Below are 109,620 nucleotides of genomic sequence, written 5' to 3' on the forward strand. Positions count from 1 at the left end.
CCTTCACCTGCCGGTGCAGGGCCGAGCGCGCGACCCGGGCGGCGAAGTGGCACCAGTCGGCACCGGGTTCGATCGGGCAGCGGTCGCTGTGCGGGCAGGGAGCCAGGACGCGCAGCCCGGCGGCGGTCAGCCGGTCGCGGGCGCTCCTGATCCGCAGATAGCCCTCCGGGGTGCCCGGCTCGATCAGCACCACCGTGGAACCGGCCCGTCCCGCCGCGTCGGTCAGGCTGTCGCGGTCGGCCTCGGTCAGCTCGCCGAGCACGTACGAGACGGTGATCAGGTCCGCCGCGGGCAGCTCGGGCTCGGCGCCGATCCGCTGCTGCCGCCACCGCGCGGAGCGGACGGCGGGCTGGGCGGCGCCTGCGGCCAGTTCACGGCCCAGGTCCAGGGCGGGCCCTGCCCAGTCGATGACCTCGGCACCGCGCGAGCCCGGCCACACCTCGGCGGCGGCCCACAGCGCGGCCCCCGTCCCGCCACCCACGTCCACATGGCTGCCGGGCGCCCAGCCGGCGGGCATCCGCGCCGCGCACGCCTCCAGCGCCGCGGTGACCGCCTCGAAGGTGGCGGGCATCCGGTAGGCGGCGTAGGCGATGGCGTCGGCCCGGTCGCGCAGCACCGGCGCGTGGGTCTGGGTACGGCCCCGGTAACTGGTGATCAGCCGCTCCACCGCGGCGGCCGTCCGCTTGGGCGGCAGGCCGTCGAGCAGCCGGTCCAGCGCGCCGCGCAGCTCATCGGCCGCTGCGGGCGCGGGGGCGGCGAGAGGCGCGGGGGACGCGGCGGGGCCGGCGGCGGGGGGCGTGCTGCTGTTCACCGGCCCATCGTAGGCGTCCGCCGGGCCGGATGGCCGGGGCGTCCCGGCGGCGGGCATCATCACCGGATGGCACATCTGGGACTCACGGCGCTGCTGGTACACGACTACGACGAGGCCATCGCGTTCTACCGGGACGCGCTCGGCTTCGCGCTGGTGGAGGACACCGCGCTGGCCGACGGCAAACGGTGGGTGGTGGTGGCCCCGCCGGGGGCGCGGGAGGCGGGGCTCCTGCTGGCCCGGGCCGTGGGCGCCGGGCAGCAGGCCCGGGTGGGGGACCAGACGGGCGGGCGCGTCGGCTGGTTCCTCAACACCGACGACTTCGCCCGCGACCACGCGCGGATGCGGGAGGCCGGGGTGGTCTTCGAGGAGCCGCCGCGCCACGAGCCGTACGGGACGGTCGCCGTCTTCCGCGACCTGTACGGGAACCGCTGGGATCTGATCCAGCTGGACGGTCCCCGGGAAGGGGTACGGGGTGAGGCGGGCGGCGCCGGTGACGCGGAGGGCGCGGGCTGAGACCCGGGCCGCTCCCGTCCGTCCCCGTGTCCGTCCGGGCGACCGGGTTACGGCCGCGCGGACGGAACGGGTGCCCGGAGGGACGCCCGCGCGGGCCGGGGCGGCAACCGCCCCGGCCCGCGCGGACCACACCCTCAGCAGGCCCTCAACGGGCCATCAGGGCGAAGACACCCCAGCCGAGGTACTCCCGCTGGTACCGCGTGTAGCGGACGGGTTCGGTGGTGAGTTCGGCCCGTACCTCGGCGGCCAGCTCGTCGTCGGGGTGCGCGTCGAGCCAGCGGCGGAGGTTGAGCCACTGTGCCGCCTGGTAGCGGTCCCAGCTGTCCTGGTCGGCCAGCACCATTTCCACGACGTCGTACCCGAGCGTGCCGAAGTGGCCGATCAGGTCCGGCAGGGCCAGGAAGTCGTCCGGGCCGCCCGCGAGGCAGGCTTCGGCCGTCTCCTGGTCCGGCACGTCCCGGCGCCAGTACGGCTCGCCGATGAGCATCAGCCCGCCGGGCCGCAGGCTGCGGGCCAGCAGTTCGACGGTGCCGGCGACGCCGTTCCCGATCCAGGTGGCCCCGACGCACGCGGCGAGATCGACCGGCTCGTCCGAGACATGGCCGGTGGCGTCACCGTGGACGAAGGTGACCCGGTCGGCCACCCCGAGCTCGGCGGCACGGGCGCGGGCCTGGCCGGTGAACACCGTGCTGATGTCCACGCCGGTTCCGGTCACGCCGTGGTCCCGGGCCCAGGTGCAGAGCATCTCGCCCGATCCACTGGCGAGGTCGAGCACGCGGGTGCCGGGCGCCAGGCGCAGCGCCTCGCCGAGGACGGCGAGCTTGCCGGGGGTGAACGGGTTGTGGAGCCGGTGGCTACTTTCGCGAACGGTGAAGATGCGGGGAAGATCCACGAGAGGTGTCCCTTGGGTTCGATGAGGTCATGGTCCTGGGGAAGGACGGCCGGCCGGAGTCGGCCGCCGCTGCTCGGACCGTCATCGAAATACACCTCTTCGCGAACGCGTGGATCGTGGACCCGGCCACGGTAGACCTTCCGGGCCTGCGCCTCCACTGATTTCTCCGCGCCGTTCTCCCGTCTGCGCCGTCCAGGGCACGGCGGCGGGTGTGGAGCCGCCCGCGGTACACAGCTGGACGGTGGAGCCGATGCGATGCACCGCGACCACCGGCGCGCCGGTCAGGGCCGCGCGGAGCCGGGCCGCGAGTACCGCGTACCCGGCGGCCCACTGCGGGCGGTGGTCGACGACGGCCACCGCCCGGGTGGTCTCATCGGGGAACGGCGCGGTTCCGCTTGGGCAGGCACAGGAAGACGAAGCAGAGCGCGGCCAGCACCACCGAGGTGAGCTGGACGACGGCCATGGGGACGGCCGTGTCCTCGCCGGCGACGCCCACCAGCGGAGAGGCGATGGCGCCGATGAAGAACTGCGAGGCGCCGAGCAGGGCCGAGGCGGAGCCGGCGGCGTGCGGGGCGCGCATCAGGCCCTCGGAGTTGGCGTTCGGCAGGACCAGGGCCATCAGGCCCATCAGGAAGAACAGGCCGATGGAGACCGCGACCAGGCCGGCTTCCCCGAAGACGCCGCCGGTCAGCAGGAGCAGCACGACGGAGACCAGGATCAGCAGGGTGAGGCCGATGCCGATGATGCGGTTGAAGGAGACCCGGCCCACCAGGATCTTGCCGTTGATCTGGCTGACCGCCACCAGGGCGATGGAGTTGACCATGAACAGCAGGCTGAAGGTCTGCGGCGAGGCGCCGTAGATCTCCTGGACGACGAACGGCGAGGCCGCCACGTACGCGAACAGGGCGGCGAAGGTGAGGGAGCCGACCAGCAGATAGCCGGTGAAGACCCGATCCTTGAACAGTCCGCCCATGGCCCGCAGCGCGGCGCCCACGCCGCCGCCGTCGCGCTTGTCCGCGGGCAGCGTCTCGGGCAGCCAGCGGGCGACGATCAGGGTGAGGACGAGGCCGGCGACGGCCAGGGTGAGGAAGACGCCGCGCCAGTCGGTCAGCCGCAGCAGCTGGCCGCCGAAGACGGGGGCCAGGATGGGGGCGGCGCCCGAGATCAGCATGAGGGTGGAGAAGAAGCGGGCCATGGCGAGGCCGTCGAACATGTCGCGGACGACGGCGCGGGCGATGACGATGCCGGCCGCCCCGGCCACGCCCTGGATCGCCCGGCAGGCGGTGAGGATCTCCACCGTGGGGGCGACGGCGCAGGCCAGCGAGGCGGCGACGTAGCAGACCATGCCGACGAGCAGCGGGCGGCGGCGGCCCAGCTGGTCGCTCATGGGGCCGACGATCAGCTGGCCGAGGCCGAGGCCCAGGAGGCAGGCGGTGAGGGTGAGCTGGACGGTGGCGGCGCCGGTGTTCAGGTCCTCGGTGACGTCGGGGAGCGCCGGGAGGTACATGTCGATGGAGAGCGCGGGCAGCGCGGAGAGGCTGCCGAGGATGAGCGTGATCAGCAGTCCGGCCCGCTGCCGCTTGCTGAGTTCTGGTGCTGCGGAGGGAGCGGGCCGGATGTCGGGGCTGTGGGTCTGAAGGGGGGTGGCAGTGGGGACGGGGACGGAAGCGGGGGCGGCCGTGTTCGGCTGGCTGCCGGGCTGATTCATGCACCTCTCCGGTACTCGCTGAGACCGCCCAATCGTCCCATGATCCGGCCACCGTTCTATATGGTTTTCGTTCGTAAGATCACGCTGGGAAGAGCCCGGGATCCCCCGCGCGCGACACGAACGAGCCCGCCGTGCTCACCTCACCGCCCGGAACCGTGACCCCCGAGACCACCCGGTAATCGGCCCGCACCTGCCGCTCGTCCAGGCTGACCAGCACATCACCGCGCCGGCCGTCGTAGAAGCGCAGATGCGGATTGACCGTCATCATCGCCTCCCAGTTGGCCGGCCGCTGTGCCCCGTTCCCGCCGCTGGAGATCGAGGTGGTGACCAGTTCCACACCGAGCGTCCGGGACGCCGGGTCGTCGAAGTCCTCCTTGATGTCGAATCCGTGATGGACATGTACGTCCCCGGTGAACACCACCAGGTTGCGCACCCCGCTCTCGCGGACCGTGCGCAGCAGCCGCTCCCGTGCCCACGGATAGCCGTCCCAGGCGTCCATCGCCAGCGGCCACGGCTCGGCCAGCTGGTTGCGGCGGCGCGAGACGACGATCTGCTGCGGCACGAGGTTCCACACCGCGCGCGAGGAGCGCCAGCCGTCCGCGAGCCAGCGTTCCTGCGCCGCCCCCAGCAGCTGCCGTCCGGCGCCCGCGAGGCGTCGGTGGGCAGCTTCCAGCCGTCGCCGTTCGCCTGGTCCGCCCGGTACTGCCGGGTGTCCAGCACATCGAGCTGGGCCAGCCGTCCGTAGTGCAGCCGGCGGTAGAGCCGCAGGTCGGGGCCGTCGGGGAGCTGGGGACGGCGCAGCGGCATGTTCTCGTAGTACGCGCGGTAGGCCGCCGCCCGGCGCACCAGGAACTCCGCCTCGGGGTCGTCGTCCTGGGAGACGGCGGAGGCGTAGTTGTTGTCCACCTCGTGGTCGTCCCACGTCACGATCCACGGGTGCGCGGCGTGCGCGGCCTGGAGGTCGGGGTCGGCGTGGTAGAGCGAGTACCGCAGCCGGTAGTCGTCCAGGGTGACGGTCTCGCGGTTGTAGTGCGCGGGCAGCCGCTGCTCACCGGTGTACGCGCGGGCGCCGGCGGCGGCGTTGATCGCGTACTCGTACAGGTAGTCGCCGAGGTGGATGACGGCGTCGATGTTCTCCTCGGCCGCCAGGTGCCGGTACGCGGTGTAGTACCCCTGGTCGTACCGCTGGCAGGAGACGAGCGCGAACCGCAGTCCGGCGCCGACCCCCGCGTGGCGGGCGGGGGCGATGGGGGCACCCCTGGCCGAAGGCGGGGGGAGGGTGCGGCCGGTGGTGGAGGTCCACGGCCCGGCCCGGAAGCGGTAGTAGTAGTCGGTGCCGGGAGCCAGCCCGCCGGGCTCCACATGGACGGAGTGGTGGAACTCGGGGTGCGCCAGGACCGTGCCGCCGTCCACCGGCCGCCCGAACGCGCGGTCGCGGGCGATCTCCCAGTCCACGGCGAGGGGTTCGGGCGGCAGGCCGGAGTCGGCGGCGTGCGGGTCGGTGGCCAGCCGGGTCCACAGCACGACGGAGTCGGGCTGCGGATCGCCGGAGGCGACGCCGAGGCTGGGGGCACCTCCCGGCCGAAGGCTGGGGGAGGGTCGCCGTCCAGGCCGGCCGGGTCGGCGGGGGCGGCGGCGTGGGCGGTGCCGGCCCCCGGCAGGCCCGCGGAGAACGCGAGCGCGGCGGCGGCGCCGGTCACGGTGACGAATCTCCGCCGCCCCAGGGACCGGACGGCGGCACGCAGGTGTGCGGAGAAGTCTTCGGAGATCTGCGTCATGGGGATGAGTGCACCGGGAGCACTCATCCTGGGGCTGGCAGGTATGCGTCAACGACATGGCGGCTCAGTGACGCTTCGGCCGCGATCGGACACACCGTGTCACAGAGGTCGCTCATGCCGCACATCATGCGTGCGGCGGCACGGCGCGCACGGTCTCCCGCGCGCCACCGCGCCCGGCGCACGGTGCGCCCGGGCAGCGCACCGGCGCTCCGTGCGAGGCGTCAGCGCTCGCGCAACTCCGTCACTTCCTGGTGGGTGTGCGCCTCGATGTCCCGGGCGCCCTGGTACAGCAGTTGGTACGACAGGTCGGACAGCGCCCGCGCCGCCGCCAGCTCGTGACCGATCGCCGCGTCGTACTCGTCCCCCGGCTTGGCCTGCGCCGATCCCTCCCCCACCAGGCCGCGCGAGGTCTTGCCCTGCAACCGGGCCTCGGCCCGGCAGGACCGGCCCTCATCCTCGATGTCGATCTTGGTCTTCCATGTCTGGTGCGACGACGACATGACAGCACCTCCAAGGGAACACTGGGACAGGAGTCGGGAGCACCACTCCACTCCTTCTCCCCCCATGCTCCCTCCGATGGCCCAACCTCGCAGCCCGGGAAGACCGGAGACGTTTCCGCAGCTCAGGCGGGGTTCGTATGGGCGGTACGGAGGGCGTGCAGGAAGGTGTCGAGGGGCTGGGCCCCCGAAACGCCGTACTTCCCCTCCAGGACGAAGAACGGCACCCCGCTCACCCCGATCCGCCGCGCCTCGGCGATGTCGGCCGCCACCTCGTCCGCGTACGCGCCGCCGGTCAGCGCCGCCCGGGTCTCCGCCTCGTCCAGGCCCAGCTCCACCCCGAGCCGTACCAGCGTGTCCAGATCGTCCACCGTCGCTCCCTCGCACAGGTGGGCGGCGAGCAGCCGCTCGTGCGCGGCGTCGCCCAGGCCCTGCCGGTCGGCGAGGTGCAGCAGCCGGTGCGCGTCCAGGGTGTTGACGGAGATCGCGCGCTCCAGGTCGTACGTGAGGCCCTCGGCGGCGGCGAGGTCCGTCACCCGCTGCTGCATCTCGCGGATCTGCTCGGGGCCGGCGCCCATCTTCCGCTCCAGCATCGTGGTCGTGGGCTCGCGCAGCCCCGCCGGGTGCGAGGGGTCGAGCTGGAAGCTGTGCCAGCGCAGCTCGACCTCGTCCGCGTGCTCGAACCGCGCCAGCGCGCTCTCCAGCCGCCGCTTGCCGATGTAGCACCAGGGGCAGACCACGTCCGACCAGACATCGATCCTCACAGCGCGCACACCCCGTCCACGCACAGCGGGCCGGAGTCCGCGCCCGAGCCCTCGCCGTCGCCCCGGCCGTCGTCCTGGCCGATGACGATCAGCGCGGGCGGCCGGAGCCCGTCGTCGGTGTCGGTCCGCGGCGGGGCCGGCGGCTCCGCGGCCGGGGCGGCGGGCGGTATGGGCGACATGATCACTCCGGGGGGCGAGGGGCGGGCCCGGGCGGGACCGCCATGGTTACTTCTGGTGCGGTACCCCACCGTACGCAACCGCCCCGGCCACCGTAAGAACGTACCTCCAGGTCAGTCACCCACCCGCGGGTGAGCCCGCAGGCCGTGCGGCGCACTCGTCTCCCGGTCCACGAGCCGCTCGATCACCCCGCCCAGGCCCTGCGCCCGCGCCGCGAGCGCGAACAGCCGCCGCAGCAGCGCCTCCGTCAGCTCCGGCACCTCGGACAGCTCGCCGACAAACCCCCGCAGCTCGTCGATCAGCGCCCCGAGACCGGCCGGCACGTCCGCCGGGGGGCAACCCGCCCGGTGCAGCTCCAGATAGTCCGCCAGCCGTTGCCCGGCCCGCACCGCCGTGACCCGCGCCGTACCCGCCTCCCCCGCCCGCTGCTCGTCCGCCGCCAGATACAGCAGCGAGTGGATCAGGGCGGTCATGGCGTGCGAGTTCCGCTTGTCCACCGCGCCCAGCGACGCGTGCAGTTCGGCGGCCCGCCGCCAGTACCCGATCGCCTCCCGGTGCCGGCCCAGATGGTGGTGCGCGTACCCGATCAGGTCCATCGTGCGCGCCATGTCGCTCAGCTCGCCGGCCTCCTCCAGCATGCTCAGCGCCCGCTCCGCCGAGACCAGCGCCTCCCCGTAACGCCGCATCCGGCCCTGCGCCTTGGCGATCACGCTCAGCGCCGCGCCCTCCCCGACCGTCCACCCCAGCTCGCCGAAGATCTTCAGCGAGGTGCGCGCCTCGGCCAGCATCTTCTCGAACGCGCCCGCCGAGGCGTGCACCCCGGCCAGCTGCCGGTGGGTGTACGCGGCGACCAGCCGGTCGCCCTCCCCCTCGATCAGCTCCAGCGCCCGGTGCAGATGCCGCTCCGCCTCGCCCCACTGGCCCGCGTTGTACTCGGCGCGGCTCAGCCCGCGGTGTCCCATGGCCATGCCGAGCCGGCTGCCCTCCCGGCCCGCCGCGCGCAGCGCCAGGGTGCTGGTGGTGCGCAGTTCGTCCCAGTGCCCGTTGACGTCGAGGTAGTGCCGCACCATCCACGCCAGTTGCCACACCGTACGGTCGTGGCCGCCGCGGTACGCGGTGTCGATCAGGTGCAGGATCGCCCCGTGCTCGGTCTCGAACCAGGACCGCGCCTCGGCGTACGTGCTCAGCGAGCAGCGCCCCAGCGGGCGGATCGGCGGCATGTCGTGGTGCCGGGACAGGATCCGGGCCGCCTCGTGGGCGGTGTGCAGATAGTGGCTCAGCACCCGCCGCAGCCCGGCGTCGCGCTCCTCGGGCGTGGTGGTCTCCGCGAGCACCTCCACCGCGTACGCGCGCACCAGGTCGTGCCAGCCGTACTGGCCGGGGCTGCGTTCCTCCAGCAGCCGCATGGCGGTGAGTTCGTCCAGCAGCTCCTGGACCCGGCCCAGCGGCTGGGCCAGCAGATCGGCGATGAACGGGGCCGTGGCGGAGCGGCCCGGATGCAGCGGCAGCAGCCGGAACAGGCCGGCCGCCGCCGGGCTCAGCGCCCGGTAGGAGGAGGACAGCACCGAGCGGACGCCGGGCGAACTGTCCTGGCCGGTGAGGAAGGAGATGCGGGCGCGCGCGTCGCACAGTTCCCCGGCGATGGCGGCGAGCGAGAACGAGGGGTTGGCGATCGCCTTGGCGCACACCACGGCGAGGGCCAGCGGCAGCCCGCCGCAGCAGTCCACGATGTCCCGGGCCGCCCGTTCCTGCCCGCGCATCCGCTCGGGCCCGAGCTTGCCGCGCATCAGCTCCAGCGCCTCCTGCCGTGCGAAGGGCCGCAGTTCGCTCACCCGGGCGCCGCGTGCCGTGATCAGTCCGGCCAGCGGGGAGCGGCTGGTCACCAGCACCAGCGGGCCCGGCGCCGACTCGGGGATCAGCGGCAGCACATGGGCGGCGTCGCGCGCGTTGTCCAGGAACAGCAGCAGGCGGCGGCCCGCCAACTGGCGGCGCAGGAAGGCGGTACGGGCCTCCGCGTCGCGCGGTATCCGCTGCCGGGGCACGTCCAGGGCCTCGATCAGCCGGTCCACGGCGTGCGCGGTGGGCATCATCGGACGGTCCGCGTCGAAGCCGTGCAGATTCAGGTAGAGCTGCCCGTCCGGGTGTTCGCGGCGCAGCCGGTGCGCGAGGAGGGTGGCGAACTCGGTCTTGCCGACGCCCGCCATGCCGCTCACCACGATCACCCGGGTGCCGCGTGCGATGTCCCGCAGCGCCGCCGCCAGATCCGGTCCGCGTCCGATGAATAACGGTGCGGGGGACGGCAGTTGTGCCGGTCCGGCGGGCTGCGGCGGCACGGCCTCACCGCCCGCCGCCCCGCCCGTGCCGCTGTCCGCGCCCGGCCGGGCACCCGCGAGCGTGTGGTCCCCGCCCCCGTGCGGCGGGCCGAGCTCCGGGTCGCCGCGCAGGATGCGCTCGTACAGGGTGGTGAGCGAGGCGGCGGGGTCGACGCCCAGTTCGTGGCGGACGACGGTGCGTACCCGTCCGTACGCCGAGATCGCCTCGGCCTGCCGGCCCGCCCGGTACAGGGCCAGCATGAGCAGTTCGTGGAACCGCTCGTGCAGCGGGTCCTCGACGACGGCCACCGACATCAGCTGGATGACCTCGTCCTCCCGCCCCAGCGTGAGCGCGGCGGAACCGTACAGATCGAGCGCGCTGGTGCGGGTCTGCCGCAGCCCGACCCGTTCGCGCTCGGCCGCCTCGCCGTGGATCTCGCGCAGGGGTTCGCCGCGCCACAGATCCAGGGCCTGACGGCTGAGGCGGGCGGTGCCGCGGTGGTCGCCCGCGCCGTGCGCCGAGCGCGCGGAGCCGACCAGGTGCCGGAAGCGGTGTGCGTCGATGGCGGTCGGTTCGACCATGAGCGCGTACCCGTGGGTGCCGGACTCGATGTGCGCGCCCTGTGGTTCCAGGGCGCGGCGCAGCCGGTGGATGTACGTGCGCACCGTGCCGCGTGCTCCCCGGGGCGGGGCGCCGTCCCACAGCGCGCTGGCGAACTGTCCGGCCGGTACGGTGCCACCGGCGTGCAGCAGCAACACGCTGAGGGTGGAGCGCTGTTGTGGTGATCCCAGCGGGATTTCGGCGCCGTCGTGCCAGGCGCGTACCGGTCCGAGGAGGGAGAAGCGGAGCCCCGTTGTCATAGATCTCGTCCTTGGCGCAGGTTCCAGCCGATTGGACGAATGTATGACGTGATGAAGATCGAGGCGACGGTTTACCGTGCAACTGTATGAACGGGGCCGGTGGTACGGGCCGGGCCGCCCCCGTGGTGCGGCCCGGCCCCGGAGCACCGGAAGATCAGTCCAGGCGCTCCAGCTCGATGAGCGCGAACATCGAACGGGTGGGACGCAGCCCCGTCCGCTTCCACCCCGCCTCGGCGAACAGCGCGTCGTACGCCTCCAGGGAACGCTCCTGACCCGCCGACACCGACAGCATGTTCATGTCCAGCAGCGCGACCGGGTCGGGCGAACCCGTCTCCCCCAGCAGCGCCTCGATCACCAGGATCCGCCCGCCCGGCCGGGCCGCCTCGCGGCAGTTGCGCAGAATCCGCACGCACTGCTCGTCCGACCAGTCGTGCAGCACCCACTTGAGCAGGTAGTAGTCGGCCTGCGGCACGCTCTCGAAGAAGTCCCCCGCGACTGCCTCGAAACGCTCCGCCACCCCGGCCGCCTTGGCCGCCGCCTCGGCAGCCGGCAGCGCGTGCGGCAGATCGAACACCACACCCGCCAGGTGCGCGTGCTCCGCCATCAGCCCCAGAACCAGCGCCCCGTCCGCGCCGCCGATGTCCGCGATACGGGTCGCCCCGTCCAGATCGAGCAGCGCGACCGTGTCCTGCACGACCTGCTCGGTGGCGTTGTTCATCGCCCGCGAGAACAGCTCGGCGTCCTCCGGATGCTGGGCCAGATACGTGAACAGATCGGAACCCAGCGCCCGTTCCCACTGCGGACGCCCCTCGCGCACCGCCTCGGGGAACGGCTGCCACACCTGCCAGTGCGCCGGCGCCCCCGACAGCAGCGCCGCGTCCCGCAGCGACCCGGGCACCCCGTCGCGCAGCAGCGCCCCGACGGGCGTGAGGTCGAACCGCCCGCCGCCCTCGTGCGCGAGCAGCCCGATCGAGGCACAGGCGCGCAACAGCCGGTGGGTGGCGCCGGGATGACTCGCCTCGCGCTCGGCGATCTCCTCGGCCGTACGGGCCCCGTCCGCGATGTGGTCGGCCACCCGCAGGACGGCGGCGGCCCGGACCACCTGGGTGATCCAGTGCGCCGTCGTCATCTGGTACAGGGCCTGGGCGTGCTGTGCCGCCTCCACTTCCGCTGGCGAGAGTTCTGGTGCGGTGCCGGTCAGGGGCATGAACATCCTTGTCGGGGGATTCACGGGCGAAGGACACCCCGAGAACCGCACGCGGCCACGGACGACTCCGCCCGGCGGGGGCCGGATGTCTCCCCGTAGCCACCCGGACCCCACCGGCACGGCCGCTCCGTTCCTCGGGATGGAGCATGTGTAAAGCCCGCCTGTCGACAAAGCGTTGACGCCGTGACGAAACCACGGAAGGAGCGGGCGGGAGCCGCCGGGCCGCCTCCGGGTCACCGGCCCCGGCGGCGGCGTCGCGGGAGCCTCACCCGTCGGTCCGTGGGACGGGTCACCTCCGGTGGGTGGTGGCGAGGACGGACGTGAGGTCGTCGACGAGAACGGTGTCGCCGCTGTCGTCGCTCGCCCAGGCGACGTGGCCGTCGGGGCGGATGAGGGCGGCGCGTACGCCGGACCAGTCGGCCGGGAGCAGGTGGGGGGCGCCGGTGTGCACGCGCAGGCCGGGCCGGGCGAGGTGGTGGAGGGGCCGGTCCGGGCTGCCGGTGAGGTCGAGCAGCAGGTAGCTGTCGGCGCGCAGCAAGGAGAACAGGCCGTTGTCGTCAACGGCGAGGTCACCGGCCCGGGTGCCGGTCAGTCGGTGGGCGTCGGGCGCGGCCGGCGGGTAGGTGACGGCGAGAGAACTGACCTGTGCTGCGAGTCGGTCGTTGAGCTCCGGCAGGGCGGTGATCAGTTGGCTGAGCAGGCCGCGCAGGGCGAGTCCTGCCGGAGTGAAGGCGGTCATGAGGGCGACCTGGGCACGGCTGGTTTCGGTGAGGTCGACACCCACCGGGTGGCGTTCGGCGTGGTAGGTGTCCAGGAGGGCGTCGGGAGCCCAGCCGTTGAGGGTGGCGGCGAGCTTCCAGGCGAGGTTGGCGGCGTCCTGGATGCCGATGTTCATGCCGACTCCGCCGGCGGGGAAGTGCTGGTGGGCCGCGTCCCCGGCGAGGAAGACGTGGCCGTGCCGGTACTGGGCGGCCAGCCGGGTGGCGTTGCCGAAGCGGGAGAGCCAGACGGGATCGCGCATGCCGAAGTCGGTTCCGGCCACGGTGATCACGTTCTCGCGCAGCTCGTCCAGGGTGAGGTCGCCGGGCCAGGTGGTGGTGATGTCACGGGGGGCGATGCCGACGAGCCGGTGGAGTCCGCCGGGCATCGGGGCGGCCATCAGGGCGCCGGTCGGGCCGAAGTAGCCGCGGCCCGGGGCCGGGGGCTCATCGAGGACGACATCACCGAGCCAGCCGAGCACGGTGGACGGAGTGCCGGGGAAGTCGATGCCGGCCGCTTCGCGCACAGTGCTGCGTGAGCCGTCGCAGCCCACCAGGTAGGCGGCCTCGATACGGGACGGGCCGTCGGGGGTGCGGAGGTGCACGCGGACCCGGTCGGGCCCCTCGCTCAGGCCGGTGACCTCGTGACCGCGCAGGATGGTCGCCCCCAGTTCGAGAGCCTGCCGCTCCAGCAGGGCTTCGGTGCGTTCCTGCGGCAGGGCGAGCGTGTAGGGGAAAGGGCTGGACAGGCGGCGGAAGTCCAGCCGGGAATCCAGTATGCCGAAGTGCCCGCCGGGCAGCGGTACTCCTTCGTCGATGAACGGGTGGTGCACGCCGCGGGAGGCGAACGTCTCAATGGTGCGGGGGTGCACGGTCAGGGCGCGGGAGCGGGTGTCGCGCTCGGTGCGCGCTTCGATGACCGCGACGGTGATTCCACAGCGGCGCAGTTCGGTGGCCAGCCACAGGCCCACAGGGCCGCCTCCAGCGACCGCGACCTGGTAGTCCATGGTTCTTCTCCCTCGCACATCGCCTTGGTCAGTGACCAATAATGATTCCGAAGTAAACTAGGTCAGTGACCAATAAGCAAGGCGGGCAAGACACCTCGGGCCACCTCACGCGCACGGCCGTGGTCGACGCGGCGCTGCACGTGCTGGAAGACCGGGGGCTGGATGGCCTGTCAACCCGGGCGGTGGCCGACAGCCTGGGCGTGCGCATGAACACCGTCCTGTGGCACGTGAAGACCAAGGCGCGCATGCTGGAGCTCATGGCCGACGCGGTCGTGGGCGAGATCGGCTACGCGGGCCTGCCGTCCGAGCCACGGGCACGGGCGCGGGAACTGGCCCGCCGGTACCGGCGCGCGTTGCTCGCACACCGCGACGGTGCCGCCCTGGTGACGGGGACCTACCCGGCCGAGCCGCACACCCTGCGCTTCGCGGACCGCCTCATCGACGCCCTGCTGGAAGCGGGAGCGGACGAGGAGCAGGCGGCCTGGACGGCGTGGACGGTCATCTACTTCCTCCTGGGGCTGGTCCAGGAGGAACAGGCCGCGCCCGACAGGTTCGACGACCGGCTGGCCGGGGCCGTGGACCCCGGCACGCACCCAGCACTGCACCGGGCCCTCGCGCACATGCGACAGGGCTCCTTCGAGGACCGCTTCACCTTCGGGCTGGAGGCGATCCTTGCCCGCCGGCCCGCAGAGAACCGGGAAACGACGCCCGCCGCCCCTGCCTCAGGGTGAACTTCCCCTACCCGTCGTGATGGCGCGCCTCGATGATGCAGTCGTGCAGCCGCTCGCGCATGTCCCGCAGATCCGTCAGCTGTTGGTCGAGGCGGTCGCGTTCCGCCGCGAGCAGTTCCAGCAGTTCCGGTGACGCCCCACCGGAGTCGGCGAACGGCAGCACCTTGCGCATGGTTCTGCTGCTCAGGCCCATGGAGTAGAGCCGCTGGATCAGCCTGACCCGTTCGACGGCATCGTCCGGATACCGGCGCTGGCCACCCGGATTGCGGGAGGACCGGAGCAAGTCCTGCTGCTCGTAGTAGCGCAGCGCTCTGACGCTGACGCCCGCTTGTGCGGCGACCTCGCCGATCCGCATCGTGACCTCTTGACTCGTCTTCACGTCCCGCTTGCACCTGACGTCAGCGTCAGGTTTTAGCGTAGCGGACACCGGTACGAACCATCCCGTCCGCGTTCCGCAGCACGCCTGTGACCAGCACGTCTCCGACGTGACGTCGCACGGCCCCAGGAAGGATCAGCTATGTCCATCAGGAACACCGTGATGCTCGCCGAGAGCGCGGCGTGGCCGGTGTGGTCGGCGTGACCGGCATCGACAAGACCGTGGTCGTCCTGGGCGCCACGGGACAGCAGGGAGGATCGGTCGCCGCGGCGCTGCGAGCCGACGGCTGGCGGGTGCGCGCGGTCGTGCGGGACCCGTTCAGCGGCCGGGCCCGGTCCCTGTCCGCCGCCGGCGTGGAAACCGTGCGCGGTGATCTCGGTGACGCGGAGTCGCTCCGCGCGGCCTTCTCCGGCGCCCACGGCGTCTTCAGTGTCCAGCCGAACTCCGGCCAGGCGGGCGCCGACGTGACCAACGAGGACGAGGTCCGTTTCGGCGCGGCCGTGGCCGAGATCGCCGAGCACCGCGGCGTCGCCCACCTCGTCTACAGTTCGGCGGTCACCGCCGGTTCGACAACGGGCGTCGCCCATCTCGACACCAAGAGCCGTATCGAGGACCATGTCCGGAACCTGGACATCGCCGCCACCATCATTCGGCCGGCCACGTTCATGGAGCTCCTCGTGACCCCCGGCACGGGCCTCGAGCGGGGACAGCTGTCCTTCCTCATGCGCCCCGACCAGGCCATGCAGTTCATCGCGGTACGCGATATCGGCCGCATCGTCGCCGCGGTTTTCGGCACACCCGATCGCTACGCCGGCCGCACCATGGAGATCGCCGGTGACGCTCTCACCGGCCATGCCCTGACCGAGCATCTCACCCGGGCCGCCGGCCGGACGATCCGCTACAGCCGCCTGCCGACGAGGCTGTCGGCACAGGACGACGTCCTCGGCGCGTTGCAAGCCCTGGTGGACGACGGCCGGCTGGCGGGAAACGCGAACCTCGACGCGTTGCGCACGGAGTTTCCCTTCCTGTTGCGCTTCGACCGCTGGCTGGCGGGCCCCGGTGCGGGCCTCCTCGCTCAGGCGCTTCGCGCCTCGGACACGGGCATCGCCCAGCGCTGACGAGGCTCTTCCGGGTGAGCCCGACCGTAGTGGGCTGATGGTGGCCGTCCGCCCGGTTGGCCGCGACGGCCTCGGCACGGCCGTACGGATCGTGACGGACACCGGCCGACGACATCTCCTGGACGATGCGTAAAGAAAGTCGGACGGTGCGTCATGGAGAGCGTCGCCGATCTCGCGCAGGATCGATGTCGCGGGTGATCCGTGAGCACACGAGCACAGTCCGGACCCCCGGGCGAGAAAGGCAGTCATGTCCGACGTCGACCTGCGCGAGTTCTACGACCGTTACTGCGAGGCGCTCAACGCGCACGAGTTCGACCGCATGGACGAGTTCGTCAACGTGTCCATCCTCTCGCACGGCGAGCCGGCCACTCGCGCGGATGTCGTCGCGGCGCTCAAGAGCATCACGGACGCGGTTCCCGACATGCGCTGGGAAATCAAGGAAGTGGCGATCCACGGGGAAACCCTGGCCTGCCACTCCGTCAACCACGGTACTCCCACCAAGGAATGGCTCGGGGTGGCCCCAACCGGCGCGCCGATCGAGATCGACGAGTTCACTCTGTACCGGATCCGTGACGGGAAGTTCGTGCAGATGTCCAACGTCCACGACGTCGAGGCCCTGAAGAAGCAGCTCGCGGGCTGACCCGGTTCAGCCGAGCTGCGCCTTCAGCCATCGCAGGACCTCAGGTGTGACGGGGTCGGTGATGTCCGCGAACTCGTCGTGCCGCTTGAGGAACTTGGCGACGTAGGGGCAGACCGGGACGATCCGCATCCCGGACGCGCGCACGTCGGCGAGTGCCTGCCGCACCAGCTGCAGACCCAGCCCTTGGCCGGCGAACGCCTCGTCGATCTCCGTGTGGTAGAAGACACGCTGCGCGTCCAGGTCACGGTAGGCGGTGAAGCCGGCGCGTCGGCCGTCGACCAGGATCTCGTACCGGCCGTCGGCGTCCACACGCTCGACGACCCTGGCGGTGGAGGACTCGCTCATGGTGTGCCTTTCGTCAGGGAGGTCAGCGGGTCAGCGGGTCGGCGGGTTCCGGCGCGGTGTGAGGACGGCGTTCGGCAGGGCCGGTGCGGAAAGGCGCCCGCCGGGAAGCTCCTCGCCGAAGCGGTCGGAGGATGCCTCCCAGTCCTCGCGGGCTTTCGCGATGTCCTCGTGGCTGCGGCCGATGAAGTTCCACCACATGACGATCTCCTCCCCGAAGGGAGGTCCGCCGAGGAGGATCGTCCGTGTCGGCGCGTCGCTCTCGTTCACCATCGTCAGGGTGTCCGCGCCGCGAGGGACGTATCCGAGTTCGGCGGGCCGCAGCACCGTGTCCAGCAGGCGGATGTCCCCGTTGTCCACGAGAAGGCCGTGCTCGAAAGCCGCGTCAACGGCGAGCGTGAGCGTCGCGTGCGGTGCGATGACGATTTCGGCCCCGAGCAGCGGTGTGAAGGTCCGGACCGGGGAGGTGCTTCCGGCGAGCGAGCCCAGGAACACCCTGATCCCGGCCCCGTCGACCCGGGCGAGTTCCGGCACGTAGTGCTGGAAGTCCCGGTCGGCGTCGCGGTGTTCCCCGGGCAGCGCGACCCACAGCTGAACGCCGTGGACCACGGTGGTGTTCGGGGTGGAAACCTCCGAGTGGGCGATGCCGTGACCGCCGGTCATGAGGTTCATCTGGCCGGGCCGGATCAGGGCATGGGTGCCGAGGGTGTCACGATGTTCGATCTCGCCGCTGAACAGCCAGCTCACCGTCTGCAGTCCGGTGTGCGGATGCTGGGGGACGTTCATACCACCCGACGCGGCGACCCGATGCGGGCCGAAGTGATCGGCGAAGCACCAGGCACCGATGAGTGTGCGCTGCCGCTGCGGCAGTGTCCGCCGCACGCGCATCGCACGTGGACCGCCGAGGGGGACCTCTCGTGCCGACAGGACATCGACCCTGGAAGCTCCGGTCGACCGGTCATCTTCAACGAGCGCACCGCAGAGCAGCGCCGCCGCATCGGCTTCCGTGTTGCTCACCGAGAGCACCCCCTGTCCGATCTGGTTGCTACATCAACTATAGTGCCATGAAGGCAGGCCACTGGCCACAGCACCCGCCCGGACACGGGCCACTCCCAGCGCGACCCGAAGGAGCCCCCGACGTGAGCGACCACACCCACAGCTCCCCACCCCGCAGGGTCTTCATCGACAAGCAGAGCCCCAAGGCCTTCCAGTCCCTGGCGCAGGTCGCCGAGGCGGTCCGCACCACGGCCTCCGAGGCCGGACTCGACCGCACCACCGTGGAACTGATCAACATCCGGGTGTCCCAACTCAACGGCTGCGCCTACTGCCTCGACATCCACACCAGAGCGGCTCTGCGCGCCGGTGAGTCACCGCAGCGACTCGGAACCCTGAGCGCATGGCGGGACACGGCCCTGTTCACTCCCCCGGAGCGCGCCGCCCTGGCGCTGGCCGAGAGTACGACCGATCCGGCCAACGCCACGGCCCAGGCCGCCGCTTACGAGGCCGCCCGGCAGGTCCTCTCCGACGACCAGATCTCCGCCGCGATCTGGGTGGCGATCACCATCAACGCGTTCAATCGCGTGTCGATCATGAGCAAGCACCCGGTATCGCCGCGTCCCGCCAAGTAGCGGGCCGGCCGACGGCAGCGGTCAGTCCACCTGGATGCCGGCGGCGTTCTCGGTGAGCCAGTCGTCGAAGCTCTTGAGCGCCGGGTTGATCTCCCGCAGCAGGTTCAGATCGCGGGCGCCGGTGAACTCCTGGTCGAAGTCACCGTAGTACTGGAACATGTTGGCGATCTCCTCGCCCGCCGGGATGTCCAGGGAGCGGAAGACCTCGTAGGGCACCGACTGGAAGCGCACCGGCTCACCGATCGCGGCGCCCAGCTTCCGCGCATACTGGGCGCCGGTCAGGTGGTCGCCGGCGAGACCGACGGTCCGGCCGATGAACCGCTCGCCGCCCTTGAGGAGGGCCAGCGCCGTGCGGCCGATGTCGTTCACGTCCACGCCGGCCAGCAGCTTGCCGTCCTCGAACGGCAGGGTCAGCGTCAGTACGCCGTCCTCGGCACGCTTCGGACCCATCGACGACAGGAAGCCCTGGAAGTAGAAGGCGGTGTTCAGGAAGGTGGTCGGCACCCCGGCCTCCCGGAACAGCTCGTTTCCCTCGCCCTTGACGTCGAAGTGCGGCACGTTGTAGCGCTCCTGCAGGACGGGCATCCGCTCGTCCCGCAACGGCAGCAGTTCACGGGTGTCCTCCAGCGTCGACCACACCACGTGCCGCAGCCCGGCGCTCTTCGCGGCCCGCACCAGAACCTCGATTTCCTCCCTCTCCTTGGCCGCCGAACCGTGCGCCCAGAAGTTGGTGACGAGGAAGGCGCCGTAGGCACCGTCGAGCGCTTCGCGCACCGTCGGCTCGTCGTGGAAGTCCGCCCGCACGACCTCGGCGCCGAGCTGCGCGAGCTCCTTGGCCGCCGGTGAGTCGGGATTCCGGGTCAACGCACGCACGGTGAACCCCGAGTCCGGATCGGCGAGGATCGCCCGTGCGGTACCGCCTCCCTGGGCGCCCGTGGCTCCGGCGACGGCAACAACTTTCTTCGCACCCATGCTCTTACCCCTACCCGACGAGATGTAGTTGACGAATCAACTGAAGCGCATTCTGGTTGATTAATCAACTTGTGGCGCAGGATTCAGCCTGATCGCCGAGGGCCGCGTCGCCGCCCTCGCTAGTAGATGAGCTGTCAACGATTTCGCTAGACTGCCCCCATGGACGCACCGCCACGCTGGCTCGACCCGGAGCAGCAGGCCGCCTGGGACAGCTTCATCCACATGCAGGAGAAGCTCATCGGACGGCTGTCCCGGTATGTCCAGGCCGACTCCGGCATGTCAGCATCCGACTACATCGTGCTCGTCAGCCTCACCGAACGGGGCGACGGACGGATGCGTTTCTCGGAGCTGGTCAAACGCGTGGAGTGGGAGAAGAGCCGAGCGTCCCACCAGGTCACGCGGATGGCGAAACGCGGACTCGTGGCCAAGGAAGAATGCCCCGACGACGGACGCGGAGCATTCGTCGTCGCCACCCCGGCCGGCTACAAGGCGATCGAAGAGGCCGCACCCCAGCACGTCGAACACGTCCGCCGCCTGTTCATCGACGCCCTGACACCCAGCGAGCTCAGCGCGCTCGCCCAGATCTCCCAGCGCGTCCTTGACCACATGGAGAAGCAGCCGGACTGACCCGGCGAGGGGATGCGGCGGCCCCGTCAACGGGCGCCGCCGAGCACCGGCGCACCACCGTGCGGTCGCACCTGCCGCACTCCGCTGTAGTTGACACGTAAACCACATGGTGCCATGGTTTATGTGTCAACTAACTCGGCCGAGGTGGTGTGCGTGGCCAGGCGGGGCGCGGAGCAGGGGATCCGCCCGGCGAGGGCGACACACGTGACCTGACGGGCAGCGGACCCGCGCCGATCGCCCGGGACGTACGTCCGTCGGGTCGTCACGCACCAGGCACACCACACCCCGACACAACGAAAGCGTTGAACAGTGAACACGACGGATGCTTCGCACATCGAGTTCGGTATCGACAGCTTCGGAGACCGGCCCCGGGACGACCAGGGCGTGATCCTCTCGCATGCGCAGGCGATCCGCGCGGCGGTGGCCGAAGCGGTCCTCGCCGACCAGGTCGGTATCGACGTTGTCGCGCTGGGCGAGCACCACCGGCCCGAGTACGCGATCTCCAGTCCTGAGACCGTACTGGCCGGCATCGCGACGAGCACGCGACGCATCCGGCTCGCCTCGGGCGTGACGGTGTTGTCCTCGGACGACCCGGTGCGGGTGTTCCAGCGGTTCGCCACGGTCGACGCGCTCTCCAGCGGCCGCGCCGAGGTGATCCTCGGACGCGGCTCCTTCACCGAGTCGTTCCCCCTGTTCGGGTACGACCTCAAGGACTACGACGTGCTGTTCGAGGAGAAGATCGAGCTTTTCCACCGGCTCCTCGACGAGAAGCCGGTCACCTGGGAAGGCACCACGCGCGCCGCCCTGCACCACGCGGACGTGTACCCGAAGACCGATGCGGGGCGTCTCCAGACCTGGGTCGGGGTGGGCGGGACACCGCAGTCCGTGCTCCGCACCGCCCAGTACGGCTTCCGGCTCATGCTCGCCATCATCGGCGGCGCCCCGGACCGGTTCGCTCCCTACGTGGACCTGTACCAGCGTGCCAGCGAGGAGTTCGGCACGACCGCACAGCCGGTCGGGATGCATTCGCCCGGCTTCGTCGCCTCCACCGACCACGAGGCCAAGGAGCTCTTTTACCCCGGGTACAAGGAAATCCGCGACCGGATCGGGGCGGATCGCGGCTGGCCGCCGCTCCGCCGGAAGGAGTTCGACGCCGAGGTGGAACGCGGGTCCCTGTACGTCGGCTCGGTGGAGACGGTCGCCACCAAGATCGCTCGTGCCGTCCGGGTCCTGAACGCGGGCCGGTTCGACCTGATCTACTCCGCCGCCGGCACCGTTTCCGCCTCCGCACGTCTGCGCTCGGTCGAGCTGTACGGCACCCAGGTCATCCCCCGGGTCCGTGAACTGCTGGCCGAGCAGCCCGCGGCTACGGCGGGAGCGACACGATGACCCACCCCGTCACCACTGTCGGGATCCTGGGAGCCGGGAAAGTCGGCACCGTCCTGGCGCGCTTGGCTGTCGCCGCCGGCTGTCGCGTCCTGATCTCGGGGTCCGGTGACCCCTCCAGGATCGCGCTCACCATCAAGATCCTCACCCCCGGGGCGACCGCCGTGTGGCCGGCCCAGGCCGCGGAGGCGGCGGACGTGGTGGTCCTGGCTCTCCCCCTCGGCAAACATCGCGCCCTCCCCCGCGCGGAGTTGGAGGACAAGCTGGTCATCGACGCGATGAACCACTGGTGGGAGGTCGATGGTCCCCGTGACGCGATCCTCCCGCCCGACACCTCTTCGAGCGAAGTCGTTCAGGGGTTCCTGACGGGCGCACATGTCGTGAAAGCCTTCAACCACATGGGCTACCACGACCTTGAGGACCAGGCTCGTCCCGCCGGCGCCCCCGGACGCAAGGCCATCGCGCTCGCCGGTGACTCGCCCGAGGATCTCACTGTGGTGTCCCTGCTGATCGACACGCTCGGATTCGACCCCGTCACCATCGGCGACCTCGCGGCGGGCGTCCGGCTCGAGCCGGGAAACCCCGCCTTCGGAGCCAATGTCGACGCCGACCGGCTTCGCGTGCTCACCGACACCCCTGCTCCGGAAAAACTCATGGAACCCTCGTAACGGAAACACCGATCCCGTCGGATTCCAGGAGTGGTCACGCGCGCCGCGCCCGGCGAGCCGCGAGGTCATCTCCCCGGCCATATCGATAATTTGGCGCCGTTCGGCGCTGTCAGGTGGAGCCCGGTACCAGGGCGCACACCACCCGGTTCTCAGAGCGTGAAGATTGACATGGTGCATGGAGGACGAATGCGGCCCATCATTCCCGACTATCTGGCCGAGGTGCTGGGAGACGTGGAGCCGGACGCGTCCGGAAAGCTGGCGGAGTATATTCCTGAGCTGGCGGCAGCGGATCCCGAGCGACTCGGAGCGGCCTTCGCCACAATCGGCGGAGAAGTCTACGGTGTCGGCGACGCCAACACCGAGTTCACCATCCAATCGATCTCCAAACCGTTCGCCTATGCGTTGGCCCTGTCCGATCGCGGATTCGACTCCGTACTCGCCAAGGTCGGTGTCGAGCCGTCCGGAGAGGCGTTCAACGAGATCTCCCTCGAACGCGACACCGGGCGCCCTCTCAATCCCATGATCAACGCCGGCGCGATCACCGTGCACGCACTGACCGGGGCGGAGGACCTGAATCCGGCAGAGCGTGTGGAACGCGTACTCCACGGCCTCTCGGCTTTCGCCGGGCGCCGGCTGAGGATGGATGAGGCGGTATGCGCGTCGGAGATGGAGAGCGCGCACCGCAACCTCGCCATCGCGCACATGCTCCGCAGCCACGGCATCCTCACCGAGGATCCCCGGCCCATCGTGGACGGCTACGTCCGCCAGTGTTCCGTGCTCGTCACCACGCGGGATCTGGCCGTCATGGCCGCGACGCTGGCCAACCGCGGCATGAACCCTCTCTCGGGTGAACAGGTGGTTCCGGAAGCGGTGGTACGTCAGGTGCTGAGCGTCATGTTCAGCTGTGGAATGTATGACGCCGCCGGCGACTGGGCGACGCAGGTCGGCATTCCGGCGAAGAGCGGGGTGGCCGGGGGCCTGATCGGCGCGCTCCCCGGACAGATCGGTATCGCCACCTTCTCACCGCGACTGGACAGGCACGGGAACAGCGTTCGCGGGGTGTCACTGTTCGAGCGGTTCTCTTCGGACATGGGTCTGCATGTGATGGAGGTCCCCGCCGCCGCGCGTGCCGTCGTGCGGTCCAACCGTGTCGTCGGCAGCGGACCGGACGCGCTCCGGATCCTGCGGCTGCAAGGTGGCATCGGCTTTGCCGCCGCCGAGAGAATCGTGCGGGAAGCCGAGGTAATTGCGCCTTCCGAGGTCAGGGTGGCTCTGGACCTGACACGGGTCCATTCGATCGACGACGTGGCACGGCGCATGGTGCTGGAGGTCGCACGCCGACTGACGCTGGATGGCCACGACGTCTATCTGGTTGATCCGGAATCGATGATTCCCGATCCCGATCCCGGCGATGGTGGCCGCGTCACGGTCGTCGACACGTGGGGCGAGCTGACGTAACCACCGCGACCGCGACATCTCCGCTCCACCCTCCGTCAACACACACCGTTTTCACCCACATGATGTCGGCCGGCCCACGATTCGCCGGCCGGAAGGGGAAGCAACCATGGGTTACATCACCGTCGGCACGGAGAACAGCACGCCGATCGAGCTCTACTACGAGGATCAGGGTTCGGGGCAGCCGGTCGTCCTGATCCACGGCTACCCCCTGAACGGGCACAGCTGGGAACGCCAGACGCGCGAGCTGCTGGCCCAGGGCTACCGGGTCATCACCTACGACCGCCGGGGTTTCGGCCAGTCGTCGAAGGTGAACTCCGGTTACGACTACGACACCTTCGCCGCTGACCTGAACACGGTCCTTGAGACCCTGGACCTGCGCGATGTCGTCCTCGTCGGTTTCTCGATGGGCACCGGGGAACTCGCCCGCTACGTAAGCCGCCACGGTCATGGACGGGTCGCGAAGCTCGCGTTCCTCGCCTCGCTGGAGCCGTTCCTGGTTGCCCGCCACGACAATCCCGACGGGGTGCCGCAGGAGGTCTTCGACACCATCGCCGCGACCGCGAAGGCGGATCGGTACGCCTGGTTCAAGCAGTTCTACTCGGACTTCTACAACCTCGACGAGAACCTCGGTACGCGTATCAGCGAGGAGGTCGTGGCCGGAAGCTGGAACGTCGCGATCGGCAGCGCTCCTGTGGCCGCGTACGCCGTGGTGCCGGCATGGACAGAGGACTTCCGCGCCGACATCGAGGCGGTCCGTGCGAGCGGCAAGCCCGCACTGATCCTGCACGGTACGAAGGACAACATCCTCCCGATCGACGCCACCGGGCGCCGCTTCCACAAGGCGTTCCCCGAGGCCGACTACGTCGAGGTCGAAGGAGCGCCGCACGGCCTGCTCTGGACCCACGCCGACGAGGTCAACACCGCGCTCCGCGACTTCCTCGCGAAGTGACGGTGGATGACGCGCACGTGCCCTGACGGCTTCTCATGACGCGGGACCGCGTCATCGCCGTCGCGGGGGGCGTATGCGACGCCGAACCGCTGCCGAGGCGCCGCATACGCCCCTCATGGGACACGCACCCCACCTCAGGTCTGGTTCTCGCCGCCGTCGACGTAGACGTTCGAGCCGACGACATAGCTGCTCTGTTCCGAGGCCAGGAAGGCCACCACCGCGGCGGCCTCCTCGGGCCTGCCCATGCGGCCCTTGGGCACGGTCGCGGCGACCTTCTCCTTGATGGCCCGGGCGGTCTCCTCGTCGCCGAAGGCGGCGGTACCCCCGGGAGTCTCGATCCACGCCGGTGAGACCACGTTGACCCGGATCCCACGCCCCCTCAGCTCGGTTGACCAGGTCCGGGCGAAGGACCGGACGGCCGCCTTCGACGCCGCGTACGCGCCGAACGCCTCCATCCCGCGGTCGGCGGCCGTCGAGCCGACCAGGACGATCGAGGCTCCGTCGTTGAGCACCGGCAACGCCTTCCGCACGGTGAACAGCGTGCCTCTGGTGTTGACCGCGAAAGTCTGGTCGAAGTGCTCCTCGGTGGTCTGTTCCAGCGTCATGAACGAACCGGTCGCCGCGTTCGCCACGAGCACGTCCACACCGTGGCCTCGCGCCCGGACCGCCTCGTAGAGCCGGTCCAGGTCCTCCAGGTTCGCGATGTCGCCGACGACCGCGGTGGCCCGGTCCGCTCCAATGGTCTTGACGGCGGCCTCCAGTTCGGCCTCGCGTCGCCCGGTGACGAACACGTACGCACCCTCGTCCGCCAGCCGTGCGGCGGTGGCCAGACCGATACCGCTGCTGCCCCCGGTGACCACCGCCGTCTTGCCTTCCAGCTGTCCCATGTGGATGTCTCCATCACTCTCTCGATACCGATCCGTTCGACATCGATACTGCGGGAGATCGGGAGTACTATCCATGATGCACAGTCCGCCATTCTTTACGTATCGTCCAGGAGGTGTGGTGGGTGCTCGGATTCCGGGATCCGGTGGCTGACGCGATCGGTCTGCTCCGGCCCCGCACGGTGATCGGGCCCAGTCTCCGGGCCACGGGCGAGTGGGCGCTGCGCTTCGACACGTTCTTGCACGTGCGGATCGGTGGTCTCGTGCGCGGCACGTGCTGGTTGATCCTCGACGGGCACGAGCCGGTGCTCCTGCGAGAGGGCGACACCTTCATGCTGGGCAACCCGCCGCCCTACATGCTGGCCAGCACACCCGACGCGAGCCCGCGCCCCGCGGAGCGGGTGTGGGCGGGTGCCGAGGACGGGTTCGTGCGGATCGGCCCCGAGTCCGAGGAGGACCTCTACCTGTGCGTCGGGCACATCGCGTTCGACGACCGGAACGCGGCCCTCCTGACCGATCTTCTGCCGCCGCTGGTGATCGTCCGCGTGGGCGATCCTCACGGCGGACGGCTCGCGCAACTGATCGATCACCTGGCCACCGAGGTCGGGGTCTCCGCCGCCGGCGGCCCGCTGGTGCAGAACCATCTCGCGCAGATCCTTCTCGTGCACATGCTGCGTGCGCACGCCGGTCAGACGGACCGGCCCACCGGCTGGCTGGGTGCCCTGAACGAGGACGGCATCGGTGCCGCCCTGCGTGCCGTGCACGCGGATCTGGCCCACTCCTGGAGCCTCAGGGAGCTCGCCGAGATCAGCCACATGTCGCGTTCCGCGTTCGCCCAGGCCTTCAAGAGCCACGTCGGGATCCCGCCGTTGGAGTACCTGATCCAATGGCGCATGAGCCTCGCGCGCGACGCCCTGGCCCGCGACACCCTGTCGATCTCCGAGCTCGCGCGGGCCACGGGCTACCTGTCCGAGAGCGCGTTCAGTACCGCGTTCCGCCGCGTGGTCGGCTCATCACCCGCACAGTTCCGCAACCGGACACGGCAGCCGGCGCGCTCCACCGCGAACGGAAACCCGGAGGGCGGCCCCGGCCCGGCCGGGCCACTCACGCCCGCGACGTAGACACCGGCGCAGCGCCCGCCCGGCACCCCTACCGGCGAGAGCACGGAGAGGACAGGCATGCCGACCGCCATCTCGGTCGCGGGGAGGGCGAACCGCGCCCAGGGCAGCGCTGGTTGTACGACGCAAGGGTGAACGGCACCGCTCAAGGAGGAACCATGCGGGAAGAGATGTTGCTCGTCGAGGATTTGCTGCTCACGCTGATGGACGACACATCCGGGGCGATCGCCGGCGAGGGTACGTTGTACTACACGCTCGGAGGGGCCGTACTGGCCGAGCTCGCCCTTCGCGGCCATGTGACGGCCGCCGAAGGCGACACGGGACTGACCGGCCTCAAGGTGCAGGCCGTTTCCGGCCGTTCGATTGAGGACCCGCTGCTCCGGGACGCGTACCGGAAGACCGCCGAACGCACACGAGGCGTCCAGACGCTCCTTGTCGAGATCGGCGGGGAGCTGCGCGGCACGGTCCTGGACCGACTCGTCGACCGGGGCACGGTGAGCCGGGAACGCAAGCGAAGGCTGGGCCTTTTCCCCACGACGTCCCTGTCCGTGGCGGATACCCGGCACAAGGCCGAACTCCTGCGGGAGGTACGCGCCGCGCTGGTGGACGGGAAGGCGCCCAGCGACCGCACCGCGGTGCTGATCGGGCTCATCTCCGCCAGTGGCAGCCTGCCCAGCCTCCACCCCACCATTCCGTGGTCGGGGAAGGTCTACGAGCGCGCGAAGGAATACGAGAAGGGAGCCTGGGGAGCGGACGCGGTCAACGCCGCCGTGACACGCACGATGGTGGCGATCACGGTGGGAACCGCCGTCGCCGTGACCGGCGCCGCCGACTGAGGCGGGATTCCGGCACGGCCGGAGGAACCGGTGGAGAGTGGCGCACCGCCACCGGCCGTAGTGGCCGCTGCGAGGAGCCGCCCCCGGAGAGACGGCAGACGAGTCGGGCTGTACGCCGGGTTCTGTTCCCGCCCCCGGAGGGGTGGGTGGCGGTCATCCATCTAGGGCTGCCGTCGCCGACAGCCTCCAGCGGTCTACCCGCGGACTCGGGCGGGCCGCCCTCAGTCATCCGCGCGAGGCCATCGCCGATGGCCCCTTCTTGACCTTGCTCCGGGTGGGGTTTACCGAGCCGGCCGGGTCACCCCGGTCGCTGGTGGTCTCTTACACCACCGTTTCACCCTTACCGGGTGCCGTTCGCACGGCCCCGGCGGTCTGTTTTCTGTGGCACTGTCCCGTGGGTCGCCCCAGGTAGGCGTTACCTACCACCCTGCCCTGTGGAGCCCGGACGTTCCTCGGCGGCACCCGGCCTGAACCGGACACCAACGCGACCGCCCGCGCGACTCGTCTGCCGCACCTCCCACCCTACCCGGCGTACCCTGCTGCTTTGCGCCCCACAGAGGAGACCCGATCGTGCTCGTACTGCTGCCACCGTCCGAGGGCAAGGCCGCCGGCCCCGAACGCGGGAAGCCGGTCGAGCCGGGGACGCTGTCCCTGCCCACGCTGACGGCGGCCCGCGAGACGGTGCTGAACGAGCTGACCGCCCTGTGCGCCGCCGACCCCGACAAGGCCCGCACCGTCCTGGGGCTCGGTGAGCGGCTGGCCGGCGAGATCACCAAGAACGCCACCCTGCGCACCGCGCCCGCCGCACCGGCCGGCGAGGTGTACACCGGCGTGCTGTACGACGCGCTCGGGCTCGGCACCCTGGAGCCCGCGGCCCGGCGGCGGGCCGGGGAATCGCTGCTGATCTTCTCCGGGCTGTGGGGCGCGCTGCGCGTCACGGACCGCGTCCCCTCCTACCGCCTCGGCGCCGGGGTCAGGCTCCCCGCGCTCGGCGGCCTGGCCGCCTACTGGCGCCGCCCGCTCGCCGAGGCCCTGCCGCCCGCCGCCGCGGCGGACGGCGGCCCGCTGCTCGACCTGCGCTCGGCCGCCTACCGCGGGATGTGGAAGCCCACCGGCGACCTCGCGGCGCGCACCGTCACGGTGCGGGTGCTGCACGCCCCGACCCGGACCGTCGTCAGCCACTTCAACAAGGCCACCAAGGGCCGGGTGGTGCGGGAACTGCTGAGTGCGGGCGAACTGCCCGGCACCCTCCCGGAACTGACCGCCGCGCTGCGCGACCTCGGCTACACGGTGGAGCGGCCGGCCGGCGACGACCGGCAGCTCGACATCGTGGTGGACCAGGTCTGAGCGCCCCGGCCCCCGCGCTCAGCGCCAGGCGGGGGCCGCCGCGTACGGGCCGAGCGGGCCGGAGCCGTCCACCGTTCGCAGGTGCGCGGTGTCGTTGAACAGCCGCATCGAGGCGTGCCCGTCGTTGTAGTACGTCACCGCGGACAGCGCCGCCGGGGACAGCTCCATCCGGAACATCGCCTCGGTCGGCGCGCCGAGCGCCAGCCGCAGCAGCGACTTGATCGGCGTGACGTGCGAGACCAGCAGCACCGTCCGGCTCGCGTACCGGGCCATGATCTTGTCCCGGGCCACCGCCGTACGCCGCGCCACGGCCGCGAGGCTCTCGCCGCCGCCGGTGGGTTCGGCCTGGGCCGAGGCCAGCCAGCGTGCCAGGTCCTGCGGGTGCCGCTCGTTCACCTCGGCGAAGGTCAGACCCTCCCAGGCGGCGAAGTCGGTCTCGCGCAGCCCCGCCTCGATCCGCACCTCCAGGCCGAGCCGGTCGGCGACGGCCTGTGCCGTCTGCCGGCAGCGGCGCAGCGGGGAGGCGACGATCGCCTCGATGCGCCGCCCCTCGGGGGCGGCGGCCAGCGCCACCGCCGCCGCCTCGGCCTGCCGCACGCCGGCCGGGGCCAGTTCGGGGTCGGCGTCCCCGGTGCTGCCGCTGCCGCTGAACCGCTTCTCGCGGGTCAGCGCCGTCTCGCCGTGCCGCAGCAGCACGAAGGTCGTGCCCGGGCCCTGGTCCGCGCCCCAGCCCACGGCCGGGGTGCCGACGGTGGCCGCCTCGGGCTGGGTGGGCTCGGGCCGGTCCCGTACGGCGGGTTCGGCGGTCAGCGCCTTCGACTCGGAGGGCTGCCAGCTGCGGCCCTTGGCCGCCGCGTCCATCGCCTCGTTCGCCAGCCGGTCGGCGTGCTTGTTGCGCTCTCGCGGCATCCACTCGTAACGCACCGCGTCCGAGGGGAAGATGTCGCGGGCCTCCACCGCCAGCGGCCGCATGTCGGGGTGCTTGATCTTCCAGCGGCCCGACATCTGCTCGACGACCAGCTTGGAGTCCATCCGCACCAGGACGGTGGCGGCCGGGTCCAGCGCGTGCGCCGCCCGCAGGCCGGCGATCAGCCCCCGGTACTCGGCGACGTTGTTGGTCGCCCTGCCGATCGACTCGGCGGTCTCCGCCAGCACTTCACCGCTGGCGGCGTCCAGCACCAGCGCGCCGTACCCGGCCGGGCCCGGGTTGCCCCGGGACCCGCCGTCCGCCTCCACGATGAAGCGGCGGCTCACAGGCCGGACTCGGGGGTACGGACCAGGATCCGGCTGCAGTTCTCACAGCGCACGACATCGTCGGCGGCGGCGGCCTTCACCTCGTTCACCACCGTGACGTCGAGTTCCAGGCGGCAGCCCTCGCAGCGCCGCTGGTACAGCCGTGCCGCGCCGACGCCGCCCTGCTTCTCGCGCAGCCGGTCGTACAGCTTCAACAGGTCGGCGGGCACGCCCTCCGCGATCTGCTCGCGCTGCTTGCGGACGGTGTCCTCCTCGGCGCCGATGCCGGCCAGCGCCTCGTCGCGGCGCTCGACCAGCTCCGCCTCCCTGGCCTCCAGGTCGGTGACGGCGGTGGCCAGTTCGGCGGCGCGCGCCTCGGCTGCCTCCTGCCGCTCCATGACCTCCAGGACAACGGTCTCCAGGTCGTCCTGGCGGCGGGAGAGCGAGGCGATCTCGCTCTGCAGCCCGGACAGGTCCTTGGGGTTGGTGACCAGGCCGGAGTCCAACCGCTCCTGGTCGCGGGCGGCCCGCTTGCGTACCTGGTCGACGTCCGCCTCGGCCTTGGCCTGCTCGCGGGCGGTGTCGCTGCTCTCGGTGCGGGCGGCCACCAGCAGCGCGCGCTGCTGGGTCAGTTCGCCCTCCAGGGCGCGGATCTCGGCGTGCTGGGGCAGGTTCTTGCGCTGGTGCGCGAGCTGGGTGAGCCGGACGTCCAGGTCCTGGACGTCGAGCAGCCGGATCTGATCGACGGGCGCGGCTTTCAGTTGGGGGCTCCCGGGGTGGTGTTGGGGTCGGATGATGCGTGCGCGGTCCAGGGGTCCGTGACCCGGTGGGAGACGTGCGTGCGCAGCCCCCAGCCGTGCCGTTCGGAGACCGCGTCCAGTTCGGCGGCGGCCAGCGCGCACCAGGGCCACTCGGTGGCCCAGTGCGCGGCGTCCACCAGGGTCAGCCCGGTGTGCTCGCGGGCCTCGGAGGCGGGGTGGTGCCGCAGGTCGGCGGTGACGTACGCGTCGACGCCGGCCGCCCGGACCGCCGCGAAGAGGCTGTCCCCGCTGCCGCCGCAGACCGCGACCGTACGGATCGGGCGGTCGGGGGCGGCCGGGTCGGCGGCCACGCGGACGCCCTGCGCGGTGGCGGGCAGCCGCTCGGCGGCGTACCGGGCGAACTCGGCGGGGGTCAGCGGCCGGTCGAGCGCGCAGATCCGGCCGAGTCCGCGCCGTCCGGCCGGGTCGGTGGGGTCGGGGATCAGGGGCCCGGTGACCCGCAGATCGAGGGCGCCGGCGAGCGCGTCGGAGACGCCGGGGTCGGCGCGATCGGCGTTGGTGTGGGCGACGAACAGCGCCACATCGTGTTTGATCAGCTGGTGGACCACGCGCCCCTTGAAGGTGTCGGCGGCCACCGAAGTGGTACCGCGCAGATACAAGGGGTGGTGGGTGATGAGCAGCTGGGCACCGCGTTCGATCGCCTCGTCCGCGATCTCCTGGACCGGGTCGACGGCGAACAGCACGCGGGAGACGGGGGCTTGCGGATCACCGCAGACCAGGCCCGTGGCGTCCCAGTCCTCGGCCAGCGCGGGGGGCCACAGAGCGTCGAGCGCGGAGATGACATCGGAGAGTACGGGCGGCACGCGCTCAGGCTACCCGGCCCCGCGCCCGCCCGGTTTCCGGTGCGGCCCCGGGCCGGCCCGGCCGATGCACACCCCACCCAGGTTGATCTTGCAAACCCCGCTGGGTCACCCTTATGCGTGAAGCGGAGCACGGCGGGTTGTTCGGTCGGCGCGCGAAATCTACCGTCCTGGCCTGGAGGTGAGCGATTTCATGATGTCGATCGCGGCGGACGGATCGTACGCCGCCCGGCTCGTACGGGCCCCGGGCGGGGCGGAAGACGCCTGGTACACGGAACGCTGGACGCTGGACGGGCCCGAACCGTACGCCGTTCCGCTGCCCGCGGGCCAGCCGGAGGAGCCGGACAGCCCGGTGCAGCCGCTCGCGGACGGCCGGGTGCTGATCGCCCGCTACGCGGACGGCCACTACCACTTGGCGCTGCTCTATCCCTCCGGGCCCGAGACCGGTGAACTGCCGCTGGGCGCGCTGGAGTCGTCGGGACGGCTGCGGCTGCTGCCGCCGGCCCCCGACGGGGCGCGGGTGTACGCGCTGGTGGCGGACGAGGCCACTGGTGAGACGGCGCTGTGGCTGGTGTGCGGCGGGGCGTTCGGCCCGGAGCCGGTGACCCGGGTCCCGGGCCACTGCTCGGGCGGCGCCTGGCTGGACGCGGGCGGCCGGCTGCTGGCCCTGGACCGTACGGACCCGGCGACCGGCCACACCCGCACGGTGACGGTGGACGTGGAGGGCGGCGGGCTCCCGAGCGAGCTGCTGCGGATCACCGAGCACAGCAACGACCGGCTGCTGCTGGCCGACCCGGACAGCGGGCTGCTGATGGTCGTCTCCGACGCCCCGGGCGAGGACCGCATCGGGTGGGGGGTGCTCGGCAGCCGGCTGCCGGTGCGCTTCCCCGAGGCGCTGCATCCGGACGGTGTGGCGATAAGACCGTTCGCCGTGCAGCCGGGGCAGATGCTGACGCCCGAGGCGTGCGCGGTGGCGCTGGAACTGTCGGCGCCCGAGGTGGGCGTGCGGTGGGTGGCGGTGTGGCGGGCGCAGCAGCGCGAGGTGCAGCCGATAGCGGCACCGGAGGGCTGGCTGGCGGGCGTCGGGCGGTGGACGGCGGCCGGGGAGCTGCTGCTGCCGTACGCGACGGAGGAGTTGCCGTGGGGTCTGGAGCGGGTGGCGGTGCCCGTTCCCGAGCCGCAGCCGCTGCGGCCCGCGCCGGAGACGGCGGTGCCGTACGAGCCCGGTGGGCAGGAGGCGTCCGGAGGGCACGGACCGCCGGCGTCCGCGGCGCCGGCGAACCAGGGCGTCACCAAGCCCGTGCCGTTGCACCACTCGCCGCTGGCCCGGACCGACTGATCGGGCCGCCGGGTTCGCACGGCGCGGTGGGCCGGTGGGTCGGTCGGGCGGGTGCTTCCGGCGGTCCGACCGGTCCGTGCCGGGACCCCAGGGCGCGGCTGTCGGCGGGATGGTGCAGCATGGTGGCCACGGACAGCTCGCGGGGGCGGGCAACGGGGACCGTAGGGGGACGATGTGTCCGAAGCCGAGGACACCACGGACATCTTTGACCACGTCCGGCGGGCCAGGGGTTTCATGCCGCTGGACGAGGGCCGGGCGCTGCACGGCGCCGCCGTGGAGGCCGCCGCCCGGCTGGGGCTGCCGCTGCTGGAGATCGGCAGCTACTGCGGCCGGTCCACCCTGCTGCTGGCGGACGCCGCGCGCGCCGCCGGTACGGTCGCGGTCACCGTGGACCACCACCGCGGCAGCGAGGAACAGCAGCCGGGTGAGGAGTACCACGACCCGGCGACCGCCGACCCGGCGGATCCCGGGCGGATGGACACGCTGCCGCTGTTCCGGCACACCCTGGCCGAGGCGGGCGTGGAGGAGTACGTGGTGGCCGTCGTCGGCGGCTCGGCCCGGGCGGCGAGCGCCCTGGGCGGGGGCGGCGGCGGACGGTACGGCCTGGTGTTCATCGACGGCGGGCACTCCGACGCCCAGGCCGTGGAGGACTACGAGAGCTGGGTGCCGCAGCTGGCGGTGGACGGCCTGCTGGTCATCCACGACGTGTTCCCCGACCCGGCGGACGGCGGCCAGGCCCCGTACCGGATCTGGCGGCGGGCGGTGGAGTCGGGGGCCTTCGCGGAGGTCTCCGTATGCCGTTCGCTGCGGGTTCTGCGCCGGACCGTTTCCGACCGCGTCTGAGCAGGTGGAAGGACCTTCCCGGCACACGATGTTCGGACGCTGTGGGGAAAGTCACGACAACATCACAAGCGTGCCGTCTGGGAAACAGATCAGCCCTCCCCACGGACCGGCGGCGGACTTCATCCGTACGATGGGCCCGCCTAGTGTCTGACCAGACCATGACGACGAGACCGACAAGACCGACGAAGGATCTGACGTGAACAACCGCTCGCTCACCCGAGGCGATGCAGTGATTTTCGGAGCAGCGGTCCTGCTCTTCATCGCCTCTTTCCTTGATTACTGGACGCCCGGCGAGGGCGGCGGCAGCGGCAAGAGCGGCTGGTCGAACTTCTGGTTCCCGGTGCTGCCCTCCGTCTTCCTGGCCGGCTTCGCCGCGGCGGGCCTGATCGCCCTCGCCCGCTTCGCCCCGCAGTTCCAGAGCAAGGAGTTCGTGGGGCTGAAGTTCGACCAGTGGGGTACGGCGCTGGCCGTCTTCACCGGCTGGTCGGCACTGTGGGTGATCTTCGCCAACCCGACGGGCATGGGGGATTACCTGGACATGGGCCCCGGCGCGATCATCTCCCTGATCGCCGGCCTGGCGATGGCCGCCGGTGCGGTGCTCACCCACCTGGTGCCCGCGTTCAAGGCCCCCCTCATCCCCGCCGGTAACCCCAACCCGCAGCCCACCTACGGTCAGCCGCAGGCCTACGGTGCACAGCCCGGTCAGCCCCAGCCCGGTCAGCCGCAGGCCGGTTACGGCTACCCCGGCCCGGGTGCGCAGCAGCCGCCGTACGGTTCGCAGCCCGGCGTGAGCGCCGTGCAGCAGCCGGCCGCCGCCGACCCGAACTTCCAGCCGTTCTGGTTCGCGGTGCCCGCCGCCCGCCCGCTGTACGACGAGAACGGCGCGCCGACCCCGGTCGCCGAGCTGGCGCCCGGTACCTGGTATCTGGCCGTCGAGCAGCGCGGTCAGGCCCTGGTCGCCCAGACCCAGGACGGCCGTCGCGGCGTGCTCCAGGACACCTCCGGGATCCAGCGCGGCTGAGTCGGGCCGGTAGGCCGGAGCAGGTCTGGCAGACAGACACACGAGGGCGGCGGGCCGGCAACGGCCCGCCGCCCTCGGCCGTGTTCCGGCCCGGCGAACTCGCGCCACCCCCGGTTCAGGACCGGTCGCAGCACTCCTCGGCCTCCAGGCCGCGCGGCAGCCCCGCGCCGCCGAAGACGGCCCCGGTGGCCTCGTCCCCGGTGAGCGCGGCCACCGCCAGCAGGACGGATCCGGCCGTCCACGCGGTGCGTTCGCGCGGCCAGATCGCCTCGTCCGCGTACACGTACCCGGTCCAGTACAGCCCGTCCGGCGCCCGCAGATGTCCGATCCAGCGCAGGACGCTCGCGGCCCGCTCGCTGTCGCCGACCGCCCACAGGGCCAGCGCCAGCTCGGCGCTCTCCCCGCCCGTCACCCACGGGTTGGTGGACACGCAGCGCACGCCGAGCCCCTCGACCACGAACTCCGGCCAGCGGTCCTCGATCCTGGCCCGCCCGGCCGCACCGCGCAGCGCGCCCGCGAGCACCGGGTAGTACCAGTCCATCGAGTAACTCGACTTGTCGAGAAAGCACTCGGGGTGGTGCCGCAGTGCGTGCCCGAGCCGCCCGGTGGCCAGCTCCCAGTCCGGCTGCGGGTCGTCCCGCAGTTCGGCCAGGGCCAGCGCGCAGCGCAGCGCCTGGTGGATCGAGGAGCAACCGGTGAGCAGGGCCCCGTCGCAGGCGCTGCCGTCCGGGTCCCGGCGCCAGCCGATCTCGCCGCCCTCGCGCTGGAGTTCCAGCACGAATTCGACGGCCGCGTACACGACGGGCCACATCCGTTCCCGGAACTCCTCGTCCCCGGTGGCGAGATAGTGGTGCAGGACGCCTGCCGCCACGTAGGCGCAGAAGTTGGTCTCCTTGCCCCGGTCGGTGGGCCGGGCGGCGTCGCCGTCGGCGTAGGCGGCGTACCAGGAGCCGTCCGGCAACTGGTGCCGGGCGAGCCAGTGGTAGGCGGCGGCGGCGCGGCGGTGGTCGCCGGCCGCGTCCAGGGCCATGGCGGCCTCGATGTGGTCCCAGGGGTCCAGGTGGTGCCCCCGGAACCACGGTATGGCGCCGTCCGCGCGCTGGATCCCGGCGATGGCGGCGGCGGTGACGGCGGCCTGGTCGGCGGTGAACACACCGGGCAGCACGAGCCGTTCCGTGCCGTGCCCGGTGTCCTTTCCGCTCACGCGCGCACCTGCCGCCGGGGCTTGGTCGCGTACACCACGAAGCTCTTGCCGATGAGCGGGTTCAGCACGTCCTCGGCGAGCCGGGTCGCCAGCGGCTTCTTCATGATGTCCCACACGAGCAGCTTGTGGTACGCGCGCACCGGCAGCGCCTTGTCGTTGTCCACGCCGAAGGCGCACTTGAGCCACCAGTACGGCGAGTGCAGGGCGTGCGCCCAGTGGCTGCCGTACGGGCGCAGGCCGGCCTCCCGGACGCGGGCGAGCAGTTGGCGCGGCCGGTAGATGCGGATGTGGCCGCCCTCGACCTGGTGGTAGGCGTCGCTGAGCGCCCAGCACACCCGCTCGGGGCCGTACCGGGGCACGGTGACGGCGATCCGGCCGCCCGGCTTGAGCACGCGGACCAGTTCGGCCAGGACGCCCTTGTCGTCGGGGATGTGCTCCATGACCTCGGAGATGATGACGGCGTCGAAGGTGGCGTCGGCGAACGGCAGCGCGAACGCGTCGCCCTCGATGGCGACGGCGCTCGCCGCGGCCGGTGCCTCGCCCGCCTCCCGCATGGCGGCGAGCCAGCCGGCCACCGTGCGGACCTCCTCGCCGTTGCGGTCCAGGGCGACGATGTGGGCGCCGCGCCGGTAACACTCGAAGGCGTGCCGTCCCGCACCACAGCCCAGATCCAGGACGCGGTCCCCCGGGGCGATCGGGAAGCGGGTGAAGTCCACGGTCAGCACCGGGCGGCTCCTTCGGCTGTGGTTCTGTGCGATCAATCCCTGATCGGGTCAGGATCGGGACCGGGTCAGGCGGTGACGGCGGCGCGGTAGCGCTCGACCGTCCCGATGGCGGCCTGCCGCCAGGTGAAACGGGCCAGCACACGCTCGCGTCCCGCGGCGCCGATGCGGGCCCGCAGGTCGCGGTCCGCCAGCAGCCGGCCGAGGGCGGCGGCGAGCGCGCCGGCGTCGCCGGGCGGTACGGCCAGGCAGGTCTCGCCGTCCGTACCCGCGACCTCGGGGATGGCGCCGCCGGTGGTGGCGACCAGCGGGGTCCCGGTGGCCATGGCCTCGGCGGCGGGCAGCGAGAACCCCTCGTACAGGGAGGGCACGGCGGCGATCTGGGCGCCGCGCACCAGGTCACCGAGTTCGGTGTCGCTGATGCCCTTGACGAACTCGACGGCGCCGCCGCCCTGCTCGAAGCCGAAGCGGTCCATGGCCTCGGCCACCGGGCTGCCGGCCGGGGGGCGCGAGCCGACCACCACCAGGTGGGCGGTGGGGTGTTCGGTGCGGACCTTGGCGAGCGCTTCGATGAGGTGGACCAGTCCCTTGAGGGGGACGTCGGCGCTGGAGGTGGTGACGATGCGTCCCGCGATCTCGGGGACGGCCGGGTCGGGGTGGAAGACGCGGGTGTCGGCGCCGATGGGCACCACCCGGACCCGGTCTGGGCGGACCCCGAGGTCGTCGATGATCTGCTGCCGGGAGGAGCCGGAGACGGTGACGACGGACGGCAGCCGGCGGGCGACACGTTTCTGCATGCGCGTGAAGCCGTACCAGCGGCGCAGCGACATGCGGCGGCCCCGGGTGGGGGCGGCGGCCAGTTCCAGGCGGCGGTCCACGGTGATGGGGTGGTGGATGGTGGTGACCAGCGGCAGGCCGAGGCGTCCGGGCAGTCCGAGCAGTCCGTAGCCGAGGGTCTGGTTGTCGTGCACCACGTCGAAGTCGGCGGCGCGGGCGGCGAGGGCGCGGCGGGCGCGCAGCGAGAAGGTGAGCGGCTCGGGGAAGCCGCCGGTGCGCATGGTGGCGACTTCCAGGCGGTCGATCCAGTCCCGGTACTCGTCGCGGCGCGGACTGCGGAACGGGTCGGGCTGCCGGTACAGGTCGAGGCTGGGCAGCGGGGTGAAGGTGACGCCCTCGCCGAGGGAGTCGAGTACGGGGTAGGGCTGGGCGCCCATGACTTCGACCCGGTGGCCGAGCGCGGCGAGTTCGCGGGAGAGGTGCCGCACGTACACGCCCTGGCCGCCGCAGAAGGGGTTGCCCTTGTAGGTCAGCAACGCGATGCTCAGTGGGCGGTCCACGCCTGCCTCTGCGGTCACGCCCGGCCCCCTCGGTCAAGCGGCTACTCACGGGTAAGTCACAAGGTTCCGGAGAAACATAGCCTGCCCACCAGGAACGGGTCGTAGCCGGGGAAGGTGATGAACACCACGTGCCGGCCCGTGAGTGGGGCGCGGACGTGCGGGAAAGCGGCTGAAACCGGGCGGATAGAGTGGGCCGACCGTCCGCAGAAAGGCATAGCGCAGATGCATCTCCCGCGCCGCGGCGCCCTGGCCCTGGCCGGCGCCGCCGTGATCGCCCTGACCACACCGTGGGGTGCCGTCGCCGCGCCCGCTGCGGACGACGCCCTCCCGGACGCGCTGTTCGGCTCCGCCGACCCGTCGTACGACGGGGTGTGGCGGCAGTCGGTGGCGCTGCTCGCCCAGGACGCGGCGGGCTACACGCCGGCGCCCGAGGCCGTGGAGTGGCTGCTGCAACAGCAGTGCGCGGACGGCTCGTTCCTGTCCTACCGGGCCGATCCGGAGGGCGAGGCGTGCGCCGATGTGACGCTGGCCGACTCCAACGCGACGGCGATGGCGCTCCAGGCGCTGGCCGCGCTCGGCGGCCACGACGAGGCCGTCGCCGGAACGGTGAACTGGCTGACCGGGGTGCAGAACGCGGACGGCGGCTGGAGCTACAACCCGGGCGGCGCCAGCGATGCCAGCTCCACCGCCGTGGTGGTCTCGGCGCTGGCGGCGGCGGGCACGGACCCGGCGGAGGTCGTACGGGGCGACGCGAGCCCGTACGACGCGCTGGCCGGGATGCAGCTGGGCTGCACCGCGCCGGCCGCCGAGCGCGGCGGGTTCGCCTGGCAGCCGGACCCGGACTCGGGCGCGCTGATGGTGAACGACGCGGCGACGGTGGACGTGGTGCTGGCCCTGCAGGGCGCCGGGCTGCTGGTGACGCCGAGCACGCCGGCGGAGGGCGACGCCCCCGGCACCGACACCCCGCCGGTGGCGCTGGAGTGCGACGGCGGAGAACCGGTCGCCGAACTCACCCCGCAGACGGCCGCGTCGGCGGGCGCCGCCTACCTCACCGCCCGCCTGGAGGCGGGCGACCAGCACCTGGTCACGGCCTTCCCCGGCGCGGAGGAGCAGCCGGACTTCGGCTCGACCGCCCGTACGGTGATCGCCCTGGCGGCGGCCGGGCACAGCGAGTCGGCCGAGGCCGTTCTCGACTGGCTGCGCGAGCACCACGGCGGCTGGGCCGACTACGCGGTGAACCCGGCGGCGGTGGGCACCCTGGTGCTGGCCGCGCACGCGACGGGCGCGGCCCCGGAGAGCTTCGGCGGGACGGACCTGATCAGCGAGCTGTCGCTGCTCGGCCCGGCCCCGGACGGCGCGGGGATGGCCACCGACCCGGCCTCGTCCACGGAGGACAGCGGCTCCGGCTCGCTGGTGTGGGTGCTGCTGATCGGTCTGGCCATCGGCATCGGCATCGGCGTGGTCATGAGCATGCGGCGCAAGGCCGCCCCCGCACCGGCGCCTGCGCGGACCGCGCCGGCGGAGCCGGATCAGGAGCAGGAGCAGGCCGGGCAGGAGCAGGCCAAGGAGCAGGCCGAGCCCGAGCGGGAGCAGCCCGAGCAGGGCCGGGCCGAGCCGGAGCCCAAGCAGGAGAAGCCCGAGCCGCCCGCGCCGGAGAAGGACGCACCGAAGAAGGACGAGGAGTAACGGTGCGGCGCGCGCTGGCGCTGTCCGCCGCCCTGCTGCTCCTGCTGTGCCTGCCCGCCAAGGCGTGGGCGGCGAGCTACGCCTACTGGTCGTTCTGGCAGTGGGACGCGGGCTCGGGCAGCTGGGCGTACGCGGCGGAGGGGCCGGGCACGGCGCGCGTCGCCGAGGGTGATGTGGTCGGTTTCCACTTCACGACCAGCGAGAACGCGACGGCCGCGCCGCTCGCGCCGCGCGGCGCGACCGAGCACGCGGAGATCTGCCCCGGCAATCCGGCCGGGGTGGCGGTGGTCATCGACTTCGGCACGGCGGACGGCGCCCCGGACGCCCGTACGGCGTGCGCCCCCGACGCGGCGGGGACGACGGCCGCCGCCGCCCTGGCGGAGGTGGCCGAGCCGCTGCGCTACGCCTCCAACGGCATGCTGTGCGGCATCACCGGCTATCCGGAGACCGGCTGCGGTGAGGCGGCGCCCGCCGCGAGCGAGGACGCCGCCGGCGAGAGTGACGACGGCGCCTCACCGCTGCCGATGATCGCGGCGCTGTCCGCGGTGGCGGTGCTGGCGGTGGCCGGCCTGTGGCGCACCCGCCGCCGCGACCGCTCCTGACCCGGCGCCGGTCCGTACCAACCGGCGTCCGCGCCTGTACGGACCTCAGGGCCGCATGACGATCTTTCCCACGTGCCCCCTGCGGGCGAGTTCTTCCTGCGCCTGAGCGGCCTGCTCCAGGGGGAAGGTCGCGGCGATGACGGGCTGGATCTCCGCCCGGCGCGCCAGGTCCATGAGGAGGCCGAAGTGCGTGGGCGTGTGCATCGCGGAGCCGATGACCTGGGCGTTGTGCAGGTAGAGCCGGCGTACGTCGAAGGCCACCGCGTAGCCACCGAGCGCTCCGGCGATGACCCACCGGCCCCCTTCGCGCAGCAGCGGCAGCCCGTCGCCGACCAGGTCGCCCGCCACCACGTCGAGTGCGACGTCGATGCCCTGCGGGGCGGCGGCGCGAATCTGCCCGGTGATGTCTCCCGCGCGGTCGATGACGTCGTGCGCGCCCGCCTCGCGTACCGCGTCGATCTTGGTTCCGCTGCTGATGGCGATCACCCTGGCGCCGCGCGCACGGGCGATCTGCACGAGCGCGATACCCACCCCGCCGGACGCTCCGGAGACCAGCGCGGTCTCGCCCTCGCGCAGCCGGCCCCGTTCGATCATGCCCAGCGCCGTGCCGTAGGCGGTCGGCAGCGTCGCGAGTTGCTCGTCCGTGAGCGGGGATTCCGTCACGTCGTGCACCCGCTTCGCCGGCGCCGTCACGTACTCGGCGTATCCGCCGTCGCGTTCGCTCCCCATCAGGCCCACCGGGTTGGCGTCCGGCCCCTCGGTGTCGTAGATCGCGGGGTCGACGACCACCCGGCGCCCCACGAGATCCCGCGGTGCGCCGGTCCCGACGGCCACGACCCGGCCGGCCACGTCGGCGCCCTGGATGCGCGGGAAGTCGATGGGGCCTCGCCAGCCCGACAGCGCCCCGGGGTCCTCCGGGCGGCCATAGGCACCCTCCCGCGTCCACAGGTCGGTGTTGTTCAGCGCCACCGCGCCGACCCGGACCAGCACCTCCCCCTCCTGCGGGGCGGGGACGGCGACCTCCGCCGGTTCAAGGACCTCGGGCCCTCCGTGCCTGGTGATGCGCACCGCTCGCATGACGTCCGACGCACTCATCGCTTGAACCTCCTCAGGTATACTGATCTGTGAACTTCTCCCACCGTACACCGTTCTGTGAAGGGGGCCCGTCGTGGCGGAAACGCAGCCCATGACACCGGCCGGCCGCCGCATTCTGGCAGCCGCGGAGGAGCTGTTCTACGACCGTGGCATCACGGCGGTCGGGGTGGATCTGATCGCCGAGCACTCCGGCGTGACCAAGCGGACGCTGTACAACCGGTTCGGTTCGAAAGAGCACCTCGTGGCCGCCTACCTCACGGAACGCGACCGGCGCTGGCGGGCACACGTCCGGGCCGCCGTCGACGCCTGCGACACTCAGGCCGAGGCCGTCACCGCCCCCTTCGAGGCCCTGCGGACCTGGAGCGAGACCCACACCCGCGGCTGCGCCTTCATCAACGCGCTGGCGGAGCTTCCGGACCCGTCGCATCCCGCGCACCGCGTCGCCGCGCACCAGAAGCTCTGGCTGCGGAACCTGTTCGCGGAACTCGCCACCGCGGCGGGCTGCTCGCGCCCGGCCACCCTCGCCACCCAGCTCCTCGTGCTGCACGAGGGCGCCGTCGCCACGCAGCCCCTCTCGCTGGACTGTCTTCCGGAGACCACCGAGCTGGCCCGCGCCCTGGTGCGGGCGGGCACATCGCCCGGGCGGTAGAGCGCCGTCGGCAGGATGCCGCCGGTCGGCGGGTCCGGTCTCGGGCGGGCCCGGTACCCGCGGTCACCCGGCGCACAACGGCCCCGGCGCGGGGCGGCCGGGCCCTATACGGCTGTGTGGTGCTCCAGCGACTGGCGGGTGTTCACGCCGTACACCCCCCACTCGTCCCCCTGCACGCCGTACGCCATCTGGAAGCGGGCCACCGCGTCCGCCGTCCGTTCGTCGTACGTACCGTGCGCGGGCCCGTCGTAGATCCAGCCCAGTTGCAGGAGCCGCTGCTGGAGCTCCACCACCTGCTCCCCGGTGTCGCCCTCCCGCAGCACGCCGCCCGGCGGGTCGGGTGAGGGCAGCGGTTCGGAAGGGAGTGTCTCCTCGGGTTCCTCCGGCTCCTGCGGGGCGGGCGGCGGGGAGGGCTCGGCGGGCGGCGACGGTTCGCCGGTCTCCGTGACCGGCGGGGGCTGGGGCACCGGCGCGCTGCCGTCGTCCGCGTCCAGGCCGGTGTCGGCGCCGTTCCCGGTGTCCGCCTCCGCACCCGTCCCGGGGGAGGGCGAGGGCGGCGGCGCGGGGGGGCCGTAATCCCACCGGTCACCGCCGTCGGGCAGTACACCGCCGTCCGGCAGCGGATCGCCGTCCGGCAGGGAGATCATCGGGCCGTCCTGGCTCTTGTCCAAAGCCTCGTTGGTGCGGCCCTGCCCGCCCATCAGCGAGGCGGCCAGCGCGGTGCAGCCCACCACCGCCGCCGCCATCGCCCCGCCGGCGGCGGCGACCGCCCGGGTGCGCTGCTTGGGCTTGCGGTGCGTGCCCTGGGCCCGGGTCTCCGGGGTGGCCTGCAGGGGCACCCGCAGCAACGCGCGGCGCTGCTGGGGCGGGGACTCGACCGAAAACAGCGCCACATCGGCCGGATCGGGACCGGTGACGGAGGACGGTACGGGACGTGACAGCGAGTGTGTGAGACAGCCGCAGGCGGGCTCCCCCGTGGGTTCCGCCGGGCGTCCGCATATCAGGCAGTCGGCGTCCTGGGACATCGCGCCACCCTTCCCGGTCGATTGGCAGCGATTATGCACCACCCGTACGAGTGATGCCCGTCTCTCGTTCAACAAGCCAGCACCCGAATTTACGGACAAGATGGTGCAGAACGAATCGAACACCGTAGCTGTCCGTTACAAGCACTCATACGTCCGTGCCCAAAAGGGCAGTCGGCCCCTTCTGCCCCTCCCACCCCTTCCCACCCCTTCTCCCCCTCTCTCCCCCACTCCCCCACCCCCCGCGAGGAGGCGACGCCCCGTATGACGGCGCAGCCCGCGACACCCGCCGATGCCGGCCCTCCACCGCCGCCCGAGCCGGAGGCCCGCTCCCGTGCCGCCCTGTGGCTCTCACTCGGCACGCTCATGCTCGGGCTGTTCCTCGCGGCCCTGGACCAGACGATCGTGGCCACCGCCCTGCCGACCATCGTCAGCGACCTCGGGGGCCTGAACCACCTCTCCTGGGTGGTCACCGCCTACCTCCTCGCCTCCACCGCCGGTACGCCGCTGTGGGGCAAGCTCGGTGACCAGTGGGGACGCAAGAAGCTGTTCCAGCTGGCCATCGTGATCTTCCTGATCGGCTCCGCGCTGTGCGGCCTCGCCCAGAACATGGGCGAGCTGATCGCCTTCCGCTTCTTCCAGGGCCTGGGCGGCGGCGGGCTGATCGCGCTGTCGATGGCGATCGTCGGCGACCTCGTACCGCCGCGGGACCGTGGCCGCTACCAGGGCCTGTTCGGCGCCGTCTTCGGCGCCACCAGCGTGCTCGGCCCGCTGCTGGGCGGCTTCTTCGTCGACCGGCTCTCCTGGCGCTGGGTCTTCTACATCAACGTCCCCGTCGGCGCCGTCGCCCTCGTGGTGATCGCCCTCGTGCTGCACCTCCCGGCCCGCCGCAGGCGCCACACCATCGACTACGCGGGCACCTTTCTCGTCGCCGCCGTCGCCACCTGCCTGGTGCTGATCGCCTCGCTCGGCGGCTCCACCTGGGCCTGGGCCTCCTGGCAGATCGCCGCCGTCGCCGTACTCGGCCTCGTCTGCCTGGCCCTGTTCATCCGGGTCGAGGGGCGCGCCGCCGAACCCGTCCTGCCGCTGTCCCTCTTCACCATCCGCACCTTCTCCCTGTGCTGCGGCATCGCGTTCATCGTCGGCTTCGCGATGTTCGGCGCGATCACCTACCTGCCCACCTTCCTCCAGGTGGTGAAGGGCATCTCACCGACCCTCTCCGGGGTCCATCTGCTGCCGATGGTGCTGGGCCTGCTGTTCACCTCGACGCTCTCGGGGCAGCTCATCAGCCACACCGGCCGCTGGAAGATCTACCCCGTGATCGGCACCGCGGTCACCGCGCTCGGGCTGATCCTGCTCCACAACCTCAGCCCCTCCAGCAGCACCTGGGAGACGAGCCTGTACTTCCTCGTCTTCGGCATGGGCATCGGCGGCGTGCTCCAGGTGATGGTGCTGGCCGTCCAGAACTCCGTGGGGTACGAGAACCTCGGCGTCGGCACCGCCGGCGTCACCTTCTTCCGCTCCATCGGCGCCGCCTTCGGCGTGGCGGTGTTCGGCACGATCTTCACGCGGCTGCTCGGCGACAAGCTCAGCGCCGATCTGCGCGGCGTCCCCCTGCCGCCCGGCGTCAGCCGCGACACGCTGCTCCACGACCCGCGCGGCATCGCGCTGCTCCCCGACGGGCTGCGCACCAACGTCCTGCACTCGTACTCCTCCGCCATCACCAGCGTCTTCCTGTACGCGGTGCCGGTGATGGCGATCGGCTTCGTCCTGGCCTGGCTGCTGCGCGAGGAGCCCCTGCGGCGCAGCGTGCAGGCGCCGGACGCGGCGCAGACGGTGCCGCCCACCCCGGTGGTGCGCTCCTCGCGCGACGAGTGCGCCCGCGCGCTGTCCCGGCTGGGCAGTTACGCGGGCCGGCGCGAGGTGTACGAGAACGTGGCCCGCCGTTCGGGCACCGGCCTGGAACCGGCGGCCTGCTGGCTGTTGCTGCGCATCCACCGCGACGGCCGGGCCGAACCCGCGCTGCTCGCGGACCGGCACGCGGTCCCGGTCGAGGTCATCACGCGGGCCGCCCGCACCCTGGAGGAGCGCGGCGAGGCGGTACGGGAGGGCCTGGATCTGCACGCGACGACGCGGGGGCGGGCGACGACCGCCGCGCTGGTGCGGGCCCAGGAGGAGGAACTCGCCGCACTGCTGGGCGACTGGTGGGGTCCGGGCCGCCCGCACGATCTGGAGGTGCTGGTGCGGGAGCTGTCGGCCGAGCTGGGAGCGGCGAACGGCGACTGGCCGGGAGGTGAACACCGATAACGGTACGGGGGTGGGCTGGCGGTGACCGGGCTCCGTTTTGTATCGTGGGAAAACAAAGTGGTTCCGCCCGCTCCCCGACCTTGCGGGCGGGGCCACTGGGTTTTGTGCTGTCCGCTGTTTGGAGCTCTCGCGATGCCGACCGCCGTACTCACCGCCCGCGCCCTTCTGCTGGACATGGACGGCACCCTGGTGGACTCGGACGCGGTGGTCGAACGGCTGTGGCGGGCCTGGGGCGAGGAGCACGGAGTGCCCTTCGAGCAGGTCCTGCGGGTCGTCCACGGGCGGCAGGGGTACGCCACCATGGCGGAGTTGCTGCCGGAACGCCCGATGGAGCTGAACCACGCGGACAACGCGCGGATGCTCGCCGCCGAGACCAGCGACGTCGAGGGCATCGTGCCGATCCCCGGCGCCCACCGCTTCCTGGCCGCCCTGGAAGCCGCCGCCCTGCCGCACGCCCTGGTCACCTCGGCCGATCTGGCACTCGCCACCGCCCGGATGACGGCGGCCGGGCTGCGCATCCCGCTGCCCCGGATCACCGCCGAGTCGGTCAGCGCCAGCAAGCCGGACCCGGAGGGCTTCCTCAAGGGCGCCGCCGAACTGGGCATGGCGCCGGCCGACTGCGTCGTCTTCGAGGACTCCGCCGCCGGCATCGCGGCCGGCCTGGCCGCCGGGATGCGCGTGGTGGGGATCGGCCCGCGGGCCGCCGCCCACGGGCCGACCGTGGCCGTACCCACCCTGGAGCACGTGACGGTCGACCCGCTGCCGGGTGGTGAGGGCCTCACCCTCACGCTCCTCGTCGAGGACGCTCAGCCGGCGATCGCCTCGTAGAAGCTCCAGGCCGCCAGCACCAGCATCACGCACGCCGCGATGCGCGTGATCAGCCGCATCGGCACCCGCTTGAGCAGCGCCCGGCCGCCCAGGATGCCGATCCCGGCCACCGCGCACAGCGCCGCGAACGCGCCGATGCCCACCGACAGCCAGTCGTCGTACCGGGCCGCCAGGTTGGCGGTCATGATCTGGGTGAGATCGCCGAACTCGGCGACCAGGATGAGCATGAAGCCGGAGCCCGCGACCTTCCAGAAGGACGCGCTCGAAGGCTCCTTGATCTCCTCGTCCTCCTCCGCCTTGCTGCGCAGCAGATAGAGCCCGCCGCCCAGGAACAGCAGGCCGACGACAGCCTGGAGCGGGCGCTGCGGCAGCAGGGTGAGCACCGAACCGGCCGCCACCGCCAGCACCACATGGATGGCGAAGGCGGCGGCGACCCCGGCGAAGACGTAGGACGCGCGGAAGCGGGTACCCAGCAACAGACCGGCGAGTGCGGTCTTGTCGGGCAATTCGGCCAGGAAGATGACGCCGAAGACCACGGCGGCGGTAGACAGGGAGAACACGGGATTCCTCGTGAGGGTGAATCGGACGGGCCGACGGCCGTGCCGAGGAATCCGCGGGAGAGCGCACGCTTCGGCACGGCAGCGTCATGGACACTGCTGGCCGAAGGTCTCGCTGGCGGACGCTCACGCGTCCGCTCCGGGCGCCGGGCCCCGAGGAGCCAGTATGTCGACGGTCCGGCGAAGAGCTACTCCCCTTCAGACGCCTCCACTGTACGCGACACCCTCAGCCCGTGAACGCGACCGTGAGGCACGCCACCCTGCCGCCCGCGTCCCCGTGCTCCCCGGTGGCGTGCTCGTGCAGCACCAGGGAGTTGGCCTCGCCCGGCCGGAACACCCACGTGTGCCGGGAGACCGCCGTGCCCCGGCCCGCCGAATCGGCGGTGAAGTCCAGCCACACCTCGTTGCCGGGATTCGCCGCCTCGGGGTCCTCGCTCGGCACGTTCTGGTAGTGCGGACCGGAGTCAGCCGGATCGTCCCCGCACGGCGACTCGTGCACATGGGCCCCGAAGGTGTGCCCCGGCAGCACCCCGCGCACCTCCAGTTCCACCGTCATCGCCTCGCCCGTCACCCGCTGCACCACCTCGATCCGGGCACCGGCGGGCACCAGGTCCTCGTCGTACGTCAGCGCGTCACGTTCCGCCCCCTGGCCGGGCGGGACGACGTACCCCCACGCCCGCAGCCAGTGCGCCCCGTCACCCCCGGCGCGCGCCTGCGCGACGCCCGTGCCCGCCAGCGTCAACACCATCGCGGGGGCCAGCGAGCGCGCCAGCGCGCGCATCCGCGGCCCCTTCCGCACACCACTGGTCCCCGTGCTCCGCACACCCATGTCCGTTCTCCTCACACGCCGCTGCGCATAGCCCCTCACCTGGGGCGTTTCCACACGATGCCCCCCTTGGGAGCGGGGCGCCCGCCGTACGCACCCGCGTGCACCGGCTGGATGACGCGGGCGTACGCTGTACGGCGGTACGTGTACGCACGACATGGGGAACGACCGTGCACAGGAATGCGTCACTATCGAGAACATCCAGCGACGAGGACGGCTGACGGCCCAACGGCTGCGCGGGGAGCGGGGAACACGTGTTGGAGACCTTGGGGGTCCTGCTCTACGCCCCGTGGATCTACCTCGTCGTCGTGCTGTTCATCCTGCTCGACGTGTTCGTCCCGGTGCTCCCCAGCGGCGCCGTCGTGGTCACCGCGGCGACCATCGCGGGCGGTACGGCCATGGACGTGGCGGGCCTGCCGGCCCCCAACCCCGGAGCCCATCTCCCGCAGCTGGCCCTGCTGATGCTGTGCGCGGCGACCGCCTCGTTCCTCGGTGATCTGTGCGCCTACCGGCTCGCCCTGCACGGCGGACGCCGCTTCGACACCGCCATCGCCCGCTCCCGCAGGCTCTCCAGCGCCCAGGTACGGCTCGGCTCGGCCCTGGCCAGGGGCGGCGGTTCGCTGGTCATCCTGGCGCGCTTCGCCCCCGCCGGGCGGGCGGTGGTCTCGCTCGGGGCCGGCGCCACCCGCCGCCGGGCCAAGGACTTCCTGCCGTGGTCGGCGCTGGCCGCCGTGGTGTGGACCTGCTACAGCGTCGGCATCGGCTACCTCGGCGGCCAGATCCTGGGCGCGAGCTGGATCAGCACCGGCCTGTCGCTGCTGGCCCTGGCGGTGGCGGGGGCGGTGGCCGTCCGGCTGCTGCGTCCGGCCCCCGCGCAGCCGGCGCCCGCCACCGCGTAAGCACCGGGGCGGCACCGGCCCCGCGCCGCACCGCGCCCCGCCGCCGGTCAGGCGAGCCGGCCGACGCCTCCGTACCAGGACACATCGGCGTGGTCGGGCCGCTCCTCCTGGGGCACCTCGGGCCGCCAGTCCGAGACGACCTGCACCCCGGGCTCGATGATCTCCAGCCCCTCGAAGAACTCCGTGAACCGCGCCTTGTCGCGCAGCGTCAGCGGCACGCCCTGGGCCCGGTAGGCGCGCTGGACGCCCATGGCCGCCTCGGGGGCGATGTCGGCGGTGGCGTGCGACAGGATGAAGTGACTGCCGGAGGGTACGGCGTCACGCAGCGTCCGCACGATCGATTCCGGCTTCTCCTCGTCACCGACGAAGTGCAGGACGGCGACGGCCAGGACGCCCACCGGCTCGCTGAAATCGATGAGTTCGCGGGTGCGCGGGTGGTCGAGTACCGCGCGCGGGTCGCGGGCGTCGCCCTGGATGACGGCCGTGCGCTGGTCCTGGGCGAGCATGGCGCTGCCGTAGACAAGCACGATCGGGTCGTTGTCGACGTAGACGACGTGTGAGGTCGGGTCGTGGCGCTGGGCGACCTGGTGGACGTTCTCGGCGGTCGGCAGCCCCGAGCCGAGATCGATGAACTGCCGTATGCCCGTCTCGCGCACCAGGTACTGGACGGCGCGGCCGAGGAACTTGCGGTTCTCCCGGGCGGCGGTGCGCAGCAGCGGAAAGGCGGTCAGCGCCTTCTCGGCGGCTTCGCCGTCCACGGTGTAGTGGTCCTTGCCGCCCAGCAGATAGTCGTACATCCGGGCGGCGTGCGGCTGATCCGTGCGCAGGTCGACCGGACCACCCGTCTCGTCGTTGAGCTCTGCCACTCCGGCTCCTCACTCCGTCATTGGTTAGTCAACTCCGAGCAGACTAACGGTGCTTCGCCGTAGGGGTTTGCGGGCCATTCGAAGGAACGGTGAATGCTCACCGCATACGGCGGCGGTGCGCGGCGACCCGCTCGCGGGAGGCGCAGGCCGGGGAGCAGTAACGGCGGGGGCTGCCGGGGCCGGTACCGAGGAAGAGGGTGCCGCAGCGCGGCGAGGCACACGTGCCCCAGGCGGCGCGGCCGTACTCGCTGAGAACCTGGGCCAGGGCGAGGGCGCTGGAGGCGAGAAACCAGTCCGCCCAGCCGGCGTCGTCGTCCCGGTCGACGTGCAGGTGCCAGGGCTGCCCGTCGTGCCGGGAGAGGCGGGGGCGGGCACCGCAGTCGGCGAGGAGGCGATTGAGGGCCTGGCCGGCGCGGTCGGTACGGGCGTCGGAATCGGGGACGGCGTCCGCGCCGGGGTCGGGGTCGGGGTCGGGGTCGGTCAACACCTCGTCCAGGAGCCGCTGGACGGCGGCGCGCAGGGCAGCCGCGTCATCCTCGCCGAACGCTTCCCCGGCGACATCGACGGGCCGCTCCCCGTGCCGTACCAGCAGTTCCGCGAGCGCGTCCCGGGAGAGGTCGGGAGTGGCGCGTACGGCGTCGGCGAGATCGATCGCCCGCTGGGCGGGCCGGAACCCCTGCTTGACCATGGCCCGAGTGTAACGTCTTATAGACACAAGGCGCTACAGAGCTGCTGAGCGACAGAGCCACCGGGGGGAGCCGCCGCATGTCCCGCTATCTGACGACGGCGTTCCTGGCCCGGCTGGCCGAGGAGGGCATGGCGGTCGCGCTCGCCCTGCTGGCGCTGCACCGCACCGGCAGCGCCGCCCAGGGAGCCTTCGTCCTGACGGCCTGGATGGCGCCGCACGTACTCGCCGCGCCCCTGGTGGGCGCGCTGCCGGCCCGCTGGTACGGGGCGGCGCTGGGGATCTTCGCGGCGGCGATCGCCGCCCTGGCGGTGACCGTGGGGCACGCGCCGCTGCCGCTGACCGCGGCCATCGCGGTGGCGGGCGGCAGTTGCGGCCCCGTGGTGGCCGGCGGCCTGTCCAGCCTGGTCGCCGGGCTCGCTCCGGCCGGCCGGGACCGTACCCGCGCCTACGGTCTGGACGCGACCGTCTACAACGCCGCCTCGGTGGCCGCCCCGGCGACGGTGGGTGTGCTGGCGGCACTCGCCGGCCCGGGCCGGGCCATGCTGGCGCTGGCGGCCTCCGCCGCCGCGGCGGCGGCCCTGCTGACGACGGCGGTGCGGCAGCCCCCGTCGCCCGCCCGCACGCCCCCGCGCGCCGGACTGATGGCGGGCATGACGGCGGGCGTGACAACGCTGTGGCGGGTCCCGCAGCTGCGGGCCGTCACCGCGGCCACCTCCCTGGCCTTCCTCGGTGTGGGCGGACTGACCACCACCACCGTGCTGCTCGCCGAGGAGCGGGCGTTCCCCGGCGGCGGCAGCCTACTGATGACGGTGTTCGCCCTCGGCGCCCTCGCCGGTGCGCTGGCCACCGCCCGGCTGCGCCGCCCCGTACCGCCCGCCCGGCTGGTCACGATGGCACTGGCCGGCACCGGAGTGGCCCTGGGCACGGCGGCGTTGGCGCCGTCACCAGTGCTCTGCCTGCCGCTGTACGCGCTCGCGGGGCTGTGCGACGGCCCGCTGCTGAGCGCCACCCTCCGCATCCGCGCCGACCACGCCCCGGATCACCTCCGCGCCCAGGTCTTCACCCTGGGCGCCGGACTGAAGATCACGGCGGCGGCCTGCGGCGCGGCCCTGGTGGGCCTGCTGGCGGCCGTCCCACCGGCACTCCTGCTGACGTGGGCGGCCACCCTCCACCTGGCCGCCGCCGCCCTCCACATCCACCTCGCCCGCCGCACCTCCCCGACCGGCACCGTGCCGGGCGGCACGACGGCGTGAATGGGGCCGGGGCGCGAGATCGCCGACGGGCCGGACGGAGCCGGAGGCGCACGGCGCCCCGGCCGGCGGAAACCGGCACCCGCTCCTGGGCACCGGGCCCGATGGACGGATCGTCCCGATGCGGCACCACCTCGGACAGCCCTCACCCCGCCTGCCGCCCGCACCACCTCCGTCTCCCGTCAGCCGGGGCGGTGCGACGGCCCGTCACAGCGGTTCCGTCGGACACGCAGACAGGTGGCCGGGCGCTCAGAAATACGTGTCGATGCCCCATCCGCCGCCGACCCAGGCCTCGGCGCCGGCCGCCCGCAGCAGCGCCAGGATCTCCCGTACGTCCGCGCCGTTCACCGTCGCCCCGGCAGCAGGATCAGCCCGGCCACGGCGGCCAGGAACCAGCCCAGCGGCAGCATGGTCATGCTGCCGAACACGGAGGCGAGCAGCGCGAACGGCACCGCGAGCGTCAGCACGACGACGGCGGCGCGCCGTACGACTCCGCCCCCGGCCCACTCGGCGCGCAGCGGGCCGGACCGCCGCCACAGCATCCACAGCCCCAGCGCGCCGGGCACAGCGGCGAACAGCAGGAAGGGCAACGGCGGTCGGGGCATGGCGGAGGTGACCGCGCCGTCCGGGCCCGCGAGTTCGACCAGGCCCACCACCAGGACGACCGGTCCCATGAGGCCGAAGAAGCCGGCGACCAGCCGCGGCACCGGGTAACCGGCGAACGCCGGTACCGGCCGCCGGCCGAGGCCGAACGGCATCGAGCGCCGCGACATCAGCTCAAGACGGCGTGCCGCGTCGCGGAAGTCCGTGGCGACGATCCAGCCGAACGCGGTCGCCGTCAGCCCCCACATCACCGTGAACAGACCACTGTTCATCGCCCGGCCCTCCCCTTCTCCCGGACCCCGGGCACCACACACCACGAAGCCCCGCCCCCCACACGGGAGGACAGGGCCGGGTCGTGAACACGAGAGTGGGTGCAGACGGGTTCGAACCGCCGACATCCGCCTTGTAAGGGCGGCGCTCTACCGCTGAGCTATGCACCCGTGGATGTGCAACAGCGTACATGGCCGACCATGGTGGGGTTAGCCATACCCGGCTTCGGCCGGGCAGCAGGATTACCAGGTGGCGGCGCCGTTTCTAGCGTTGCGGTGTCCTTGTTCACCGCACCGCCCGCAGGAGTCCCACCGTGCGCCGCGCCCTTCTTCCCGTCACCGTCCTCGCCGCCGGAACCGCCGCTGTGCTGGCGGGTCTCACCGGCTGCTCCCAGCAGACGCACGACGGTGCCGCCGAGCACGCCGCCTTCGGTGTCGAGGGCGGCACGCTCACCGTCGAGGCGGGCGGCAGCGACGTCCGGCTGGTGCCCGACCCCGGGCTGAGCGGCGAGATCGGCGTCACCCGCTGGTTCACGGCGAGCAAGGTGAGCGGCACCACCGACGCCGGCTGGGAGATGGACGGGGACACCCTGACCCTGCGCGTCACCTGCGACGGGTTCATCACCACCTGCGACATCCGGCACGAGATCACGGTGCCCGCCGATCTCGCCGTGACCGTGCGCGGATCGAACGGCGCCATCGAGGCCGCCGGGTTCTCCGTACCGCTGGATCTGGAGTCGGACAACGGCAGCGTCACCGTGCGGGACGTCAGTGCCCCTTCGCTGCGGCTGGCCTCGCACAACGGGAAGGTCCGCGGCTCCGGGCTCGATGTGCCGCTGATCACCGCCGAGACCCACAACGGCGGCGTCACCCTCGCCCTCACCGCCGTGCCGCAGGAGGTCGCCGTCACCTCCCACAACGGGGGTGTCGATCTCACCGTCCCGGCCACCGGGACGTACCGCGTGGACACCGACACCCACAACGGATCCGTCGACGTGGACGCCCCGCACAGCGCCGACGCCGCCGCCCGGATCGGCGTCAGCACCCACAACGGGGCCATTTCCGTTCACGGCTCTGACTGACCTGGGCATGTTCTGTCCCCACTCCTGATGAAAGAATGACGGAAGTCGTGGAGTGGGGAGAGTGCAGAGTGAGGGCGACGCGTACCGCGAAGGAACTTGCCGGGATCGCGCTGCTGCCGCTCGCGCTGCTGCCCGCCGTGGCACTCGCGCTCCCCGGGGCGTTCACCGGCGGCGGGGTACGGCGCTGGGGCCGGGGCCGGGTGGAGGATCTGCGGAACGAGGCGCAGGCCGCGCAGGACGAGACGGCCGCCGCCTTCTACGATCTCGACACCGCCCAGCGCGAGCTGCGGATCACCATCGAGACCATCACCGCCGCCGCCGACGACACGCGTCAGGCGGGCCGGGTGGCGTCGGACTTCGCCGCGTTCGGCGAGCGCATCGACCAGGTCAGCCACGAGTACATCCGCACCGTGGACTCCCACGACCTCGACAGCGAGGACCTGGACGCCGGCACCGCCTCCCGTGCCCGGCACGACTTCACCCGGGTCCGCGACGAGCTGCGCCGGGTCAAGTCCGATCTGGACCGGTTCGGCGAGAGCCTGGGCCCGCTGCTGGAGCGCGCCGAGAACCAGCTGCGCCAGGTCGCCCCCGCCGTGGAGGGCGCCAAGCGGGCACTGCTGGCCGCGACCTCCGCGCTGGACTCGGTACGCGAGGCCCGGCTGGCCGCCGATCAGCTGGCCACCGCGCTGGCCGCGCTCGGACCCGAGCTGCGGCTGCTGAACGAGGGCCCGGCCCAGCACGGCATCAAGCCGACCGTGCAACGTGCCGAGGACGTGCGGCGGCGGGCCGAGGCGATCACCGCGGAGGCCGAGCAGTTGCCCCGCCGGGCGGCCGGGATCGACAAGCGGCTGTCGTCGCTGCGCACCCGGGCGCAGGCGATCACCACCCGTGCCGGGCAGGTGGAGCCGGTGCTCAGCGAGCTGCGGCGCCGGTTCAGCGCGGCGTGCTGGCAGGATCTCCAGCGGGTTCCCGAGCAGGCGGCGGCCTCGGTGCGGGAGGCGGAGAACACGCTGCGTGACGCGCAGCGGGCGCGCGACGAGCAGCGCTGGGACGAGGCGACGGCGCGGCTGGCTGCGGTGCAGACGCTGCTGGGGCGCACCGATGAGTCGGTGTCGGCGGCCGGTGAGCGGCTGCGGCGGCTGAACGAGGTGTCCTTCGACCCGTCGAAGGAGGCCGAGCGCACCAGGTTCGCGATCCGGGACGGGCAGCGGCTGGCGATGAGTGGCCGGTCCATCCCGGACCCGCGGCACGCCGGGCCGCTGGACGCGGCGGTGGAGCGTCTTGACCGGGCGGTGGCCGCGCTGGAGGCGGGGGGCCGCAATCCCGACTACTGGCTGTTCCTGACCGAGATGGAGGCGGTGCGGGGCATGGTGACCTCCGTCGTGGAGGACATCCGGCGACGCTAGTCTGTGGCCATGCCGCGTTATGAGTACCGCTGCCGCAGCTGTGGCACCCAGTTCGAGCTGAGCCGTCCGATGGCCGCGTCCGGTGATCCCGCGGTGTGTCCGGCCGGGCACGAGGACTCCGTCAAACTCCTGTCGACCGTCGCGGTCGCCGTCGCCGGGGGTACGGGTTCCCCGGCCGCCGCGGGCCCGGCGCCGGCCGCCGGTGGCGGCGGTGGCTGCTGCGGGGGCGGCTGCTGCGGTTGATGCGTCCCGGTTCGGGGTCCATGGTGGAGAGATGGCCACTACGCATTCGCACGACCGGGTGCCCGAGGTCGGACTGCGGGGTCTGTTCCTGCGGGCCAGGCTCGATGAGCATCTGCCCGCCGACCGCCGCCTGAGCATGGTCTACCGGATCGGTGCCGGGCTCATGGGGGTGGCGCTGATCGTCTTCGGGGTCTTCGGCGTCATCCAGCGCATCGGTTTCTTCTCCACCGGGGACAACACCGTCGCCGGGCTGAACGGGAACGGCGCCCTGAGCTGGCTGTCCATCGCCGTGGGCCTGCTGCTGTTCGCCGGCATGATCAAGGGCGGCAATTTCGCCTCCACCCTCAATCTGGTGGTGGGCGTCCTGTTCGTCCTGAGCGGCTTCTACCACCTCGCCGTGCTCGAAACCAGCGCCAACTTCCTGGCGTTCCGCATCCAGAACGTCCTTTTCAGCTTCGTGGTGGGGCTGTTGCTGATGTGCTTCGGGATGTACGGGCGGGTCAGCGGCCGGCTGCCGCACGACAACCCGTACTGGCAGGCCCGGCATCCGGAACGGGCGGCCGAGGAGCGGCGGCTGCGCGAGGACGCCGCCGCCCGTCAGCACACCCTCAAGCAGCGCAGTGACGCGCGAACGCCCGGAGAATTTCCTCCCCACAGCTGACGCCGCGCCCCTCCAGGGCGGTGACGTGCGGGGCGCTCCAGCCGGTGTCGGCGAGTTCGCCGTGCCCGGGGCGCCAGCCGGTGTCGGCGGCCAGCAGCAGATCGGCGTCCAGCAGGGAGTCACCGGCGGCCAGGACCGTACCGGCCCCGGTGCGCCGCGCGATCTCGGCGACGGCGGCCGACTTGGTCAGCGGGCGCGGCACGGCGTACAGCTTGCGGCCCTGGAGCGAGACGGTCCAGCCGCGCGGCCCGGCCCAGTCGGCGAGTTCCTTGGCCCAGGTGTCGGGCAGCAGTTCGCGCTCGACGACGAGGTAGGTGAACAGGTCCTCGGCGTCCCGCACCTTGAGCAGCCACCGGGGGTCGGCGGAGCGGCGCAGATGGTCGCGTACCTCGGCCAGGGGGGCGCATTCGGCGGCCAGGGTACGGCGTACCTGGGCGTGCCAGTCCCAGTCGGTCTCGCCGTCCACCAGCAGATGTCCGCCGTTGGCGCAGATCGCGTACGGGGCGGGGCGGCCGGGGAAGCTGATGCGCCGGTACTGCTTGCGGGTGCGGGTGGTGGTCGGGACGAACACGGCGTGCGGCGCGGCGGTGAGCCGGGTCAGCAGCGCGGCGGCGGTCTCGGTGAGGAAGGACTGCGGCTTGCCCTGGTGGACCTCGACGCACAGCAGGCGCGGCGCGTCGGCGTCCGGCATGTCCAGGGCGAGGGCGGCGGGCGAGTAGATGAGGGTCCGGTCGAGGTCGCTGGCGATGAGCGTGGGGCCGCCGCCTGCGGTGTCGGTCCCGGTTCCGGTGCCGGTCATCGTGCTGCCTTTCCGTCGGCGCCGGTGGCGCCCTTGGTGTACCGGGGGTGGATCAGTCCGACGCAACTGTAGGGAAGGTCGTCGGTCTCCTCGACGGGGACGCCGCGCTGTTCGGCGAGCAGCCGGATGTGGTCGAGGTCGGCGCCGACCCCGCGCCGGGTGAGGACGCGCCACGGGACGCGGCGCAGCAGGACCCGGGTCGTCTCACCGACGCCCGGTTTGACGAGGTTCAGGTCGCCGATGCCGTACGCCTCGCTGATGCGTTCCACGGCCCGCCAGCCGGCCCAGGTGGGGGTGCGGTCGGCGGCGAGCAGTTCGGGTACGGCGCGCGCCACCTCCTCCGCCACGTGCGGGAACCGGTCGCTGACGGTGTCCAGGAAGTGCGCGGAGCGGTCGGCCCCGGCGAGTTCGGTGTAGTGCTTGGCGCCGTGGAAGTCGTGCGAGCCGATCAGGTCGGCGCGCAGCACGGTGCGCGATATCAGCCCGGAGACGGTGGAGTTGAGGCAGGCGGAGGGGATGAGGAAGTCCTCGCGGGTGCCATAGGTGGACACGCAGCCGCCCGGGTCGGCGAGCACCGCCAGGGACGGGTCGAAACCGGGGAACGGGGCGAGGGCCTCGGTGAGTTCGCGGGTGATGGCGCCCTTGCCGGTCCAGGCGTCGACGAACACCACGTCGGCCGGGTCGTGGTGGGCGGCCAGCCAGCGCAGCGCCGTGGTGTCGATGCCGCGGCCGCGCACGATGGACACGGCGTAGTGCGGGAGTTCGAGGCCGTGCGCGTGCTGGGCCCAGCGGCGCATGAGGATGCCGACCGGGGTGCCGGCGCGGGCCAGGGAGACCAGGACGGGGCGGGGGCGGCCGGTCAGCACCATGTCGGTGACGGTGCCGACGGCGGCGGCGATCCGGTGGGCGGAGGCGTCGAGCGCGGTGTGGAACAGCCGCTGGTACTCGGCGCTCGGCTGGTACTCGACGGGCAGTGATTCGGCGTAGTGGGCGCCGCCGCTCTGGATGGCCTCCTCGCGTTCCTCGGTGGGCGCCTCCAGGGGGACGTCGGTGAGGTCCTTCAGCAGCCAGGCGACCTCGTCGGGGGCGTAGGAGGAAAAGGCGGGGCCGCGCAGCGGCGGGGCGGCGGCGGGGACGGTGGCCAGCAGCACGTGCGGGGTGTGGGCGGCGAGCCGGTCCAGCAGGCCGCCGGCCGCGTGCAGTTCGGGCCGGTCGGCGGGCGAGTCGGTGAGGACGACGACGGCGTCCCAGGGGCGGCCCGCGATGTTGTAGGCGTAGCGGGGCCCGGGGCCGTCGGCGGGGTCGTCGTGGGCGGGGAAGACGAGCCGGGAGCGGATGGCGTACCCGGGGTCGTCGACGGGCAGGACGGGCGAGCGGGTGGTGCTAGAGAACCGCACCTCGACGCCGGGCGCCCGGTCCTCCAGGGCGGCGGCCAGCCGCAGCGGGACGTACAGGAACTCCTCGGTGCCCAGCACCAGGACGCGTTCGGCGCCGGGCGGCAGGGCGGCGGCGAACTCCGCGGCGAGGCCGGGCAGCGCCCGCTCCAGGCGGCGCCGGTGCGCGGGGGTGAAGCCGTGCCGGCCGCCCTCGGGCAGCGCGTCGGGCCAGCTGGGGGTGAGGCGCCGTACGGTGCCGGTGCCGGTGGCGGGCGGTGCGACCGGGGCCGGCGCCGGGTCGTCCAGTTCGGCGACCAGGGCCCGGCCGCGCTCCAGGACGTCCTGGGGCAGCACGACTTCGCCGGCGGCCAGCGAGACGACGTCGACGGTGGCGCCGAGGGAGGCGGCGAACTTCTCCAGCGCCGCGCGGTCCTCCTCGGTGCGCAGATCGGCGAGCGCGGCGACGACATACCGCGCACGGGGCCGCAGCTGATGCAGGGCGGTGATGGTGTTGCGCACCGTGCGGCCGGTGGACAGTTCGTCGTCGACCAGGACCAGCGCGCCGTCGGCGGCCATCAGCGCCGGGTCGGCGGGCAGCACCAGATGGCCGGTGTGGTGGCTGTGTTCCTCCTCGAACCGCGCCTGGGCCACCCCGGGGACGTTACGGCGGGTGGAGTGCAGATACGTGACGCCGCCCTGCGCGCCGTCGCCCGCACCGCCGCCGATGCCGTCCGCGACGCAGTGCCCCAGCCCGGTGGCGGTCTCCGCGTACCCGAGCACCACGGCCACCGGCTCGTGTGCGCCCAGCAGCTCCCGTACCCGGCGGCCGAGTTCGAGCCCGGCGCCGTACACCACGCCCGGCCGCTGCGGCACGTGCTTGCCCAGGATCCGCGACACCAGCAGGTGCGCCCGCTTGGGGTTGCGCCGCACGGCCAGGCCCAGGTGCTCGCGCGCCGCCCCGCCCCGCAGCTCCACGCCGAGCCGGCGCGTCACCCACTCGCCGTTCCAGGTGGTTCCGGTCATTCGCCCTCGCCCTCCATGCCGGTGGCCAGCAGGTCGACGAAGTCGACGCCGTCCCTGGCCACGCCGAACACCTCGGCGCGGCGGATCGTCCGCTCGGCCCAGGCCCGGTGCGGCTTCACTTCGTTCATCTTGTTGGTGTAGGCGGAGCGCAGCACCCCGCCGCCGCTGGGGCCGGTGCGCAGGATGTCCGCCGCGTCGCTGAACTCCTCGTGGGAGACGACCGACAGGGCGTGCACGGGGGCCACGTGCGAGGGGTGGATGCAGGTCTTGCCCATCAGGCCGTTGGCCTGGTCGAGTTCGATCTCCTGGAGCAGCCCGTCCATGTTGTGCTCGATCAGCGATTCGCGCAGCCCCTCGGCGCGCCCGCTGAACGGACTGCGGCGCAGCTGCGGCTTGAACATCCGCTCCTGCGCCCGGAAGTACTCCCACACCGGCCCGGAGACGGTGTAGCCGGTGCCGTCGGCGCGGCCGAAGACGTTCACCACGTCCGCGATGACGGAGGCGACCAGGTGCACGTCGTAGGCGGTCATGTCGGGGGTGCGGCGCAGGCCGTACGCCGAGCAGAAGTCGGTGACGCCCAGCCGCACCGCGGGTATCCGTTCGCGGTACTTGTCCAGGACGCGGGCGGCGGCCGTCAGGTTCTCGGCGCGTGATTCGAGGTGGAGCAGTTCGGGCGACTCCAGGATGGGCATGGCGAGCAGCCGCCGTCCGCTCATCACCTCGGCGCCGGTGAGGGCTTCGAGGAAGGCGGGGCCGGCGGCGGCGGTGAACTTGGGCAGCACGAAGCCGGACAGCAGCCGTACCGCCGTACCGAGCCGGCTGGTGAGATCGGTGATCTGCTCGGGGGTGCGGACGCGTATGAACAGCAACGGCGGCTGATCGGCGGGGTCTTCGCGCTCCAGCCGGCCGAGCTGGCGCACCAGGTTCTCCTCGGCGCCGGGAACTTCCGCGTCGCTGATGGAGTCTTCAAGGCACAGGACCATGGACACCACTCCGGCGGCCTGCTGCTTGCGGATGTCCGAGGCGAGCCGGGGCCGGGTCGCGGGGCTGTAGAGCGTGGCGCCCAGGGCCGTGCCCAGCAGGCCCACGGGAGAGTTCAGGCTGAATTCGGCCGGCTCCTGATGGAAGAGGACGCGACGTTGCGCGGCCGATAGGTGCCCATAATGCCGCATATTTCACCCCGAACGGTCGATGTTTCCCGGTCACCCCATCGGCAGCACCGGATCTCGGCCATCGTAAGCGGGCCGTTGTTTCACCAGTGTGGCGGCAGGCAGGATTTCTGTATGACGCATGCGCTGGACAAGGGGGCCACCGTTCGGCTGCCGGTCACCTCGGTACGGGCGGTGCTGCGCTGGTCACCGCGCGGCTCCGGCGGGGCGGACGTGGAGCTGTCGGCGCTGCTGCTGGGAGGCACCGGCCGGGTGCGCTCGCCGGGCGACTTCGTCTTCTACAACCAGCCGCGGCACCCCACCGGTCTGGTGCGCAGACTGCCCAAGCGGCGGGACGGGCACGGGCTGCTGGCCACGGTGGAGGCCGAGCTGGCCCGGCTGGACCCGGCGGTGGGCCGGGTGGTGCTGGCCGCCTCGGCGGAGTCAGGCTTCGACGCCGCCAGGACGCATCCGCATCTGCTGCTGTACGGGGCCTCGGCCGCCGAGCCGCTGGCCCGGTTCACGCCCGAGCCGCGGCCCGGGGAGACGGCGGTGATCTGCGGCGAGCTGTACCTCTCGGGCGGCAGCTGGAACTTCCGGGCCTCGGGGCTCGGCTTCCGGGGCGGACTCGTGGCACTGGCGGCGGAGTTCGGCGTCACGGCCGCCGCTCCCCCGCCCCCCGAGGACCCGCGCCGCCGGGCCGGCTACGGCTACCCGCAGCAGGCAACGGCCCCGCCCGCGCCGCCCGACCTCACCCTCCCGCCCCAGGGACCCCAGTTCCTGCCGCCCCGGCCGGGCTGACCTGACCGCCTCAGAACTCGCCGCGCGGCGACTCGCCCTCCGGGGTGCTGAAGCAGGCCGACTGGAGCGTGATCTGGAGTTGGGAGGCGTCGCCCCGGCCGGCCAGGGTGATGTCCGCGGCGAAGTGCAGGGCGTCGTTCTCCAGGAGGAGACGCGGGGAGCGGTTGGCGTTGGTGAGGACACCGTCCTCGACGACGGTCCAGCCCTGCGCCGGGAGGCCCTGCCGCAGCCGGTCCATGGCCTGCTCCAGTTCCTCGCGCGGCAGCCGGTGCAGGCCCCAGGCGTGGTACATCGTGAACAGCCGCTCGCGTTCGGGGTCCTCCTCGCACACGTCCACCCCGGGCCCCGGGTCGGTGACCGTCGCGCCGTCCGCCGGGGCGGCCAGCTCCAGCAGCCGCTCGGACAGCGCGCGGGTCTCCTCCCGCGCCGTCTCCACCGGCTTCTCCGCGACCGGCGCCGCGCCGTCGCCCGCACCCTCGCCCGGCGCGGCCCCGTGCGCTCCGTGCTCGCTCTGCCCGTCGTGCCCGTCGTGCCCGTCGTTCGTCGTCATGGTCGCGCCGCCGCATCCCGTGGTCAGTGCTGTCAGTGCTGTCAGTATCGCCAGTACGGCGGTGGCCGGGGCCGCCGGGCGCCGCCGCCCCCGTACCCCCGGGCTCATCCGAGCTCCACATCGTCGTACCGGCCCGCGATCACCCGCGACTGATTGCGCAGGCTCAGGGAGTTCTCGTCCCAGTAGGCGCTGTGGCCCGTGGAATCGTTCGCCATGATATGCGCGCCGAACTGCTCGTCCGAGGGGACATTCGGGATCACATCGGTCTTGAGGTAGGGGATGCCGTACCGGCCGGTCCCCACCCCCACATCGTTCTCGCCCAGGAACATCCGGCCCGCATTCGGCACCACGTCGTCGAAGGTGCCCGCCGCCATCGACCACACGTGGTCGCTGCCGACCCCCAGGTCCTTGGCGTAGGGCACCAGCATCCCGGGGCTGCCGACCGCCACGATGTCGTCGGTGGCCAGCCCGCCGTCGGAGCGCGCCGCCGCGCCCACCACCGTGCTGCCGTAGCTGTGCCCGATCACCGTCGTGTGGCCCGCGTCGGGGCCGCCGGCCGCGACCTCCAGGCCGGAGGTGAACTCCCGCAGCGCGGGCGCCCCCTCCAGCGCGTAGCCGCGGTCGGTGGCCGAGGGGATGATCTCGCCCTTCTCGAAGGGCATCGCGTTCTGCGGGGCGTCGTAGCCGAGCCACATGACGGTGGACACGCTCTCGCCCATGGCCGCCATCGTGCTCTCGCGCCACAGCCGGGTGCCGCGCACCAGGTCGCCCTCGATGTTCTCCAGCCGGGCGCCGGTCCCGGGGACGTACACAGCGGTGTGGTCGGCCAGATCGGGGTTGCCGACGGCGACGATCGCCCGGCCGTTGCCCTCCGTGCCGAAGCCGAGCAGGAACGTTTCGGGAAGTCCGTTGGTGCCGCCCGCCGCCAGCCGGTCCTGGATCGACTCCATGCCCCGCAACTGGCCCGCCAGCCGGTCGTGTTGGCGCTGCCACTCCTCGTGCGCCGGACCCCTGGCGGCCGGCTCCAGCGCCCGGTGGGCCTCCAGCTCGGTGGCGACCCTGGCCTGTTCGATCTCCAGCACACCGCGGTTCGCCCGGTCCCGCACGAGGGCGGGCAGCCCGTCCAGCGCCCCGACGACGGCCGGGAACAGCGCCAGATAGGTCTCCTGCTCCCGCTCGCTCAGCGCGTCCCACCACGCGGCGTTCTCCCGCGCCGGTGCACCGGCGGGGATGTCGTCCACCGACAGCAGTCCGGTGAGCGCGGCGCCCACGGTGCGCAGGTCCTCGCCCGCGTCGGCCCACATCGCCTCGGTGATCCGCAGGCCGGGTTCGACGACGAGAGCGGCCAGGGTCCGCGCGTACCGCTCGTCGACCTCCTCCGCCTGCCGCAGCGCGCGCCCGATGCGCTGGGCCAGGCCCTGCGCCGAGATGGCGTGCGGGCCGCCGATCAGGGCGCGCACCGAGTCCAGGTAGTCGACCAGCCGGCCGCCGCCCCCGCCGGTCGCGGTGCCGCCCTGCCAGCCGGGTTCGCCGTCCTCGCCCGCGATCGCCGGGAAGGTGACGGAGCCATCCTCGCCGACCGGGTAGCCGCGCTCGGCGGCCTCCTCCAGGGCGGAGCGCAACCGCCGCTGGGCGTCGGCCAATTCCTCGGCGAGGCCGCCCAGGGCGGCGCACACCAGGCCGGACTGGACGCGCGCGTACTCGCAGTTGTCGGCGAGCACGGTGACCCGGCCGAGCGCGGCGGTCACGGTCTCCCCCGACCGTTCGCGCAGCACGTCCGCCATCTCCTGGTCGACGAACTCCTTGGCCGTACCCGCCCAGGTGGTGAACTGCGACCAGTTCTCGGCCTCGGAGGCGAAGTCGGCCGGGCGGGCGGAGTTCAGCTGCGAGACGGTGATCACCGGGGCCCCGCCTCCTGCTCCAGGCGCGCGCCGAGCGCGGCGAACCCGGCCTGGATGTCGGCCTCGGTGGCCTCGAAGTTCCCGGCGGCGCTCACCAGGCCGTGCTCCATGCCGGACGCCTCGTCCCGTACGGTGGCCAGCCGCGCCTCCCAGCCGGCGCGCACCTCGCGCAGCCGGGCCACCGCCTCGAACCCGCCGCCGGGGGCGGCCCCTTCGCCCTCGGCGGTGCGCAGCAACCGCAGCAGCACGTCCAGATTCCCGGCGACCACGCCGGAGTTGATCGACAGGCCCCGCAACTCGCCCGGATCGACTTCCAGTCCGTTCGACAACGTCAGCTCCCCGCATCAGCCATTCGGCAGCAGGAAGCTATCAGTGGCATGCACAGGCCGACATGAGTACCGGTACTCAGATCGGCGCGATCACCTGCGGGCGGCGCCGCTGGTCAGGCCCGGCCGGCCTTCCGCCCCCGTGCCCAGGACATGCCCCAGCCGTAGAGATGGTCGATCTCGGACTGGAAGCCGTAGGTGTACTTCACCTGCCGGCGGGCCACCAGGGCGCCGTTCTCCTCGTGTTCGATGAGGACGACCGCGCACGAGTGCGCCTGGTCCGGCGGGTCGGTGAGGCCGATCTCGACGTGCTTGCCGTCGCTCGTCACCAGCGTGACGACCACGTTGGCCCGGCTGAAAGCGGCCACCCCGTCGTAGATGTAGACGAAGATCAGCAGCCGCTTGATCTCGTCCTTGTTGTCGAGGTTGATGTACATCTGCTCGCCGGAGGCGGTGCCGAACCGGTCGTCACCGCTGAGCTTGATGTACGGCGGGTCACCGAACTCCCCGGTCAGCCCGCCGAGCGGCTGCACCACACCCTTGGTGCCGTTCGTCAGCTCGTACAGGCAGCCCAGGTCGAAGTCGACGTTGGCGAGCCCCTGGGTGTGCCCCTGGATCTCGGCCGGCTTGAACAGCTCCAGCGGGTGCCGCCAGGCGTTCAGCTTGCGGTGACTGGAGCCGCCCAGCTCGGTGCGCATCCGCCAGGAGAGGTCCACCCGCAGGGTGCCGGTGTCGGCGCCGCGCCGGGTGAGGGAGAACTCCGGGTAGCGCTTGGTGAGTTCGTACGCGTAGCTGGCCGCGCCACCCACCGTGTCGAACTTCTGCGCCGGCTCCCGGCTGCGCCTCAGATAGCTCCACAGCGACGCCATGTCCCACTCCACCCGCCCTCGTACCCACCAACCCATGGCGGGGCGCCCTGGGTACGTGGCCCAGCGGCGCCCCGCCTGTTAGGTTTCCGCAATCGCGCGGTGCTCACACCCCGGAGGGTATGGCGGATTTCCCGGAGTCCACTCCGCCGCCGTCCCCGTCGTCCCCGCCGCCGCGGCGGGTGGCCGCGTCGGCGCGGTTGGCCCGTACCGAGGACCAGAACGACAGGCCGATCAGCGCGACCCCGACGCCGCCGGTGACCACCTCCGGCAGGTGCCAGCGGATGCTCACCAGCAGCATGGTGGCGAGCGCGCCGATTGCGTAGTGCGCGCCGTGCTCCAGGTAGCGGTACTCGTCCAGCGTGCCCTCGCGCACCAGGTAGATGGTGAGCGACCGCACGTACATCGCCCCTATGCCCAGGCCGAGCGCCATCCAGAAGATGTGGTTCGTGATGGCGAAGGCGCCGATGACCCCGTCGAAGGAGAAGGAGGCGTCGAGGACTTCGAGGTAGAGGAAGAGGAAGAACGCGGCCCGGCCGGCCAGGCCGACCATCGTGGGCTGCTGCCCGGCGGCCTTGGCCTCCTCGACCTCGGCCTCCGCGCGCTCCTTGTCCTCCTCCAGCTTGTTCTCGAAGAACCCGGAGAGCCCGCCGACCACCAGATAGGTGAGCACACCGGCGAGGCCGGCCAGCAGCACCGTGCTCGACTCGTCGGAGTACGTACCGCCGTGCTGGTAGGCGTGCGTGGCGACCGTGCTGGCGGTCAGCAGCAGCGCGGCCAGGGCCACACCCACCGAGAAGGAGTCGATCCGGCCGAGCTTGGCCAGCGGGCGCTCCAGCTTGCCCAGCCAGTGGACGTCGCGTTCCTCGAAGATGAAGTTGAGGAAGATCATCAGCAGGAACATGCCACCGAAGGCGGCGATGGACGGGTGAGCGTCCGTCACCATCTCCTGGTACTGATCGGGGTTGTCGAGCGCGAGCTGCACCGCGTCGATGGGCCCGATACCCGCCGTGACGCTGACGATGGCGACCGGGAAGACCAGCCGCATGCCGAACACCGCGATGAGGATGCCGATGGTGAGGAAGATGCGCTGCCAGAAGGCGTTCATCTTCTTCAGCACACCGGCGTTGACCACCGCGTTGTCGAAGGAGAGGGAGATTTCAAGGACGGAGAGTATCGCCACGACGGCGAACCCCTCCCACCCCCAGAAGTAAAAAGCTGCCGCCAGTCCGATGGCGGTGACCCCGAAGGACCAGCCGAAGGTTTTCAGTATCACAAGAAGTCCTGTCTCCCACGCCGGGCGTCACGGCGCCGTATCACGGGTCAGACGTTGACGCCATAATCGAGTGCGATGCCCCGCAGTCCCGAGGCGTAGCCCTGCCCGATGGCGCGGAACTTCCATTCGCCACCGTGCCGGTACAGCTCCCCGAAGACCATCGCCGTTTCCGTCGAGGCGTCCTCGGTCAGGTCGTAGCGGGCCAGCTCGCGGCCGTCCGCCTGGTTGATGATACGGATGTACGCGCCGAAGACCTGGCCGAAGTTCTGCTGGCGGGAGTCGGCGTCGTAGATCGAGACCGGGAAGACGACCTTGTCCACCTCCAGGGGGATGTTCGCCAGGTCGACCTTGATCTCCTCCTCGTCGCCGCCGCCGTCCGCGTTGCCGCCGACGAGTTCGTCGCCCATGTGCTCGACGGAGCCGTCGGGGCTCTTGAGGTTGTTGAAGAAGATGAAGTGCTGGTCGCTGATGACCTTGCCCAGGGTGTTGGTCAGCAGGGCACTGGCGTCCAGGTCGAAGTCCGCTCCGGTGGTGGTGCGTGCCTGCCAGCCCAGGCCCACGGTCACCGCCGTCAGATTCGGGGCCTCCTTGGTCAGCGAGACATTGCCGCCCTTGGTGAGGCTGACTCCCACGGTGTCCTCCAGTCCGTTGATATGCGTGTGCGAAAGCGCGTCGGGGGACGCACGAACCGTCCCCAATATGTCATTACGACGCGTTGGGTGGTGATCCGGGTTACAGCGCCTTGAGAGCGGTGACGTACTCCTCGATGTCCCGCGCGTCCGGAAGGCCGTTGACGACCGTCCAGCGGACGACGCCCTCCTTGTCGATGATGAACGTGCCGCGCACCGCGCAGCCCTTGTCCTCGTCGAAGACGCCGTACGCGCGGGAGGTCTCGCCGTGCGGCCAGAAGTCGGACAGCAGCGGGTACTCCAGGCCCTCCTGCTCGGCGAACACCCGCAGCGAGAACGCGGAGTCGTTGGAGACGGCCAGCAGCTGGACATCGTCGTTGACGAAGGTCGGCAGCTCGTCGCGCAGAGCGCACAGCTCGCCGGTGCACACACCGGTGAAGGCGAAGGGGTAGAACAGCAGGACGACGTTCTTCTCGCCCCGGAAGGACGAGAGCGTGACGGTCTGGCCGTGCTGGTTCTTCAGGGTGAAGTCGGGCGCCTTGGTGCCGGGCTCAATCGCCATGGACGGACATCCGTTTCGGTGTCGGTTACATGTGTCGCGCCCAGCCTACGTTGCGGCCCCCGGCGGCCGGGATGGCGCCGGGGGCCGTGCGCCGCGCTACTTCTTGCGGGCCGCCTTGGGGGTCAGCAGACGGCTGCCCGTCCAGTCCTTGCCGGCGTTGAGGTTCTTCGTCTGGGCCAGACCGGCGGTCTTGGCGGCCTCACCGATCTCGCTGGGCTCGATGTAACCGTCCCGGCCCGGCTTGGGCGTCAGCAGCACGATCTGCCCGTCCTCGTCGAGCAGCCCGATGGAATCCACCAGCGCGTCGGTCAGATCGCCGTCGTCCTCGCGGAACCACAGCAGCACCACGTCGGCGACGTCGTCATAGTCCTCATCGACGAGATCCTGGCCCGTGGTGGCCTCGATCACCTCGCGGAGCTCTTCCTCGGCGTCGTCGTCGTAGCCGATCTCCTGGACCACCATTCCGGGCTGGAAACCCAGCCTCACGGCAAGGTTGGTCTCCGCGTGGTCCGCGGTCGCGCTCACGGATTGCTCCTGTCCTGTCTCAGTCAGTACGGTTCGGGCCCGCGCGTTGACGCGCGGCTTTGCCGTAGTCCACACGGGCCGGGCGAATCGCGCAAGTACCCGGCCCGGCGAACCCGGCCCGTCGTTGACGCCCCGGGCCCGTGTCGGCCATGGTTGCGTGATCTGCGTCATAGTGGCAGACGCCGCCGACGCGGGTGGCGGCACCCCGGTGTGCGGGGCCCAGGAGCGGCCGGATGGCGGTACGCGGGCCATGTCCACCGGAGTGAGGAATACCGCCCGGTAGAGATGATTTCCCACCGCCGCCCGGTACACGATGGAACGGTGGGAAACGCCGCAGACGTTGGATATGACACGAGACGCCCGCGGTGCCGCACCCGGCACATCCCCCCCATCTGACACACCCGACACACCGACATCCCACCAGAACCCCACACTCCCAGCGAAGGACGTGAAGGAACAGCGTGGCTTCCGGATCCGATCGCAACCCGATCATCATTGGCGGTCTGCCCAGCCAGGTCCCGGATTTCGACCCCGAGGAGACCCGGGAATGGCTCGACTCGCTCGACGCCGCCGTCGACGAGCGCGGCCGGGAGCGGGCCCGCTACCTCATGCTCCGGCTGATCGAACGCGCCCGCGAGAAGCGCGTCGCGGTGCCGGAGATGAGCGGCACCGACTATGTGAACACCATCGCGACCCGGGACGAGCCGTTCTTCCCCGGCAATGAGGAGATCGAACGCAAGATCCTCAACGCCACCCGCTGGAACGCGGCCGTCACCGTCTCCCGCGCCCAGCGCCCGGGCATCGGGGTCGGCGGGCACATCGCCACCTTCGCGTCCTCCGCCTCCCTGTACGACGTGGGCTTCAACCACTTCTTCCGGGGCAAGGACGGCGGCGACGGCGGGGACCAGATCTTCTTCCAGGGGCACGCCTCACCGGGCATCTACGCCCGTGCCTTCCTCCTGGACCGCCTGACGGAGCGCAACCTGGACGGGTTCCGGCAGGAGCGCTCCAAGGCCCCGTACGGCCTCTCCAGCTACCCGCACCCGCGGATGATGCCGGACTTCTGGGAGTTCCCGACCGTCTCCATGGGCCTGGGCCCGATCGGCGCGATCTACCAGGCACGGATGAACCGCTACATGCAGGCGCGGGGCATCGGCGACACCTCGCGCTCCCATGTGTGGGCGTTCCTGGGCGACGGCGAGATGGACGAGCCGGAGTCGCTGGGCCAGCTGACGATCGCGGCCCGCGAGGGCCTGGACAACCTCACCTTCGTCGTCAACTGCAACCTCCAGCGTCTCGACGGCCCGGTCCGCGGCAACGGCAAGATCATCCAGGAGCTGGAGTCGGTCTTCCGGGGCGCCGGCTGGAACGTCATCAAGCTGGTGTGGGACCGCTCGTGGGACCCGCTGCTGGCCCAGGACCGGGACGGGGTGCTGGTCAACAAGCTGAACACCACCCCCGACGGGCAGTTCCAGACCTACGCCACCGAGACCGGCGGCTACATCCGTGATCACTTCTTCGGCGGCGACCAGCGGCTGCGGTCCATGGTCGAGCACATGACGGACGACCAGATCCTGCATCTGGGGCGCGGTGGTCACGACCACCGCAAGATCTACGCGGCGTACCGGGCGGCCAAGGAGCACCAGGGACAGCCGACGGTGATCCTGGCACAGACCGTCAAGGGCTGGACGCTGGGCCCGAACTTCGAGGGCCGCAACGCCACCCACCAGATGAAGAAGCTCACGGTCGAGGACCTGAAGGGCTTCCGCGACCGGCTGCGGCTGCCGATCCCGGACCGCGATCTGGAGGAGGGCCTGCCGCCGTACTACCACCCGGGGCGGGAGTCGGAGGAGATCCAGTACATGCACGACCGGCGCCGGGAGCTGGGCGGCTACGTGCCCACCCGGGTGAACCGGGCGCGCCCGCTGAAGCTGCCGGAGGAAGGCGTGTACGCGGCGCTGCGCAAGGGCAGCGGGCAGCAGTCGATCGCGACGACGATGGCGTTCGTGCGGCTGCTGCGGGATCTGATGCGGGACAAGGAGATCGGCGACCGTTTCGTGCCGATCGCGCCGGACGAGTACCGCACCTTCGGCATGGACTCGCTCTTCCCGTCCGCGAAGATCTACAACCCGCTGGGGCAGACGTACGAGTCGGTGGACCGCGAGCTGCTGCTGTCGTACAAGGAGTCGCCGACCGGGCAGCTGCTGCACGACGGGATCACGGAGGCGGGGTGTACGGCGTCGCTGATCGCGGCGGGGTCGGCGTACGCGACGCACGGCGAGCCGCTGATCCCGGTGTACGTCTTCTATTCGATGTTCGGTTTCCAGCGCACCGGTGATCAGTTCTGGCAGATGGCCGATCAGCTGGCGCGCGGTTTCGTTCTGGGCGCGACCGCCGGCCGTACAACGCTGACCGGTGAGGGGACGCAGCACGCGGACGGCCACTCCCAGCTGCTGGCCTCCACCAACCCCGCGTGCGTGGCGTACGACCCGGCGTTCGGCTTCGAGATCGCCCACATCGTGCGGGACGGGCTGCGCCGGATGTACGGCCCCGACGCCGAGGACGTCTTCTACTACCTGACCGTCTACAACGAGCCCATCCAGCACCCGGCCGAGCCGGACGGGGTGGACGTCGAGGGGCTGCTGAAGGGCCTGTACCGCTACCGCACGGCTCCCGGCGGCACCGTGCCAGCGCGGATCCTGGCCTCGGGCGTCGCGGTGCCGTGGGCGCTGGAGGCGCAGCGGATCCTGGCCGACGAGTGGGACGTGCGGGCGGACGTGTGGTCGGCGACGTCCTGGACCGAGCTGCGGCGGGACGCGCTGGCGGCCGAGGAGCACAATCTGCTGCACCCGGAGGAGGAGCCGCGGGTGCCGTACGTGACGCGGGCGCTGCACGACGCCCACGGACCGGTGCTGGCCGTCTCCGACTGGATGCGGGCGGTTCCCGACCAGATCTCGCGCTGGGTGCCCGGTACGTACCAGTCGCTGGGCGCGGACGGTTTCGGCTTCGCCGACACCCGGGGCGCGGCGCGGCGCTTCTTCCACATCGACGCCCCGTCGATCGTGCTCGGGGTGCTGACCGAACTGGTGCGGGACGGCAAGCTGAACCGCTCGGTGCTCAGCACGGCAATCGATCGCTACCAGTTGCTGGATGTTGCTGCCGCGGACCCCGGTACGGCCGGCGGCGACGCGTAAGTACCACATAAAGGCTGGTCAGGCCCCGTCGAGGTGTGTCACACGCCACGGCGGGGCTGTCCGATTTGCGCCCGGCGGACTCATATGATGCGCGAATAGTGCTGACTCTCGCGACGCTCCGCCAGGACCGTTTCCGCCTGCCGACCACCGCCCGAAGGGTCCTGATGCCCTTGGCGGTGGTGTTCGCCGTGCTGGCCACCGCGGGCTGGATGGCGCGGGGCGACGCGCCGCCCCCCAGCGTGTACAAGCAGGAGCACGCCGCCTGGGCCGAGGGCACCCTGCACGGCGAACCCCTCCCCGACCCGGACACCCCCGCCGAGGGCATCGACGCCTTCTTCGCCGGACTGACCGCCGCCGAGCAGCGGACCCTGGCGCACGACTACCCCCTGGTCGTGGGCAATCTGGCCGGTGCCCCCATTACCCTTCGGTACGAGGCCAACCGGGTGGCGCTCGCCGAGGCGGCGGAGGCCGAACGCGCGCGCATCGCCGTCGGCGGCTTCTCCCCCGCCGGGGCGCACGAGGCGCAGCGCCGGCTGAACCGCTTCCAGACCCTGGGGGACGAGAAGCGGCAGATCCTCGCCTTCGACCCCACCGGCCGGGGCAAGGTCGCCGAGGTGCTGGGCGACCTGGAGACCGCGGAACGCGTCGCGCTCATCGTGCCCGGCGTCGACACCGACCTGCTGGGCTTCCAGAAGACCTTCGGCAAGTACTCGGCACCGGTCGGCATGGCCCAGGCGCTGTACCGCGAGGAGCGGGACCTGGAACCCGGGATCAGCACGGCGGTGATCGCCTGGGCCGACTACGACGCGCCCTCCGGCATCGCCATGTCCGCGTTCACCGGCGACCGGGCCGAGGCGGGCGCCGACCGGCTGCTGACCACCCTGACCGGGCTGCCGGGCGACTCCCCGGTGGCGCTGCTGTGCCACTCCTACGGCTCGGTGGTGTGCGGCCTGGCCGCCGACCGCCTGCCCGCGCGCGTCACCGACATCGCGGTGGCCGGCAGCCCCGGGATGCGCGCCCCGGACGTGACCGGCCTGGGCACCAGCGCCCGGGTGTGGGCGATGGTCTCCGACGACGACTGGATCAGCGACGTCCCGCACCTGGAGGTCGGGCCGCTGGGCCACGGCGCGGACCCGGCGGAGCCCGCGTTCGGGGCCCGGCTGCTCGGCACCGGCGACGCGGCGGGACACAGCGGCTACTTCGAACCGGGCGCCGAAAGTCTCGTCAACCTGGCGCTCGTGGCCACCGGTGCGGTCGACTCCGTCCAGTGCGCGCCAGGCATCACCCACTGCGCCCCTTCCGACCCGTGCGCGGCACTGGTGTGATGCGCGTAGCACCGTTCGCTGGCGACCACCGGACACGCTCCGACACGCGAGGGCAAACCGTCAGCGCGGGCGCATACGATGACCCGCATGGGTGATGTGCTGGCGGGAATTCATTCCTCCTGGGAGTTCGACACCGACTCCGTGCTCATCCGCTTCGAACGGGGCATACGGACGCCGAAGCTCTTCCAGATACTCGGCGAGCGCCGTATCCCGTATGAGGCGCTGAGTTCGGTGGAACTCACACCGGGGAAGCGCAAGGGAACGATGGTGCTGCGGGCGGTGCCCCGGCGGGGTGCCGACCCGCTGCTGGACGCGGCCGCCGGGCAGCTGAAGTCCTCGGCCGATCCGTACCGGCTGCTGCTGCCGGCGGAGCGCGAGACGCTGGGCGAGTACTACGCCGACGAGCTGCGGGCGATCCTGCCCCCGGACGCGGCGGAGCCGGCCGACGGCTATCTGGTGGCGGCGCCGCCCGCGCCGCTGCAGTTCAAGGCGTACGACGCGCGGGTCGCATTCGACGGCGACGTGGTCTCCTTCCGCTGGTTCTCGACCGGGGCCTCCTCGGCGAAGTGGAAAGCGGGGGACCAGTTCTTCCAGGTGGGCGAGCTGGCGGGCATCGAATGGCGCTCCCCGGAGATCACCGGCGGCCATCTGCGGCTGCTGCGCCACGGCCCGGACGGCGAACCGGAACCGGCGTCCGGGGAGCCCGACCAGGACCCCACGGCGGTGTGCTTCGGCCTCGGCTACGGTCTGGTCCACGAGTCGCTCCCGCTGGCCGCCGCGGTCCTGGCGGCGGTGCACGCCACCGATCCCGTCCCTGCCAAGGTCAGCGCCTCCTCCCACCACCACCGGGCCGACCCCGCCGACATCGCGGACCGCATCCGGCACCTGGGCCAGCTGCACGGGGCGGGACTGCTGACGGACGAGGAGTTCACGACGAAGAAGAAAGAACTCCTGGCCGAGCTGTAGGCGGCCTCTTCCGGATCCTCGCGGGCCGCGCCGCCGGCGGCCGGCGCGGACCGGCGGACCGCAGGTCGTACGCTGGCCCGCGTGGGGTCTACTGAGGAGTCGGCTGCCGGGCGGTTGTGGAACGACGTGCGCCGGCAGGGGGTGTTGCTGTCCCAGGCGCTCGGCGCTCCCGAGCCGTCCGAGGCGTTGCTCGCCCGTGCCCCCCGGGCGTGGATGCGGGTGCTGCCGCACGTCCTGGCCTTCGCCGCCGCCGCGTCCCTGCTGCCCACCGGGATCGTCGTCCTCCTCAACGACTACGGCCTGCCCGGCGGTCTCGCCGGCCTGCTCGGGGTCGCCCAGGCCGCGCCGCTCCTGCTGGCCGCCGCCCGGCCGCTGGCCGCCTGGTACATCGTCTTCGTCGCCGACGTCCTGACCGCCCTGGCCCTGCTCCTGTGGGCCGACACCCTCGGCAGCCAGGCGTGGCCCTGGCCGCCGCCCGGGATCATCGGCTACCTGCTGCTGTGCCTGCCGCTCGCTCTGCGCCTGCCGCGCCGCACCCTGGTCGCCGTCTGGCTGGCGACCGTGGCCGCCGGAGTCCTGCTGGGCCTGCTCAACCCCGACCACTCCCCCGGCTCCAATGTGCTGCTGGTCGTCCTGTCCGGGGTCGTCCTGCTGCTGGGCGGCGCGGTGCGCGAGCGCTCGGAGGCGCAGCACGTCAGCGAGGTGGAGCGGGCCCGCCGCACCCTGCTGGAGGAGCGCGCCCGGATCGCCCGCGAGCTGCACGACGTGGTCGCGCACCACATGTCGGTGATCACCGTGCAGGCGGACAGCGCCCCGTACCGCATCGAGGGCATCCCTGAGGCGGCCCGCGAGGAGTTCGCCACCATCGCGGGCACCGCCCGCCAGTCGCTGGCGGAGATGCGGCGGCTGCTGGGCGTGCTGCGCAGCGAGGGCAGCGGCGGCGATCCGCAGCTCGCGCCGCAGCCCGGTCTCGGTGAGCTGGACGCGCTGGTCGAGTCGGCCGTCCACGCCGGGGTGGACGCCCGACTGACGCGCTCCGGGGAGGCCGACGGGCTTCCGCAGGCGGTCACCCTCAGCGCGTACCGGATCGTCCAGGAGGCGTTGGCCAACGTCGTACGCCATGCCCCGGGTGCCGGGGCGACGGTGACGGTGGCCGTCGACGACGCGCGCTCCGCGCTGCGGGTGGAGGTCGTGAACGGCCCGGCCGCCGCTCCCGCCCGCCCGCTGGAGTCGCACGGCACCGGCCATGGTCTGATCGGCATGCGGGAGCGAACCCGCCTGGTCGGCGGGGAACTCGACACCGGCCGGACGGCGGACGGCGGCTTCCGGGTGGCGGCCGTGCTGCCACTGGCCGAACCGACCCCGGGGGAGATCTCATGAACAGCACCGGCACGGGCGCCGGCGACGTGATCACGGTGGCGATCGTCGACGATCAGGCGATGGTGCGGGCCGGGTTCGCGGCGCTGCTCGCCGCGCAGAGCGACATCGATGTGGTGGGCGAGGCCGTCAACGGCGCCGAGGGCGTGGAGCTGAGCCGCCGCACGCACCCCGACGTGGTGCTGATGGATGTCCGGATGCCGGTGATGGACGGCCTGGAGGCGGCCCGGCGGCTGCTGGACCCGCCGCCCGGGGTGGTGCACCGGCCGCGGGTGCTGATGCTGACCACCTTCGACGTGGACGACTACGTGTACGAGGCGCTGCGGGCCGGCGCCAGCGGCTTCCTGCTGAAGGACGCGCCGCCGGCCGATCTGATCGCGGCGGTGCGGGTGGTGGCCGCCGGGGACGCGCTGCTGGCGCCCTCGGTGACGCGCCGCCTGATCGCCGACTTCGCCGCCCGGCCGGCGGGCCGCCGCAAGGATCCCGCGCTGCGGCTGAAGGGGCTGACGGCCCGCGAGACCGAGGTGCTGGCGCTGGTGGCGCGCGGGCAGTCCAACCAGGAGATCGCCTCGTCCCTGTTCGTGGCGGAGCAGACGGTGAAGACCCATGTCAGCCGCATCCTGGGCAAGCTGGGCCTGCGCGACCGCGCCCAGGCGGTGATCTTCGCCTACGAGTCCGGGCTGGTCTCCCCCGGCGAGCGGTAGAGCTCCAGCAGCCGGGCGGCGAACTCCGCCGGGTGCTCGACGGCTCCCAGGTGCCCGCCGGGGAATTCGGCGACCTCCAGGTCGAGCAGTTCGGCGAGCTGGGCGGCGGGGCCGTACAGCGGCAGCAGTCCGCGTGAGTCCCGGCCGGCGGCCGGTATGAGCCGCCGGCCGGCGCGGCGCAGTCCGTCCACGTCGGGGAGACCGGCGGTGAAGGGGCACAGCAGGTGTTCCAGGAAGACGGGAAGGTTCGCGTGCATCCTGGGCGCCATCTCCTGGAGGGCGGGCGGCAGCGCGGTGGGCTCCCGCTCGGCGGGCCGTCCGCCGAGCCCCTCGCTGAAGCGGGCCATGGCCGCGCCGGCCCCCTCGGCACGGAACACCTCGCGCACCTCGGCGAACAGGGCGCGGTGCGGGGCCGGGTCGGCCAGCAGTTCCACCAGTGGCGGCTCGTGGGCGATGACCCGGCGCAGTCGCTCCGGGTGCCGGGCGAGCAGGTCGAGCGCGACGACGGCGCCCGAGCTGCTGCCGAACACGTACGCGTCCCGGTGCGGTGACAGTGCTTCGATCAGCCGGTGGGCGTCGTCGCTCCACACCTCCACGCGCTGGTCGGTGAGCGGCTCGTGCAGGGTGCTGCGGGACAGCCCGCGCGGGTCGTAGGAGAGCACCGTGAAGTGGGCGGCGAGGATGTCGGTCATGCCCGCGTACAGGGCGGCGTCGGCCGCGCCGCCGGGGATCAGCAGCAGGAGCGGGCCGCTGCCGGTGTGTTCGTGGTGGAGGGTGGCGCCGGGTACGGCGAGCGTACCGACGGCGGCGGTGGTGCTCATCGGGGGTTCTCCTCGGGTGGGCGCGGCGGCCAGTTGGCCAGGGTGGAGTGCAGCGCGTCCAGTGCCCGGGCCCAGGAGCGGTCCACCTCCCTGGGGTGTCCGAAGGCGCCGCTGAGTTCCAGGTGGACATAGCCGTGGAAGGTGCTGCGCAGCAGGCGGCCGGCGTCCGTGAGGTCGGGTTCGGTCAGGCCGTAGGCGCGCAGCATGCCGTAGGTGAGGTCGACGCTGCGCCGGAAGACGGCGAGGTCGGTGATCTCGGCCGGGTCGAACCGCTGCTGGGTGGCGGCGTAGCGGCCCGGGTGCCGCAGGGCGTAGTCGCGGTAGGCGTCGGCGAAGGCCACCAGGGCGTCCTTGCCCGACCGGCCGGCGACGGCCTGGGCGATGCGGTCGGTCATCTCCTGCGAGGCGAGTTGCGCGACGCGGATCCGCAGGTCGCGCAGGTTCCGTACGTGGGCGTAGAGGCTGGCGTCCTTGACGCCGAAGTGCCGGGCCAGGGCGGCGACGGTGAGCCCGTCGAGCCCCTTCTCGTCGGCGAGTGCCGCCGCCGCGGCGGTCAGCCCCGCCGCGGTGATTCCTGCCCGCACCACGGGCCCACCTCTTTTCCTCGCTCCGACAGCTTCCTAGGATGACTAGGCAGAAACCTAGGGCACCTAGGTTTCTGCTGTCCACCCCCTACCCCGGTATGACACCGGGAATGGCTCCCCGGTGTGACGCGGGTACGGGTGTCCGCCCCGCACTCTCCTTCCCGACCGGCCGCCGGCTCCTCCGGCGGCCCCGGGAGGGAGACCTGTCATGCCGCGCCGCCGTCTCACGCGGGTTCTGGCCAGCACACTGCTCGCGCTGACCGCCGCCACCGCGACCGGGGGGTGGACCTTCGGGTCGCACACCCAGGCCGTCCAGGGGCCGCCGGCCGGGGCGGCGGCGTGGCGGGCGGACGACAGCCTCGGGGTGCCGCTGCCCGACCCGCAGGACGCCGAACCGGCCGAGGTCGCCGCGTTCTTCGCCACCCTGACCGGCGACCAGTGGAGCGATCTCGCGGCACGCCACCCACTGACGGTCGGCAACCTCGACGGCGCCCCCGTCGCGCTGCGGTACGCGGCCAACGCCCTCGCCTGGCAGGAGCACTACGGCGTACCGCCCGACCCCGGCCGCCAGTTGCTCGCCTTCGACCCGCGCGGCCGGGGCACCTTCGCCGAGGTGTTCGGCGACCTGCCGGCCGCCGAGCGGACCGCCGTGATCGTCCCGGGCAGCGACAACGACCTCGACACGTACGGCACCCCGACCGCCTGGGCCCGCGCCCTGCACACCCAACTGACCGCCGACGCCCCCGGAACGGCCTCCGCGACCATCGCCTGGATCGGGTACACCACCCCGGACGGCGTCGGCCCCGACCAGGCGACCGACCGGCTGGCCCGGGCCGGGGCACCACGGCTGGAGCGTTTCCTGGCCGGGCTCGCCGTCACCACCGCGCCCACCGCCACCGAGCCCACCGTGCTGTGCCACAGCTACGGCTCCGTGGTGTGCGGCCTGGCCGCCCGGGACGCCGGTACGCAGCTGGCCGCCGGCGACCTGGTCTTCCTCGGCAGCCCGGGCACCCGCGCCGGCTCCGCCGCCGCCCTGGGCACCGACGCCCGCGTGTGGGCCTCCCGTGCGCCCGCCGACTGGATCAGCGCCGTCCCCAACGTGCAGGTGCTGGGCCTGGGCCACGGCACCGACCCGACCGACCCGGCGTACGGCGCCCGGGTCTTCACCTCACAGGACGCGGAGGGCCACGGCGGCTACGGCACGCCCGGCACCGACGCGCTGCACAACCTCTCCGCCATCACCCTGGGCGCCTACGAGCTGATCGGCTGCGCCCCGACCTCCCCGGAGTGCTCCGATGTCCCTCTCCGCTGAGCTGCGTTCCCTCGCCTCCACCGTCGAGGCCCGCACACCCGTCCACCGGGACCGTGCCGTCGACGGGCTGCGGGCGCTCGCCCTGCTGTCGGTGCCCGCCGGGCACTGGCTGGTCGGCGGGTTCACCCTCGACGAGGCCGGCGCGCTGCACAACAGCAGCCCGCTCGCCGCGCTCGGCGCGCTCGCCCCGGCCAGCTGGCTGTTCCAGCTGCTGGGCATCTTCTTCCTGGTCGGCGGGTACTCCTCGGCCCTGTCGCTGCGCCGGGCCACCGAGCGCGGCACCCCGGCCACCACGTGGCTGCGCGGCCGGCTGGTGCGTCTGGGCCGCCCGGTGCTGGGGGTGGCGGCCGTGTGGGCGGCACTGCTGCCGCTGCTGTCCCTGGCCGGGGTGCCGGGCGCCACCTTGCGGACGGCGTCGGTGCTGGTCGTGCAGCCGCTGTGGTTCGTCGGCGTGTACGCGGTGATCACGGCGCTGACCCCGTACGCGCTGCGCGCCGCCGAGCGCGCCGGGCTGTGGTCGGCGCTGCCGCTGCTCGCCTCGGTGGCGGTGGTGGACGCGCTGCGGTACGGGCCGTACGCGGAGGCGATGCCGTCCTGGCTGGGGCTGCTGAACCTGCTGCCGGGCTGGCTGTTCGGCTATCAGCTGGGGCTGGTGTGGGGCGTGGGCCGGCTGTCGCGGCGGGCGGCGGCGTGGCTGCTGCTGGGCGGCGGGCTGGCCCTGTTCGTGACGCTGCTGACGGTCTTCGGTTACCCCGCGTCGATGGTGGGCGTGCCGGGCGAAGCCCGTACCAACTCCCACCCGCCGTCGCTGCTGGTGCTGGCGCTGGCCGCCGCGCAGTCCGGGGTGGCGGTGCTGGTGCGCGAACGGCTGGCGGCGCTGCTGGCCCGCCCCGCGCTGTGGGCGCCGGTGGTGGTGATCAACCTCAGCGCGATGACGATCCTGTGCTGGCACCAGAGCGCGATGCTGGCCGCCGCGATCCCCTCCGCCGCGCTGAGCGGCGGTGCGGCGGTGCTGGGCCTGACCTCGGCCCCGACCACCCTGGGATGGGTGGCGGCGCGGCTGATGTGGCTGCCGCTGTTCGCCGTGCTGCTGGTCGGCATCGGGGCGCTGACCAGGCGCTTCGAGCAGCCGTGGACGGGGGCCTCGGCGGGTGGTCGGGCGCTGGCCGGGGTGCTGGCGGCGGCGTTCTCGCTGTACGCCTTCGCCGTCGTGTGAAGGGGTTACCCGGCCAGTGCCGGGTACCCGGTTGCCGCACGACGGGGGCCACGCGTCAGCGAGGACCGAGGACCGACTGCGATGGCGGACAGAGTACGGATGTGGCGCTGGCACCGCTCCGCACTGCGGCGGCGCTGCGATGTGGTGGAGGGTGTGGTGCTGATGGTGCTGTCGGTACTGCTGGTGGCCGGGCCCGTGCTGATGGGCGTGCTGGCGTTCTCCAGCACCTGGCACACGGGCGTGCGGCAGGAGCAGACCCGGCACAGCACCCCGGCGGTGGTGGTGGACGACGCCCGCGCCGCCGCCCCCAGCCCGGCGGTGCGGCCCAGCAACGGTGAGACCACGGCGACCGTGCGCTGGCACGACACGAACGGCACCGAGCACACCCAGACGGTGCGCCTGGAGCACGGCGGCGAGCCGGGCGACCAGGTGACGCTCTGGCTCGATCAGCAGGGCTCCCCGACCCAGGCGCCGCCGAGCCCGGCGGCCAGAGGGGTGCAGTCCTCGGCGGCCGGGCTGCTGGCGGCGGGCGGGGCCGGCGCGGCGGTGCTGCTGACGCGGCACCTGGCGCGCGAGCGCTTCGAGCGCGGGCACGACCGGTACTGGGGCCGGGAGTGGATGGAGGTGGAGCCCCGATGGGCACGCCGCTATCACTCCTGAGGTCCGCGCTGCGGTACCTGGCCCGCTCGCGCCCGGTGCGGCGGTTCGTGGCGACGTTCGCCGTGTCGCTCGCGTACCGGCTGGCGTACGCGGTGCTGCGGCGGATCGAGCGCCGCCGCTCCGGGGAGCGGGAGTTATTCGCGGCCGGCCGAGGTGCCGGACATGTCGGCGTAGCGGTCCCCGGCGACCTGGGCGGCGATCGGCTCCAGGGCGGCGCGTTCCTCCTCGGTGAGCCGGATCCGGGTGGCGCCGGTGTTCTCCTCGACCCGGGAGGGGCGGCGGGTGCCGGGGATGGGGACGACGGTCATGCCGCGCACGGTGGCCTGCTGCTGCACCCAGGCGAGCGCGATCTGGCCGGAGGTGGCTCCGTGGGCGGCGGCGATGTCCTCGATCGGGCGCAGCAGCGCGCGGTTGGCGGCCGCGTTGTCGCCGGTGAAGCGCGGCTGGGTGCGCCGGAAGTCGTCGTCGCCGAGTTCGGTCTCGGCGTTGGCGAAGGAGCCGGTGAGGAAGCCGCGGCCGAGCGGTGAGTAGGGGACGAAGGCGACGCCCAGGTCCCGGGCGGCGGGTACGGCGGTGCGTTCCACGTCGCGGGAGAACAGCGACCATTCGGACTGGAGCGCGGCGATGGGGTGGATGGCGTGGGCGGCGCGCAGTTCGGCGCCGGTGACCTCGCTGAGCCCCAGGTGCTTCACCTTGCCCTCGCGGACCAGTTCGGCCATGGCGCCGATGGACTCCTCCAGCGGGACGGCGGGGTCGCGGCGGTGCATGTAGTAGAGGTCGATGACGTCCACGTCCAGGCGGCGCAGGCTGCCCTCGACGGCCTGCCGGATGTACGGGGCGTCGTTGCGGATGACGCGGCGGCCCGGGTCGTCGGGGTCCTGGCCGATGGCGAACTTGGTGGCGATGGTGACCTCGTCCCGGTGGGCCCGGAAGAAGGGGGCGAGGAAGGTCTCGTTCGCGCCGGCGCCGTACATGTCGGCGGTGTCGAAGAGGGTGACGCCGAGTTCCAGGGCGCGGTCCAGGGTGGCGCGGGCGGCGTCGGTGTCGGTGGGGCCGTAGGCGAAGCTCATGCCCATGCAGCCCAGGCCCTGGACGCCGACGAGCGGGCCGCCGGTGCCCAGCGGTACCCGCTCGATGGGGGTGGTGGTGCTCATGCGGAGTGTTCCCCTGTCGTCGTATACATGTCGATCTTGAAGTCGAGGACGGCGAGCGTGCTGTGCAGTTCGGCCATCCGGCGCGTCACCTCGGCCCGTGTCGCGACGAGCAGGGCGCGGCGCTGGGGGTAGGTGTGGTCGCCCTGTCGTACGAGATCGGCGTACCGGACCATGTCCGCGACCGCCATTCCGGTCAGCCGCAGCTTGCCGACGAAGGCCAGCCACTCCAGGTCCTGGTTGGTGTAGCGGCGCTGCCCGGTGTGGGAGCGGTCGATGTGCTGCATCAGTCCGATGCGCTCGTACCAGCGCAGGGTGTGCACGCTGAGCCCGGTGTGGGCGGCCACCTCGCTGATGCTGTACCGGTCCTGGCCGGCGGGCCTGGGGTGCGGCCGGTCGACCGAGGCGCACAGGTCGTCTTCCGTTCCGGTGGCGGTGCGCTCCTGCTGGGTCAGGGTCATGGGCCCACGGTACGGAGTTGGAGCGCACTCCAGGCAAGGGCCGCCCGGCCGGTGCCGCGGGGCGGCGCGTTAGGGTCGGGGTCATGCCGAATCTGCGGAGTCTGGAGATCATCGACAGCTGGCCGGTGCCGTCCGCGGCGGCGGCCGTGGTGCTGGCGGACGGGCGGGTGGCGGGGGTGCGCGGCCCGGCCGGGCAGCGGTTCGCGCTGGCGTCGGTGACCAAGCCGCTGGCGGCGTACGCGGTGCTGGTGGCGGTCGAGGAGGGCGCGACGGAGCTGGAGGAGCCGGCCGGTCCGCCCGGGTCGACCGTGCGGCATCTGCTGGCGCACACCTCGGGTCTCGCGTTCGACGAGCACCGGGTGATGGCGGAGCCGGGCACCCGGCGGCTGTACTCGAACGCCGGGTTCGAGGTGCTGGGCGAGCATCTCACCAAGGCGACGGGGATGCCGTTCGCGGACTATCTGCGCGAGGCGGTGCTGGAGCCGCTGGGGATGGCGTCGACGGAGCTGGCGGGATCGCCGGCCAAGGACGGCTTCTCGACGGTGACCGATCTGGCGGCGTTCGCGGCCGAGTTGCAGGCGCCGCGGCTGCTGGCGCGCGAGACGCTGGACGAGGCGACCTCGGTGGTGTTCCCGGGGCTGAGCGGGGTGCTGCCCGGCTATGGGCACCAGAAGCCCAACGACTGGGGGCTGGGTTTCTCGATCCGCGACCACAAGAGCCCGCACTGGACGGGTGCGGCGTCCTCGCCGCGCACCTTCGGGCACTTCGGGCAGTCGGGCACCTTCCTGTGGGTGGACCCGGAGGCGGGCGCGGCGTGTGTGGCGCTGACGGACCGGCCGTTCGGCGCGTGGGCGGTGCAGGCGTGGCCGCCGTTCACGGACGCGGTGCTGGCGGAGCTGGGCGCTTAGGCCGTCTACGCCGCGGGGCCGCGTGGTGCCGTCGCCGCGTCGTCGGGCGGTGGGACCGGCGCCGTCGCGGTCGCGGACGCGGACGCGGACGCGGGTGCGGTCCCGGTCGGCGGCGGCGCGTCGGCCGGCCGCCGCTGCCGGCCGTGCAGGAACAGCAGGTTGAGCACGATCGCCGTGAGGCATCCGGCGCTGATTCCGCTGTCCATGATGGTCTGGAACCAGTGCGGGAACCCCTCGTAGACGCCGGGCACCCCGACCGGCAGCAGGCCGACCGCCACCGAGACGGCGACGACGGTCAGCGCGTGCCCGCCGCGTTCCCCGCCGAAGTCGACGCCGGCCAGGGTGCGCAGTCCGCCGGCCGCGACCGTTCCGAACATCACCAGGCCCGCGCCGCCCAGCACCGGCGCCGGGATGGCGGCGACGACGGCGCCCAGCTTGGGCAGCAGCCCGAGGACCACCAGCATGGCTCCGGCCGCCGCGACCACCCACCGGCTGCGGACCCGGGTGAGCGCGACCAGGCCCACGTTCTGGGCGTACGCGGTGTAGGGGAAGGTGTTGAAGACGCCGCCCAGCACGGTGGACAGGCCGTCGGCCCGCAGCCCGTCGGCCAGCCGGCGCGGGTCGGGCCTGCGGTCGGTCAGCTCGCCGACGGCGATCAGGTCGCCGGTGGTCTCGGTCATGGTCACCAGGGCGACCACCAGCATGGAGACGATGGCGGCCAACTGGAACTCGGGGGCGCCGAAGTGGAACGGGGTGCTGACCCCGAGCCAGTCGGCCTCGCCGACCCCGGAGAAGTCGGTGAGGCCGAACGGCACGGCGGCGGCCATGCCCACGGCGATGCCGCCGAGGACGGCGACCCGGCCCAGCAGCCCGGGGCCGAACCGCTGGAGGAGCAGCGTCACCGCCAGGACGCCGCCGGCCAGGCCCAGATGGCGCGGGTCGCCGAAGTCCTCGGCCCCGGCGCCGCCGGCCGCCCAGTTCCCGGCCACGGGCAGCAGGCTGAGCCCGATGATGAGGATGACCGTCCCGGTCACCAGGGGCGGGAAGAAGCGCAGCAGCCGGCCGAAGACCGGCGCGAGCAGCATGATGGCGATGCCGCACACGATCACCGAGCCGTAGATGGCGGGCAGCCCGCCGTCCTGGCCGATGAGCACCATCGGGGTGACGGCGGCGAAGGTGCAGCCCTGCATGATGGGCAGCCTGGCCCCGAACCGCCACCAGCCGACGCACTGGATGAGGGTGGCGACACCGCAGATCAGCAGGTCGGCGGTGATGAGGTAGGCCAGCTCGGCGGGTGAGAGCCCCAGGGCCCCGCCGACGATCAGCGGAACGGCCACGGCGCCCGCGTACATGGCGAGCACATGTTGCAGTCCGAACGCCACCAGGCGGGTGGGGCGCGGGATCTCGTCGACGGGATGGACCTGATCTTTCTCCAAAGCTCTGGCCATAGCTGGACCGTAGGCGCCTTAAACAATCTGTTGATATCACCGAGATTACCGTCGTGTGACCTCCGTCACCTTCCGGGAACCCCGGGACGCGGCCCGGTCGCCCGCCGGCCCGGCACCGCCCCGGTCCTGCCGTACGGCGTGAGGGGTGCGGCGTGCGGTCAGCGCGGCCCGTGACCGGCGTCGAACTCCCAGAGCAGCACCTCGGCCCCCGCCGGCCCCGCCTCCGCCGTCAGCCCGGCGGCGTCGGTGATCCGGGCCGCGTCGGACGCCTCGCACACGGTGTCGCCCAGCCCTACCGACCCCGCCGTCACCACCAGATACACCCGGGGCGCAGGCGGCAGGGCGAGCCGGGCGCCCGCCGCCGGGCGGCACACCCGCAGCCGGGCACCGGCGCCCGGCACCTCGTACGGCTCGTCGGGCGGCACCGACCGCAGCACCGTGTACCGGGGCTCGCCGCCCGCCGTGCCCGGTTCCAGCCACATCTGCAGGAAACGCAGCGGTTCAGGGCCCGCGTTGCGCTCGGTGTGCCGGATGCCGGCGCCCGCGGACTGGTGCTGGAGGTCCCCCGGGCCCAGCGTGACCGTCCGCCCGGCCGCGTCCTGGTGCGTCAGCGTGCCCGCCAGCACCCAGCTCACCAGTTCCACGTCCCGGTGCGAGTGCTCGCCGAAGCCGCTGCCGGGCGCCAGCCGCTCCTCGTTGCAGGCGAGCAGCGGCCCGAACCGTACGTTGTCCGGGTCGTAGTGGCCGGCGAAGGAGAACGCGTACCGGCTGTCGATCCCCTCCCCCGGTTCCCCGCCCCGGTGGCGGTCGGCACCGCGCTGCACCCGCACCCGTTCGTCACCCATGGGCCCACCGTATCCACCGCCCCCCGACCCCCGCCGGGAATGAGCGCCCGCCGGATGAGGCAGGCTGGACCCGTGTCCGATGCCGATCAGAGTCACCCGCATGCCGCTACCGTCCGCCGCCTCGAACAATCCTCCGGGAAGCTGGCGGCGGCCGCGATCACCAGGATGGATCAGCAGCTCCCCTGGTACCGCGCGATGCCGCCGGAGAACCGGTCCTGGATCGGCCTGGTCGCCCAGGCCGGTATCGCGGCGTTCACGGAGTGGTTCCGGCATCCCGAGACCCCGCAGGCCATCAGCACGGACGTGTTCGGCACCGCCCCGCGCGAGCTGACCCGGGCGATCACGCTGCGGCAGACCGTCGAGATGGTCCGCACCACCATCGAGGTCGTCGAGACCGCCGTCGACGAGATCGCCGCCCCCGGCCAGGAGGAGGTGCTGCGCAGCGCCCTGCTGGTCTACGCCCGGGAGATCGCCTTCGCCACCGCCCAGGTGTACGCGCAGGCCGCGGAGGCGCGCGGCGCCTGGGACGCCCGGCTCGAATCCCTGGTCGTCAACGCCGTGGTGTCCGGGGAAGCCGATGAGGGTGATCTTTCGCGGGCGGCGGCGCTCGGCTGGTCCTCGCCCGACCATGTGACGGTGCTGCTGGGCAGCGCGCCCAACGGCGACAGCGAACTGACGGTGGAGGCGATCCGGCGGGCCGCCCGCTATGCCAAGCTCCAGGTGCTGACCGGGGTGCTGGGCAAGCGCCTGGTCGTCATCACCGGTGGCAGCGACGATCCGCTGGCCGCCGCGAAGTCGCTGATCGGCCCCTTCGCCTCGGGTCCTGTGGTGGCCGGTCCTGTCGTCGGGGACCTGCGGGCGGCCACCCGCTCCGCGCAGGCCGCCGCCGCCGGGCTCCGGGCGTGCGCCGCCTGGCCGGACGCCCCGCGCCCCGTCCTGGCAGACGATCTGCTGCCGGAGCGCGCCATGGCGGGCGATCCGGTGGCCAGGACGCTTTTGGTGGAGGAGATCTACAGACCGCTCCAGCAGTCGGGGGCCGCGCTGCTGGAGACGCTGAGCGTGTATCTGGAGCAGGCCAGCTCGCTGGAGGGTGCCGCCAGAATGCTCTTTGTTCACCCCAACACCGTCCGCTACCGGCTGCGACGTGTGACCGACGTCACCGGCTGGCCGCCGTCCGATGTCCGATCGGCCTTTACGCTGCGCATCGCCCTGATGCTCGGGCGGCTCGCCGACGGGGAGCACCGGGTGTGACCGGTCGAGTGAAGCCCACCCCTTACCTTGTGGGGTCCTCACAACTCGATCAGCCGTTCTTCGTCCCCGTCCCCACCGGCGGGGACACCCTTGGCCAAGAGAGAGTGTGAGGGTGTTCGTACTCGTAGCTCCCGGCCAAGGCGCACAGGCGCCCGGCTTCTTGCGCCCCTGGCTCGACGTCCCCGGTGCCGCCGACCGGCTGACGGCATGGTCGGACGCCATCGGCCTCGACCTGGTCCACTACGGCACGGACGCGGACGCGGACGAGATCCGCGACACGGCGGTGGCTCAGCCGCTGCTGGTCGCCGGTTCCCTCCTGTCCGCCCGCGCGCTGCTGGGGGACACCCCGTACACCGGTGTCACGGCCGGCCACAGCGTCGGTGAGCTGGCGGCCGCGGCGATCGCCGGGGTGCTGAGCGACGAGGAGGCCATGACGCTGGTCCGCAAGCGCGGTCTGGCGATGGCCGAGGCGGCAGCCGTCACCGAGACCGGGATGTCGGCCGTGCTCGGCGGCGACCCGGAGGAGGTCGCGGCGAAGCTGGACGCGCTCGGCCTGACCCCGGCCAACAACAACGGCGGCGGCCAGATCGTCGCCGCCGGTACTCTTGAGCAGTTGGCGGCGCTGGCCGCCGACAAGCCGGCGAAGGCGCGGGTCATCTCCCTGAAGGTGGCCGGAGCCTTCCACACCGAGCACATGGCGTCCGCCGTGGCCGCCATGGGCGAGGCGGCCCGGGACGTCAGCGTCGCCGACCCGACCCCCGGGATCCAGTACGTGTCGAACGCCGACGGTGAGATCGTCACCAGCGGCAAGGAGATCGTGCGCCGCCTGGTCGCGCAGGTCTCCAGCCCGGTCCGCTGGGACCTGTGCACCGAGACCTTCCGGCGCCTGGAGGCGACCGCGCTGGTGGAGCTGTGCCCCGGCGGCACACTCGCGGGTCTGGCCAAGCGCAACCTCAAGGGTGTCGCCCAGCTGGCGATCAAGACCCCGGAGCAGTTGCCCGAGGCCCGCGACCTGCTCGCCGCGGCCGCGGGCGCGGACGGCACCGGTTCCGGTGCCTCCACCGCCGGCGCATCAAGCGAATAAGGCGAAGAGGAGCCACCGAGTATGACCGCCACCATCAGTCCCGGCACGGGCGCGCCGCACGCGCGCATCCTCGGCGTCGGCGGCTACCGCCCGGCCCGCGTCGTACCGAACGAAGAGATCCTCAAGCACATCGACTCCTCCGACGAGTGGATCCGCTCGCGTTCGGGCATCGTGTCCCGGCACTGGGCGGGCGAGGACGAGACGGTCGCCTCGATGTCGCTGGACGCCGCGGGCAAGGCCATCGCGGATGCCGGGATCACCGCCGACCAGGTCGGCGCGGTGGTGGTGGCCACCGTGACCCACTTCATGCAGACCCCCTCCGTGGCGACCGAGATCGCCCACAAGCTGGGCACCGGCAACGCCGCCGCGTTCGACATCTCCGCCGCCTGCGCCGGGTTCGGCTACGGCCTGGCGGTCGGCAAGGGCCTCATCGTCTCCGGCAGCGCGCGGTACGTCGTGGTGATCGGTGTGGAGCGGCTGTCCGACCTCACCGACAAGGAGGACCGTTCGACGGCCTTCCTGTTCGGTGACGGCGCGGGCGCGGTCGTGCTCGGCCCCTCCGAGGAGCCCGCGATGGGCCCCACCGTGTGGGGTTCGGAGGGCGACAAGGCGGACGTCATCGCGCAGACCGTGCCGTGGGACCGGTTCCGCATCGGTGACCTGAGCGAACTGCCGGTGGACTCGCAGGGCGAGGTGAAGTTCCCCGCGCTGCGCCAGGAGGGTCAGACGGTCTTCCGCTGGGCGGTGTTCGAGATGGCGAAGGTGGCCCAGCAGGCGCTGGACGCCGCCGGGATCACCGCCGATGACCTGGACGTCTTCATCCCGCACCAGGCCAACATGCGCATCATCGACTCGATGGTGAAGACCTTGAAGCTGCCGGAGCACGTCGCGATCGCCCGCGACATCGAAACCACCGGCAACACCTCGGCCGCCTCCATTCCGCTCGCGATGGAGCGGATGCTGGCGACCGGTCAGGCGAAGAGCGGGGACACCGCTCTCGTCATCGGCTTCGGGGCGGGGCTCGTGTACGCCGCGACGGTCGTTACTCTCCCCTAAGCACAACTGAGTCGGCACGGCGAGCGCCGGGCCGTTTCATCACCCAGATGCGGTACCCACCGCAGCACACTGAAGGAGCGCGGCAATGGCTGCCACCAAGGAAGAGATCATCGCTGGTCTCGGTGAGATCGTGAACGAGATCGCCGGGATCCCCGAGGAGGACGTGCTCGAGGACAAGTCGTTCACCGACGACCTCGACGTCGACTCGCTGTCCATGGTCGAGGTTGTCGTGGCCGCCGAAGAGCGCTTCGACGTCAAGATCCCGGACGACGACGTCAAGGGCCTGAAGACCGTTGGTGACGCTGCCAACTACATCCTCACGCACCAGAGCTGACCTGATTCGGCGCATGTCGCCACCCAGCGGTGGCGCGGTACCCCTGTACCTCTGAACCCTTACTAGCGGATAGGAAAGTCCCGTGAACGCGACCAATCGAACGGTGGTTGTCACCGGCATCGGCGCAACCACACCGCTGGGTGGCGACAGCGCGTCAACATGGGAGGCGCTGCTCGCCGGGAAGTCCGGCGCGCGCCCCCTGGAGCAGGAGTGGGCGGCGGACCTGCCCGTGCGGTTCGCGGCGACGGTTGCCGTGGACCCGTCCGAGGTGCTGCCCCGCCCGCTCGCCCGGCGTCTGGACCGCTCGGCGCAGCTCGCGCTGATCGCCACCCGTGAGGCGTGGGCGGACGCGGGCTTCACCGGCAAGGCCGGCGAGGACGAGGCCGGGGTGATCCCGGAGCGTCTCGGCGCCGTGGTGGCCTCCGGTATCGGCGGTGTCATCACGCTGCTCGACCAGTACGACGTCCTGAAGGAGAAGGGCGCGCGGCGGGTCTCCCCGCACACCGTGCCCATGCTCATGCCGAACAGCCCGACCGCGAACGTCGGCCTGGAGATCGGTGCCCGGGCGGGGGTGCACGCGCCGGTGAGCGCCTGCGCGTCCGGTTCGGAGGCGGTGGGTTACGCGGTGGAGATGATCCGCAGCGGGCGCGCCGACGTGGTGGTCGCGGGCGGTACGGAGGCGTGCATCCACCCGCTGCCGATCGCCGCGTTCGCCAGCATGATGGCGATGAGCAAGAACAACGAGGACCCGCAGTCCGCTTCGCGCCCGTACGACACGGGGCGGGACGGTTTCGTGATGGGTGAGGGCTCGGGCGTGGTCGTCCTGGAGTCCGCCGAGCACGCCGAGCGCCGTGGCGCGCGGGTGTACTGCGAGGTCATCGGCCAGGGTCTGTCGGCCGACAGCCACCACATCGCGCAGCCCGAACCGACCGGCCGGGGGATCGCGGCGGCGCTGGAGCACCTCCAGGAGACGACGGACTTCGACCCGAAGGAACTGGTCCACGTCAACGCGCACGCCACCTCGACGCCGCAGGGCGACGTGGCGGAGATCAAGGCGATGCGCAAGGTGCTGGGCGAGGACCTGGACCACGCGGCCATCTCGGCGACCAAGTCGATGACGGGTCACCTGCTCGGTGGCGCGGGCGGCGTGGAGACGGTGGCCACCGTCCTGGCGCTGCACAACCGGCTGGCTCCGGCCACGCTCAACCTGGACGAGGTGGACCCGGAGGTGGCGGACGCCGACATCGTCCGTGGCGCCCCCCGGGAACTGCCGCAGGGCCGGATCGCCGCGCTGAACAACTCGTTCGGCTTCGGCGGCCACAACGTGGTGCTCGCACTGCGCTCGAACTGATCGTCGGCGCTCGCTCGCGGGTCCAGGACGCGCGACGCGGGGCACGGCGTACGAAGGCCGCCCGCCCGGGGTTTCCCGGGCGGGCGGCCTTCTTTCACGCTCCGGGGACGTCATGCGCCCGGGGAGGCCGCGGGGAGCGGGGTCACTCGGCCGGCGCGGTGTGGACGGCCCCGAAGGCACCGCCGTCCACCAGCAGGTCGGTGCCGGTGATGAAGGAGGCGGTGGGCCCGAGCAGGAACGCGGCGGCGTCGGCGATGTCCTCCGGTGTGCCCATCCGCTTGGCTGCGGACGCCTCGACCATGGCGCGCATCCGGGGGCCGCTGTCGCCCTTGAGCTCCTGGTGTCCCATGGGGGTGGCGATCACGCCGGGGCTGATGGAGTTGATCCGCGCCCCGCGCCGGCCCCAGGCGACGCTCGCCGCCTGGACGCGCAGCTGGTTGGCGCGCTTGGACAGGCCGTACCCCTCGTCGCTGGTGGCCACGGCGGTGGCGACGGGCAGTGCGGGCAGCGCGTCGCTCGGGGTGTGGGCCAGGGCGCTTTCCTGGGCGGCGTCCAGGGTGCCGGCCGCGAAGTGGCCGGCGAGGCTGGCGATGACGACGCCCGCGCCGCCCGGTGCCACCACGCGCCCGAACTCCTCCAGGACGAGGGCGGTGCCCAGCAGATCGACGCCCAGGATGGCCGCGGGGGGCGCCATCGCCGGGGAGAGTCCGGCGGTGTGCACGACCTGGGTGACGCTGCCCGCCCCGGCCGCCGCGTCGGCGAGCGCCGCCACCGAGGACCGCGAGGAGACGTCGACGGGCTGGGTGAGGACGGTGTGGCCGTCGCCGCGCAGGGTGTCGGCGACGGTGCCCAGCAGTTCCTCGTTGAAGTCGGCGAGCAGCACGGTCCTGCCCGCGCTCTGCCGGCGGGCGATGGCCTGCCCCATTCCGCCGACTCCGATGACCACCAGTACCTGCGGCTCCATGAGGACCTCCTCGTCCTTGAAGGGACACATTACTTTACGGACCGTTCCGTAAATAAAACTGTACTACCCCGGCATAGGATGGCCCGATGAGTAAGGTGAGCCGACGCGGCCGACCCCGCAGCCCCGCCACCGAGCAGGCCATCCTGACGGCCACCCGGGAGCTGCTCATCGAGAACGGCTACGCCCGGCTCTCGATGGAACGCGTCGCCGCGCGCACCGGCGTCGGCAAGCCCACGCTGTACCGGCGCTGGTCCTCCAAGGGCGAACTCGTCGCCTCGACCGTCGCCCACGATCTGCTGTCCGCCGTCCCGCCGGACACCGGGGACGTGGAACACGATCTGCGCGACTGGCTGCGCGCCCAGGCGCGTTCGGTCTCCGCCCCGCGCAACGCGCCGCTCGTGCTGGCCCTGATCGCCGCCGCGGCGGAGAGCCCGCAGGACGCCGAGACCCTGTACGGACGGATCACCGGGCCGCAGCGCGAGGTGCTGCTGCGCCGGCTGCGCGGCGGGGTCGCCGAGGGGACGCTGCGGGCCGGCGCCGACTGGGAGGCGGTGGCCGACGCGCTCACCGGCTCGCTGATGTACCAGTTGCTGACGGGGGCCGCCGACGCGGCCGAGCGGCGCGCCCTCGCCCTGTTCGACGCCCTGCTGACCGGCCTGCTGCCCCGGGGCGACGGCGCTGGCCGGGGCGAGGACGGGGGCGACGGCCGCCGCGAGGTCCCCCGGGTCACCAGCTGACCAGCCCCCGCACCCCGAGCACGATGAGCACCCCGCCGGTGACCCGGCCGACCGCCCCGCGCACCCGCGCGCTCTCCAGATACGGGGCGGCCCGCCGCATGAGCAGCGCCCAGCCCAGCAGCCACAGACCGACCATCACCACCTGCACGGTGGCCAGCGCGAGGATCTGACCCCCCAGCGGCCGGTCGGGCGTGACGAACTGCGGCACCAGCGTGAGGAAGACCGAGGCCGCCTTGGGGTTGAGGAGATTGGCGAACAGCGCCTGCGGATAGGCGGAGTTCCACCGCACCCGGCCGCCGCCACCGGCCGCACGGGGCACGGCGCGGGTGGCCGACCACCACGTCCACGCCCCCAGCCCGGCGAGGTAGCAGGCGCCGGCGATCCTGACCACGGTGAACGCCGCCTCCGAGCGCATCACCAGGGCCGCCAGACCGGCCACGGCGAGCGAGGCGTGGACGTACAGCCCGGTGGCCGTCCCCAGGATCACCGGCAGCGCCCGCCGCCGGCCGCCCTCGGTGACATGCCGGATGAGCAGCGCCAGGCTGGCGCCGGGCGTGATGACCAGCGGGAGGATCGCCAGCGCGAACCCCGTCACGGGATGACGCGGAAGTGCGTGGTCAGCCGCCCCTCGTCGTCGAGGAGGTGGTAGGCGAGCCCGGGCGGCTGCTCCCGGTCGGCCGGGCGGTCACCCTCCCAGGGCATCCGCAGCGTCCAGGTGACGGCCGGGGACACCAGGAGCGGGCGCCCGGCGAAGACCGAGGCGGCGGCGGTGTGCGCGTGCCCGGTCAGGACGGCGGTGACCTCGGGATGGGCGTCGAGGAGCGCCGCGAGGTCACCGGGGTTGGTGAGCCGGTGGGCGTCGGGCAGCGGGTGGTGCAGCGCGACGGGCGGCTGATGGAAGGCGATCAGCGCCCGGGTGCCCGGCGCCAGGGCGGCGAGGGTGCGGTCCATCCACGCGGCGGTCCCCGGGGACAGGTGCCCCTCGTCCTCACCCTCAAGGGTGACATCACACATCAGGACGGCGACCTCCCCGATGTGGTGAACCTGGTTGCCGGGGCCCAGCTCCCGCTCGTACGGGGCGCGCACGTCGTGGTTCCCGGGGCAGGTCAGCACCGGGAACGGCGCCTTGAGGATCCGGGCCGCCTCCGCGTACTCCTCGGGCGTTCCGTGGTCGGCGATGTCGCCGGTGACCAGCAGTGCGTCGACGGGACGGGGCAGGGCGCGCAGATGCTCCATGACCCGGGTGGCCCGTTCGGTCGCGCGCTCGGTTCCGTCCAGGTGCAGATCACTGATCTGGGCGAGCAGCAGCACAGCACCCTCCTCTTCTCACGCTAATTTTCCGATTTACCGTGAGGACCTTAGACTGTGCGCGCCGATGTCATCAAGGGAGCGGAGCGAGGGACCCGATGGAACGCTGGCCGGCCCTGGACCTGGCGAGCACGATCCGGCACGACGGCGCCGGCGGGGTGTGCGACGACCTGACCACGGTCGAGGGGCTCGCACGGTGGCTGACGGAGCTGCCCGGGATGCCCGTCCACGACGTCGGCGCGAGCGAGGAGTTGCGGCTGCGGATCACCGGCCTGCGGGCGGCGGTACGGGCCCTGTTCGCCCGCACCGTCAGCCCGGGACCGGCCAGCCCGGCGGACGCCCACCGGCTCATGCCGCATGAGGAGGCGCTGGCCCGGCTCAACGCCGCCGCCGCGCTGGAGCCCGTCGCCCCCCAACTGGACTGGCCGGCCGAGGGCGTTCCGGCGGCGGCCACGCTGCCCTCGGCCGCCGACCCGGACACCCGGCTGCTCGCGGCCCTGGCCCGGGCGACGATCGCTTTCCTCACCGGCCCCGAGCGGGAGCGGCTGCGTGCCTGCACGGCGCCGCGCTGCGTGCGGTATTTCGTCAAGAGCCACGGCCGCCAGGAGTGGTGCAAGCCGTCGTGCGCCGACCGGGCCCGCGCCGCCCGCCACTACCGGCGCCGGGTCAGTTCCGCCCCGTGAGCGGGCGGGTGCGGGTGGGCCCGTCAACCTACCCACACCGCCCCGGGATTACAGCGAGATCAGCCGGACCACGGTGACGGTCAGGACCGTGGCCGAGACCACGTAGCGCACGATGGCCCCCGCCACCGTGGCGTCGCGGCGGTCCCGGTCGCCGCCGACCTCCGTGGAGCCGTGCCCGTACGGGTCACGGGCGATGGTCGTCGCCATCGCGCTCTCGAACTCCGACCGTCGCGGCATCTTGCGCAAGCCGTCGTCGGCCGGCGGCGCGTAGGCGAGGCGATGCCTCACCCGGCGCCGTGCCGCTCGGCCTCTTCCCGGGCCAGGCGCTCCATCGTGGCGTCGGCGGCCGGGTCCGGTACCGCCTCCAGCATCCAGTGCCGCATCACGGCGTGGATCTCGTGCACCCCGGCCTCGTTGATGGCCGTGTCGAAGTCCGGCCGTCGTTGCGGGGGCAGGGCGGCTCTGATGTCGGGGATGCTGTTGGGAACATCCACCTCCCGGCCACCGACCCAGGTCTTCAGCGGTTCTGCCACCCGGGCAGCGTAGCGCCACCGGCGCGCGGGACGCCCGGGACACCTCGGGTTCGCGCCGATCACCTGTCCGTGCGCGCCGAGTTGGCCGCCACCCCCGGCGGGCGGCGGCCCTCACCACCACGTGCGCCAGGCCCCGCACGCCCCGTTGGCGCCGGGGGCCGACGGGACGCCGGGCGCACACACCCGGTCCCCCGCCGCCGCGTGCAGCCGTACCAGGGCGCCGGACCCCTGGGCGCACGCCCCGTCAACACCGGTGGCGGGGACGCCCGGTGGCGCGTGCCACCCGCCGGGCGGCTCCCCGTTGGTCGCCGGCAGGTGGCCACGGACCCAGCCGACGGTGTGCGTTCCGCCGGCATGCCGTTCCCCGTGCGCGGTGTACGGAGGGCGGGGCCCCTCCCCCGGGTGGTGCCCGTGCGGCGGGCGCAGCCGGTGCTGGGCGACCCGGAGGTAGGTGAGGAACCGCGCCTCCGACAGTCCGTCACGGTGCGCGTGGGACAGCGCGGGGAGGTGCCCGTCCCGCAGGTCGTACGGCCCGGCCACCGGCGCCGTCGCCCGCCATCCGAACGGCGCCACCGCCTCCCTCCGCAGCGCCCGGCCCACCGCCGTGGCGGCCTGCCCGCCCTGCGGGAGGCCGGTGACGTACAGCTCACCGCTGAGCCGTACCCCCAGGCGCCCGGCGGCGGTCCGGGCGGCGCGCAGGGAGTCCAGGGCGGCGGACCGGGCGGAGACGGCGTACGGGGACGGGTGGGTGCCGGGCCGGGGCCCGTCGGAGGCGACGACCGCGAATCCGCCCGCCGCGTAGAGCAGGGCGTCGGCGACGGAGCTGGCCCCACCGGCGGAGTGCACGTCGTGGCCCTGGGCGGTCCTGCCCGGGACCCCGGACACGGTGGGCAGCGGGGTGGCCCCGGCACCGGTGGGCAGGACGGGGAGGACGAGCAGCGCCGACACGGTGAGGGCACCGCCGTGCGGCGCGAGTGTGCGGTAGATCAGCCGGTGGAACGCGGCCCCGTAGCGGACGAGTCCGGCCTCCGCCGGCACGCCCGTCGCGGTCTCCAGCACGGCGGCCAGCTCGGCGCGCCCGTACCGCTCCAGCGGGGTGACCTCGACCAGGGCGCCCCGCGTCGCCGCGCACCGGAGGTCCGGCCCGGTGCCGCCCCCGGCGCCGGCGCCGTCCGCGAAGGCGGGGGAAGCGGGCAGGGTCAGGACCAGCAGCAGTGCGGCGGCTGCCGCACCGGTCGTTCGGAACCGCATGGCATTCCTGGGCACCTCTTATTTCTCCACCCGTCGGCGCCTTCGCTACCCGTGCCACGCGGAACCCGTGCGGTTGTACTGGGGTGCGGAGGAGCGAAGCGATCACCGGGCGCGCCCCGATGTGACAGAACGCGGATTGTCTGACTAAAGTCAGAGGATGACGGAGAGGCTCCAGATCGAACAAGTCCGCCGGTTCAACCGCACCATCACCGAGCGTGTCGGCGTGCTCCACGACCACTACCTGGGCCGTGACCGCCCCATCGGCGAAGCGCGGCTGCTGTGGGAGATCGGCGAGCGCGGCGCGGACGTACGGCGGCTGCGCGAGCGCCTCGGGCTCGACTCGGGGTACGTCAGCCGGCTGCTGCGCGCGCTGGAGACGGCGGGCCTGGTGACGGTGGAACCCCTCCCGTCCGACAAGCGGGTCCGCACCGTGCGCCTCACCGACGCCGGCCGCACCGAGCTGGACGAACTCGACCGGCGCAGCGACGAGATGGCCGGCTCGCTGCTCGAACCCCTGAACGCCTCCCAGCGCGCACGACTGGTCTCCGCCCTGGCCGAGGCCGAACGGCTGCTGACAGCGGGAACCGTCTCCCTCGACCCGGTGGACCCGGATCATCCCGACGCCCAGCACTGCCTGCGTTCCTTCTTCGCCGAGCTGAGCGAACGCCTGGACACCGGCTTCGACCCCGCCCGCAGCCTGCTCCCCGACGCGGGCGAACTCCGAGCGCCGCGCGGCGTGTTCCTGGTGGCCCGGCTGCACGGCGAACCCGTCGGCTGCGCCGGCCTCAAGCTCCCGGCCGGCGCCCCCGCCGAGGTCAAGCGCATGTGGGTCTCCCCCGCCACCCGGGGCCTGGGGCTGGCCCGCCGCTTCCTCACCGAACTGGAGGCGCGCGCGGCCGGACACGGCTACGACACCCTCCGGCTGGACACCAACAAGGTCCTGACGGAGGCGATCCGGCTCTACCACGCGTACGGCTTCACCGAGGTCCCGGCCTTCAACACCGAGCCGTACGCCCACCACTGGTTCGAGAAGCGCATCACCGCGGGCGATCCGGTCTGACGCCCCCGCCGGCCCTCCACGCCTCCCCGCCGCCCTCTTGCCCGGAGCCGGAGCCGCCCCTGGGCGGCGAGGGCTCACGGGGAGCGCCCGTTGCGTACCGACCGCGCTCGGCGGCGGCGATGCCAAGGGTTCGCCCGTTGGTGCGGTTTGGCCGCTTCGCCGGTTGCGGCCCGGCCGCCGCGGAGAAGCTCCGCCGTGACGGGGCCGCCGCCGGCCGGGTGGGCCCGAACGGAGAGAGCCCATGACCGCACCCGCGCCCGCACCCATCGCCCTGCGTCCGGGTATCACCCCGGTGACCACCGGCGACATCATGGTCCTGCTCGACGAACGCGCCGGGACGTACTGGCAGATCAACCCCACCGGCGCCCTCGTGCTGCGGCATCTCCTCGACGGCGCCACCCCCGAACAGGCCGCCGTGGCGCTCGCCCGCGAACGCCCCGGAGCACTCCACGCGGAGGCGGACGTGGCCGACCTGCTCGCCACCCTGCGGGAGAGGAACTTGCTGGCCGGCTGAACCACGCGCCCCGATCGGCGAACCCCCGCACGACACGGGCTGCGCTCCCGTCATCACCGTCCCGCCGCCGCCCCGGAGAGGGTGACGGCCGACGCCGCGCCGGTGGGAGAAACCTGTCGACGCCGCGCGCGCTGCTCCGACATCGTGGCGGCATGGAGCAGGAGGAGATCTGGGACACCGTGACCGCCCAGGCATACGACACCCCCGGCACCGGCATGTTCGCGCCGGACGTGCTGGACCCGACGGTGGACCGCCTCGCCGAACTGGCGGACGGCGGCCCGGCGCTGGAGTTCGCCATCGGTACGGGGCGGGTGGCCGTCCCGCTGGCCGGGCGTGGCGTACCGGTCGCCGGGATCGAGCTGTCCCGGCCGATGCTGCGGCAGTTGCGGACCAAAGCGGACGAGGCGGCGATCCCGGTCACCATCGGCGACATGGCGACGGCCACCGCCCCGGCGTCCGCCGCGGCGCCGGGCACGTTCCCGCTGGTCTATCTCGTCTTCAACACCATCTCCAACCTGCTCACGCAGGAGGAACAGGTCGCCTGCTTCCGCAACGCGGTCCGCCATCTCGCACCGGGCGGACGGTTCGTGATCGAGCTGTGGGTGCCGGAGCTGCGCAAGCTGCCGCCGGGGCAGCCGGGGGTGGTCTGCCAGTCGGAGGGGGGCTACCTCCTCGTGGACACCTACGACGTGCTGCGCCAGCACGTCGTCTCGCACCACTTCCACTTCGACGAGAGCCGGCAGGCCCGGCTCGGCCGCACGCCGCACCGGTACATCTGGCCCGCCGAACTCGACCTCATGGCTCAACTGGCGGGCCTGTCCCTGGAGTCCCGGCACGCCGACTGGCTCGGCGCCGAGTTCACCGCCGACTCCCGTTCCCATGTCTCCGTGTACCGGGCGGGCCGTTGACGCTCCCCCGCGATCCCGCCGCCCGCCGCCCGCCGGGGCGGTACGGCAGGATGATGTGATGGTTCACATCGCGCTGTTCCACTCGATTCTCGGCCTGCGTCCCGCCGAGCACCTCGCCGCCGAGCGGTTGCGTGCGGCCGGCCACCAGGTCATCACACCCGACCTGTTCGACGGTGCGACCGCGACCACCCTCGACGAGGGGTTTCAGCTGCTCGACCGGGTCGGCTGGGCGACGGTGGTCCACCGTGCCCGGCAGGCGCTGCGGGACATGCCGCAGGAGACCGTACTCGTCGGTGTCTCCATGGGGACCGGTGTCGTCACCGATCTGTGGCCCGAACGCACCGCTGCCGCCGGTGTCGTTCTCCTGCACGCCACCGCCGAGCTTCCCGCGTCCGTCCCGCCCGGCACGCGGGTGCAGTTGCACGCGGCCGAACCGGACGACTTCGTGCCGCCGGAGAACGTCGCCGCGCTCCGCCGTGCGGCGCGGGAACAAGGCGTCGAGCTGGAGGTCTTCCGTTATCCGGGCGCCGGCCACTTCTACATCGACCGGGAAGGCGAGGACCACGACCCGGACGCCGCCGAGCTGACCTGGCACCGGGTACTCGATTTCCTCGATCACGGCCTCGCCTCCCGGGGCACCGCGCCGTAGCCACCGGGTACGGCGCGGCCCGCTGCCCGGACGCGGGCTCCGTCGCGGCGGTCAACGACGGTCCGCCGGCGACGCCTTCCTCCGCCGGGCCGGTGCCGGACGCCGGCGGGAGGCCCACCGCGCGAAGCGATGGCGCCCTCCCGCCGCCGCGCGTCAGATCTGGTTCTCGCCGCCGTCGACGTACACATTGGCGCCGAGCATGAAGCTGCTCTCGTCGGAGGCGAGGAACGCCACGACGCCGGCGACCTCCTCCGGGCGCCCCATCCGGCCGATCGCGGTGTCCCCGGCGAGGTGCTCCCGGGCGGTGGACAACTGCTCCTCGCCGAAGAGATCCCTGATCCCGGTCGTGTCGATCGGGCCGGGCGAGATGGCGTTGACCCGGATGCCCCGGCCCTTGAGTTCGTTGGCCCAGGTCCGGGCGAAGGACCGGACGGCGGCCTTGGACGCCGCGTAGAGGCCGAACGCCTCGGTGCCGTTGTCGGCGGCGGTGGAGGCGTTCAGGATCACCGAGGCGCCGTCGTTGAGCAGCGGCAACGCCTTCTGCACGGTGAACAGCGTGCCTCGCACATTGACGGCGAGCACCTGCTCGACCTGCTCCTCGGTGGTGTGCTCCAGCGTCGAGAACAAGGCCGTGGCGGAGTTCGCGAAGACCACGTCCAGGCCGCGGCCCCGGGCGCGGACCGCCTCGTAGAGCCGGTCGAGGTCGGCCAGGTTCGTGATGTCACCGTGCACGGCGGTCACCGACGGGGCGCCGATGGTTTCCACGGCCGCGTCGAGTTCGGCCTTGCGCCTTCCCATGATGAACACGTGCGCGCCCTCGGCCGCCATACGTACGGCGCTGGCCAGGCCGATCCCGGTGTGACCGCCGGTGATGACAGCGGTCTTGCCGTCGAGTTGCCCCATGCGACTGCCCTCCACAAACTTTCCGTACCGATCGGTACTGAATAAGAACCTAGCACCTCTGAACCGATCGGTACAGAAAAGGTAGACTGGGCCGCATGGATGCGCGACAGAAGGGCCGGCTCGGCCGTCCGCGAGGGTTCGACGCGGACGAGGCCCTGGAACGGGCCATGCGGGTCTTCTGGAAGCAGGGCTACGAGGGCGCCAGCCTCGCCGACCTGACCGAGGCCATGGGCATCAACCGCACCAGCATGTACGCGGCCTTCGGCAACAAGGAGGAACTGTTCCGCAAGGCCCTGGACCGCTACACCGAGGGCCCCGCCTCGTACGTCGCGCGGGCCCTGCGGGAGCCGACCGCCCTGGGCGTGGCCACCGCCTTCCTGAACGGCGCCGTCGAGGTCAGCACCCGCCCCGGGTGCCCCGCCGGCTGCCTCGGCGTCCAGGGTGCCCTCGCCGCAGGGGAGGCCGGGCTCAGCAGCCGCGACCTGCTCGCCGACTGGCGCAATACGGGCGTCGATCATCTGCGCGACCGCTTCCGGCAGGCCGCCGACGAGGGCGACCTGCCCGCCGGCACCGAACCCGGGGCGCTCGCCCGCTACCTCATGACGCTCGCCAACGGCATCTCCGTCCAGGCGGCCGGCGGCGCCACCCGCGAGGAACTCCAGCACGTGGCCGACATGGCCCTGCGCGGCTGGCCACCCGCCTGACGAGGGCCGGGGCGGGAACGGCCACCCCCACCGGGCGACTCACGGCAGGCGACGCATCGCAGGTGACGCACGGGGGGTGAAGCACGGCAGCCGGCGGGGAGTTGCCCCTCACCACTCGCGGGGGGCGATCAGTTCCTCCACGTCCGCGTCGGCGAAGCCGTACGCCTGGGCGACGAACCAGATGTCCCCGCCGATCTCCTCGCGCGCCACCGTCTCGATCTCGCTCCCGGCCGCCTCGAACTCCGCCTCCAGGGCGTTGAACTCCTCGGTGGCGGCGTGGGTCAGCACATAGAGCGCGGCGAGATCGGCCGGCCGTTCCGCCTCGATCCGCTCGCAGAGCCGGGTCAGGATCGCCCGGCCACGGTCCAGGACCTGGTCGGGAAAGTAGTCGTCGGCATAGAGGACTTCGAGGAACCGGCGCTCGGCGGCCTGGGGCTCGGTGATCGGCATGCCGCCGATTATGGGAGGAGGCACTGACAACGGCCGGGCACCTCCCTCCCTTCAGCTCCGGCCGGCAGGCTCGCCGAGCACCCGCGGGCGGAACTGGAGGATGGCGGCGGCGACCTCATCCAGGTGGCTCTCCAGCAGGAAGTGACCGCCGTCGAGCAGAACGATCTCCGCGTCCGGAGCGTCCCGCCGGAACGCCCGCGCCCCGTCCGGCCCGAAGATCTCGTCGTTGCGGCCCCAGATCGCCAGCACGGGCACCCCACTCGACCGCAGCCACGCCTGCACCGCCGGGTACAGCTCGCGGTTACCGGCGTAGTCGCCGAACAGAGCGAGCTGGGCCCGGTCGACGCCGGGGCGGGCGAGCAGTGCCAGGTCGTGCTCCCAGGCGTCCGGGTCGATCAGGGTGGGGTCGGGGACACCGTGGGTGTACTGCCACTCGACGGCATCCCGGCCCAGGGCGGGCCGCAGTTGCTCCTCGTTCTCCGGGGTTCGCTGCGCGCCGTAGGCCCAGATGGGCTCCCAGAAGGACGGGACGAACCCCTCCTCATAGGCGTTTCCGTTCTGCGAGACGACACCGAGGACCGCCTCCGGGGACGCCAGCGCGAGCCGCCAGCCGATGGGCGCGCCGTAGTCCTGCACGTAGATCGCGTAGCGGTGAACGCCGAGGACGTCCAGGAAGCCGCGCGTCACCTCGGCGAGGGCGTCGAAGGTGTAGGCGAAGTCCGACACATCGGGCGCGGAGGAGCGGCCGAAGCCGATGTGATCGGGAGCGATCACCCGGTACGGGCCGGCCAGCGCGGGGATCAGGTGCCGGAACATGTGCGAACTCGTCGGGTAGCCGTGCAGCAGCAGGAGGACGGGGGCGTCCGAGGGGCCCGCCTCCCGGTAGAAGACGGTCAGGCCGTCGACGTCCACGGTGTGGTGATGAACAGCGACCACGGTAACCCCTTAAATCAATTTAACCGGTTAGGCTATGCTGATGATGCAGAGCACCGGAGGGCGTGTCAAGGAGAGCGGGAGGTGGGCGTGGCCGAGGACGAGGAACTGCTGCTCGCCGTACTCAACAGCGCCCCGGTGCTCGACGGGCACCCTACGGACGCACTGACGGCGGAGGACGCGGCGGAGTGGATACGGGCGCTCGGCGGCCGTGGCACGAGCGAGGAAAGCGACCAACTGCGCCGGGTACGGGACGCGTTGCACCGGCTGATCCGGGGGGAGTCCTCAGATGTCAGCGGAATGGCGACGGTGCTCGATCAGGCACGCTTGCGCCCCGCCGTCTCACCGGCGGGGGTCTCCTGGGAGCTGGAGGCGGCGCCGGACGAGGAACTGGCGGCCCGCGTCGTCCTGGCCTGGTCGCGCGTCAGCACGGAACTGCCGCGACGGCTGCGGCCTTGCGCGAACGAGGAGTGCAACCTGTTCCTCGTCGACCACAGCCGCCCCGGAACAGCCCGCTGGTGCTCCATGGCCACCTGCGGCAACCGCATGAAGGCCCGCACCCACGCGCGCAAACGGCACCACGAGGGCTGACCGCCCGGCTGGATGCGCGCTGACGGTCCGGACGGCTTCAGCCGCCCCGGGGGATGTCGAACGCTCTGGCCTTGGCGGCACGAAGGAAGGCCGCCGGCTCGGTGCGCGTGCAGCGGAGCGGGGCCAGGTCGGGACGCTTCGAGTCACCCAGGGCAACACCCCCGGGCATGGTCATGAGCTGAACGCAGGCGTTGCCATTGCCCGCGCTGTGGCGGGACTTCACCCACTCGCCGTCCAGCGGCTCTGGATCCAGGTCCGTCTTCTGGCGGGCCATGCCATCTCCCACGAGGTCAATCGTTAAGCAGATGGTCGAACTCGCCGGCCTTCGCCGCCTGAAGGAAGGCCGCAAGTTCGGTGCGGGTGTAGCGCAGCGGGGTCAGGTCGGGACGCTTGGAGTCGTCCAGGGCCACCCCTCCGTCTATCTTCATCAGCCGGACACACACATCGCCGTTGCTGTTGCTCAGGCTGGACTTCTGCCACTCGCCGTTCAGCGGAGCGGCATAGAGATCGGCCTTGGGATCCTTCATAGTGTCTTCTCGACCCTCTCGATCAGCTGGAGAGTTTCCGCCGCGTTCAGTGCCTGCCCCGCGAGGTCGGCGAACCGCCGCCGCGCGCGGCGGACCTCAGCCGCATTGTCCGTGGCCTCGCCGCCACCCCGCGACATCTCATGCATGACCACGGTCTTGTTGTGCACCCCAGGGTACTCATACAGGGTGAAGGGAGAACCTGCGGCTGCGGCGGCTCCCGCCGAGAACGGGATGACACTCAACGTGATGTTCGGCTTGGCCGCCAAGGCGCGCAGGTGCCTGAGCTGCGCACGCATCGTCTCGGGGCCACCGACCACCGGCCATAGCGCCGACTCCAGAAACAGAGCCCGCAAGACGACGGGGTGATGACGCGTCAGGACGTCCTGCCGTCGAAGCCGCGTCTCGACAAACTGCTCACGCCGCAGGAGGCTCTCATCCTTCTGCCCGAAGGCGGCCAGTGCCTCGACATACTCCTTGGTCTGACACAGCCCAGGGATGTACGTGCCCGAGTGCACGTGGAGCTTCTCGGCAGCGTCCTCAAGTGAGAAGGCGGGCCCGAATCCGGCCGCGAGTAGTTCCTTGTACTGCGGCTCCAGCCACCACGGCCGCTCGATCGACTTCCCCGTGCGGATGGTCGCGCGGATGTCGGCCTGCCTGGATTCCGGCACCGCGTACACCTTGAACATCCGCTTCAGCACCGACTCGTCCGGCCAGTGCTTGCCGCGCTCGATGTACGAGACCTTGTTCTGTGAGCACTTCAGCTGCTTGGCGGCATCGGCCTGCGATTTGTAGCCGGCTTCCAGCCGGATACGCCGAAGCTCTTCTCCCAAGTCGCGCTGGATCGATAGGGCGTTGGTATTGACGCTCGTCGACACGGTTTCCCTCCGGCTTCGTTGGCCCCGCCTGGCAGCAGCGTAGCGGCTCCGGAGCCGTCGCGGGGTCCCCTAACGGGTGAACCCAAACGCAGCCACTTGCGTAAACACATGGTTGGCCGCAACACTCACTCACCTACGCTGCGGCGCACAGCCGTCGCACTGTGTAGCCCAGTTCGTCGCAGGTCGGCTGGAAGGAACTACCCATGCTGGAGCGCGGGTTCGTGTTGGCTGTCGGGCGGTACCCCTGTGTGGCGGCGTCTGTCCGCCGGGCGCGGCGGATAGCGGTGGAGGCGTACGCGCCGTATCCGGGGGTGGATCGATTCGCGGTCGAGTTGCTGATTTCCGAACTGGCGACCAACGCCGTTCTGCACGCCACCGGCGACTCGTTCGACGTCCTGTGTCACTCGCCGCTCGGCGGCTCCGTGCAGGTCGAGGTGCACGACCGGTGCCGTGCCGTTCCCGTGCGGCGACGGGCCGCCGTGCAGGACGAGTCGGGGCGCGGGCTCGAACTGCTGGACATGCTCGCCTCGCACTGGCGGACCGAGCGGACCGCGAACGGCAAGAGCCTCATCTTCACTCTTCAGGAGGGGTCATGTTCGAACCGCTGATCCGGACCATCGTGGTCAACGGCAGCGACGTCCGCGTCGGCGATGTCGTCTCGGTGGGCGGCATCCCGCACCGCGTCCGCGAGCTGCGCGAGCTCATGCCGTCCCGCAAGAAGCTCATCTTCGAGGACGGCAACGCGTACATCCTCGGCAAGTTCCTCACCATCGAGGTCACCAGGCTGCACGCACCGCTGCGGCGCGTGCGGTGAAGGTGCCGGAGGAGCCGCTGCTGTTCGCCAGGACCGGGGTGCTCAGCGGCTGGTGGGAGAGCGGCCTGTGTCTGATGTGCCGCAGGCAAGGGGTGCCGGTGATCTGGCTCGGGCCGGTGATCCACGGGGCCCGGCACGCGCCGTTCTACTCCTGCGAGACGTGTACCGGATGGCTGGTGCGGTACGTCGGCACGCACGATCACGACGCCCCTCCCCCGGCGCCGTCCTCGTCACCGGCGCCCGTCGCGGAGTTAGGGCTCAGGTACGTCGTCGCCGCGCTCGGTGTGCTCACGGTGGCCGGGGCCGTCGGCTCCCTCTGGCTGGCCTTCTCCGGCCGTCCGCCCTGAGGCGCGTTTCGACCGTGGCGGATGCCGCGCTTGCGCAGGCAGGCGCGGTTCGCGCGAGAGCCGTACGCCTTGTCGGCGCGAACCTTGTCCGGCCGAGTACGCGGACGGCCCGGCCCGAGCCGAGGCACCCGGATACCGGCACCTCAGTGATGAGTCAACGACCGTCGTGCCCTCTCCTCTTCCGACGGGCAGTCGGCTGCCTTCGAAGCTGTACTTGGCCTCACTCAGGTCAGCGCTACTGCCAAGCGGGGGGTTACCCCCATTACGTGCCGTGCCTCCACTGCATAGCGTGATCGTCGTTCCCGGTTCTGTTCAATTCGGTGGAGGAATAGCGACAATGAGGTACAGGCTTCATCGGCGGGGTGGTCGGCAAGGGAAGCGCCTCGTGGCCCTGGCGACGGTCACCGCGGCGCTTGTCTCGGGGATGATGGTGTCGGGATGCAGGCCGGTCGTCGCGCACGCAGTGGTGGAGCCATCCGATAGCGGTGTCACCGCGGCACTGCGAAGTGACCTCGAGAAATATCTGGACGATCAGGGCACCAAGGACCATTTCTCAGCGGTCTCCCTTCGGGTGACCTATGCCGATCAGCAACCTGATATCTCGGTCGATGTGGGGACGTCCCGCTACGGCGGTGGCCGGCCGGTGAACAGCGACGCGCTGTGGCAGATAGGCAGCAACACCAAGGCGTTCACGTCCGTGCTGCTGCTTCAGCTGGAGGCCGAAGGAAAGCTGTCCATGCGGGACAAGCTGGGAAAGTGGCTTCCCGAGTATCCGGCGTGGCACGACGTCACCATCACGCAGCTGCTGTCGATGACCAGCGGCATCCCCAACTACACCGAGCAGAGTGCGTTCCTGAGGGATTTCGACGCCGAACCGTCCACGCGCTTCACGCTGGAGCGCCTGATGTCCTATGTGGAGGGCCTGCCGCTGGGTCCCGCGACGTACGAGTACTCGAATACGAACTATCTCCTCGCGCAGATGATTGTCGAACGAGCGTCGCACGACACGTACGACGAGCAGCTCGCCGAGCGCATCATCGAACCCCTCGGAATGAACGACACCTGCCTGCCCCCGTACTGCCCTCCGGGCACGGCCTCGCGCATGCCGGCGCCGTACTCCACCCATGCCGACCTGCCGAACCATCTCAACAAGTCGGTTCCTCCGCTCGCCCTGTCCTGGGCGCAGGGGGCGGGTGGCCTGGTGAGTTCGCTGGAGGACATGACGGCTTGGGACAGGGCGTTGTACAGCGGTCAACTGCTGCCCCCGGCGCAGCAGCGCGAGCTGGAGTCCCTGGTCTCGATGCAGACGAGTGAGCCCATCGAGAACGTCACGGCCGACGATCCCTTCGGTTTCGGGCTCGGTCTCGTGAAGATCGTCCATCCTGTGGCCGGGACGGTCTGGTTCTATGAGGGGGCCACTTATGGAAACCGGGTGCTGCACATGTACTTCCCGGAGACTGGCATGATCATCGCCATTGCTGTCAACAGCGCCGTCGGCGGGGAGGACACGCTGCCCGACCTCGCCGGTACCGTCTACGAGACTCTTTCGGCGCAGAAGGCAACAGGCTCTCCCACGCGCCAGTAGCCCCGGAGCCGGCTGCCTGACCTCCAGGCAGCCGCACTGCGAGGTTTGAGCTTCCTCGTCCTGAACTGGGCCCTCAACGTCGCAGGGCACTCGGCCTGCTGAGGCCCCGGGAATCGGCAGGCCGCGATGCGGCCGTTCTCCGGCCCCGGCCGTCCGTGGCCGCAGGAGATCCGCCGCGTACCCGTCGAGGATGACCAAACGGTGTGCGGCGCCACCGAGTACGTCCCGGAATCCCGCAACCCGCCGCATCGCCCGCCCGTCTCGGCGTCCGCCGACTCCCCACCCTGCCCTGAGCGCCCCCGGCGTCGGCAGCGGCTCACCGGCGCCTGCGGCTACCCGACCGCGCCGGTGCTCGCGGCCAGCGGGAAGGCGGTGCCGGTCAGTTCCTCGGAGACCGTCCACAGCCGGCGGGCGACCGCGAGATCGCGGGCGGCCTTCGACCGGCCGACCAGCTTGGGCGCGCCGCGCCCCTCCAGCAGGCCGTCCGGCCCGACGTAGCTGTCGCCGGGGAGGTCGGCCACCGCCGCGTACAGGGTGGGGAGCGCCCCGTCGTCGTCGCTCTGCGAGAGGCGGCGGGTGGCGGCGTCACGGAGCCGGCCGCGCATCGACCCCGGGGTGCCGAGGTGGTCCAGCAGACCGGTGGCGGCCATGCCGGGGTGCGCGGCCGTGGCACGCACCGGGGAGCCGGCCTCGGTGAGGCGGCGGTGCAGTTCGGTGGTGAACAGGAGGTTGGCCAGCTTCGACTGGGCATATGCCGGGAAGGCCCGGTAGGGCTTGCGTTCCCAGTTGAGGTCGGCGAAGTCGATCCTGCCCCGGCGGTGACCGGTGGAGGAGACGGTGACGATGCGCCCGCGCCGCCGGATCCGGGGCAGCAGCAGGTTGGTCAGCGCGAAGTGCCCGAGGTGGTTGGTGCCGAACTGCAGCTCGAAGCCGTCGGCGGTGCGGCCGAGCGGCGGGACCATCAGGCCCGCGTTGTTGATCAGGAAGTCGATCGGCTCGGTCACCTCGTCGGCGAACGTGCGGACGGAGGCGAGGTCGGCGAGGTCGAGCCGGTGCACGCCGACCTCGCCCGTCATGCCCGCGGCGGCGGCGTGACCCTTCGCCGGGGTGCGGACGGCGAGGAGTACGCGGGCGCCGTGTGCGGCGAGCGCCCGGGCCGCGGCGCGGCCGATACCACTGTTGCCTCCAGTGACGACGGCGGTGCGACCGGTCAGATCCGGTATCCGGTCGAACGTGAATGTTGTCATGAGCAACAATGTATGCAGCGACAACAAAGCTGTCAACGGCAACATCGGCGGGCTAGAGTGGGCCCGTGCCCGCCTACCACCACGGAAATCTGCGCGCCACCCTGCTGGAGGCCGCCGAGCGCAGCCTGCGCGAGAACGGCGTGGAGCAGCTGTCCCTGCGCGAACTGGCCCGCGAGGCCGGAGTCAGCCACGCCGCGCCCCGGCGGCACTTCGCGGACCGGCAGGCGCTGCTGGACGCCCTGGCCGAGGCCGGCTTCGTCCGGCTCGGCGCCGAACTGCGCACCGCGCGCGACGCCTCGGGGGCGGCCTTCGGCCCCCGACTGCATGCGGTGGCGGTCGCGTATCTGCGCTTCGCCACCGAGGACGCCGCGCTGCTGGAGGTGATGTTCGCCGGCAAGCACCGCGCCGGAGCCGAGCGGATCGCCGAGGCCGCGGCCGGCCCGTTCGGGCTGCTGCACGATCTGATCCAGCAGGGCCAGGAGGAGGGGGTGTTGGAGCCCGGCGACGTACAGCGGGTCGGTGTCGTCCTCTTCGCCACGATGCAGGGGATCGCCGCCCTGGTGAACGGCAACCTGGTGGCCCCCGAGTTGCTGGACGGCATCGTAGAGACCGCCGTCAACCAGTTCATGCGCGGCTCGCGCCGCCCCTGACGGAGCCCGCCGCCCCCCGTTCGTGCTCACCAGCACGTCGCCCGGGCCCGTCAGACTCCCGAATGCCGAAGGGGCACGTTCAGGGGGGAGGAGGGCAGCGAGAGAACGATGATCAGGAGGCGGCCGGCTCGATCTCCCCCGCGAAGACGATGATCTCGTCGATGAGGCTCCGTCGGAGACGCACGACGTCCATTCCCGCCAGACGGGGGCCTCCACCGGGCGTGGTGAAGACCCACTGGTACCGGGCCCATTCGTCGGGCATGTCCACCGCCGAGCAGCGCACCATCGTGCCGGCCCCCGCCGGGTGGTGCCGGATGTCCAGCACGAACCGCTCGACCGCGGCGATTCCTTCGCTGCGACCCAGCGGTCCCCAGAAGACCACATCCGTGGTCAGGGCCTGGGAGAGCAGGGCGGCCACATAACTGTCGTCCGAGGTGTTGAACGCGGAGATGAACGTGTCGATCGCGGAGCGTGCGGTCTCTTCCTGCATGCCCCAGTAATACCAGCCGCTTCGCGTGCGTTGGTCCCACAAGCAGCCATCCGGTCACGGTGAGCCCTCCCCGTCACAGCACGAGGCGTGTTGCTCGCGGACGTTGGTCACACGTCGCGGTTTCGCCGGCCGACCGCGACAGGGGCCGTGAACAGCGTCCCTCCCCGCTGTGCACGACCCCCGCACGGTGGGGGCCGTCAGTCTTCGATCAGGCTGTACGTACCCGTGCCGTCCTGTCTGCCGCCGGAGTACTGGCGGATGAACTCCCCGTCCGCGTAACGGTCATGGCCCATCATGGAGCCGGTGTACTTGTTCTGCACACCGATCAGCGAGCTGCCGGGAACGTCGCGGTAGATGTAGAACCGCTGGAGGTCGTCCTCCGTGCAGGTGGCCGTCCGCAGGATCGCCCGTTCGTCGGCCGCGCTGGGCTCGGCGATGGTCGCGCACCCTCCGTTGCCCCAGTTCCACAGGGACGCCTCAAGGACCCCGTTGGTCTCCGTCACGTTGCACAGGCGCCAGTGGTCCAGGTGGGCGCTGAAGATCGTCGAGGGCCGCAGGCGGACACCGTCGCTCGCCAGGACCGGCGCGCCCCAGGACAAGGGCCGGCCGGGTACCGCGATCTTGTAGACGGTGGTCTGGCAGTCAAGGGCGGCCCGCGTGCCGGGCCCGGCGGCCTCGGGCCGACCGGCGGACGTGCCGCCGGTCAGGGCCGGGCTCCGCGCGCCGCGTTCCCGCAGTTGCTCCGCAGTCGGCGGCACCGCGCCCGCCGGGCGCTCCGCCTCCGCGGCGGCCGAACCGCAGTCGAGGAGGTCCCGCGCCTTGGCCACGATGCTGCCCGCGGGAACCTCGTCCTGGCAGCGCACCGCGCCTTCCTCAAGAGTGGTGTAGGTGGGACTTCCACATGCGGAATCCGGGGGAAAGGTGAGCCCGGATGCCGATCACCGGCACGGTCCTGCGGTGTTGATCGGCAGGTCACGCACCGCCTACCGTCAGGTCGGTGGAGACCACACACCGGCCCGCCGCCCGGGTCATCTGTCTGGACGCCGCCCACCGCCTGCTGCTTCTGCGCTGGCGTGACCCGTTCGACGGGAGGTGGCTGTGGGAGCCGCCCGGCGGCGGAATCGACCCGGGCGAGACCCCGATCGTGGCGGCACGGCGCGAACTGGCCGAGGAGACCGGACTCGATCCGGCCTCGGTGCTGGACCGGTCGGTGCCCGTCGACCGTGACTTCCGGTGGAACGGAAAGCGGTTCGTCGGGACCGAGACCTTCTTCCTCGCCCGGTTCGCCGAGGAACAACCAGCGCTCGCGCGCACCGGCCTGCTCCCGGACGAGCAGGTGAATCTGGGCGCGCACGCGTGGATCTTCCCCGCCGAACTCAGCTCACTGCCGGACCCGGTGGAACCACCCCACCTGCCGTCCGTCCTCGCCGCCCTGGTCCCGGACGGTCCGTGGAGTCGGCGGGACAGCGCCTGACGGATGGGCACCACACCTGCCGCCCGGCCTGGTCAGATGGCGGCGTCGTGCACAGGGCCGGACAACGGGGCGTGATCCGCCGCGTCATCGCACGTGACAAACCCCGCGACACCGGCCAGGTCCCCCCGGGATAGTGGTCGCCCATGGATGAGATCGAGGTCGTCGTCGCCCATTCCGAGCGCGCCACCCTGCGCGTCGGTGACGTTTTCCTGAAGGTGGACACCGATCAGGCGCGCCTCGACGTCGAGGTCGAGGCGATGTCCCTCGCGCCCGTCCCGACTCCGAAGGTCCTGTGGCGCAAACCGCCCGTGCTCGCGATCGCCGCCGTCCCGGGGACGACGCTCGGGCGGCTCGGCGGACCGTCGACCG

The 109,620-nt window shown here is 72.2% G+C and carries 116 protein-coding genes, 1 tRNA gene, 1 other RNA gene and 2 pseudogenes (2 of these 120 only partly in view); 57 read left to right on the plus strand and 63 right to left on the minus strand.

The window, feature by feature from the left end:
* On the minus strand, positions 1-811 hold the 5' portion of the coding sequence (locus ACTFAP_RS06300) for a small ribosomal subunit Rsm22 family protein (protein WP_500468433.1). Its footprint begins 275 nt before the window's first position; only the first 811 of its 1,086 coding nucleotides appear in the window; the start codon lies at positions 809-811; its stop codon lies off the left edge, out of view.
* A 66-nt stretch (positions 812-877) separates the two neighbouring features.
* Between ACTFAP_RS06300 and ACTFAP_RS06305 the strand changes: the two genes are divergently transcribed.
* Positions 878-1,324 carry a VOC family protein gene (locus tag ACTFAP_RS06305; RefSeq protein WP_495683761.1) on the plus strand — a complete coding sequence of 149 codons (447 nt, stop codon included), beginning with the start codon at positions 878-880 and terminating at the stop codon, positions 1,322-1,324.
* A 145-nt stretch (positions 1,325-1,469) separates the two neighbouring features.
* Here the strand turns inward: ACTFAP_RS06305 and ACTFAP_RS06310 are convergent, their stop codons facing one another.
* From ACTFAP_RS06310 to ACTFAP_RS06350, 9 genes and pseudogenes are all read right to left on the minus strand, one after another.
* Positions 1,470-2,216, minus strand: coding sequence for a methyltransferase domain-containing protein (locus ACTFAP_RS06310; RefSeq protein WP_495683762.1), 747 nt, complete (start codon positions 2,214-2,216; stop codon positions 1,470-1,472).
* A 370-nt stretch (positions 2,217-2,586) separates the two neighbouring features.
* Positions 2,587-3,924, minus strand: coding sequence for a multidrug effflux MFS transporter (locus ACTFAP_RS06315; protein ID WP_500468434.1), 1,338 nt, complete (start codon positions 3,922-3,924; stop codon positions 2,587-2,589).
* A gap of 79 nt (positions 3,925-4,003) precedes the next feature.
* A pseudogene (locus ACTFAP_RS06320) lies at positions 4,004-5,760 on the minus strand (alkaline phosphatase D family protein).
* A gap of 163 nt (positions 5,761-5,923) precedes the next feature.
* Positions 5,924-6,202, minus strand: coding sequence for a dsRBD fold-containing protein (locus ACTFAP_RS06325; RefSeq protein WP_030726522.1), 279 nt, complete (start codon positions 6,200-6,202; stop codon positions 5,924-5,926).
* Positions 6,203-6,324: 122 nt separating this feature from the next.
* Entirely contained in the window at positions 6,325-6,963 is a 639-nt protein-coding gene (locus tag ACTFAP_RS06330; protein WP_495683764.1) for a DsbA family protein, read from the minus strand.
* Positions 6,960-7,142: a hypothetical protein gene (locus ACTFAP_RS06335; RefSeq protein ID WP_500468435.1), complete on the minus strand. Its 183-nt coding sequence runs from the start codon at positions 7,140-7,142 to the stop codon at positions 6,960-6,962. The genes ACTFAP_RS06330 and ACTFAP_RS06335 overlap by 4 nt, the downstream gene beginning before the upstream one ends.
* A gap of 111 nt (positions 7,143-7,253) precedes the next feature.
* Positions 7,254-10,313 (minus strand): AfsR/SARP family transcriptional regulator, encoded by a 3,060-nt coding sequence (locus ACTFAP_RS06340; RefSeq protein ID WP_500468436.1) that lies wholly within the window; start codon positions 10,311-10,313, stop codon positions 7,254-7,256.
* A gap of 154 nt (positions 10,314-10,467) precedes the next feature.
* On the minus strand, positions 10,468-11,520 hold the full coding sequence (locus tag ACTFAP_RS06345) for a methyltransferase (protein ID WP_390116815.1): 1,053 nt from the start codon (positions 11,518-11,520) through the stop codon (positions 10,468-10,470).
* 289 nt (positions 11,521-11,809) lie between these two features.
* On the minus strand, positions 11,810-13,285 hold the full coding sequence (locus ACTFAP_RS06350; protein ID WP_500468437.1) for an FAD-dependent monooxygenase: 1,476 nt from the start codon (positions 13,283-13,285) through the stop codon (positions 11,810-11,812).
* Between the two features lie 65 nt (positions 13,286-13,350).
* Between ACTFAP_RS06350 and ACTFAP_RS06355 the strand changes: the two genes are divergently transcribed.
* Positions 13,351-14,016: a TetR/AcrR family transcriptional regulator C-terminal domain-containing protein gene (locus tag ACTFAP_RS06355; protein WP_500468438.1), complete on the plus strand. Its 666-nt coding sequence runs from the start codon at positions 13,351-13,353 to the stop codon at positions 14,014-14,016.
* Positions 14,017-14,023: 7 nt separating this feature from the next.
* On the opposite strand, the gene ACTFAP_RS06360 is transcribed toward ACTFAP_RS06355, so the two are convergent.
* Positions 14,024-14,395: a MerR family transcriptional regulator gene (locus ACTFAP_RS06360; RefSeq protein ID WP_495683770.1), complete on the minus strand. Its 372-nt coding sequence runs from the start codon at positions 14,393-14,395 to the stop codon at positions 14,024-14,026.
* A 197-nt stretch (positions 14,396-14,592) separates the two neighbouring features.
* Here ACTFAP_RS06360 and ACTFAP_RS06365 point away from each other — a divergent pair, with 197 nt between their 5' ends.
* Both ACTFAP_RS06365 and ACTFAP_RS06370 read left to right on the plus strand, forming a co-directional pair.
* A complete protein-coding gene (locus ACTFAP_RS06365; protein WP_495683771.1) occupies positions 14,593-15,510 on the plus strand; it encodes an NmrA family NAD(P)-binding protein in 918 nt (305 codons plus the stop codon).
* A gap of 247 nt (positions 15,511-15,757) precedes the next feature.
* Positions 15,758-16,150, plus strand: a complete 393-nt coding sequence (locus ACTFAP_RS06370; RefSeq protein WP_495683772.1) for an ester cyclase — start codon at positions 15,758-15,760, stop codon at positions 16,148-16,150.
* A gap of 6 nt (positions 16,151-16,156) precedes the next feature.
* Here the strand turns inward: ACTFAP_RS06370 and ACTFAP_RS06375 are convergent, their stop codons facing one another.
* Together ACTFAP_RS06375 and ACTFAP_RS06380 are read right to left on the minus strand one after the other, a co-directional pair.
* The gene (locus ACTFAP_RS06375; RefSeq protein WP_500468439.1) at positions 16,157-16,495 is read right to left on the minus strand and encodes a GNAT family N-acetyltransferase; all 339 of its coding nucleotides are present in this window, start codon (positions 16,493-16,495) and stop codon (positions 16,157-16,159) included.
* 30 nt (positions 16,496-16,525) lie between these two features.
* Complete coding sequence (locus ACTFAP_RS06380) at positions 16,526-17,509, minus strand: pirin family protein (protein ID WP_495683774.1); 984 nt, start codon at positions 17,507-17,509, stop codon at positions 16,526-16,528.
* Between the two features lie 122 nt (positions 17,510-17,631).
* Between ACTFAP_RS06380 and ACTFAP_RS06385 the strand changes: the two genes are divergently transcribed.
* Positions 17,632-18,120, plus strand: a complete 489-nt coding sequence (locus tag ACTFAP_RS06385) for a carboxymuconolactone decarboxylase family protein (RefSeq protein ID WP_500468440.1) — start codon at positions 17,632-17,634, stop codon at positions 18,118-18,120.
* 21 nt (positions 18,121-18,141) lie between these two features.
* Here ACTFAP_RS06385 and ACTFAP_RS06390 read toward each other — a convergent pair whose 3' ends face one another.
* Positions 18,142-19,092, minus strand: coding sequence for an NmrA family NAD(P)-binding protein (locus ACTFAP_RS06390; RefSeq protein WP_495683776.1), 951 nt, complete (start codon positions 19,090-19,092; stop codon positions 18,142-18,144).
* Positions 19,093-19,251: 159 nt separating this feature from the next.
* Here ACTFAP_RS06390 and ACTFAP_RS06395 point away from each other — a divergent pair, with 159 nt between their 5' ends.
* From ACTFAP_RS06395 to ACTFAP_RS06415, 5 genes are all read left to right on the plus strand, one after another.
* On the plus strand, positions 19,252-19,719 hold the full coding sequence (locus tag ACTFAP_RS06395) for a MarR family winged helix-turn-helix transcriptional regulator (RefSeq protein WP_500468441.1): 468 nt from the start codon (positions 19,252-19,254) through the stop codon (positions 19,717-19,719).
* Between the two features lie 309 nt (positions 19,720-20,028).
* Positions 20,029-21,108 (plus strand): Atu2307/SP_0267 family LLM class monooxygenase, encoded by a 1,080-nt coding sequence (locus ACTFAP_RS06400; RefSeq protein ID WP_495683778.1) that lies wholly within the window; start codon positions 20,029-20,031, stop codon positions 21,106-21,108.
* Positions 21,105-21,773, plus strand: coding sequence for an NAD(P)-binding domain-containing protein (locus tag ACTFAP_RS06405; RefSeq protein WP_495683779.1), 669 nt, complete (start codon positions 21,105-21,107; stop codon positions 21,771-21,773). Before ACTFAP_RS06400 ends, ACTFAP_RS06405 begins: the two co-directional genes overlap by 4 nt.
* 186 nt (positions 21,774-21,959) lie before the next feature.
* A complete protein-coding gene (locus tag ACTFAP_RS06410) occupies positions 21,960-23,231 on the plus strand; it encodes a glutaminase (RefSeq protein ID WP_500468442.1) in 1,272 nt (423 codons plus the stop codon).
* Positions 23,232-23,337: 106 nt separating this feature from the next.
* Positions 23,338-24,180 (plus strand): alpha/beta fold hydrolase, encoded by an 843-nt coding sequence (locus ACTFAP_RS06415; RefSeq protein ID WP_495683781.1) that lies wholly within the window; start codon positions 23,338-23,340, stop codon positions 24,178-24,180.
* A gap of 134 nt (positions 24,181-24,314) precedes the next feature.
* Here ACTFAP_RS06415 and ACTFAP_RS06420 read toward each other — a convergent pair whose 3' ends face one another.
* Positions 24,315-25,067, minus strand: a complete 753-nt coding sequence (locus ACTFAP_RS06420; protein WP_495683782.1) for an SDR family oxidoreductase — start codon at positions 25,065-25,067, stop codon at positions 24,315-24,317.
* A gap of 143 nt (positions 25,068-25,210) precedes the next feature.
* On the opposite strand from ACTFAP_RS06420, the gene ACTFAP_RS06425 reads away from it, so the two are divergent.
* Together ACTFAP_RS06425 and ACTFAP_RS06430 are read left to right on the plus strand one after the other, a co-directional pair.
* Complete coding sequence (locus ACTFAP_RS06425) at positions 25,211-26,185, plus strand: AraC family transcriptional regulator (RefSeq protein ID WP_500468443.1); 975 nt, start codon at positions 25,211-25,213, stop codon at positions 26,183-26,185.
* A 155-nt stretch (positions 26,186-26,340) separates the two neighbouring features.
* Positions 26,341-27,018: a GOLPH3/VPS74 family protein gene (locus tag ACTFAP_RS06430; RefSeq protein WP_500468444.1), complete on the plus strand. Its 678-nt coding sequence runs from the start codon at positions 26,341-26,343 to the stop codon at positions 27,016-27,018.
* A 95-nt stretch (positions 27,019-27,113) separates the two neighbouring features.
* Here ACTFAP_RS06430 and rnpB read toward each other — a convergent pair.
* Positions 27,114-27,522, minus strand: an RNA gene (rnpB, locus tag ACTFAP_RS06435) — RNase P RNA component class A.
* 66 nt (positions 27,523-27,588) lie between these two features.
* On the opposite strand from rnpB, the gene yaaA reads away from it, so the two are divergent.
* The gene (yaaA, locus tag ACTFAP_RS06440; protein WP_500468445.1) at positions 27,589-28,365 is read left to right on the plus strand and encodes a peroxide stress protein YaaA; all 777 of its coding nucleotides are present in this window, start codon (positions 27,589-27,591) and stop codon (positions 28,363-28,365) included.
* An 18-nt stretch (positions 28,366-28,383) separates the two neighbouring features.
* Here yaaA and ACTFAP_RS06445 read toward each other — a convergent pair whose 3' ends face one another.
* The 3 genes from ACTFAP_RS06445 to ACTFAP_RS06455 are packed head-to-tail and all read right to left on the minus strand — an operon-like array spanning position 28,384 to position 31,222.
* Positions 28,384-29,619, minus strand: a complete 1,236-nt coding sequence (locus tag ACTFAP_RS06445) for a bifunctional RNase H/acid phosphatase (RefSeq protein WP_500468446.1) — start codon at positions 29,617-29,619, stop codon at positions 28,384-28,386.
* Positions 29,616-30,359, minus strand: a complete 744-nt coding sequence (locus tag ACTFAP_RS06450; RefSeq protein ID WP_390117021.1) for a zinc ribbon domain-containing protein — start codon at positions 30,357-30,359, stop codon at positions 29,616-29,618. The genes ACTFAP_RS06445 and ACTFAP_RS06450 overlap by 4 nt, the downstream gene beginning before the upstream one ends.
* Positions 30,356-31,222, minus strand: a complete 867-nt coding sequence (locus tag ACTFAP_RS06455) for a Nif3-like dinuclear metal center hexameric protein (RefSeq protein WP_200367517.1) — start codon at positions 31,220-31,222, stop codon at positions 30,356-30,358. Before ACTFAP_RS06455 ends, ACTFAP_RS06450 begins: the two co-directional genes overlap by 4 nt.
* A gap of 190 nt (positions 31,223-31,412) precedes the next feature.
* On the opposite strand from ACTFAP_RS06455, the gene ACTFAP_RS06460 reads away from it, so the two are divergent.
* From ACTFAP_RS06460 to ACTFAP_RS06470, 3 genes are all read left to right on the plus strand, one after another.
* On the plus strand, positions 31,413-32,558 hold the full coding sequence (locus ACTFAP_RS06460) for a hypothetical protein (protein ID WP_500468447.1): 1,146 nt from the start codon (positions 31,413-31,415) through the stop codon (positions 32,556-32,558).
* A gap of 234 nt (positions 32,559-32,792) precedes the next feature.
* Complete coding sequence (locus ACTFAP_RS06465) at positions 32,793-33,401, plus strand: class I SAM-dependent methyltransferase (protein ID WP_500469418.1); 609 nt, start codon at positions 32,793-32,795, stop codon at positions 33,399-33,401.
* Between the two features lie 196 nt (positions 33,402-33,597).
* Positions 33,598-34,422 carry a DUF5336 domain-containing protein gene (locus ACTFAP_RS06470; RefSeq protein ID WP_495683788.1) on the plus strand — a complete coding sequence of 275 codons (825 nt, stop codon included), beginning with the start codon at positions 33,598-33,600 and terminating at the stop codon, positions 34,420-34,422.
* Positions 34,423-34,537: 115 nt separating this feature from the next.
* Here the strand turns inward: ACTFAP_RS06470 and ACTFAP_RS06475 are convergent, their stop codons facing one another.
* From ACTFAP_RS06475 to ACTFAP_RS06485, 3 genes are all read right to left on the minus strand, one after another.
* On the minus strand, positions 34,538-35,626 hold the full coding sequence (locus tag ACTFAP_RS06475) for a prenyltransferase/squalene oxidase repeat-containing protein (RefSeq protein ID WP_390116783.1): 1,089 nt from the start codon (positions 35,624-35,626) through the stop codon (positions 34,538-34,540).
* Positions 35,623-36,351 carry a class I SAM-dependent methyltransferase gene (locus ACTFAP_RS06480; RefSeq protein ID WP_436981119.1) on the minus strand — a complete coding sequence of 243 codons (729 nt, stop codon included), beginning with the start codon at positions 36,349-36,351 and terminating at the stop codon, positions 35,623-35,625. The genes ACTFAP_RS06475 and ACTFAP_RS06480 overlap by 4 nt, the downstream gene beginning before the upstream one ends.
* Before the next feature lie 65 nt (positions 36,352-36,416).
* On the minus strand, positions 36,417-37,703 hold the full coding sequence (locus tag ACTFAP_RS06485) for a glycosyltransferase family 4 protein (RefSeq protein WP_500468448.1): 1,287 nt from the start codon (positions 37,701-37,703) through the stop codon (positions 36,417-36,419).
* 204 nt (positions 37,704-37,907) lie between these two features.
* Between ACTFAP_RS06485 and ACTFAP_RS06490 the strand changes: the two genes are divergently transcribed.
* Both ACTFAP_RS06490 and ACTFAP_RS06495 read left to right on the plus strand, forming a co-directional pair.
* On the plus strand, positions 37,908-39,371 hold the full coding sequence (locus ACTFAP_RS06490; RefSeq protein ID WP_500468449.1) for an SCO2321 family membrane protein: 1,464 nt from the start codon (positions 37,908-37,910) through the stop codon (positions 39,369-39,371).
* A gap of 2 nt (positions 39,372-39,373) precedes the next feature.
* Positions 39,374-39,973, plus strand: a complete 600-nt coding sequence (locus ACTFAP_RS06495; RefSeq protein WP_500468450.1) for an SCO2322 family protein — start codon at positions 39,374-39,376, stop codon at positions 39,971-39,973.
* Between the two features lie 45 nt (positions 39,974-40,018).
* On the opposite strand, the gene ACTFAP_RS06500 is transcribed toward ACTFAP_RS06495, so the two are convergent.
* Entirely contained in the window at positions 40,019-41,068 is a 1,050-nt protein-coding gene (locus tag ACTFAP_RS06500) for a zinc-binding dehydrogenase (RefSeq protein WP_500468451.1), read from the minus strand.
* A gap of 91 nt (positions 41,069-41,159) precedes the next feature.
* Here ACTFAP_RS06500 and ACTFAP_RS06505 point away from each other — a divergent pair, with 91 nt between their 5' ends.
* A complete protein-coding gene (locus ACTFAP_RS06505; protein ID WP_500469420.1) occupies positions 41,160-41,717 on the plus strand; it encodes a TetR/AcrR family transcriptional regulator in 558 nt (185 codons plus the stop codon).
* Positions 41,718-41,821: 104 nt separating this feature from the next.
* On the opposite strand, the gene ACTFAP_RS06510 is transcribed toward ACTFAP_RS06505, so the two are convergent.
* A complete protein-coding gene (locus tag ACTFAP_RS06510) occupies positions 41,822-42,610 on the minus strand; it encodes a peptidoglycan-binding domain-containing protein (protein ID WP_500468452.1) in 789 nt (262 codons plus the stop codon).
* A gap of 393 nt (positions 42,611-43,003) precedes the next feature.
* On the opposite strand from ACTFAP_RS06510, the gene ACTFAP_RS06515 reads away from it, so the two are divergent.
* Together ACTFAP_RS06515 and ACTFAP_RS06520 are read left to right on the plus strand one after the other, a co-directional pair.
* The gene (locus ACTFAP_RS06515) at positions 43,004-45,046 is read left to right on the plus strand and encodes an MDR family MFS transporter (protein WP_500468453.1); all 2,043 of its coding nucleotides are present in this window, start codon (positions 43,004-43,006) and stop codon (positions 45,044-45,046) included.
* Positions 45,047-45,178: 132 nt separating this feature from the next.
* Positions 45,179-45,874 (plus strand): HAD-IA family hydrolase, encoded by a 696-nt coding sequence (locus ACTFAP_RS06520; RefSeq protein WP_495683795.1) that lies wholly within the window; start codon positions 45,179-45,181, stop codon positions 45,872-45,874.
* Here the strand turns inward: ACTFAP_RS06520 and ACTFAP_RS06525 are convergent.
* Together ACTFAP_RS06525 and ACTFAP_RS06530 are read right to left on the minus strand one after the other, a co-directional pair.
* The gene (locus tag ACTFAP_RS06525; protein WP_495683796.1) at positions 45,853-46,434 is read right to left on the minus strand and encodes a TMEM165/GDT1 family protein; all 582 of its coding nucleotides are present in this window, start codon (positions 46,432-46,434) and stop codon (positions 45,853-45,855) included. The genes ACTFAP_RS06520 and ACTFAP_RS06525 overlap by 22 nt on opposite strands.
* Positions 46,435-46,657: 223 nt before the next feature.
* A complete protein-coding gene (locus ACTFAP_RS06530) occupies positions 46,658-47,212 on the minus strand; it encodes a superoxide dismutase family protein (protein WP_500468454.1) in 555 nt (184 codons plus the stop codon).
* A 299-nt stretch (positions 47,213-47,511) separates the two neighbouring features.
* On the opposite strand from ACTFAP_RS06530, the gene ACTFAP_RS06535 reads away from it, so the two are divergent.
* Positions 47,512-48,156 carry a DedA family protein gene (locus ACTFAP_RS06535; RefSeq protein WP_500468455.1) on the plus strand — a complete coding sequence of 215 codons (645 nt, stop codon included), beginning with the start codon at positions 47,512-47,514 and terminating at the stop codon, positions 48,154-48,156.
* Positions 48,157-48,203: 47 nt separating this feature from the next.
* Here the strand turns inward: ACTFAP_RS06535 and ACTFAP_RS06540 are convergent, their stop codons facing one another.
* Entirely contained in the window at positions 48,204-49,022 is an 819-nt protein-coding gene (locus ACTFAP_RS06540) for an SAM-dependent methyltransferase (protein WP_500468456.1), read from the minus strand.
* Positions 49,023-49,119: 97 nt separating this feature from the next.
* Positions 49,120-49,710, minus strand: a complete 591-nt coding sequence (locus tag ACTFAP_RS06545) for a CGNR zinc finger domain-containing protein (RefSeq protein WP_500468457.1) — start codon at positions 49,708-49,710, stop codon at positions 49,120-49,122.
* 77 nt (positions 49,711-49,787) lie between these two features.
* Here ACTFAP_RS06545 and ACTFAP_RS06550 point away from each other — a divergent pair, with 77 nt between their 5' ends.
* The gene (locus tag ACTFAP_RS06550) at positions 49,788-50,963 is read left to right on the plus strand and encodes an MFS transporter (RefSeq protein ID WP_500468458.1); all 1,176 of its coding nucleotides are present in this window, start codon (positions 49,788-49,790) and stop codon (positions 50,961-50,963) included.
* A gap of 246 nt (positions 50,964-51,209) precedes the next feature.
* Here ACTFAP_RS06550 and ACTFAP_RS06555 read toward each other — a convergent pair whose 3' ends face one another.
* The 3 genes from ACTFAP_RS06555 to ACTFAP_RS06565 form a co-directional block, all read right to left on the minus strand.
* Complete coding sequence (locus ACTFAP_RS06555; RefSeq protein WP_390116760.1) at positions 51,210-51,308, minus strand: nucleotidyltransferase domain-containing protein; 99 nt, start codon at positions 51,306-51,308, stop codon at positions 51,210-51,212.
* Positions 51,305-51,835, minus strand: a complete 531-nt coding sequence (locus ACTFAP_RS06560; protein WP_500468459.1) for a hypothetical protein — start codon at positions 51,833-51,835, stop codon at positions 51,305-51,307. Before ACTFAP_RS06560 ends, ACTFAP_RS06555 begins: the two co-directional genes overlap by 4 nt.
* A gap of 96 nt (positions 51,836-51,931) precedes the next feature.
* Positions 51,932-52,003, minus strand: a tRNA-Val gene (locus ACTFAP_RS06565).
* Between the two features lie 143 nt (positions 52,004-52,146).
* On the opposite strand from ACTFAP_RS06565, the gene ACTFAP_RS06570 reads away from it, so the two are divergent.
* From ACTFAP_RS06570 to ACTFAP_RS06585, 4 genes are read left to right on the plus strand one after another with little or no spacing between them, the layout of a single operon-like run.
* Positions 52,147-52,914: a DUF4097 family beta strand repeat-containing protein gene (locus ACTFAP_RS06570; RefSeq protein ID WP_500468460.1), complete on the plus strand. Its 768-nt coding sequence runs from the start codon at positions 52,147-52,149 to the stop codon at positions 52,912-52,914.
* Positions 52,915-52,949: 35 nt separating this feature from the next.
* Positions 52,950-54,320 (plus strand): hypothetical protein, encoded by a 1,371-nt coding sequence (locus tag ACTFAP_RS06575; protein WP_500468461.1) that lies wholly within the window; start codon positions 52,950-52,952, stop codon positions 54,318-54,320.
* Between the two features lie 9 nt (positions 54,321-54,329).
* Entirely contained in the window at positions 54,330-54,563 is a 234-nt protein-coding gene (locus ACTFAP_RS06580) for an FmdB family zinc ribbon protein (protein ID WP_030726385.1), read from the plus strand.
* 31 nt (positions 54,564-54,594) lie between these two features.
* Positions 54,595-55,224 (plus strand): DUF4383 domain-containing protein, encoded by a 630-nt coding sequence (locus tag ACTFAP_RS06585; RefSeq protein ID WP_390116750.1) that lies wholly within the window; start codon positions 54,595-54,597, stop codon positions 55,222-55,224.
* Here ACTFAP_RS06585 and ACTFAP_RS06590 read toward each other — a convergent pair.
* From ACTFAP_RS06590 to ACTFAP_RS06600, 3 genes are read right to left on the minus strand one after another with little or no spacing between them, the layout of a single operon-like run.
* Complete coding sequence (locus tag ACTFAP_RS06590) at positions 55,172-56,023, minus strand: HAD family hydrolase (RefSeq protein WP_451748630.1); 852 nt, start codon at positions 56,021-56,023, stop codon at positions 55,172-55,174. The genes ACTFAP_RS06585 and ACTFAP_RS06590 overlap by 53 nt on opposite strands.
* A complete protein-coding gene (locus ACTFAP_RS06595) occupies positions 56,020-58,422 on the minus strand; it encodes a phosphoribosyltransferase (protein WP_500468462.1) in 2,403 nt (800 codons plus the stop codon). Before ACTFAP_RS06595 ends, ACTFAP_RS06590 begins: the two co-directional genes overlap by 4 nt.
* Positions 58,419-59,594 (minus strand): HpcH/HpaI aldolase/citrate lyase family protein, encoded by a 1,176-nt coding sequence (locus tag ACTFAP_RS06600; RefSeq protein ID WP_390116743.1) that lies wholly within the window; start codon positions 59,592-59,594, stop codon positions 58,419-58,421. The genes ACTFAP_RS06595 and ACTFAP_RS06600 overlap by 4 nt, the downstream gene beginning before the upstream one ends.
* Before the next feature lie 111 nt (positions 59,595-59,705).
* On the opposite strand from ACTFAP_RS06600, the gene ACTFAP_RS06605 reads away from it, so the two are divergent.
* The gene (locus ACTFAP_RS06605) at positions 59,706-60,371 is read left to right on the plus strand and encodes a TerD family protein (protein ID WP_500468463.1); all 666 of its coding nucleotides are present in this window, start codon (positions 59,706-59,708) and stop codon (positions 60,369-60,371) included.
* Between the two features lie 10 nt (positions 60,372-60,381).
* Here the strand turns inward: ACTFAP_RS06605 and ACTFAP_RS06610 are convergent, their stop codons facing one another.
* The 8 genes from ACTFAP_RS06610 to ACTFAP_RS06645 all read right to left on the minus strand — a co-directional run bounded on the left by ACTFAP_RS06610 (position 60,382) and on the right by ACTFAP_RS06645 (position 67,006).
* A complete protein-coding gene (locus tag ACTFAP_RS06610) occupies positions 60,382-61,029 on the minus strand; it encodes a hypothetical protein (protein ID WP_500468464.1) in 648 nt (215 codons plus the stop codon).
* Positions 61,026-62,822, minus strand: a complete 1,797-nt coding sequence (locus ACTFAP_RS06615; RefSeq protein WP_500468465.1) for an alpha/beta hydrolase — start codon at positions 62,820-62,822, stop codon at positions 61,026-61,028. Before ACTFAP_RS06615 ends, ACTFAP_RS06610 begins: the two co-directional genes overlap by 4 nt.
* A complete protein-coding gene (locus tag ACTFAP_RS06620; protein ID WP_400009446.1) occupies positions 62,819-63,151 on the minus strand; it encodes a hypothetical protein in 333 nt (110 codons plus the stop codon). The genes ACTFAP_RS06615 and ACTFAP_RS06620 overlap by 4 nt, the downstream gene beginning before the upstream one ends.
* Positions 63,152-63,264: 113 nt before the next feature.
* The gene (locus tag ACTFAP_RS06625) at positions 63,265-64,017 is read right to left on the minus strand and encodes a Tellurium resistance (RefSeq protein ID WP_500468466.1); all 753 of its coding nucleotides are present in this window, start codon (positions 64,015-64,017) and stop codon (positions 63,265-63,267) included.
* Between the two features lie 103 nt (positions 64,018-64,120).
* Entirely contained in the window at positions 64,121-65,290 is a 1,170-nt protein-coding gene (locus ACTFAP_RS06630) for a DUF475 domain-containing protein (protein WP_500468467.1), read from the minus strand.
* A gap of 47 nt (positions 65,291-65,337) precedes the next feature.
* A complete protein-coding gene (locus tag ACTFAP_RS06635; protein ID WP_390116728.1) occupies positions 65,338-65,922 on the minus strand; it encodes a TerD family protein in 585 nt (194 codons plus the stop codon).
* A gap of 100 nt (positions 65,923-66,022) precedes the next feature.
* Complete coding sequence (locus ACTFAP_RS06640; protein ID WP_030726350.1) at positions 66,023-66,481, minus strand: peroxiredoxin; 459 nt, start codon at positions 66,479-66,481, stop codon at positions 66,023-66,025.
* A 96-nt stretch (positions 66,482-66,577) separates the two neighbouring features.
* Positions 66,578-67,006, minus strand: coding sequence for a DUF3052 domain-containing protein (locus ACTFAP_RS06645; RefSeq protein WP_390116727.1), 429 nt, complete (start codon positions 67,004-67,006; stop codon positions 66,578-66,580).
* A gap of 461 nt (positions 67,007-67,467) precedes the next feature.
* Between ACTFAP_RS06645 and aceE the strand changes: the two genes are divergently transcribed.
* From aceE to ACTFAP_RS06670, 5 genes are all read left to right on the plus strand, one after another.
* Positions 67,468-70,200 (plus strand): pyruvate dehydrogenase (acetyl-transferring), homodimeric type, encoded by a 2,733-nt coding sequence (gene aceE, locus ACTFAP_RS06650; protein WP_500468468.1) that lies wholly within the window; start codon positions 67,468-67,470, stop codon positions 70,198-70,200.
* 98 nt (positions 70,201-70,298) lie between these two features.
* On the plus strand, positions 70,299-71,525 hold the full coding sequence (locus ACTFAP_RS06655) for an alpha/beta hydrolase (RefSeq protein ID WP_495683815.1): 1,227 nt from the start codon (positions 70,299-70,301) through the stop codon (positions 71,523-71,525).
* Between the two features lie 87 nt (positions 71,526-71,612).
* Entirely contained in the window at positions 71,613-72,491 is an 879-nt protein-coding gene (locus tag ACTFAP_RS06660) for a DUF4429 domain-containing protein (protein ID WP_495683816.1), read from the plus strand.
* A gap of 72 nt (positions 72,492-72,563) precedes the next feature.
* Complete coding sequence (locus ACTFAP_RS06665) at positions 72,564-73,871, plus strand: histidine kinase (protein WP_495684904.1); 1,308 nt, start codon at positions 72,564-72,566, stop codon at positions 73,869-73,871.
* Positions 73,868-74,572, plus strand: a complete 705-nt coding sequence (locus tag ACTFAP_RS06670; RefSeq protein WP_495683817.1) for a response regulator — start codon at positions 73,868-73,870, stop codon at positions 74,570-74,572. The genes ACTFAP_RS06665 and ACTFAP_RS06670 overlap by 4 nt, the downstream gene beginning before the upstream one ends.
* Here the strand turns inward: ACTFAP_RS06670 and ACTFAP_RS06675 are convergent.
* Both ACTFAP_RS06675 and ACTFAP_RS06680 read right to left on the minus strand, forming a co-directional pair.
* The gene (locus tag ACTFAP_RS06675) at positions 74,536-75,393 is read right to left on the minus strand and encodes an alpha/beta fold hydrolase (RefSeq protein ID WP_451748612.1); all 858 of its coding nucleotides are present in this window, start codon (positions 75,391-75,393) and stop codon (positions 74,536-74,538) included. The genes ACTFAP_RS06670 and ACTFAP_RS06675 overlap by 37 nt on opposite strands.
* Positions 75,390-75,980 (minus strand): WHG domain-containing protein, encoded by a 591-nt coding sequence (locus ACTFAP_RS06680; RefSeq protein ID WP_495683818.1) that lies wholly within the window; start codon positions 75,978-75,980, stop codon positions 75,390-75,392. The genes ACTFAP_RS06675 and ACTFAP_RS06680 overlap by 4 nt, the downstream gene beginning before the upstream one ends.
* Positions 75,981-76,185: 205 nt before the next feature.
* Between ACTFAP_RS06680 and ACTFAP_RS06685 the strand changes: the two genes are divergently transcribed.
* The 3 genes from ACTFAP_RS06685 (at position 76,186) to ACTFAP_RS06695 (ending at position 79,165) form a co-directional block, all read left to right on the plus strand.
* Positions 76,186-77,289 carry an alpha/beta hydrolase gene (locus ACTFAP_RS06685; RefSeq protein ID WP_500468469.1) on the plus strand — a complete coding sequence of 368 codons (1,104 nt, stop codon included), beginning with the start codon at positions 76,186-76,188 and terminating at the stop codon, positions 77,287-77,289.
* On the plus strand, positions 77,273-78,505 hold the full coding sequence (locus ACTFAP_RS06690; RefSeq protein ID WP_500468470.1) for an acyltransferase family protein: 1,233 nt from the start codon (positions 77,273-77,275) through the stop codon (positions 78,503-78,505). The genes ACTFAP_RS06685 and ACTFAP_RS06690 overlap by 17 nt, the downstream gene beginning before the upstream one ends.
* A gap of 81 nt (positions 78,506-78,586) precedes the next feature.
* Positions 78,587-79,165, plus strand: a complete 579-nt coding sequence (locus ACTFAP_RS06695) for an Rv1733c family protein (RefSeq protein ID WP_500468471.1) — start codon at positions 78,587-78,589, stop codon at positions 79,163-79,165.
* Between the two features lie 134 nt (positions 79,166-79,299).
* Here ACTFAP_RS06695 and ACTFAP_RS06700 read toward each other — a convergent pair whose 3' ends face one another.
* Both ACTFAP_RS06700 and ACTFAP_RS06705 read right to left on the minus strand, forming a co-directional pair.
* Positions 79,300-80,319: an aldo/keto reductase gene (locus ACTFAP_RS06700; RefSeq protein WP_500468472.1), complete on the minus strand. Its 1,020-nt coding sequence runs from the start codon at positions 80,317-80,319 to the stop codon at positions 79,300-79,302.
* Complete coding sequence (locus ACTFAP_RS06705) at positions 80,316-80,777, minus strand: MerR family transcriptional regulator (RefSeq protein WP_030726313.1); 462 nt, start codon at positions 80,775-80,777, stop codon at positions 80,316-80,318. The genes ACTFAP_RS06700 and ACTFAP_RS06705 overlap by 4 nt, the downstream gene beginning before the upstream one ends.
* 83 nt (positions 80,778-80,860) lie before the next feature.
* Between ACTFAP_RS06705 and ACTFAP_RS06710 the strand changes: the two genes are divergently transcribed.
* Positions 80,861-81,685 carry a serine hydrolase domain-containing protein gene (locus ACTFAP_RS06710; protein WP_500468473.1) on the plus strand — a complete coding sequence of 275 codons (825 nt, stop codon included), beginning with the start codon at positions 80,861-80,863 and terminating at the stop codon, positions 81,683-81,685.
* A 5-nt stretch (positions 81,686-81,690) separates the two neighbouring features.
* Here the strand turns inward: ACTFAP_RS06710 and ACTFAP_RS06715 are convergent, their stop codons facing one another.
* Together ACTFAP_RS06715 and ACTFAP_RS06720 are read right to left on the minus strand one after the other, a co-directional pair.
* Positions 81,691-83,133, minus strand: coding sequence for a nucleobase:cation symporter-2 family protein (locus ACTFAP_RS06715; RefSeq protein ID WP_500468474.1), 1,443 nt, complete (start codon positions 83,131-83,133; stop codon positions 81,691-81,693).
* A gap of 158 nt (positions 83,134-83,291) precedes the next feature.
* Positions 83,292-83,978 (minus strand): pirin family protein, encoded by a 687-nt coding sequence (locus tag ACTFAP_RS06720; RefSeq protein ID WP_500468475.1) that lies wholly within the window; start codon positions 83,976-83,978, stop codon positions 83,292-83,294.
* A gap of 54 nt (positions 83,979-84,032) precedes the next feature.
* Here ACTFAP_RS06720 and ACTFAP_RS06725 point away from each other — a divergent pair, with 54 nt between their 5' ends.
* The 5 genes from ACTFAP_RS06725 (at position 84,033) to ACTFAP_RS06745 (ending at position 89,054) form a co-directional block, all read left to right on the plus strand.
* Positions 84,033-85,229, plus strand: coding sequence for a PucR family transcriptional regulator (locus ACTFAP_RS06725; protein WP_043176764.1), 1,197 nt, complete (start codon positions 84,033-84,035; stop codon positions 85,227-85,229).
* Positions 85,230-85,341: 112 nt separating this feature from the next.
* Positions 85,342-86,313, plus strand: a complete 972-nt coding sequence (locus ACTFAP_RS06730; RefSeq protein ID WP_390116697.1) for an ACP S-malonyltransferase — start codon at positions 85,342-85,344, stop codon at positions 86,311-86,313.
* Between the two features lie 21 nt (positions 86,314-86,334).
* Positions 86,335-87,369, plus strand: coding sequence for a ketoacyl-ACP synthase III (locus ACTFAP_RS06735; RefSeq protein ID WP_390116695.1), 1,035 nt, complete (start codon positions 86,335-86,337; stop codon positions 87,367-87,369).
* Positions 87,370-87,454: 85 nt separating this feature from the next.
* Positions 87,455-87,703 (plus strand): acyl carrier protein, encoded by a 249-nt coding sequence (locus tag ACTFAP_RS06740; protein ID WP_030726299.1) that lies wholly within the window; start codon positions 87,455-87,457, stop codon positions 87,701-87,703.
* Between the two features lie 82 nt (positions 87,704-87,785).
* Positions 87,786-89,054 (plus strand): beta-ketoacyl-ACP synthase II, encoded by a 1,269-nt coding sequence (locus tag ACTFAP_RS06745; RefSeq protein ID WP_495683828.1) that lies wholly within the window; start codon positions 87,786-87,788, stop codon positions 89,052-89,054.
* Between the two features lie 142 nt (positions 89,055-89,196).
* On the opposite strand, the gene ACTFAP_RS06750 is transcribed toward ACTFAP_RS06745, so the two are convergent.
* Complete coding sequence (locus tag ACTFAP_RS06750) at positions 89,197-90,018, minus strand: SDR family oxidoreductase (protein WP_500468476.1); 822 nt, start codon at positions 90,016-90,018, stop codon at positions 89,197-89,199.
* Positions 90,019-90,104: 86 nt separating this feature from the next.
* Here ACTFAP_RS06750 and ACTFAP_RS06755 point away from each other — a divergent pair, with 86 nt between their 5' ends.
* Positions 90,105-90,755 carry a TetR/AcrR family transcriptional regulator C-terminal ligand-binding domain-containing protein gene (locus tag ACTFAP_RS06755; protein WP_495683830.1) on the plus strand — a complete coding sequence of 217 codons (651 nt, stop codon included), beginning with the start codon at positions 90,105-90,107 and terminating at the stop codon, positions 90,753-90,755.
* Here ACTFAP_RS06755 and ACTFAP_RS06760 read toward each other — a convergent pair.
* Positions 90,745-91,350 carry a LysE family transporter gene (locus tag ACTFAP_RS06760; RefSeq protein WP_495683831.1) on the minus strand — a complete coding sequence of 202 codons (606 nt, stop codon included), beginning with the start codon at positions 91,348-91,350 and terminating at the stop codon, positions 90,745-90,747. The genes ACTFAP_RS06755 and ACTFAP_RS06760 overlap by 11 nt on opposite strands.
* Positions 91,347-92,063: a metallophosphoesterase gene (locus tag ACTFAP_RS06765; RefSeq protein WP_495684905.1), complete on the minus strand. Its 717-nt coding sequence runs from the start codon at positions 92,061-92,063 to the stop codon at positions 91,347-91,349. The genes ACTFAP_RS06760 and ACTFAP_RS06765 overlap by 4 nt, the downstream gene beginning before the upstream one ends.
* Positions 92,064-92,161: 98 nt before the next feature.
* Between ACTFAP_RS06765 and ACTFAP_RS06770 the strand changes: the two genes are divergently transcribed.
* Positions 92,162-92,746, plus strand: a complete 585-nt coding sequence (locus ACTFAP_RS06770; protein WP_500468477.1) for a CGNR zinc finger domain-containing protein — start codon at positions 92,162-92,164, stop codon at positions 92,744-92,746.
* Positions 92,747-92,794: 48 nt separating this feature from the next.
* On the opposite strand, the gene ACTFAP_RS06775 is transcribed toward ACTFAP_RS06770, so the two are convergent.
* The 3 genes from ACTFAP_RS06775 to ACTFAP_RS06785 form a co-directional block, all read right to left on the minus strand.
* Entirely contained in the window at positions 92,795-93,034 is a 240-nt protein-coding gene (locus ACTFAP_RS06775; protein WP_030726286.1) for a hypothetical protein, read from the minus strand.
* On the minus strand, positions 93,031-93,279 hold the full coding sequence (locus ACTFAP_RS06780) for a hypothetical protein (RefSeq protein WP_390116673.1): 249 nt from the start codon (positions 93,277-93,279) through the stop codon (positions 93,031-93,033). The genes ACTFAP_RS06775 and ACTFAP_RS06780 overlap by 4 nt, the downstream gene beginning before the upstream one ends.
* 111 nt (positions 93,280-93,390) lie before the next feature.
* Positions 93,391-94,530 (minus strand): hypothetical protein, encoded by a 1,140-nt coding sequence (locus ACTFAP_RS06785; protein ID WP_500468478.1) that lies wholly within the window; start codon positions 94,528-94,530, stop codon positions 93,391-93,393.
* A 157-nt stretch (positions 94,531-94,687) separates the two neighbouring features.
* Between ACTFAP_RS06785 and ACTFAP_RS06790 the strand changes: the two genes are divergently transcribed.
* The 4 genes from ACTFAP_RS06790 (at position 94,688) to ACTFAP_RS06805 (ending at position 97,661) form a co-directional block, all read left to right on the plus strand.
* The gene (locus ACTFAP_RS06790) at positions 94,688-95,590 is read left to right on the plus strand and encodes a bifunctional helix-turn-helix transcriptional regulator/GNAT family N-acetyltransferase (RefSeq protein ID WP_500468479.1); all 903 of its coding nucleotides are present in this window, start codon (positions 94,688-94,690) and stop codon (positions 95,588-95,590) included.
* A 241-nt stretch (positions 95,591-95,831) separates the two neighbouring features.
* Positions 95,832-96,104 carry a lasso peptide biosynthesis PqqD family chaperone gene (locus tag ACTFAP_RS06795; protein ID WP_495683835.1) on the plus strand — a complete coding sequence of 91 codons (273 nt, stop codon included), beginning with the start codon at positions 95,832-95,834 and terminating at the stop codon, positions 96,102-96,104.
* A gap of 152 nt (positions 96,105-96,256) precedes the next feature.
* Positions 96,257-97,012 (plus strand): class I SAM-dependent methyltransferase, encoded by a 756-nt coding sequence (locus ACTFAP_RS06800; RefSeq protein ID WP_500468480.1) that lies wholly within the window; start codon positions 96,257-96,259, stop codon positions 97,010-97,012.
* A 58-nt stretch (positions 97,013-97,070) separates the two neighbouring features.
* On the plus strand, positions 97,071-97,661 hold the full coding sequence (locus ACTFAP_RS06805; protein ID WP_495683837.1) for a dienelactone hydrolase family protein: 591 nt from the start codon (positions 97,071-97,073) through the stop codon (positions 97,659-97,661).
* Between the two features lie 153 nt (positions 97,662-97,814).
* Here ACTFAP_RS06805 and ACTFAP_RS06810 read toward each other — a convergent pair whose 3' ends face one another.
* Entirely contained in the window at positions 97,815-98,564 is a 750-nt protein-coding gene (locus ACTFAP_RS06810; RefSeq protein WP_495683838.1) for an SDR family oxidoreductase, read from the minus strand.
* Positions 98,565-98,659: 95 nt separating this feature from the next.
* On the opposite strand from ACTFAP_RS06810, the gene ACTFAP_RS06815 reads away from it, so the two are divergent.
* Complete coding sequence (locus ACTFAP_RS06815) at positions 98,660-99,268, plus strand: TetR/AcrR family transcriptional regulator (RefSeq protein WP_400009489.1); 609 nt, start codon at positions 98,660-98,662, stop codon at positions 99,266-99,268.
* Positions 99,269-99,376: 108 nt separating this feature from the next.
* Here ACTFAP_RS06815 and ACTFAP_RS06820 read toward each other — a convergent pair whose 3' ends face one another.
* Together ACTFAP_RS06820 and ACTFAP_RS06825 are read right to left on the minus strand one after the other, a co-directional pair.
* Positions 99,377-99,718, minus strand: a complete 342-nt coding sequence (locus tag ACTFAP_RS06820) for a DUF5713 family protein (protein WP_495683840.1) — start codon at positions 99,716-99,718, stop codon at positions 99,377-99,379.
* 51 nt (positions 99,719-99,769) lie between these two features.
* On the minus strand, positions 99,770-100,654 hold the full coding sequence (locus tag ACTFAP_RS06825; RefSeq protein WP_500468481.1) for an alpha/beta fold hydrolase: 885 nt from the start codon (positions 100,652-100,654) through the stop codon (positions 99,770-99,772).
* Between the two features lie 81 nt (positions 100,655-100,735).
* On the opposite strand from ACTFAP_RS06825, the gene ACTFAP_RS06830 reads away from it, so the two are divergent.
* A complete protein-coding gene (locus tag ACTFAP_RS06830) occupies positions 100,736-101,242 on the plus strand; it encodes a CGNR zinc finger domain-containing protein (protein ID WP_500468482.1) in 507 nt (168 codons plus the stop codon).
* 37 nt (positions 101,243-101,279) lie between these two features.
* On the opposite strand, the gene ACTFAP_RS06835 is transcribed toward ACTFAP_RS06830, so the two are convergent.
* The 3 genes from ACTFAP_RS06835 to ACTFAP_RS06845 are packed head-to-tail and all read right to left on the minus strand — an operon-like array spanning position 101,280 to position 102,644.
* A complete protein-coding gene (locus tag ACTFAP_RS06835) occupies positions 101,280-101,516 on the minus strand; it encodes a DUF397 domain-containing protein (RefSeq protein ID WP_495683843.1) in 237 nt (78 codons plus the stop codon).
* Between the two features lie 16 nt (positions 101,517-101,532).
* Entirely contained in the window at positions 101,533-101,769 is a 237-nt protein-coding gene (locus tag ACTFAP_RS06840) for a DUF397 domain-containing protein (RefSeq protein ID WP_495683844.1), read from the minus strand.
* Complete coding sequence (locus ACTFAP_RS06845; protein ID WP_400009500.1) at positions 101,766-102,644, minus strand: helix-turn-helix domain-containing protein; 879 nt, start codon at positions 102,642-102,644, stop codon at positions 101,766-101,768. Before ACTFAP_RS06845 ends, ACTFAP_RS06840 begins: the two co-directional genes overlap by 4 nt.
* A gap of 203 nt (positions 102,645-102,847) precedes the next feature.
* On the opposite strand from ACTFAP_RS06845, the gene ACTFAP_RS06850 reads away from it, so the two are divergent.
* The 4 genes from ACTFAP_RS06850 (at position 102,848) to ACTFAP_RS06865 (ending at position 105,390) form a co-directional block, all read left to right on the plus strand.
* The gene (locus ACTFAP_RS06850; protein ID WP_400009502.1) at positions 102,848-103,252 is read left to right on the plus strand and encodes an ATP-binding protein; all 405 of its coding nucleotides are present in this window, start codon (positions 102,848-102,850) and stop codon (positions 103,250-103,252) included.
* On the plus strand, positions 103,237-103,458 hold the full coding sequence (locus ACTFAP_RS06855) for a hypothetical protein (protein WP_390116650.1): 222 nt from the start codon (positions 103,237-103,239) through the stop codon (positions 103,456-103,458). Before ACTFAP_RS06850 ends, ACTFAP_RS06855 begins: the two co-directional genes overlap by 16 nt.
* The gene (locus tag ACTFAP_RS06860) at positions 103,455-103,805 is read left to right on the plus strand and encodes a hypothetical protein (RefSeq protein ID WP_500468483.1); all 351 of its coding nucleotides are present in this window, start codon (positions 103,455-103,457) and stop codon (positions 103,803-103,805) included. The genes ACTFAP_RS06855 and ACTFAP_RS06860 overlap by 4 nt, the downstream gene beginning before the upstream one ends.
* 385 nt (positions 103,806-104,190) lie before the next feature.
* Complete coding sequence (locus tag ACTFAP_RS06865; protein ID WP_500468484.1) at positions 104,191-105,390, plus strand: serine hydrolase domain-containing protein; 1,200 nt, start codon at positions 104,191-104,193, stop codon at positions 105,388-105,390.
* Positions 105,391-105,722: 332 nt separating this feature from the next.
* On the opposite strand, the gene ACTFAP_RS06870 is transcribed toward ACTFAP_RS06865, so the two are convergent.
* Positions 105,723-106,637 (minus strand): oxidoreductase, encoded by a 915-nt coding sequence (locus ACTFAP_RS06870; protein WP_495683847.1) that lies wholly within the window; start codon positions 106,635-106,637, stop codon positions 105,723-105,725.
* Positions 106,638-106,702: 65 nt separating this feature from the next.
* On the opposite strand from ACTFAP_RS06870, the gene ACTFAP_RS06875 reads away from it, so the two are divergent.
* Complete coding sequence (locus tag ACTFAP_RS06875) at positions 106,703-107,287, plus strand: TetR family transcriptional regulator (protein ID WP_495683848.1); 585 nt, start codon at positions 106,703-106,705, stop codon at positions 107,285-107,287.
* Between the two features lie 112 nt (positions 107,288-107,399).
* On the opposite strand, the gene ACTFAP_RS06880 is transcribed toward ACTFAP_RS06875, so the two are convergent.
* Complete coding sequence (locus tag ACTFAP_RS06880; protein ID WP_495683849.1) at positions 107,400-107,777, minus strand: nuclear transport factor 2 family protein; 378 nt, start codon at positions 107,775-107,777, stop codon at positions 107,400-107,402.
* 197 nt (positions 107,778-107,974) lie between these two features.
* Positions 107,975-108,667: pseudogene (locus ACTFAP_RS06885) on the minus strand (hypothetical protein); the annotation flags it as partial.
* Positions 108,668-108,774: 107 nt separating this feature from the next.
* On the opposite strand from ACTFAP_RS06885, the gene ACTFAP_RS06890 reads away from it, so the two are divergent.
* Both ACTFAP_RS06890 and ACTFAP_RS06895 read left to right on the plus strand, forming a co-directional pair.
* A complete protein-coding gene (locus ACTFAP_RS06890) occupies positions 108,775-109,251 on the plus strand; it encodes an NUDIX hydrolase (RefSeq protein WP_500468485.1) in 477 nt (158 codons plus the stop codon).
* Between the two features lie 143 nt (positions 109,252-109,394).
* Positions 109,395-109,620, plus strand: the beginning of a protein-coding gene (locus ACTFAP_RS06895; RefSeq protein ID WP_500468486.1) for a phosphotransferase family protein. The gene runs 521 nt beyond the window's last position; only the first 226 of its 747 coding nucleotides appear in the window; it begins with the start codon at positions 109,395-109,397; its stop codon lies beyond the right edge, outside the window.

This window comes from Streptomyces sp. PH9007, from assembly GCF_059813725.1.

Coding starts and splice junctions, on each gene's coding strand:
- ACTFAP_RS06305 (WP_495683761.1), top strand. CDS start 878: ATGGCACATCTGGGACTCACGGCGCTGCTGGTACACGACTACGACGAG.
- ACTFAP_RS06315 (WP_500468434.1), bottom strand. CDS start 3,924: ATGAATCAGCCCGGCAGCCAGCCGAACACGGCCGCCCCCGCTTCCGTC.
- ACTFAP_RS06325 (WP_030726522.1), bottom strand. CDS start 6,202: ATGTCGTCGTCGCACCAGACATGGAAGACCAAGATCGACATCGAGGAT.
- ACTFAP_RS06335 (WP_500468435.1), bottom strand. CDS start 7,142: ATGTCGCCCATACCGCCCGCCGCCCCGGCCGCGGAGCCGCCGGCCCCG.
- ACTFAP_RS06340 (WP_500468436.1), bottom strand. CDS start 10,313: ATGACAACGGGGCTCCGCTTCTCCCTCCTCGGACCGGTACGCGCCTGG.
- ACTFAP_RS06345 (WP_390116815.1), bottom strand. CDS start 11,520: ATGCCCCTGACCGGCACCGCACCAGAACTCTCGCCAGCGGAAGTGGAG.
- ACTFAP_RS06350 (WP_500468437.1), bottom strand. CDS start 13,285: ATGGACTACCAGGTCGCGGTCGCTGGAGGCGGCCCTGTGGGCCTGTGG.
- ACTFAP_RS06370 (WP_495683772.1), top strand. CDS start 15,758: ATGTCCGACGTCGACCTGCGCGAGTTCTACGACCGTTACTGCGAGGCG.
- ACTFAP_RS06375 (WP_500468439.1), bottom strand. CDS start 16,495: ATGAGCGAGTCCTCCACCGCCAGGGTCGTCGAGCGTGTGGACGCCGAC.
- ACTFAP_RS06390 (WP_495683776.1), bottom strand. CDS start 19,092: ATGGGTGCGAAGAAAGTTGTTGCCGTCGCCGGAGCCACGGGCGCCCAG.
- ACTFAP_RS06395 (WP_500468441.1), top strand. CDS start 19,252: ATGGACGCACCGCCACGCTGGCTCGACCCGGAGCAGCAGGCCGCCTGG.
- ACTFAP_RS06405 (WP_495683779.1), top strand. CDS start 21,105: ATGACCCACCCCGTCACCACTGTCGGGATCCTGGGAGCCGGGAAAGTC.
- ACTFAP_RS06410 (WP_500468442.1), top strand. CDS start 21,960: ATGCGGCCCATCATTCCCGACTATCTGGCCGAGGTGCTGGGAGACGTG.
- ACTFAP_RS06415 (WP_495683781.1), top strand. CDS start 23,338: ATGGGTTACATCACCGTCGGCACGGAGAACAGCACGCCGATCGAGCTC.
- ACTFAP_RS06420 (WP_495683782.1), bottom strand. CDS start 25,067: ATGGGACAGCTGGAAGGCAAGACGGCGGTGGTCACCGGGGGCAGCAGC.
- ACTFAP_RS06430 (WP_500468444.1), top strand. CDS start 26,341: ATGCGGGAAGAGATGTTGCTCGTCGAGGATTTGCTGCTCACGCTGATG.
- ACTFAP_RS06460 (WP_500468447.1), top strand. CDS start 31,413: ATGATGTCGATCGCGGCGGACGGATCGTACGCCGCCCGGCTCGTACGG.
- ACTFAP_RS06465 (WP_500469418.1), top strand. CDS start 32,793: ATGCCGCTGGACGAGGGCCGGGCGCTGCACGGCGCCGCCGTGGAGGCC.
- ACTFAP_RS06490 (WP_500468449.1), top strand. CDS start 37,908: ATGCATCTCCCGCGCCGCGGCGCCCTGGCCCTGGCCGGCGCCGCCGTG.
- ACTFAP_RS06500 (WP_500468451.1), bottom strand. CDS start 41,068: ATGAGTGCGTCGGACGTCATGCGAGCGGTGCGCATCACCAGGCACGGA.
- ACTFAP_RS06505 (WP_500469420.1), top strand. CDS start 41,160: ATGACACCGGCCGGCCGCCGCATTCTGGCAGCCGCGGAGGAGCTGTTC.
- ACTFAP_RS06515 (WP_500468453.1), top strand. CDS start 43,004: ATGACGGCGCAGCCCGCGACACCCGCCGATGCCGGCCCTCCACCGCCG.
- ACTFAP_RS06520 (WP_495683795.1), top strand. CDS start 45,179: ATGCCGACCGCCGTACTCACCGCCCGCGCCCTTCTGCTGGACATGGAC.
- ACTFAP_RS06530 (WP_500468454.1), bottom strand. CDS start 47,212: ATGCGCGCGCTGGCGCGCTCGCTGGCCCCCGCGATGGTGTTGACGCTG.
- ACTFAP_RS06545 (WP_500468457.1), bottom strand. CDS start 49,710: ATGGTCAAGCAGGGGTTCCGGCCCGCCCAGCGGGCGATCGATCTCGCC.
- ACTFAP_RS06550 (WP_500468458.1), top strand. CDS start 49,788: ATGTCCCGCTATCTGACGACGGCGTTCCTGGCCCGGCTGGCCGAGGAG.
- ACTFAP_RS06560 (WP_500468459.1), bottom strand. CDS start 51,835: ATGAACAGTGGTCTGTTCACGGTGATGTGGGGGCTGACGGCGACCGCG.
- ACTFAP_RS06575 (WP_500468461.1), top strand. CDS start 52,950: ATGACGGAAGTCGTGGAGTGGGGAGAGTGCAGAGTGAGGGCGACGCGT.
- ACTFAP_RS06580 (WP_030726385.1), top strand. CDS start 54,330: ATGCCGCGTTATGAGTACCGCTGCCGCAGCTGTGGCACCCAGTTCGAG.
- ACTFAP_RS06585 (WP_390116750.1), top strand. CDS start 54,595: ATGGCCACTACGCATTCGCACGACCGGGTGCCCGAGGTCGGACTGCGG.
- ACTFAP_RS06590 (WP_451748630.1), bottom strand. CDS start 56,023: ATGACCGGCACCGGAACCGGGACCGACACCGCAGGCGGCGGCCCCACG.
- ACTFAP_RS06595 (WP_500468462.1), bottom strand. CDS start 58,422: ATGACCGGAACCACCTGGAACGGCGAGTGGGTGACGCGCCGGCTCGGC.
- ACTFAP_RS06600 (WP_390116743.1), bottom strand. CDS start 59,594: ATGCGGCATTATGGGCACCTATCGGCCGCGCAACGTCGCGTCCTCTTC.
- ACTFAP_RS06605 (WP_500468463.1), top strand. CDS start 59,706: ATGACGCATGCGCTGGACAAGGGGGCCACCGTTCGGCTGCCGGTCACC.
- ACTFAP_RS06610 (WP_500468464.1), bottom strand. CDS start 61,029: ATGAGCCCGGGGGTACGGGGGCGGCGGCGCCCGGCGGCCCCGGCCACC.
- ACTFAP_RS06625 (WP_500468466.1), bottom strand. CDS start 64,017: ATGGCGTCGCTGTGGAGCTATCTGAGGCGCAGCCGGGAGCCGGCGCAG.
- ACTFAP_RS06640 (WP_030726350.1), bottom strand. CDS start 66,481: ATGGCGATTGAGCCCGGCACCAAGGCGCCCGACTTCACCCTGAAGAAC.
- ACTFAP_RS06660 (WP_495683816.1), top strand. CDS start 71,613: ATGGGTGATGTGCTGGCGGGAATTCATTCCTCCTGGGAGTTCGACACC.
- ACTFAP_RS06670 (WP_495683817.1), top strand. CDS start 73,868: ATGAACAGCACCGGCACGGGCGCCGGCGACGTGATCACGGTGGCGATC.
- ACTFAP_RS06675 (WP_451748612.1), bottom strand. CDS start 75,393: ATGAGCACCACCGCCGCCGTCGGTACGCTCGCCGTACCCGGCGCCACC.
- ACTFAP_RS06685 (WP_500468469.1), top strand. CDS start 76,186: ATGCCGCGCCGCCGTCTCACGCGGGTTCTGGCCAGCACACTGCTCGCG.
- ACTFAP_RS06690 (WP_500468470.1), top strand. CDS start 77,273: ATGTCCCTCTCCGCTGAGCTGCGTTCCCTCGCCTCCACCGTCGAGGCC.
- ACTFAP_RS06695 (WP_500468471.1), top strand. CDS start 78,587: ATGGCGGACAGAGTACGGATGTGGCGCTGGCACCGCTCCGCACTGCGG.
- ACTFAP_RS06700 (WP_500468472.1), bottom strand. CDS start 80,319: ATGAGCACCACCACCCCCATCGAGCGGGTACCGCTGGGCACCGGCGGC.
- ACTFAP_RS06705 (WP_030726313.1), bottom strand. CDS start 80,777: ATGACCCTGACCCAGCAGGAGCGCACCGCCACCGGAACGGAAGACGAC.
- ACTFAP_RS06710 (WP_500468473.1), top strand. CDS start 80,861: ATGCCGAATCTGCGGAGTCTGGAGATCATCGACAGCTGGCCGGTGCCG.
- ACTFAP_RS06715 (WP_500468474.1), bottom strand. CDS start 83,133: ATGGCCAGAGCTTTGGAGAAAGATCAGGTCCATCCCGTCGACGAGATC.
- ACTFAP_RS06720 (WP_500468475.1), bottom strand. CDS start 83,978: ATGGGTGACGAACGGGTGCGGGTGCAGCGCGGTGCCGACCGCCACCGG.
- ACTFAP_RS06725 (WP_043176764.1), top strand. CDS start 84,033: ATGAGGCAGGCTGGACCCGTGTCCGATGCCGATCAGAGTCACCCGCAT.
- ACTFAP_RS06735 (WP_390116695.1), top strand. CDS start 86,335: ATGACCGCCACCATCAGTCCCGGCACGGGCGCGCCGCACGCGCGCATC.
- ACTFAP_RS06740 (WP_030726299.1), top strand. CDS start 87,455: ATGGCTGCCACCAAGGAAGAGATCATCGCTGGTCTCGGTGAGATCGTG.
- ACTFAP_RS06750 (WP_500468476.1), bottom strand. CDS start 90,018: ATGGAGCCGCAGGTACTGGTGGTCATCGGAGTCGGCGGAATGGGGCAG.
- ACTFAP_RS06755 (WP_495683830.1), top strand. CDS start 90,105: ATGAGTAAGGTGAGCCGACGCGGCCGACCCCGCAGCCCCGCCACCGAG.
- ACTFAP_RS06770 (WP_500468477.1), top strand. CDS start 92,162: ATGGAACGCTGGCCGGCCCTGGACCTGGCGAGCACGATCCGGCACGAC.
- ACTFAP_RS06785 (WP_500468478.1), bottom strand. CDS start 94,530: ATGCGGTTCCGAACGACCGGTGCGGCAGCCGCCGCACTGCTGCTGGTC.
- ACTFAP_RS06790 (WP_500468479.1), top strand. CDS start 94,688: ATGACGGAGAGGCTCCAGATCGAACAAGTCCGCCGGTTCAACCGCACC.
- ACTFAP_RS06795 (WP_495683835.1), top strand. CDS start 95,832: ATGACCGCACCCGCGCCCGCACCCATCGCCCTGCGTCCGGGTATCACC.
- ACTFAP_RS06800 (WP_500468480.1), top strand. CDS start 96,257: ATGGAGCAGGAGGAGATCTGGGACACCGTGACCGCCCAGGCATACGAC.
- ACTFAP_RS06805 (WP_495683837.1), top strand. CDS start 97,071: ATGGTTCACATCGCGCTGTTCCACTCGATTCTCGGCCTGCGTCCCGCC.
- ACTFAP_RS06810 (WP_495683838.1), bottom strand. CDS start 98,564: ATGGGGCAACTCGACGGCAAGACCGCTGTCATCACCGGCGGTCACACC.
- ACTFAP_RS06815 (WP_400009489.1), top strand. CDS start 98,660: ATGGATGCGCGACAGAAGGGCCGGCTCGGCCGTCCGCGAGGGTTCGAC.
- ACTFAP_RS06820 (WP_495683840.1), bottom strand. CDS start 99,718: ATGCCGATCACCGAGCCCCAGGCCGCCGAGCGCCGGTTCCTCGAAGTC.
- ACTFAP_RS06835 (WP_495683843.1), bottom strand. CDS start 101,516: ATGGCCCGCCAGAAGACGGACCTGGATCCAGAGCCGCTGGACGGCGAG.
- ACTFAP_RS06840 (WP_495683844.1), bottom strand. CDS start 101,769: ATGAAGGATCCCAAGGCCGATCTCTATGCCGCTCCGCTGAACGGCGAG.
- ACTFAP_RS06850 (WP_400009502.1), top strand. CDS start 102,848: ATGCTGGAGCGCGGGTTCGTGTTGGCTGTCGGGCGGTACCCCTGTGTG.
- ACTFAP_RS06855 (WP_390116650.1), top strand. CDS start 103,237: ATGTTCGAACCGCTGATCCGGACCATCGTGGTCAACGGCAGCGACGTC.
- ACTFAP_RS06870 (WP_495683847.1), bottom strand. CDS start 106,637: ATGACAACATTCACGTTCGACCGGATACCGGATCTGACCGGTCGCACC.
- ACTFAP_RS06880 (WP_495683849.1), bottom strand. CDS start 107,777: ATGCAGGAAGAGACCGCACGCTCCGCGATCGACACGTTCATCTCCGCG.